This window comes from Dyadobacter sp. CY312 (assembly GCF_021390535.1).
Classification (GTDB): domain Bacteria; phylum Bacteroidota; class Bacteroidia; order Cytophagales; family Spirosomataceae; genus Dyadobacter.
Map to the genome: position 1 here is coordinate 115,344 of NZ_JAJUXG010000005.1, position 115,343 is coordinate 230,686.

Annotated in this window: 94 protein-coding genes, 1 tRNA gene and 1 other RNA gene (2 of these 96 cut by a window edge); 47 read left to right on the top strand and 49 right to left on the bottom strand. The window is 43.6% G+C overall.

What is annotated here, in order from left to right; translation table 11 throughout:
- From LZG71_RS08155 to LZG71_RS08200, 10 genes are all read left to right on the top strand, one after another.
- Window positions 1–311 carry the end of a DoxX family protein gene (locus LZG71_RS08155; RefSeq protein WP_233818872.1) on the top strand. It extends 1,069 nt beyond the left edge of the window, so only the last 311 of its 1,380 coding nucleotides appear in the window; its start codon lies off the left edge, out of view; the stop codon is at window positions 309–311.
- A 33-nt stretch (window positions 312–344) separates the two neighbouring features.
- Window positions 345–2,030 carry a hypothetical protein gene (locus tag LZG71_RS08160; protein ID WP_233818874.1) on the top strand — a complete coding sequence of 562 codons (1,686 nt, stop codon included), beginning with the start codon at window positions 345–347 and terminating at the stop codon, window positions 2,028–2,030.
- Window positions 2,023–2,625, top strand: coding sequence for a c-type cytochrome (locus tag LZG71_RS08165; protein ID WP_233818876.1), 603 nt, complete (start codon window positions 2,023–2,025; stop codon window positions 2,623–2,625). Before LZG71_RS08160 ends, LZG71_RS08165 begins: the two co-directional genes overlap by 8 nt.
- 12 nt (window positions 2,626–2,637) lie before the next feature.
- A complete protein-coding gene (soxC, locus tag LZG71_RS08170; RefSeq protein ID WP_233818878.1) occupies window positions 2,638–3,861 on the top strand; it encodes a sulfite dehydrogenase in 1,224 nt (407 codons plus the stop codon).
- A gap of 477 nt (window positions 3,862–4,338) precedes the next feature.
- Window positions 4,339–5,217 carry a DUF1684 domain-containing protein gene (locus LZG71_RS08175; RefSeq protein ID WP_233818880.1) on the top strand — a complete coding sequence of 293 codons (879 nt, stop codon included), beginning with the start codon at window positions 4,339–4,341 and terminating at the stop codon, window positions 5,215–5,217.
- 102 nt (window positions 5,218–5,319) lie between these two features.
- Complete coding sequence (locus tag LZG71_RS08180) at window positions 5,320–7,050, top strand: hypothetical protein (protein ID WP_233818882.1); 1,731 nt, start codon at window positions 5,320–5,322, stop codon at window positions 7,048–7,050.
- Between the two features lie 126 nt (window positions 7,051–7,176).
- Window positions 7,177–8,604 (top strand): NAD(P)/FAD-dependent oxidoreductase, encoded by a 1,428-nt coding sequence (locus LZG71_RS08185; RefSeq protein ID WP_233818884.1) that lies wholly within the window; start codon window positions 7,177–7,179, stop codon window positions 8,602–8,604.
- Window positions 8,605–8,742: 138 nt separating this feature from the next.
- Window positions 8,743–9,570, top strand: a complete 828-nt coding sequence (locus LZG71_RS08190; protein ID WP_233818886.1) for an SDR family oxidoreductase — start codon at window positions 8,743–8,745, stop codon at window positions 9,568–9,570.
- A 493-nt stretch (window positions 9,571–10,063) separates the two neighbouring features.
- On the top strand, window positions 10,064–10,894 hold the full coding sequence (locus tag LZG71_RS08195) for a sterol desaturase family protein (protein ID WP_233818888.1): 831 nt from the start codon (window positions 10,064–10,066) through the stop codon (window positions 10,892–10,894).
- Window positions 10,895–10,922: 28 nt separating this feature from the next.
- Window positions 10,923–11,543, top strand: coding sequence for a DUF6134 family protein (locus LZG71_RS08200; protein WP_233818890.1), 621 nt, complete (start codon window positions 10,923–10,925; stop codon window positions 11,541–11,543).
- Window positions 11,544–11,923: 380 nt separating this feature from the next.
- Here LZG71_RS08200 and LZG71_RS08205 read toward each other — a convergent pair whose 3' ends face one another.
- The 5 genes from LZG71_RS08205 to LZG71_RS08225 all read right to left on the bottom strand — a co-directional run bounded on the left by LZG71_RS08205 (window position 11,924) and on the right by LZG71_RS08225 (window position 15,083).
- On the bottom strand, window positions 11,924–12,565 hold the full coding sequence (locus LZG71_RS08205; RefSeq protein ID WP_233818892.1) for a DUF2461 domain-containing protein: 642 nt from the start codon (window positions 12,563–12,565) through the stop codon (window positions 11,924–11,926).
- 5 nt (window positions 12,566–12,570) lie between these two features.
- A complete protein-coding gene (locus LZG71_RS08210) occupies window positions 12,571–12,939 on the bottom strand; it encodes a VOC family protein (RefSeq protein ID WP_233818894.1) in 369 nt (122 codons plus the stop codon).
- Window positions 12,940–13,009: 70 nt separating this feature from the next.
- Window positions 13,010–13,825, bottom strand: a complete 816-nt coding sequence (locus LZG71_RS08215) for a helix-turn-helix domain-containing protein (protein WP_233818896.1) — start codon at window positions 13,823–13,825, stop codon at window positions 13,010–13,012.
- A 152-nt stretch (window positions 13,826–13,977) separates the two neighbouring features.
- Window positions 13,978–14,538 (bottom strand): hypothetical protein, encoded by a 561-nt coding sequence (locus LZG71_RS08220; RefSeq protein ID WP_233818898.1) that lies wholly within the window; start codon window positions 14,536–14,538, stop codon window positions 13,978–13,980.
- 65 nt (window positions 14,539–14,603) lie between these two features.
- Window positions 14,604–15,083, bottom strand: coding sequence for a hypothetical protein (locus tag LZG71_RS08225; protein WP_233818900.1), 480 nt, complete (start codon window positions 15,081–15,083; stop codon window positions 14,604–14,606).
- A 317-nt stretch (window positions 15,084–15,400) separates the two neighbouring features.
- Here LZG71_RS08225 and LZG71_RS08230 point away from each other — a divergent pair, with 317 nt between their 5' ends.
- Together LZG71_RS08230 and LZG71_RS08235 are read left to right on the top strand one after the other, a co-directional pair.
- Window positions 15,401–15,994 (top strand): hypothetical protein, encoded by a 594-nt coding sequence (locus tag LZG71_RS08230; protein ID WP_233818902.1) that lies wholly within the window; start codon window positions 15,401–15,403, stop codon window positions 15,992–15,994.
- A gap of 87 nt (window positions 15,995–16,081) precedes the next feature.
- Window positions 16,082–16,279 (top strand): hypothetical protein, encoded by a 198-nt coding sequence (locus LZG71_RS08235; RefSeq protein ID WP_233818904.1) that lies wholly within the window; start codon window positions 16,082–16,084, stop codon window positions 16,277–16,279.
- A gap of 128 nt (window positions 16,280–16,407) precedes the next feature.
- On the opposite strand, the gene LZG71_RS08240 is transcribed toward LZG71_RS08235, so the two are convergent.
- From LZG71_RS08240 to LZG71_RS08275, 8 genes are all read right to left on the bottom strand, one after another.
- The gene (locus LZG71_RS08240) at window positions 16,408–17,154 is read right to left on the bottom strand and encodes an OmpA family protein (protein WP_233818906.1); all 747 of its coding nucleotides are present in this window, start codon (window positions 17,152–17,154) and stop codon (window positions 16,408–16,410) included.
- 311 nt (window positions 17,155–17,465) lie between these two features.
- On the bottom strand, window positions 17,466–17,870 hold the full coding sequence (gene rnk / locus LZG71_RS08245) for a nucleoside diphosphate kinase regulator (RefSeq protein WP_233818908.1): 405 nt from the start codon (window positions 17,868–17,870) through the stop codon (window positions 17,466–17,468).
- Between the two features lie 625 nt (window positions 17,871–18,495).
- Entirely contained in the window at window positions 18,496–19,311 is an 816-nt protein-coding gene (locus tag LZG71_RS08250; protein ID WP_233818910.1) for a universal stress protein, read from the bottom strand.
- A 179-nt stretch (window positions 19,312–19,490) separates the two neighbouring features.
- On the bottom strand, window positions 19,491–20,336 hold the full coding sequence (locus LZG71_RS08255) for an endonuclease/exonuclease/phosphatase family protein (RefSeq protein ID WP_233818912.1): 846 nt from the start codon (window positions 20,334–20,336) through the stop codon (window positions 19,491–19,493).
- Window positions 20,333–21,982 (bottom strand): RagB/SusD family nutrient uptake outer membrane protein, encoded by a 1,650-nt coding sequence (locus LZG71_RS08260; protein ID WP_233818914.1) that lies wholly within the window; start codon window positions 21,980–21,982, stop codon window positions 20,333–20,335. Before LZG71_RS08260 ends, LZG71_RS08255 begins: the two co-directional genes overlap by 4 nt.
- 8 nt (window positions 21,983–21,990) lie before the next feature.
- The gene (locus tag LZG71_RS08265) at window positions 21,991–25,437 is read right to left on the bottom strand and encodes a TonB-dependent receptor (protein ID WP_233818916.1); all 3,447 of its coding nucleotides are present in this window, start codon (window positions 25,435–25,437) and stop codon (window positions 21,991–21,993) included.
- A gap of 199 nt (window positions 25,438–25,636) precedes the next feature.
- Entirely contained in the window at window positions 25,637–26,626 is a 990-nt protein-coding gene (locus LZG71_RS08270; RefSeq protein ID WP_233818918.1) for a FecR family protein, read from the bottom strand.
- 80 nt (window positions 26,627–26,706) lie between these two features.
- Window positions 26,707–27,291 (bottom strand): RNA polymerase sigma-70 factor, encoded by a 585-nt coding sequence (locus LZG71_RS08275; RefSeq protein WP_233818920.1) that lies wholly within the window; start codon window positions 27,289–27,291, stop codon window positions 26,707–26,709.
- 391 nt (window positions 27,292–27,682) lie between these two features.
- Here LZG71_RS08275 and LZG71_RS08280 point away from each other — a divergent pair, with 391 nt between their 5' ends.
- The 3 genes from LZG71_RS08280 (at window position 27,683) to LZG71_RS08290 (ending at window position 32,990) form a co-directional block, all read left to right on the top strand.
- Window positions 27,683–29,347 carry a glycosyltransferase family 39 protein gene (locus tag LZG71_RS08280; protein ID WP_233818922.1) on the top strand — a complete coding sequence of 555 codons (1,665 nt, stop codon included), beginning with the start codon at window positions 27,683–27,685 and terminating at the stop codon, window positions 29,345–29,347.
- Between the two features lie 334 nt (window positions 29,348–29,681).
- Window positions 29,682–31,145 carry a hypothetical protein gene (locus LZG71_RS08285; protein WP_233818924.1) on the top strand — a complete coding sequence of 488 codons (1,464 nt, stop codon included), beginning with the start codon at window positions 29,682–29,684 and terminating at the stop codon, window positions 31,143–31,145.
- 63 nt (window positions 31,146–31,208) lie between these two features.
- The gene (locus LZG71_RS08290; protein WP_233818926.1) at window positions 31,209–32,990 is read left to right on the top strand and encodes a cytochrome-c peroxidase; all 1,782 of its coding nucleotides are present in this window, start codon (window positions 31,209–31,211) and stop codon (window positions 32,988–32,990) included.
- A 19-nt stretch (window positions 32,991–33,009) separates the two neighbouring features.
- Here the strand turns inward: LZG71_RS08290 and LZG71_RS08295 are convergent, their stop codons facing one another.
- The gene (locus LZG71_RS08295; protein WP_233818928.1) at window positions 33,010–33,306 is read right to left on the bottom strand and encodes a hypothetical protein; all 297 of its coding nucleotides are present in this window, start codon (window positions 33,304–33,306) and stop codon (window positions 33,010–33,012) included.
- A 318-nt stretch (window positions 33,307–33,624) separates the two neighbouring features.
- Between LZG71_RS08295 and LZG71_RS08300 the strand changes: the two genes are divergently transcribed.
- Entirely contained in the window at window positions 33,625–34,704 is a 1,080-nt protein-coding gene (locus LZG71_RS08300) for an alkaline phosphatase (RefSeq protein ID WP_233818930.1), read from the top strand.
- A 123-nt stretch (window positions 34,705–34,827) separates the two neighbouring features.
- On the opposite strand, the gene LZG71_RS08305 is transcribed toward LZG71_RS08300, so the two are convergent.
- Window positions 34,828–35,409 carry a porin family protein gene (locus LZG71_RS08305; protein WP_233818932.1) on the bottom strand — a complete coding sequence of 194 codons (582 nt, stop codon included), beginning with the start codon at window positions 35,407–35,409 and terminating at the stop codon, window positions 34,828–34,830.
- Window positions 35,410–35,892: 483 nt separating this feature from the next.
- Here LZG71_RS08305 and LZG71_RS08310 point away from each other — a divergent pair.
- From LZG71_RS08310 to LZG71_RS08325, 4 genes are all read left to right on the top strand, one after another.
- Window positions 35,893–35,969 (top strand) — tRNA-Asp (locus LZG71_RS08310).
- 248 nt (window positions 35,970–36,217) lie between these two features.
- Complete coding sequence (locus LZG71_RS08315; protein ID WP_233818934.1) at window positions 36,218–36,364, top strand: Arm DNA-binding domain-containing protein; 147 nt, start codon at window positions 36,218–36,220, stop codon at window positions 36,362–36,364.
- 220 nt (window positions 36,365–36,584) lie between these two features.
- The gene (locus LZG71_RS08320; protein ID WP_233818936.1) at window positions 36,585–37,160 is read left to right on the top strand and encodes a Crp/Fnr family transcriptional regulator; all 576 of its coding nucleotides are present in this window, start codon (window positions 36,585–36,587) and stop codon (window positions 37,158–37,160) included.
- A gap of 64 nt (window positions 37,161–37,224) precedes the next feature.
- Window positions 37,225–38,235, top strand: coding sequence for an NAD-dependent epimerase/dehydratase family protein (locus LZG71_RS08325; RefSeq protein ID WP_233818938.1), 1,011 nt, complete (start codon window positions 37,225–37,227; stop codon window positions 38,233–38,235).
- A 274-nt stretch (window positions 38,236–38,509) separates the two neighbouring features.
- On the opposite strand, the gene LZG71_RS08330 is transcribed toward LZG71_RS08325, so the two are convergent.
- The 3 genes from LZG71_RS08330 to LZG71_RS08340 form a co-directional block, all read right to left on the bottom strand.
- On the bottom strand, window positions 38,510–39,412 hold the full coding sequence (locus LZG71_RS08330) for a DMT family transporter (RefSeq protein ID WP_233818940.1): 903 nt from the start codon (window positions 39,410–39,412) through the stop codon (window positions 38,510–38,512).
- A 14-nt stretch (window positions 39,413–39,426) separates the two neighbouring features.
- Window positions 39,427–40,491 carry a GNAT family N-acetyltransferase gene (locus LZG71_RS08335; protein ID WP_233818941.1) on the bottom strand — a complete coding sequence of 355 codons (1,065 nt, stop codon included), beginning with the start codon at window positions 40,489–40,491 and terminating at the stop codon, window positions 39,427–39,429.
- Window positions 40,492–40,728: 237 nt separating this feature from the next.
- A complete protein-coding gene (locus LZG71_RS08340) occupies window positions 40,729–41,187 on the bottom strand; it encodes a GNAT family N-acetyltransferase (RefSeq protein WP_233818943.1) in 459 nt (152 codons plus the stop codon).
- Between the two features lie 125 nt (window positions 41,188–41,312).
- Here LZG71_RS08340 and LZG71_RS08345 point away from each other — a divergent pair, with 125 nt between their 5' ends.
- The 4 genes from LZG71_RS08345 to LZG71_RS08360 all read left to right on the top strand — a co-directional run bounded on the left by LZG71_RS08345 (window position 41,313) and on the right by LZG71_RS08360 (window position 45,203).
- Entirely contained in the window at window positions 41,313–42,167 is an 855-nt protein-coding gene (locus LZG71_RS08345) for a LysR family transcriptional regulator (RefSeq protein WP_233818945.1), read from the top strand.
- A 234-nt stretch (window positions 42,168–42,401) separates the two neighbouring features.
- Complete coding sequence (locus LZG71_RS08350) at window positions 42,402–42,944, top strand: hypothetical protein (RefSeq protein WP_233818947.1); 543 nt, start codon at window positions 42,402–42,404, stop codon at window positions 42,942–42,944.
- A 193-nt stretch (window positions 42,945–43,137) separates the two neighbouring features.
- Window positions 43,138–44,775 carry an ABC-F family ATP-binding cassette domain-containing protein gene (locus LZG71_RS08355; protein WP_233818949.1) on the top strand — a complete coding sequence of 546 codons (1,638 nt, stop codon included), beginning with the start codon at window positions 43,138–43,140 and terminating at the stop codon, window positions 44,773–44,775.
- Between the two features lie 176 nt (window positions 44,776–44,951).
- Window positions 44,952–45,203 (top strand): hypothetical protein, encoded by a 252-nt coding sequence (locus LZG71_RS08360; RefSeq protein WP_233818952.1) that lies wholly within the window; start codon window positions 44,952–44,954, stop codon window positions 45,201–45,203.
- Between the two features lie 197 nt (window positions 45,204–45,400).
- On the opposite strand, the gene LZG71_RS08365 is transcribed toward LZG71_RS08360, so the two are convergent.
- Window positions 45,401–45,958 (bottom strand): hypothetical protein, encoded by a 558-nt coding sequence (locus LZG71_RS08365; RefSeq protein WP_233818955.1) that lies wholly within the window; start codon window positions 45,956–45,958, stop codon window positions 45,401–45,403.
- A gap of 117 nt (window positions 45,959–46,075) precedes the next feature.
- Between LZG71_RS08365 and LZG71_RS08370 the strand changes: the two genes are divergently transcribed.
- Window positions 46,076–46,948, top strand: a complete 873-nt coding sequence (locus LZG71_RS08370; RefSeq protein ID WP_233818957.1) for a LysR substrate-binding domain-containing protein — start codon at window positions 46,076–46,078, stop codon at window positions 46,946–46,948.
- A gap of 96 nt (window positions 46,949–47,044) precedes the next feature.
- On the opposite strand, the gene LZG71_RS08375 is transcribed toward LZG71_RS08370, so the two are convergent.
- The 9 genes from LZG71_RS08375 to LZG71_RS08415 all read right to left on the bottom strand — a co-directional run bounded on the left by LZG71_RS08375 (window position 47,045) and on the right by LZG71_RS08415 (window position 61,564).
- A complete protein-coding gene (locus tag LZG71_RS08375; protein ID WP_233818960.1) occupies window positions 47,045–47,653 on the bottom strand; it encodes a DedA family protein in 609 nt (202 codons plus the stop codon).
- Window positions 47,654–48,210: 557 nt separating this feature from the next.
- Window positions 48,211–50,904: a PQQ-dependent sugar dehydrogenase gene (locus LZG71_RS08380; RefSeq protein ID WP_233818962.1), complete on the bottom strand. Its 2,694-nt coding sequence runs from the start codon at window positions 50,902–50,904 to the stop codon at window positions 48,211–48,213.
- Between the two features lie 43 nt (window positions 50,905–50,947).
- The gene (locus LZG71_RS08385) at window positions 50,948–51,775 is read right to left on the bottom strand and encodes an endonuclease/exonuclease/phosphatase family protein (protein ID WP_233818964.1); all 828 of its coding nucleotides are present in this window, start codon (window positions 51,773–51,775) and stop codon (window positions 50,948–50,950) included.
- Between the two features lie 70 nt (window positions 51,776–51,845).
- Window positions 51,846–52,955, bottom strand: a complete 1,110-nt coding sequence (locus LZG71_RS08390) for a metallophosphoesterase (RefSeq protein WP_233818966.1) — start codon at window positions 52,953–52,955, stop codon at window positions 51,846–51,848.
- Window positions 52,956–53,012: 57 nt separating this feature from the next.
- Window positions 53,013–54,416 carry a DUF5018 domain-containing protein gene (locus LZG71_RS08395; RefSeq protein WP_233818968.1) on the bottom strand — a complete coding sequence of 468 codons (1,404 nt, stop codon included), beginning with the start codon at window positions 54,414–54,416 and terminating at the stop codon, window positions 53,013–53,015.
- A gap of 32 nt (window positions 54,417–54,448) precedes the next feature.
- Window positions 54,449–56,044 carry a RagB/SusD family nutrient uptake outer membrane protein gene (locus LZG71_RS08400; protein ID WP_233818970.1) on the bottom strand — a complete coding sequence of 532 codons (1,596 nt, stop codon included), beginning with the start codon at window positions 56,042–56,044 and terminating at the stop codon, window positions 54,449–54,451.
- A 34-nt stretch (window positions 56,045–56,078) separates the two neighbouring features.
- On the bottom strand, window positions 56,079–59,465 hold the full coding sequence (locus LZG71_RS08405; RefSeq protein ID WP_233818972.1) for a TonB-dependent receptor: 3,387 nt from the start codon (window positions 59,463–59,465) through the stop codon (window positions 56,079–56,081).
- A 213-nt stretch (window positions 59,466–59,678) separates the two neighbouring features.
- Window positions 59,679–60,806, bottom strand: coding sequence for a FecR family protein (locus LZG71_RS08410; protein ID WP_233818974.1), 1,128 nt, complete (start codon window positions 60,804–60,806; stop codon window positions 59,679–59,681).
- Window positions 60,807–60,949: 143 nt separating this feature from the next.
- Window positions 60,950–61,564: an RNA polymerase sigma factor gene (locus tag LZG71_RS08415; protein ID WP_233818977.1), complete on the bottom strand. Its 615-nt coding sequence runs from the start codon at window positions 61,562–61,564 to the stop codon at window positions 60,950–60,952.
- Window positions 61,565–61,970: 406 nt separating this feature from the next.
- Here LZG71_RS08415 and LZG71_RS08420 point away from each other — a divergent pair, with 406 nt between their 5' ends.
- Entirely contained in the window at window positions 61,971–63,530 is a 1,560-nt protein-coding gene (locus LZG71_RS08420) for an ADP-ribosylglycohydrolase family protein (protein ID WP_233818979.1), read from the top strand.
- A gap of 53 nt (window positions 63,531–63,583) precedes the next feature.
- Complete coding sequence (locus LZG71_RS08425; RefSeq protein ID WP_233818982.1) at window positions 63,584–64,555, top strand: Gfo/Idh/MocA family protein; 972 nt, start codon at window positions 63,584–63,586, stop codon at window positions 64,553–64,555.
- Between the two features lie 195 nt (window positions 64,556–64,750).
- On the opposite strand, the gene LZG71_RS08430 is transcribed toward LZG71_RS08425, so the two are convergent.
- From LZG71_RS08430 to LZG71_RS08450, 5 genes are all read right to left on the bottom strand, one after another.
- Window positions 64,751–65,479: an SDR family oxidoreductase gene (locus LZG71_RS08430; RefSeq protein ID WP_233818984.1), complete on the bottom strand. Its 729-nt coding sequence runs from the start codon at window positions 65,477–65,479 to the stop codon at window positions 64,751–64,753.
- 92 nt (window positions 65,480–65,571) lie between these two features.
- Window positions 65,572–66,480, bottom strand: coding sequence for an AraC family transcriptional regulator (locus LZG71_RS08435; protein WP_233818986.1), 909 nt, complete (start codon window positions 66,478–66,480; stop codon window positions 65,572–65,574).
- Between the two features lie 78 nt (window positions 66,481–66,558).
- Entirely contained in the window at window positions 66,559–66,849 is a 291-nt protein-coding gene (locus LZG71_RS08440; RefSeq protein WP_233818988.1) for a cupin domain-containing protein, read from the bottom strand.
- Entirely contained in the window at window positions 66,849–67,040 is a 192-nt protein-coding gene (locus LZG71_RS08445; protein ID WP_233818990.1) for a hypothetical protein, read from the bottom strand. The genes LZG71_RS08440 and LZG71_RS08445 overlap by 1 nt, the downstream gene beginning before the upstream one ends.
- A gap of 45 nt (window positions 67,041–67,085) precedes the next feature.
- Window positions 67,086–67,994 (bottom strand): MBL fold metallo-hydrolase, encoded by a 909-nt coding sequence (locus tag LZG71_RS08450; RefSeq protein WP_233818992.1) that lies wholly within the window; start codon window positions 67,992–67,994, stop codon window positions 67,086–67,088.
- Window positions 67,995–68,157: 163 nt separating this feature from the next.
- Here LZG71_RS08450 and LZG71_RS08455 point away from each other — a divergent pair, with 163 nt between their 5' ends.
- The 7 genes from LZG71_RS08455 (at window position 68,158) to LZG71_RS08485 (ending at window position 76,152) form a co-directional block, all read left to right on the top strand.
- Window positions 68,158–69,054, top strand: coding sequence for an AraC family transcriptional regulator (locus tag LZG71_RS08455; protein ID WP_233818994.1), 897 nt, complete (start codon window positions 68,158–68,160; stop codon window positions 69,052–69,054).
- Between the two features lie 68 nt (window positions 69,055–69,122).
- The gene (locus LZG71_RS08460; RefSeq protein WP_233818996.1) at window positions 69,123–69,959 is read left to right on the top strand and encodes a carboxymuconolactone decarboxylase family protein; all 837 of its coding nucleotides are present in this window, start codon (window positions 69,123–69,125) and stop codon (window positions 69,957–69,959) included.
- Window positions 69,960–70,049: 90 nt separating this feature from the next.
- On the top strand, window positions 70,050–70,721 hold the full coding sequence (gene paoA, locus LZG71_RS08465) for an aldehyde dehydrogenase iron-sulfur subunit PaoA (protein ID WP_233818998.1): 672 nt from the start codon (window positions 70,050–70,052) through the stop codon (window positions 70,719–70,721).
- 45 nt (window positions 70,722–70,766) lie between these two features.
- The gene (locus tag LZG71_RS08470; RefSeq protein WP_233819000.1) at window positions 70,767–71,714 is read left to right on the top strand and encodes a xanthine dehydrogenase family protein subunit M; all 948 of its coding nucleotides are present in this window, start codon (window positions 70,767–70,769) and stop codon (window positions 71,712–71,714) included.
- A 1-nt stretch (window position 71,715) separates the two neighbouring features.
- Window positions 71,716–73,917 carry an aldehyde oxidoreductase molybdenum-binding subunit PaoC gene (gene paoC, locus LZG71_RS08475; RefSeq protein WP_233819002.1) on the top strand — a complete coding sequence of 734 codons (2,202 nt, stop codon included), beginning with the start codon at window positions 71,716–71,718 and terminating at the stop codon, window positions 73,915–73,917.
- Between the two features lie 32 nt (window positions 73,918–73,949).
- Window positions 73,950–75,917: a pyrroloquinoline quinone-dependent dehydrogenase gene (locus tag LZG71_RS08480; protein WP_233819004.1), complete on the top strand. Its 1,968-nt coding sequence runs from the start codon at window positions 73,950–73,952 to the stop codon at window positions 75,915–75,917.
- 79 nt (window positions 75,918–75,996) lie between these two features.
- Window positions 75,997–76,152, top strand: coding sequence for a hypothetical protein (locus LZG71_RS08485; protein ID WP_233819006.1), 156 nt, complete (start codon window positions 75,997–75,999; stop codon window positions 76,150–76,152).
- A 150-nt stretch (window positions 76,153–76,302) separates the two neighbouring features.
- On the opposite strand, the gene LZG71_RS08490 is transcribed toward LZG71_RS08485, so the two are convergent.
- Together LZG71_RS08490 and LZG71_RS08495 are read right to left on the bottom strand one after the other, a co-directional pair.
- A complete protein-coding gene (locus LZG71_RS08490; protein ID WP_233819008.1) occupies window positions 76,303–77,199 on the bottom strand; it encodes an AraC family transcriptional regulator in 897 nt (298 codons plus the stop codon).
- Window positions 77,200–77,370: 171 nt separating this feature from the next.
- Window positions 77,371–77,751 (bottom strand): nuclear transport factor 2 family protein, encoded by a 381-nt coding sequence (locus LZG71_RS08495; protein ID WP_233819009.1) that lies wholly within the window; start codon window positions 77,749–77,751, stop codon window positions 77,371–77,373.
- A gap of 1,149 nt (window positions 77,752–78,900) precedes the next feature.
- Between LZG71_RS08495 and LZG71_RS08500 the strand changes: the two genes are divergently transcribed.
- The 3 genes from LZG71_RS08500 (at window position 78,901) to LZG71_RS08510 (ending at window position 85,292) form a co-directional block, all read left to right on the top strand.
- Window positions 78,901–82,626, top strand: coding sequence for a DUF4347 domain-containing protein (locus LZG71_RS08500; protein WP_233819012.1), 3,726 nt, complete (start codon window positions 78,901–78,903; stop codon window positions 82,624–82,626).
- Between the two features lie 263 nt (window positions 82,627–82,889).
- Window positions 82,890–83,786, top strand: a complete 897-nt coding sequence (locus LZG71_RS08505; RefSeq protein WP_233819014.1) for an alpha/beta fold hydrolase — start codon at window positions 82,890–82,892, stop codon at window positions 83,784–83,786.
- A gap of 456 nt (window positions 83,787–84,242) precedes the next feature.
- Window positions 84,243–85,292 (top strand): hypothetical protein, encoded by a 1,050-nt coding sequence (locus LZG71_RS08510; protein WP_233819016.1) that lies wholly within the window; start codon window positions 84,243–84,245, stop codon window positions 85,290–85,292.
- Between the two features lie 458 nt (window positions 85,293–85,750).
- Here the strand turns inward: LZG71_RS08510 and ssrA are convergent.
- Window positions 85,751–86,122, bottom strand: a transfer-messenger RNA (tmRNA) gene (gene ssrA, locus LZG71_RS08515).
- A 277-nt stretch (window positions 86,123–86,399) separates the two neighbouring features.
- Between ssrA and LZG71_RS08520 the strand changes: the two genes are divergently transcribed.
- Entirely contained in the window at window positions 86,400–86,855 is a 456-nt protein-coding gene (locus LZG71_RS08520) for a PA2169 family four-helix-bundle protein (protein WP_233819019.1), read from the top strand.
- Between the two features lie 101 nt (window positions 86,856–86,956).
- Here the strand turns inward: LZG71_RS08520 and LZG71_RS08525 are convergent, their stop codons facing one another.
- From LZG71_RS08525 to LZG71_RS08550, 6 genes are all read right to left on the bottom strand, one after another.
- On the bottom strand, window positions 86,957–87,652 hold the full coding sequence (locus LZG71_RS08525) for a hypothetical protein (RefSeq protein ID WP_233819021.1): 696 nt from the start codon (window positions 87,650–87,652) through the stop codon (window positions 86,957–86,959).
- A 26-nt stretch (window positions 87,653–87,678) separates the two neighbouring features.
- The gene (locus LZG71_RS08530; RefSeq protein ID WP_233819023.1) at window positions 87,679–88,461 is read right to left on the bottom strand and encodes a DUF4097 family beta strand repeat-containing protein; all 783 of its coding nucleotides are present in this window, start codon (window positions 88,459–88,461) and stop codon (window positions 87,679–87,681) included.
- 104 nt (window positions 88,462–88,565) lie between these two features.
- Window positions 88,566–89,348 carry a HEAT repeat domain-containing protein gene (locus tag LZG71_RS08535; protein WP_233819025.1) on the bottom strand — a complete coding sequence of 261 codons (783 nt, stop codon included), beginning with the start codon at window positions 89,346–89,348 and terminating at the stop codon, window positions 88,566–88,568.
- Window positions 89,332–89,874, bottom strand: a complete 543-nt coding sequence (locus tag LZG71_RS08540) for a sigma-70 family RNA polymerase sigma factor (RefSeq protein WP_310587748.1) — start codon at window positions 89,872–89,874, stop codon at window positions 89,332–89,334. The genes LZG71_RS08535 and LZG71_RS08540 overlap by 17 nt, the downstream gene beginning before the upstream one ends.
- Window positions 89,875–90,022: 148 nt before the next feature.
- A complete protein-coding gene (locus tag LZG71_RS08545) occupies window positions 90,023–93,304 on the bottom strand; it encodes a PAS domain-containing protein (RefSeq protein ID WP_233819027.1) in 3,282 nt (1,093 codons plus the stop codon).
- Window positions 93,305–93,502: 198 nt separating this feature from the next.
- Complete coding sequence (locus tag LZG71_RS08550) at window positions 93,503–95,317, bottom strand: serine hydrolase (RefSeq protein WP_233819029.1); 1,815 nt, start codon at window positions 95,315–95,317, stop codon at window positions 93,503–93,505.
- Between the two features lie 138 nt (window positions 95,318–95,455).
- Between LZG71_RS08550 and LZG71_RS08555 the strand changes: the two genes are divergently transcribed.
- Complete coding sequence (locus tag LZG71_RS08555; RefSeq protein WP_233819032.1) at window positions 95,456–95,797, top strand: hypothetical protein; 342 nt, start codon at window positions 95,456–95,458, stop codon at window positions 95,795–95,797.
- A 78-nt stretch (window positions 95,798–95,875) separates the two neighbouring features.
- On the opposite strand, the gene LZG71_RS08560 is transcribed toward LZG71_RS08555, so the two are convergent.
- Window positions 95,876–96,751, bottom strand: a complete 876-nt coding sequence (locus LZG71_RS08560) for a DUF808 domain-containing protein (RefSeq protein WP_233819034.1) — start codon at window positions 96,749–96,751, stop codon at window positions 95,876–95,878.
- Window positions 96,752–97,196: 445 nt separating this feature from the next.
- On the opposite strand from LZG71_RS08560, the gene LZG71_RS08565 reads away from it, so the two are divergent.
- The gene (locus LZG71_RS08565; protein ID WP_233819036.1) at window positions 97,197–98,144 is read left to right on the top strand and encodes an ornithine cyclodeaminase family protein; all 948 of its coding nucleotides are present in this window, start codon (window positions 97,197–97,199) and stop codon (window positions 98,142–98,144) included.
- 107 nt (window positions 98,145–98,251) lie between these two features.
- Here the strand turns inward: LZG71_RS08565 and LZG71_RS08570 are convergent, their stop codons facing one another.
- The 6 genes from LZG71_RS08570 to LZG71_RS08595 form a co-directional block, all read right to left on the bottom strand.
- Window positions 98,252–98,857 carry an NAD(P)H-dependent oxidoreductase gene (locus LZG71_RS08570; protein WP_233819038.1) on the bottom strand — a complete coding sequence of 202 codons (606 nt, stop codon included), beginning with the start codon at window positions 98,855–98,857 and terminating at the stop codon, window positions 98,252–98,254.
- Between the two features lie 39 nt (window positions 98,858–98,896).
- Window positions 98,897–99,592 carry an NAD(P)H-dependent oxidoreductase gene (locus LZG71_RS08575; RefSeq protein ID WP_233819040.1) on the bottom strand — a complete coding sequence of 232 codons (696 nt, stop codon included), beginning with the start codon at window positions 99,590–99,592 and terminating at the stop codon, window positions 98,897–98,899.
- A gap of 118 nt (window positions 99,593–99,710) precedes the next feature.
- Window positions 99,711–100,589: an AraC family transcriptional regulator gene (locus tag LZG71_RS08580; protein WP_233819043.1), complete on the bottom strand. Its 879-nt coding sequence runs from the start codon at window positions 100,587–100,589 to the stop codon at window positions 99,711–99,713.
- Window positions 100,590–100,687: 98 nt separating this feature from the next.
- Window positions 100,688–102,337, bottom strand: coding sequence for a hypothetical protein (locus tag LZG71_RS08585; protein ID WP_233819045.1), 1,650 nt, complete (start codon window positions 102,335–102,337; stop codon window positions 100,688–100,690).
- 325 nt (window positions 102,338–102,662) lie between these two features.
- Complete coding sequence (locus tag LZG71_RS08590) at window positions 102,663–104,630, bottom strand: sensor histidine kinase (protein ID WP_233819047.1); 1,968 nt, start codon at window positions 104,628–104,630, stop codon at window positions 102,663–102,665.
- Between the two features lie 64 nt (window positions 104,631–104,694).
- Window positions 104,695–105,339 (bottom strand): response regulator transcription factor, encoded by a 645-nt coding sequence (locus tag LZG71_RS08595; RefSeq protein ID WP_233819049.1) that lies wholly within the window; start codon window positions 105,337–105,339, stop codon window positions 104,695–104,697.
- Between the two features lie 227 nt (window positions 105,340–105,566).
- Between LZG71_RS08595 and LZG71_RS08600 the strand changes: the two genes are divergently transcribed.
- From LZG71_RS08600 to mbhE, 7 genes are all read left to right on the top strand, one after another.
- Window positions 105,567–106,223 carry a response regulator transcription factor gene (locus LZG71_RS08600; protein ID WP_233819051.1) on the top strand — a complete coding sequence of 219 codons (657 nt, stop codon included), beginning with the start codon at window positions 105,567–105,569 and terminating at the stop codon, window positions 106,221–106,223.
- A 199-nt stretch (window positions 106,224–106,422) separates the two neighbouring features.
- Window positions 106,423–109,224, top strand: coding sequence for a T9SS type A sorting domain-containing protein (locus LZG71_RS08605; RefSeq protein ID WP_233819053.1), 2,802 nt, complete (start codon window positions 106,423–106,425; stop codon window positions 109,222–109,224).
- A gap of 278 nt (window positions 109,225–109,502) precedes the next feature.
- A complete protein-coding gene (locus tag LZG71_RS08610) occupies window positions 109,503–111,464 on the top strand; it encodes a sensor histidine kinase (protein ID WP_233819055.1) in 1,962 nt (653 codons plus the stop codon).
- 22 nt (window positions 111,465–111,486) lie between these two features.
- On the top strand, window positions 111,487–112,233 hold the full coding sequence (locus LZG71_RS08615) for a LytTR family DNA-binding domain-containing protein (RefSeq protein ID WP_233819057.1): 747 nt from the start codon (window positions 111,487–111,489) through the stop codon (window positions 112,231–112,233).
- Window positions 112,234–112,376: 143 nt separating this feature from the next.
- Window positions 112,377–112,841: an META domain-containing protein gene (locus LZG71_RS08620; protein WP_233819060.1), complete on the top strand. Its 465-nt coding sequence runs from the start codon at window positions 112,377–112,379 to the stop codon at window positions 112,839–112,841.
- 130 nt (window positions 112,842–112,971) lie between these two features.
- Window positions 112,972–113,178 (top strand): hypothetical protein, encoded by a 207-nt coding sequence (locus tag LZG71_RS08625; protein ID WP_233819062.1) that lies wholly within the window; start codon window positions 112,972–112,974, stop codon window positions 113,176–113,178.
- 992 nt (window positions 113,179–114,170) lie between these two features.
- A protein-coding gene (gene mbhE, locus LZG71_RS08630) for a hydrogen gas-evolving membrane-bound hydrogenase subunit E (RefSeq protein ID WP_233819064.1) crosses the window boundary here: on the top strand, window positions 114,171–115,343 show its 5' portion. The gene runs 1,143 nt beyond the window's last position; 1,173 of the gene's 2,316 nt are visible here — the first part of the coding sequence; the start codon lies at window positions 114,171–114,173; the stop codon falls past the right edge of the window.

Below are 115,343 nucleotides of genomic sequence, written 5' to 3' on the forward strand. Positions count from 1 at the left end.
TTGATTCAACCAATGTGGAGGTCATTCATAAGGAGGATAAGGACAGGAATTTTGAAGAAGCGGGGTCTGGCGGCAGAAGTTACTATTCGTACGAATCAAACGAGGCAAACGGTACATTGAGCCTTACAAATAAGGTTATTCCATCGGATAAATTGACGCTACACATCAGCCGTCCCGACTCTTCAACGATCATCCTTTCCGGGGTGGACAGCAAGCGCGATTCCATTCATGTTGTGTTGGACAAGATCAATAAAAAATACCTCTATCAGGAGGTGAAAAGGGTTGGTCGCAGAGGTGAGTTCAAGCTTTAATAGTTTCATGGTACTGATTTAATCTTCAAGAATATGCCAACTACAAACATCAATGAGGGATCAGGGCTGCTGGTGGAGCCTATATTTACAAAACAAGCTGATGCCCCGAAAACAACATCTTCGGGACCGGTTTGGTCGGATTTTGAGAAAATAAGTTTCAGGATCGCCTTTATATTCTTTATCAGCATGTCGCTGCCCAACAGCGCAGGCTGGTACAAAGACCTTGTCGCACTTGACTGGGCACATCTGCATTACCGCGATCTGTATGACGTGGCACGTTTCGGTTCGGGTCTTGACTGGTTCGGTCGCACCATTTTTGGGAGCCCACTGAATGGCTACGCAACCTGGATCATCACCTTTGCGGTTTCGGTTGTGGGCGGACTGATCTGGACAGCAATTGCAAAACTTAAAAAACCGGAAACGCTGCAATACAATATTCTCTATTACTGGCTGCGTGTGGTGGTAAGATACCGGGCAGGTATTGGTATCATTGGTTTCGGTTTTACAAAATTGCTTCCAACCCAAATGCCATATCCGTCTCTGGGGTTGCTGAACACCAATTTTGGAGATTTTACCCTTCAAAAAATATACTGGCTTTCCATCGGTATTGTACCCTGGTATCAGGTTTTTGCAGGAGTGGTAGAATTGGCCGCAGGTATATTGTTGTTTTTCCGGTCAACTACTACGCTGGGTGCAATCCTGCTTTTAGGTGCGCTGGGTGATATTGTATATGTCAATTTTGCCTATGATGGCGGGGTGCATACTTACAGCTCGTACTTCGTTTTGCTGGCTGCTTTCATTCTGGTAAAAGATATTCCCAAGCTTTACAATTTGCTGATCCTTGAAAAATTCACAATCCCTGTAAATCACTATCCGGTGTTTTCACAGAAGTGGCAGCAATACACCCGTTATGCCTTGAAAGGTGGTGTAATCGCCCTTTTTGTTTTCTTTTTGTTTTATCTGCAATACATCAATTTCAAATTTGATCCTTACAAACAACCGGCAACTGCGGGTATCAAAGCTTTAAGAGGGAATTATGAAGTTGCAGAATTCAAAATAAACAATCAGGAAATACCTTATTCTCCAACCGACTCCGTTCGCTGGCAATGGGCTACTTTCGAAAACTGGACAACGCTGACTTACAAAGTCAACAAACCTCAGCCGCTGGATTTATCCAACGGCGGCGGCTCACCGATGCGGGATGTGGAAAGAACTTTCGAGCTCACAGGTACCGCAGGAGGGCAAAAAGTATTTCACTATCTGGCTGATACAATTCAAAATGTATTGTACCTGAGAGACAAATACAACCGGTCGGGTTATCGGGATGGAATAGGAGCAGGTGCACAGGGGCAAAGCGAGGGAGCTGGTCAGCAGGATACCGCCGTGCGTGGAGTGAAGGGCAAAGGGCAGGGGGAGAGGAATGAGCAGGGAGGCCAAGGGGATAACTGGATCAGTAAGGCAGCTTTGATCAATATTGGAGATGAAAATAAAATGCTTGATCCGAGAGGAGCTTCCACACGCCGTGACCGCGAATTTGCAGCCAAACCTAGAAAAGACAAGCGTAATAAAATGATTCTGAACTACAATACGACCGATGGTTCAAGAGTAGTGTTGAGCGGAATTAATGAGAATAAAGATTCGATTTATGTGGTATTAAACCGTGTAGAAAGACCTTATGTATTATCAAAAAGCACCCTGAATGCAGGTAAATATGATTAAAAAGTTGTCTGTGATAACGGTGTTATTTGTGTCTCTTGCCAGCTATCGGAGCTATACCGATGGCTGGCAAGAGCGTGTATCGGAAGGTTTGGTAGCAAAGCCAGACACATTAGAATGGCCCAAAAGTTTCGGTTTCGGAAGGCCGGCAACAGAAAAGGAAATTGCTGCCATCGATATCGACATCAGGCCGGATGGAAAAGGTTTGCCTGCCGGACAAGGAAACGCGGTAACTGGTAAAGCAATTTATGCCGCCAAGTGTAGTGCATGCCATGGCGCAACGGGTATTGAAGGGCCCAATGACCGGCTCGTTGTAGGAGATACTTCCTCGGTGAAAAGCCGCCGGGTGAAGGCAATCGGAAACTATTGGCCTTATGCTACCACCGTTTTTGACTATGTACGCAGGGCTATGCCTTTTAACGAACCTGGCTCACTGACCGATGAAGAGGTATATAGCCTGACCGCCTATCTGCTTCATGCCAATGGGCTGATTGATTCAAAAAAGGTTCTGAATGCAAAAACGTTGCCACAGGTAGATATGCCTGCAAAAAAATATTATGTACCCGATGACCGGGAGGATGGTCCGGTCATACGTTAGTTTACAATTTCAATGATGGAAATTCAAAAAGATAATAAGTTCAGCAGGAGAAAGTTACTGGGCGGGGCTGCCACTGCTGCGGTAGTGCTGGTGCAAACAGCTTCGGGCAAGGCGTTTCAGGCCGGAATGACACATAAAGAGATTGAAGATACAACCAAAATTCAGGGTGTATTACCAGGAACGCTTGGCACACGATCTGATTTTGAAAAACCGGTTAAAGCACCGTCGCCGACATCTTCCCGCACGCCGTTGCAGGATCTTTACGGAACCATTACGCCATCCGATTTGCATTACGAGCGTCATCACGGAGGAGTTCCGGCTATTGATCCGTCGAAGTATGAATTGGTTATTCACGGTATGGTGGATAAGCCCATGGTGTTTACACTGGCGGATCTGAAACGGTTTCCATCGGTTTCCCGCATTGCTTTTCTGGAATGTTCGGGCAATTACCGTGGTGCAAATGACGGTAAAATTAGGCCCCAGGATATTTGCGGACTCACAAGCCAGAGCGAATGGACGGGCGTTGCCTTATCTACACTTTTCAGGGAAGTGGGTGTGAGCAGCAAAGCAACCTGGTTTTTGGCCGAGGGAGGAGATGCTGCCGTGATGACCCGAAGCGTACCGATGACCAAAGGCTGGAAAGATGCAATCATTGCATACGCACAGAACGGTGAGGCGGTACGTCCTGAGCAGGGCTACCCGGCCAGACTGTTTTTGCCAGGATGGGAGGGCAATACCAGCGTGAAATGGATCAGAAGGATAGAAGTTTCCGACCAGCCATACATGACGCGTGAAGAAACTTCTAAATACACCGAGTCGGTGGGACCTGCCAAAATACGGCAGTTCAGTTTTACCATGGATACGCGATCGATCATTACCTATCCTTCCTATCCGGCCAGTGTAGAAAAAGGCTGGATCGAAATTCGGGGTATCGCATGGAGCGGTCGTGGAAAAATTGTACGTGTTGAAGTGAGTACGAATGCAGGAAAAAGCTGGCAACTGGCCGCTTTGCAGGATCCGGTGCTGGACAAATCGATAACCGCGTTCCGTTATCTGTGGAACTGGGACGGCGAGCCAACCGAAATCATGAGCCGGGCGATAGACGAAACCGGTTACGTACAGCCATTTTTAAAACAATTGCTGGAAGCACGAGGGGGAAATATGGGTTACCATTTTAACCCCGTAACGGCGTGGTATCTTCAAAAAGATGGAAAGGTATTGTTTAAGGCGACGTGAGGAAGGGAGGAGTTAGGGGAGTTAATTAAGAATTAAGAATGAACCGGGGTCGCGGGCGACAATGAAGAATGACCGTCATAAGTCGTCCCATGGGGACGTTTTGTCGACGGTCCGCCGTGCGGTAGAAAACCGTTAAGGTTTGATTTCCGGGCGTTCCGTAGGAACGCTTTGTAAGAAATCCGACAATTATGAATGTGCCGCCATCATTAACAATCAACACTTCTGGTGTCAGTCGTCCCATGGGAACGCTTTGTGAGAAATGCGACAATTGAGAATGCGTCGACATCATTAACAATTAATACTTAACCACGAACCGTTAAAAAATAGAACCTATCAAATGATTCCTTTAATTATATCTGGATAATTAATTTGAAAGGATAATCTACATAAACTCTATAAACTTTATATACTAATTATTGTTATTTTTGCGCTATCGAACTTTTAGACAGATCAACGCTATTCAAAACATTACATAACATGAAAAAACAATTCAGTTTTCCGGCCTTACTTTTACTTGGTGTCATCCTGTTTGCTTTCCGGGCAGACACGGCTTATGAAAACGAAATTAAGGAGTGGCATAAAAAAAGGGTAGAAGGTCTTAAAGCCGAAAACGGCTGGCTCAATCTCGTGGGCTTGCTGTGGCTGGAAGAGGGTGAAAATACATTTGGAGGAAGTAGTGATAACGATATTATTTTCCCAAAAGACAAAAGCAATGCGACGTTGGGGAAAATCATTTTAAAAGATGGAAAAGTGACCGTGGTTGCGGACAAAAACGCTGCCATTTTTCAGGATGAAACACCGGTAGAAAATCTGGAAATTTTTCCTTCCGAAAAACCAGTAGTGCTAAAACATAAAACACTCCGCTGGTTTATCATCAAACGGGGCGATAAATATGCTGTTCGTCTGCGTGACCTAGATGCTCAGCAACTAAAAGATTTCAAAGGCATTGACGCCTATCCGATTCAAGAAAACTGGAAAGTAAAAGCGAAATTTGAGCCAACCACTGGAAAGAAAATCGCGATCACTGATGTTACCGGGCGTACGGATGATCAGGATTCTCCGGGAACATTGGTTTTTAACGTAAAAGGAAAGGAATACCGACTGGACGCAGTAGGTTCGGAAAAGAGTTTGTTCATCATTTTTGCTGATGAAACCAACAAAAAACATACTTACGGATCAGGACGTTTCTTGTACGCCTCCGGCCCGGACAAAGATGGTTACACCTATCTTGATTTCAACAAAGCTACCAATCCTCCCTGCGCGTTTTCACCTTATGCAACCTGCCCTTTGCCTCCTAAGCAAAATAAGCTGGCCGTTGCCATCACAGCAGGAGAAAAGAGATTTGGAGATCACTGATCTTCACTGCGCAGCATTTATTTCAACCAGTAAGTCCTTGTTTTAATAAAGGCTTACTGGTTCACTTTATTCAGTTATGATATATTGAAGTTCCTTCACTTTATGCGGTTACTTTTTGTTTTACTATGTTTAATATCAACGCTGGCACAGGCGCAGCGTTTACGTCAGACCGATCACCAGAATCATGATCCCGAAGGTCGCAATAGCAGCGGAGGAGATAGCCACGATCACAATCACCTGGAACACATACTCGAATATCGTAAGGAAACGGTGTTTGTACACAACCTTCCTGCACCAAAAACATTACCGGGAATAGGAGCGTCTACTTTTAAAATAAATACTTCATCGCCCGTTACGCAAAAATACTTTGATCAGGGAATTGCGTTGCTGCATTGTTTCTGGGATTTCGAGGCATTTCGTGCTTTTAAAGAAGCCATCAAAAATGATTCAACCGCCATCATGCCCTATTACGGGCTATACAGCGCAGTTGGAGCCATTGAAGGAAACGAGTTCGCCGCTGATAAAAAACTGGCTGTTCGAAAATTGAAACAACTGAAAGAAAAGGCCGGCGAACATGAGAAGTTGTACGCAGAAGCAATCCTGCAAAGAGATTCCGGCGGCGATGCCGGTAAGAAAAATTACCAGAAACAGCTTGAAATAATAGTGCACAAATATCCCGACGACATTGATGCAAAACTGTTTCTTGCCCTGAGTAAAATGGGTGGCTACGACGTGGCGTTGAATCCGAGAGAAGGACAGATTTATTCCGAATATTTACTTCGTGATATTTTAAAGAAAAACTCCGAAAATGCCGCTGCGCATCATTACTGGATACATTTGATGGAAAATTGCTGCCCCGAGCAAGCATTGGAAAGTGCAGCCAAGTTACCCAAACTGGCACCTTCATCCAGTCACATGGTGCACATGCCTGGTCATGTTTATTACAAATTGGGTGAGTACAAAAAGGCTTATGACGCTTTCAAGGCTTCCGTTGCCGTGGATAGTATTTACATGAAAGAGCAGGGCATTCCTGAGGTGGACACCTGGAACTACATACACAATCTGAATTATTTACTGGCAAACAGTGCCGAAGATGGCCGCTACGGAACCGCTTTGTATTATGCAGGAAAGTTGGAAAAAATGCCGGCTTCCAAAGAGCGGAAGCAAAAATATGAAGGCCGCTTTTTCTATCAGGGAATAATCGCTCCGGCTAAAATGGAGATCTGTTTTGGTTTTTATAAAAAAGCTGCTGATCGCTTGAAGGCAATCAATAATAAGGATACGTTATACAGCGGCAAAGCAATGGCTTACAGAGATGCGCTGGTGTTTTTTGCTTCTGGTATGGATGCGGTGAAAAACGGAAAACTGGAAGAAGCGAGAAAAAATTCTGATGCTCTGGATGCTTATTTATGGCGAAACAGCAATCAGAAAGAGGAAAGTGACGTGATTGCGGGCAGGAGGATCAGTGACCTGAATGTGGGTTCGCTTGAACTGCAAGGCAACATAAAAGCACTTGAAAATAATTACAAAGAGGCCATTGACTTACTTGAAGCGGCGAAGAAAAAAGAGGACGACATGGGTTATAGTGAACCGCCATCGTACGCCCGTCCGGTTTTGATCAGTCTGGGAGAAATTCATCTGAAAGCCAAAGAATATGAAAAGGCCGATAAAGCATACAGCCAACTATTAAAAAGACACCCTAACAGCGCCAATGCACTTTGGGGTTTGTACAAGGTTTACAAGCAAAAAGGGGATAAAACAAAAGCACAGGAATACGCAAAAAAACTTCACGAAGTAGCACAATATGGAGACGAAAGCCTGTTTCCTTTGTAATTGGTGCAAATGTGAAATAAATAGCGAGTAATTTAGAAAACTCTGTGACTCTCATTTTAACTCCCTGAATCTCTGTGTAACCTTTTTATGGCACAGACTCGGGGATAATTATTAAAAAAACAAAGCGTGGCAAACCAGGAATATGATGCGATTGTGGTGGGATCTGGACCTAACGGACTGGCTGCGGCTATTACGTTGAGGCAGGCTGGACTTGCGGTTCTGTTGATTGAAGGGAAAGATGAGATTGGAGGTGGTATGCGGTCGAAGGAGCTTACCTTGCCCGGATACATTCACGATGTATGTTCAGCGGTGCATCCAATGGTTACCATGTCTCCGTTTTTCAGCGCCCTTCCGCTGCGGGAACACGGTCTCGAACTGATCAATCCAACACTGGCAGCAGTGCATCCTTTCGACGACGGAACGGCTGGTGTACTGCACCATTCGCTTAATGAAACTGCCAATGGTTTAGGTATTGATAAAGAAAATTACTTGAGACTGATGCAGTCCACCGTGCGCGATCTGCCCAAATTACTTCCTGATTTGCTCGGTCCGTTTCCTTTCCCGAGCCACCCTTTGGAACTCGCAGGTTTTGGACTAAAAGCGCTTACTTCTGCCAGCTGGATGGCGGGTCGGTTTGATACCAAACAGGCAAAAGGATTATGGGCAGGCATGGCCGCTCATGCTATTCAGCCTTTGACAAATCTGAGCACTTCTGCTATCGGCATGATGCTGATGGCAGCAGCGCATGTAGGCAACTGGCCGATTCCCAAAGGTGGTTCGCAATCGATTGCTGATGCACTGGTTTCTTATTTTCTGGAAATTGGTGGGAAAATCCAGACCGGATTTCATGTTAAATCTCTGAAAGAACTTCCGCCCTCAAAAGCCGTATTGCTGGACGTAACGCCAAGACAATTGCTGGAAATAGGAGGGGATAACCTGAGTTCTTCGTATCGTAAAAGGCTGGAAAAGTACCGTTACGGAATGGGCGTTTTTAAAGTGGACTGGGCATTAAGCGAGCCTATTCCTTTCAAAAACGAAGATTGCCGAAAGGCTGGAACGGTGCATCTGGGTAATACTTATGAAGAAATCCTGACTTCCGAACAGCAAACTTCCGAAGGAAAACATCAGGAAAAACCATTTGTATTACTGGCTCAGCCAAGCCTTTTCGACGATTCGCGTGCTCCCGCTGGCAAACACACCGCTTGGGCGTATTGTCACGTTCCCAACGGTTCGCAAGAGGATCAAACCAATGCTATCGAAAATCAGATCGAACGTTTTGCTCCCGGATTCAAGGACACAATTCTGAAAAGAAATACGCTGAATGCCATGCAAATGGAAGCATATAATCCAAACTACATCGGCGGTGATATCAACGGTGGGATTCAGGATATCTGGCAGTTATACAGTCGCCCGGTGCTGAGCTGGTCACCGTACCGGACCTCTGCAAAAGGTTTGTATATCTGCTCGTCATCAACTCCTCCTGGTGGCGGTGTACATGGCATGTGCGGCTATCATGCGGCGAAGAGGGCTTTGAAAGATGTTTTTGGGGAATGAAATGTGAGAAGTGAGAAGAGAAAAGTATACAGTAGGAAGTAAACATTGAAATAGGGAAGAAGCAGGATGTTGTAGCATGATGTCCTGTTTTTTACATATCAGTTATTTGACTTTGATTACATTCAGTTCAATATTTCTATGAACAAAATCGCACTTGTTACCGGGCCAACTTCCGGGATTGGTTATGTGACGTCACTCGAACTGGCCCGCAAAGGATTTGATCTTATATTGGTTGCCCGTAATGCCGATAAATGTAAAAAGTTGCAGGCGGAAATTGGCGATCTTGTGAAAACACATGTGGTTCAGTGCGATTTGTCAGAGATAAAATCGGTACGAAAAGCAGTAGAAGAAATCAGGCAGCGGTATACCAAGATTGATGTATTGATCAATAATGCCGGACTTATTCTGGATGAAAAACAGTTTTCAGCAGATGGCATTGAGCTTACTTTCGCAACCAATCACATTGGTCCGTTTGTGCTCACAACTGGATTGTTGGAACTGTTGAAAGCTGCCGGAAATGCCCGGGTCGTGAACGTGAGTTCTACTGCCCACCATTTTGCATTTTTTGGAATTAACAAACTTGTCAATCCTAAAATCTACCATGACCTGGTGGTTTACGGTCGTTCCAAGCTGGCGAATATTCTTTTTTCCAACGAGCTTTCCGAGCGTCTGCGACTTTTCGGAGTGACCTCCAATGCGATTCATCCGGGAACCGTAGCCAGTAACTTTGCCGGAAATGGAAACGGCGTTACTACATTTTTTATGAAACTGTTCAGAAGCTTTTTCAAAACCACCGAACAAGGTGCTGCAACGAGTATTTACGTAGCCACCGCTCCCTGGCTCGAAGGCGTTACGGGCAAATACTTTGTCGATTCCAAACCCGCGCGTACTTCTTTTACCGCCCGAAATAAGGAATTAGGCAAAGCATTATGGAAACTGAGTGAGGATTTGGTGAAAGCAGCGTGATTGCGGCGGGAGTGAGAAGTGAAAAGTAAAAAGTCAGAAGTAAAAAGTGAGATGAGTGGACGTACTTGAATTTGGCATAGCTTTCCCAAGCCCCAAGCCCTTCTCTTGTTGTACGATACCCAATTTTTTTATCTCAGAGTTGCATTAGTAAAATCTATTAACTTACTTTGTCTATATGTTTAATAGACTAATGAAGCTTTCGTCCACCCGTAGCTGATTGTTAATCCAAACGTCATTTCTATGAAAGCGGTAATTCTACATTTTTCCTCTGTTTCAGAAACCAACTCCTGTGGTGACGGGTCGTTAGTTTGCCGTTGTTGTTGCTGATCGCTTCACATCTCAAAAAATCATATTTCCCACGGGCAGGTGCTTGTAACCTGTGAAGGTTCGACATTTAATCATTTTTATTGACTTCTCTGTCAGGGATTTGCAGGCAGATTGTGTTCGCTCCAACCGTGTCCTGGATTATTTTTCAATGTCAAAATCTTTCATTATGAAATTCACCGATAGTACCATATACTACGAGATTCTTATTCTTTTTTTCGTCATCAGTACGGCAGAGTTTTTTACAGGATTATATAAAAGTGACAAGTGGTCAAAGAATGAATGGTATATCAATTTCGCCGGTCTATTCCTGTCCAGCACCATCACAAGGCCTATCAGTTTCCTTCTTTCTGCTTATGTGCTCAATTATTTCTTCCCGGATTATTACAATGCATTCATCGACGTGCCAATTTGGGCTGGTATAATTATCACCTGCCTGCTCGAAGATTTTACGCAATATTGGTGGCATAGGGCTGCACATACCTACACATGGTTGTGGAAAGCGCACCGGGTTCACCACACCGCTCCGGAAATGAGTGTGTTCCTCACGGGTAGAAATTCCTGGATCTATCTACTGCTTTTTCCATCACGTATAGTTTCTACCGTTCTTATCTTTCTGGGTTTTGGACAAGCTTTTCTAATCGGGTATTTCTTCAAAGCCATCATAGGAATTTCGGCGCATTCGAGCATTCGTTGGGACAAACCATTGTATGCAATCAAATGGCTCCACCCGGTAATGTGGGTTGTAGAACGTACCATTTCTACTCCGGCAACGCATCACGCACATCATGCAGCAACGGACGCGGACGGTATTGGCGTGATCAACGGTAATTATGGCAACATGTTCTTTATCTGGGATATGCTTTTTGGAACTGCCAAAATTACACGTGAGTTTTCTGAGCACATCGGCTTGGAAGATTACCACGAAGAACCCTGGTACGTACAGCTTGGTTATCCGATTTTCAAGTCAAAAGACGAGCGGAGCGAGCTCTCGAAATAATTTTGGGTGAAATTTAAAACAAGGTATTATGAAATGGTTTATTGTATTTCAGCTCCTGTCAGGGATATTTGTTCCGCCAGGTATACATGCTCAGACGGTCCATTACGACGTGAAAGTTGGGGGACGCACAATTGGTTCTGTCAAAGTGCTTCATTTTGAGGGCAAGACAGGAGCTGAAAAGCGCAGAATTGAAGCTGATTTTAGCGTGCCGTTCTACTCTGGTAGTTTTTACAGCGAGAATCAGTTTCACAACGGCGCCCTGAAATCATCCCTTACCGAACATCGTGTCAACGGAAAACAAAAAGAAAAAACGGCGACTTTCAGCACTATACCACAACGTTATCAGATTGATTTTTCTACCAACAGCCCAAAAACCGAAAAGTCCAGAGACCTTGCTCAGAGCATAAGCCATACCATTACCAGCCTTTATTATGAAGAGCCGCTGGGTTTGAAAGCGGTGTATTCCGAGCGCTATGGTCAAATGTGCATCCTGGAAAAAGCTGGCGCCGAACGTTACCGCATCAGTCTGCCTAATGGTAAACAAAGCCTGTACATATACCGCAGCGGAATATGCGAGGAAGTAGAAACCGAACTGGCCGGAGTGAAAATTCGCATTGTCAGGAAGGATACGAGATTGGCGGCGATGTAGTTTTAGGAAGTTTAAATAGTTTTGCAGTTTTTAGTTAACAGGAAACAGTGTGGTTGTATTTTCAATATCAAAGGATTGGAGCTATTGTTTGTCGAAATAGAACCAGTATTGTGAAGTATGGTTTTGCCACAAAAGCAACAAATAGGAATTTGAATGATGGAGTATAACAAGGTTCGTGTCTTTGAGTCTTAGTGAATTTGTGGCAAAAAAAGTGAAACAGGATTAAGTACGAAGCCAGGCAAATACTGATGAATTGTAATTCAAAAAAAATGCCAAGAATACACGAGTGTTCACAAATTAAAATGAAAAAAATCTGTGCTAATCCGTGCATCCATGGCAAAAAATCACTTTGTGTCCCAGTGGCAAAAGTCATTAAACGCTCATAAAAAAACCGCATTCAGAAAATCATTCAGCGGTTTCAGTGACTTGTAGATTTCGGCAAATCTTTTCAACGCATTTTCTTCCAAAAGCTCCTGGTCAGATACAGGATGAACCGCCACGAAATGTTTCAGTTTCAGGTATTCTGCCACTGGATCTTCTTTTTCAAAACCCGTGGGAACACGTTTTAATTTACCTTCATCACTGAGATCTCCGAAATAATGGCGGAAGGATTTTTCATCCAAAATCTTTTGAAATGCTTCGGCATTGCCGGAAATTTCTTTGCGCAGTTCTTTCAACTTATCGCTTTCAAGCATGTAGATTCCTCCTGCCAGAAATGACTTTCCGGGCTGAATGTGCAGATAGTATCCGGCATTTTCATAACTCATATTCGCGCCAAAATTGAGCTTGTAGGGATCTTTGTTGTGAGAAAATCGGGTATCTCGATATATCCTGAAAAGGGATTTTTTAACATCTACATTTCCTATCCCGGCATCGAATTGGGCTACTTCTAATATCAGCTTTTCAACAAATGAAGCTACCTGTTCGCGTGCTTCGGTATAGCGGTTTTTGTGCCGGTTAAACCATTCGGCGTTGTTATTGCTTTCTAACTCTTTCAGAAAGTTTAGTACGGAACTATTCATCTCTCTCAGTTTATAGAATGAACGGCCATTTTATTTCCTTCGGTGTCGATGAACATACCGATGTAACCCACTTCCGGGCTGATATAGGTTTTCGGAACAACAACTTTTCCATTGTTGCCTTCCACTCTGTCCAATACGCTCTGTAAGTCTTCGCCACCATTGAGGTAAACCACAACTCCGTCGCTGGATGATTTATAATTTTCACCCTGCACAATCGCTCCGGATACATTTTTCCCATTTGTTGGCAAAAAGCCCATTTTCGTGCCAAACATATCCGTTTCCTGAATCTCCAAACTCAGAATGGCTTTGTAAAAAGATACCGCTCTGTTAAAATCAGTAGCAGGTATATCAAAAAAAGTGATCAGATTTTCCATTATTTTAATTTACGTTATACCGCAAAGTTGCAATGGGCTGGAAAGGTAAAATTGTAAAAATGCGACAAGGTCATTCAACGGCGTCAAAAATCAGCGACATCTTCAAAAGGTCTCCATAAAACTCTTTCGGTGTAATGCCGGTAAACTCTTTGAAATCCTTGATAAAGTGCGCCTGGTCATAATATTCGCCTTCGTAGGCCAAGCCTGTGAGGCTCGTCACTTTTTGTGTCAGTAACGTTTTCAGTGTGGCTTGCAGTCGTATTGTTTTAGAAAGCTGTTTAGGACTGAGTCCAACGGTCGCCGAAAATTTACGTTCCAGTTGTCTGCGATTGGTATTTGTTTTGCGGGAAAGTTCATCCACTGTAAGCTGCCCGTTTGCAGTCAGAATTGTTTCAATGGTTGATTTTACAATGAAGTCAGCGGTGTTTTTATCAGCCAAACGGTTGAACAAAAATGTTTCGATCAGGTCTATTCTTTCCTGAGTAGTGCCGGCGTATAAAATCTTCTCTGCTATTTCCTGTCCATCTGAACCAAACAGCTTGTCCAGCGGAACGGCTGTATTTTCCATTTCTTTAATGGGCATGGTAGCAAATGGTAAAAATCCATTGGGATGAAAACAAACAAAGAAAGTGCCCGTTTCTCCTGCCGGTTCTACCTCATAGTGGCGCGTCAGCTGACCAATCACAAAACACCTCGGAAGCGTAGTGCAATCTCCGTTTTCGCTGTAATGTCTATACACATCGCCATAGTGAAAAATCATTTTCATACAGCCATCAGGAACGATGGCGTTTCTTCGAGGTGTCTTCTCCTTCGGGCTTTCCAAAGTCCAGTAACATTTGACAAGAGCTGTTAAGTCCTGATGTGGCGCAAATGTTTGTGGGATCATTGGGGTCGATGTTAGAGGATTGTAATTATCACAGAAATATATGGGTGTATTTATGTGGGGTAGTCCAACCAAGTTCGTCAGCTAGTGATTGAATGAAAATTTAATTCTTAAATACCTGACTTGTTATATGCTCAGCGCCGCTAAATTCATCTTCATCGTCCTATTGTTCTGTGTCGCCAAACTGCAATCACGTTTGTGTCTGCGTGATGCTCCGCTGGATTATTTATCAGCAGTTGTTTTTTTATCGAATACGCATTTTCGAAGTCGTCAATAAGGCCATACTTGTTTATCTCTTTTGGTGAAAACGTTTCGTCGAAACCTCCACAATTAGTCAACGCACTAATACCAAAGTCTTGATCTAACAATTCGTAGCCAACAAACACAAAATTTTCAATATGTATGTTTTTGCAATCTTGGTCAGGCTCAATAGTAACAGCCAGGAAATTAAATCTGTTTTTGGTTTTTAGCTTTCTAAGCACATACTCCTCTGTGGTGAAGAAACCTGTTTGATATTGTCCAACAACGTGAATGAAGTCCCAATCCTCGGCATTGTCATAGTCGGATTCAACTAAAATTTCGTTTAACATCCCATCAAGCGAAACAAGTTCTGTTAAATGTGTCAGTTTGGACCACTCGATATAGCCGCCCCAAGACATTCCTTCTCCGTTGTAAGTGTTGTCATATTTCCCTCTTGCAGTATATAGGAATGTCATCTGATTTGCCGTTGTGTAGCCTCTGATATGTAAACATATGTTAGCTTAAGATTTTCGTTACTGCTTCACCCCATCCCCGACATTGCCCCCGACATAGAGGCTATGAAATAATTTGAAGCATAAATACCAAGCAAAACCAGCAAGATGTTATCCGGTTTTTTGTCGTAAGTAATGTCGTAATTATAATCAAACTTGCTCCAATTAAATTTCGGATCGAATTGTACCAGTCTCTCCTGGTTGGTGTTTTCAAGTATAAATTTGGTCTGAAACATACCTTTTGCTTTCAGCACAAAATCCTGACCGTTTTGAAAAGACAAAACAATATTTCCATGCCAATTCATTTTTAAATTTGCAATCTCCGTTCCGTCCTTTGCAACGGTGATAGTTGTTCCTAAGAAACCAACTGGTTCGATCTTGTAAGATTCCGAATCGTTTAATCTGATTCCGGCCTTGAGGGAAAATACGCTTTCATAAATCAGTTCGCCTAGTAACTGCCCGTTGTCATTTAGTTGCAAACTTTTCTTGTCTGTTGATTTAGCTTCCATTTTTTATTTGTTTGAAGTGTATGAATTTTTCCTAAGGATTTGCCAGTAAGTTGGTCACTACAATTCTAGTGATTTGAATAGAATATTCCTAAAATTGTTTTTTTGTAATATTGATCACAAAATCAGAGCTTTATCGTCACGCAGCCTTCCTGATGAGGTAGCAAGGGGGCATCAGAATTTATATTGAAAAAGAGAACAATGGCGAAGTTTGAGAAGTAACAGGGAGATTACATTCCACAAGCAAGTAGTTCTCATAATTTGTTTATTTGGTAGATAGAATTCGTAACTTTCTCTTTTCATGTTTACCATTGTAACGGATGAGACGAATTATTCATGCACTTGCTCTAATACTAATTCCATGGGTAAGTAGCTGCGATGTTGAGAGGAAAAAAGACGACAGCTTGATTGTCAATATGGATAGCCGTGCCAAGGTTGATTCGAGCGTGTTTGTTGTACTACCCTACAAAAATCAGCGATGGATCTTTGAAAATGCAAGTTCCACCGATTTGAATCATAGGGATCTTTTGTTAATTGAAGCCGCTCTCCGGAATAGCGTTAATTTATTTAACCAACAGGAAGAAAAGCGCTTCTATGAGGTTAGCAGGAAAAATCCTGACATAGATTTCGATAAGTGGAACTTCTTGATTGACTTGTCACGATATAAAAGGCAATACATTGCGGTTGCTACAAACAAAGGTGATAAAGAAGTTTGGATTTACTGCCTCTCTGATAACGCAATTGAAAATATGAAACGTATGAATGTGTTGAAAGACTGGGACTGGCGAAAAAGTTATATGCAATTTAATGATGGCGGGAATAATTTTTTCACTGTAAGGATAAATTTAACTAGTGGGAAACTTTACTACTTCATGACAAACGGAAGTGAAACTATTAATAGCTACTCAAAATGAACAAAATGAAACCATGCCAATGCTCAAACTGCTCGCGGTCTCCGGGAACTCTCCTAAAAATTCATTTACAAAGGACTTCAATGTTGCTTGGCTAACAGAAATGTGGGTACTCTTGCCGAAATGGTTAGTAATGATTTCACTTGGGAGATAATCGGAGTAAAAACGATAACAGGGAAGGATGAGTTTTTAAAAGCGGTGGAAGTAGCAAAGTCAGACGAGATAGCTCACTTCACTTTGGAAACGGCTATTGGTCATGGTAAAAATGCTTCTGCAAATGGAACTTGAGTATTCAGATCAGGAAAAGTAGAAGCCTAGGCTGATATTTACCAGTTCTCGTCGGGAAAAGGGAATCTTATAAGCATTAACAGATCTTATGGCATCAATATTTCCATGTCCGATCATCCATAAATCGGTTAGTACCCTTGTGCTATCCGCACTTCCACGCGCCTGTTGAATTTACGATTTCTTTCGGTGTCGTTGGGGGCTACCGGTTTTGTACAGCCAAACGCCCTGCTTTTGATCCGGTTGGGTGACACGCTGTTGGCAAGCAAATATTGCCTGATCACACTGGCCCGATCTACGGAAAGCATCATGTTTTTATCTTCATCACCTACATTATCGGTATGTCCGGCGAGTTCAATTTTGAAGTATTCATTTCTTCTTAAAAATTCCAGAAGCAGTTCCAGTTCCTGCTTCGACCGGTTAGCCATATCGGTATTGCTTTGGCTGAAATAGAGTATTGAAGTGATTTCATCCTGTAAAATTGGCTTGGTATACTCATCACGTGCATTTGCCAGCCGGTCGCGCTCATCCGCTTTGGGTGTCAGGTAAAAAACCTCTGTTCCATTAAAATCATTTGCGACGATGGATGCGTTCAGCGGCTCGTAACCAGGTGCGTATATGGAAAAAGTTGTGGTGTCTTTGGCCGCAATTTTATATCTGTAAGCCTGGTCTTCAAAAATTGGCGCGATCTGATTATCCGGATTCTGGCTCGTGATGAGGATTTTAGCATCAACCGGTTTGAAAGTTTCTTTATCCAAAACGCGGACAATCACTCTGGAAACTAGAACATTTGGTTTTTTTTTGACAGCTTCATCCTGGCACAGTGCAGCAGAAACGGTGATCAAAGTGAAAATAATGGCGTATATGATCGTTTTCATAACATCTCATATTTAACTAGTTTCCAACTAAAACCCGACTTGATATAAAGAATACTAATATATAAAAATTGATTGATTTGATTAAATTATTTTTACTTTGAAAATATCAGATATACCAGTTAAGGTATTTAAAAGTCTGCTGAGAAAATAAAATTGCGATGACACATTAACAAAATAGGATATTAAAACAAAGTGCCGTAGATACGCAATACTGCGGAACCACGGCACTGACTTAGATCCGTACTTTAATTTACTTACTAGCAAGCTCTGCCGATCAGCGGCGTTAACCATTGATAACTAACAACTAACCATTAATTACTCACTTCCAAAATCTCGAAATGCTTGATCCCGGCTGGCATTTTCCACTGCACTTTTTCACCTTTGCAAAGACCTATTAAAGCGGCGCCCATTGGTGTAAGTACGGAAATTTTTTTATCGGAAATATTGGCCATTGCTGGCATTACAATGGAAAATTCCATGTCCTTGTTGCTGCTGAGTTCTCTTACTTTTACCTGGGAATTGAGGCGTACACAACCTTCGGGCAGCTCATCTTCTTCCACAACGGTGGCCCGGTTGAGTTCATAGGAAAGCGTCATTTCATTTTCTTTCCCATGCCCGGGAAATTGTTCTGCGAATTGTTTCAACATGCGGAAATCATCTTCTGATAATATTACCGGTGTTTTTTGACTTGCCATGATCTTGTTTATGCTTTGCATTTTTAATTTATAATTGGACAAATAGGCGGCTGTTAAGCGCGCGGCCTCAGCCAGGGAATTCAGAGAATTCCTGAGCGGATTGGAGATAAATAGCATTAGAGCCGATTGGAAATATCCAACCTGCCATTGTTTTATCTTAAATCTGATGTGTTGGCCGATAATCCCCGAATCCTGAAAGTCAGTATAGGTTCGGGGCTAAAGTATTGAAGTCCTTAAAATTTGAAATGTAGTACAGCTTTGAGCAAAAGCTTGTTGAGGATGCAAGGCATGAGGCAAAGGGGCTCCTCACTACCGATGAAATTCTCCGGGAGAGGGATTTAACTGCTGAATATGTAGCTGTCGTGTTTGCCATTGTTGCTAATATACCATCAAAATTTGTATTCAGGAAAATTTGATGGAGCTAATTGGGAAATGAGGTGCAGGTTTGTGGTAAAATGTGAGAACCGGGCCGCCGGGCGGTGAAATGTGAAAAGATTTTCAAAATTTAATTCCCAAAGGTTGTAGTCATTGCATCATTACAAATTGTGATTTGGATATTGAAATCCTATTAACAGCCTGTAAGACAGATTTTTGTCCTGGTCAATTGTCAACAGGCAATACACACGAAACCATTCTTAACTAAACGCTACTTTTCTCCACTTTCCATTGCGCAGGTCCAGGTGAGTACATTTGCGTAATTGCTAATGTCTGCTGCGATGCTGCTTACGTACATGTTGCCTGGATTACGATTTCCGTGTGTTCCCATGGCAATCATATCGGCATTAATTTCCCTGGTAAACTGAATGATACCGTCTTTCTCCACCGCATTATGCGCAACATGCACGTTGTAATGGCGAAGGCCGTGAAGTTCCGCATATTGTTTCAGTTTTTGCAGCCCGGCCTGGTTATCGCGTCTGGGATTAGTGTTTACAAAAAGCAAATGTAACCTCGCGTCGAAAAGTGTTTGTAACTTCTGAATTTCCTGAATCAAAAGCTTCTCTTCGGGTTGCATGCCACATGGGAACACAATGTTCCGGATCTTGGAAACGGAGGTGTTGTTTTTTACTGCAAACACCGGTACAGGAGAGGTACGTACAATTTTACCGATGTTCGAACCCATAAAAGCTTCGCTCCATCCACGCGATCCCGACGTACCCATTACTACGAGATCAATATTTTGCTCTTCAATAAAATTAAGCAGGGTCGGCGTGATTTTGCCGGTTCTGATATGGTGCTCAACAAGCAGGTTGTCTGTGTTGAATTTGGAAATGAACTCAGGGAATTTTTCTTCTGCCTGTGCAAAGCTCAACTGTGGGGCAGACTGGTTTTGTGCGGTTTCAGGATCGCTCAAAACGGTGCATACAAAGACACTACCTTCATTTTTTTCTGCTATTTCAATCGCAAATTGTATCGCTTGCTCCGCATGGACCGAAAAATTACATGGTACTAATATTTTTCTCATAACGTATAGAGGATGTTTTGGTAAAGATAGTCAGGAAAAGACCGCGATCCCGGGTTTACAGTTGTAAGTGTGACCGGGTTGAAGCGAGGCTGGAATGTACCGTTTTCACAACCTGCTGAAATACAAAGAGGAGCCAACCTGTTACCCGGCCGGCTCCTCTGCAAAGAAGTTGAAAACAATTATTTTACTTTTAACTTAACCACCACAGGAAGATGATCAGAAGCATATTTTTCATCAATTACCCTTGTCGAAATACTGCTGATCGCGCTCCCAGGTCTGAACATAATGAAATCAATAACACGGTTAGGATTCTCCACCGGAATCGTCGGCATGCAGTCATGTTTGCAACTTCTGGTAAAATGCTGGTCGAGATAGCCAATCACCTGGCTGTCTGGTTTTGCATTAAAATCACCACCGATAATGAGCGGGTAGGCTGCGTTGGCGAAATGTTTCACGATCAATTCCGCCTGCGTTTTCCTGTTTTGTTCTTTCAGATCGAGATGGGTGCTGGCAAACATTACCTTTTGACCTTTCGATATTTCGGCTGTTACAGCGGCGATCGTTCTTATTTCTCCGCCAATTGTGTTGTCAATCGGGAGAATGTGCTGGACAGAATCCAGAATGGGAAACCTTGACAAAACTGCCACGCCGTAATCTCCGCCCTGGTGGTCAATGGCTTTGGCAAAAAAGAAATTCATACCAGTAAGTTCAGCGAGCTGCCGTGCCTGATTTTTACCTTTTCCAGAGCGCTCTGTATTCACATCCACTTCCTGCAAAGCAACAAAATCGGGCTTTTCCTTATTGATGACGGCAGCAATGGCCTCCACGTCAATTTTATCTCCTGCCGAAGGGGGATTGCAGTGATGAATGTTGTAGCTCATCACTTTCAGGTTCGGTTTATCCTTTGCTGGTGGGTCAATGACCACTTCTTTTTCGGGGCTTCCTGCACAGGCAGAGAAAGCAGCAAAAACGGCAGCGTAAAAAAACAGTTTTTTAATCATCAGTTCAATTGGTTTAGCGTTCATTCCCAGCCAGGATTCTGACCCAGAGCCGGATTACGTTCGATCTGCACCAGCGGAACAGGCCACAGATAATGTTTTTCAGCAAAGTTGCGTCCGGTGAATGCGACAATATATCCTTGTGCATCGGTACGAATGTTTGCCACATCGGCTGGTACTTTGGCCCATTCTTTCTTCATCCCTTTCACATCTTGCGCCAGTATGGCTCCCTGTTTCCAGCGCTTGATATCGAAATACCGTTGTCCTTCGAGCGCGAGTTCAACCCGGCGCTCACGGCGAATTTCGTCACGGATATTCATATTGTTTGTAGCAAGGTCTGTCAATATCATCGGCTTCATGCCAACCCGGTTGCGCAGTAAATTTATGGAAATATCCAGATCCGCCTGCATCAGGGTTCCCTGTTCCATTTTAGCTTCTGCGTATGTTAGCAGGACTTCCGCATAACGCAGCACATGAATGTCATTCGCGTCTCTGCTTACCTGTGCAACGGTGGTAGGTTCCACATATTTGGTGAAATAATAACCTGTTATCGTTACAGATCCCCGCCTGTCGGAGCGGAACTTAGGTGCTGTAAAAATAGCCGGATTCGTGTTTTCGGGGTTCCCGTCGTACCGGCCTCCCCATGCAGCGTTAGGAGCAAATATGGTCTGGGTCATGCGGGGATCACGGTTTGTAAACACATCCTGGTAGCTGGTTTCCTTGTAAAGCGGCGATTTTTCAATCGGTAAGCCATCTTTGCAAAGGTAGCTGTCCACCAAAGATCTCGTCGGATTGAAACGGGCATTCTGATCCGGCACCTGGATCTCTCGGCTCAGATTGTGCATGTTAAGGTCTTCCAGATGGGTACGGGCGATGATGGTTTCCTTGTTATTTCCACGGGATAATTTCCCTGCATAGGTAAAGTAATTATTGTAGCTCGTTGCCGGATTCCCATTTGAGAACAATTGATATACGTTCAGGTCCATTACATCTTTGGCTGCTTTTTCGGCCACATCATATTTTCCGAAATATAGCGCTACCCGTGCTTTTAATCCCAGTGCGGCTCCCTTTCTCAATCTGCCGAGATCTTTTCCGGCAGCAATTTCTTTGGGGAGCACCGCAGCTGCCGCGTCCAGTTCTGCCAGGATAAAATCCACTACCTGAGCCGATGGCGTACGTGGTTCATACAGTTCATCAATGTTGAGGGGCTTGGTTACCAGCGGGACATCACCCCAGAATAATACCAGATAGCTGTACATATAGGCGCGGATCACGCGTACTTCCGCTGCTAGAATTTCCTTGCGGGCTTCTACCGGAACAACTGCTTTCTGATAGTTTTCCAAAAAGGTATTGCACTGGCGAATTCCGGCATACATATTCCGCCATTCGGTGTTGAACATACCGAGGTCTACATTGAAATTCCCGCTTCCGATAAGCTGGAAGTCTGTGGTGGAGGGCCACAGCGTGTTGTCGCCCATGTTTTCCATGTCCACAGTATTTTTTGCTTTGATGTTCGCATAGCAGCCGTTCGCCGCCAGTGTGAGCTGTTCTTCTGTATTCCAGAACGTTTCATCTGCGATTTCGTCCAATGGCAGTCGGTTCAGATAATCTTCATTACAGCCGGTTGCTATAAATGCAAGAATCGTAAACAGGTATATGACTCTATTTTTCATGATATCGATTATTTAAAATTAACGCTTACGCCAAATACGAATGTTTTAACCTGCGGATAATAGCCGCCGCTAGTGACCGGTGATTCCGGATCGTAGCCGTAGAAAAAGTTTGTTTTGGTGAATAGGTTATCTGCCGAAGCATAAATACGCATGTTGTTGATCCGAGCTTTTTTTGTTAATTTTTCAGGAAGCGTGTAGCCGATCTGAATGTTTTTCAGGCGTAGGTAAGCGGCATTTTCCAACCAGAAAGTCGACAAACGCTGATTGTAACTTTGCTGATAGGTGAGCCTCGGATAACTTGCATCGGTGTTCTCAGGAGTCCAGCGGTCGCGGTGAACTTCCTGGGGAAGCGATCCTTCGTTGATAAGCGCATGCCGTGCCGCACCCTGAATGTAGCCGTCGGCTTTTCCCACTCCCTGTAAGAAGAAACTGAAATCAACTGCTTTCCAGCCCAGCTCGCCACGGAAACCGTAATTGAAGCGGGGAATGGCACTTCCGATTACCTTCCGGTCGTCGTCAAGCGTTATTTTTCCGTCACTGTTCAGGTCTTTGTAAATAATATCCCCGGGAGCAACCGGATCGCCTGCATAAGCCGGGAATTTCGGCGTGTATTTGTTCGCTCCGGCGTCAAAATTAAAGTCTGCCTCTTGTGCAATCCTGTCAGCCACAAGTCCGTAAAAAGCATCAATGGGCTGGTCTACAATACGAATCCTGTCTCCATAAGTAGGTGGCATACCTCCGAGGCTGGTTACTTTATTTTTTACATCGGATATGTTAAAGTTGGCACCGTAGCGGAAATCATTCAGCTGCTCTCGCCAGGTGATCAGGAATTCCCAGCCTTTGTTTTCTACTTTTCCTGCATTTTGGGGAGGGTAGGTAGTACCAACTCCCAATACATCGGGTAACGGTACGTTAAGCAGAATGTTATTTGTTTTTTGAATGTAGTAGTCGAAAGTGATACCCATGCGGCCTTTCATGAGCGCAAGATCCAGCCCTGCATTTTGTTTAATCACCGATTCCCATGTCAGGAACGGGTTGGGAATACCTGTTTGCCGGTAGCCTATCGTGAGCGCATTGCCAATAGGAAAAGTGTTATTCACCGGCCCAAGTGTGGGCAGGTAGGCGAAGTCAAGAATATCATCGGAACCAGCCAGACGTACTTTATCATTTCCCTGGCTACCGTATGACAGACGGACTTTTCCGGACTCGATCACATTACGTAACCTGTCGAAGAATCTTTCTTCAGAAAAAACCCAGCCTACCGAAGCGGAGGTGAACCAATCCCAGCGAAGCTCCGGCGCAAAGCGGGAAGATCCGTCGTAACGGAAGTTGAACTCTGCAAGATATTTTTCTTTAAACCCGTAATTGAATCTTCCGAAAAATGATCTGAGAGCATTTTGTGAAGCACTCCCCTCGTTTAATTGATTTTCGGTACCCAGGTTAATGGATTCTACATCCTGAGAGGCGAGGTTGGTACGGGTTGCAATGAAGCTGTTTGAAATGGTTTCTTCCTGAGAAACAGCAAGCATTCCTTTGACATTGTGTTTTCCTGCAAACATTTTGTCGTATTCCAAAAAGCCCAGCATGGTTTGGTACATGGTGGTGTAATCTCTTACATCAATTTTGTTTTGCGGGTTGGTCTGGTAGATCAGTGAACCGTCTGCGGGGCTGAAATAGTTGATGGTTTTGCTGAATATGGACCGGTAAGAATTGGATCTGATCAGGCCATATTGTCCTCTCAGGTTGAGTCCGTCAACTATTTTTAATGTAGCGCTCAGGTTTCCTGTAAATTCCTGTGAGTTGAAACGGTTCGTTCCGCCGTCTGTTGTCACAGCCACCGGATTTCGCTGCCCGCCTATGTATCCCCATCCGCCTGTTGTGAATCTTACAGGTACCAATGGTAATATCTGATGTGCCGCATATAAGGGGCCTGCCGATGCGTCTATTCCTTCTGCGGAGCCTGAATAACCCCTGTCGATATATCCCAGATTGGCGTCCAGCTGCAATCTGTCCAGTAATGTAGTGTTCAAACGTAACCTTACATTATGTCTCTGGGCTTTGTAATTGTCACCTGTGATCATCCCGCCTTCTTTCAGGTACCCGTAGGATACGTAGTAATTCAGGTTTTTTGCTCCGCCATTAATACTCAGGTTATGATTTTGCTGAGGAGCGCTCTTTTTATAGATTTCATCAATCCAGTTGGTATTCGCAAAGTAATTTGGATCTGATCCGTTTCTTGCTATTTCAATGTCTGCATCGGTATAGGTCGGGTTTCTTCCTACGTTCACCTGTGACTCATTGAGCATTTGCATGTATTCAGGTGAGCCTACAAACTTTGGCAAAGCGGTTGGTGTTTGCATTCCCATGTAGCCATTGTAGGAAATGGTAGGCTGTTCATTTTCCTTTCCTTTTTTAGTGGTTACAACAATCACGCCGTTTGCACCTCTCACGCCATAAATAGAAGAGGAAGCTGCATCTTTTAAAACCGAGATGCTTTCAATATCAGCCGGATTCAAAATGTTAAGATCGCCACCCGGAATGCCATCCACGACAACAAGCGGGTTTGCGTCACCGAGCGTACCCACGCCGCGAATTCTTATGGAACTTCCGTTCTGGCCGGGCAATGCGGTTGAATTGACTACCGTTACACCAGCCATAAGCCCTTGTAAGCCAGTACTGATGTTTCTGACCGGACGACTTTGCAAATCTTTGGCTTCAATAGCGCTTACGGCTCCTGTAACATTTATTTTCTTTTGCGTCCCATATCCCACCACCACAAGCTCTTCAAGACCGGCAACGTCTTCCAAAAGCTGTATGGACAGCGATGACTCACCACGATAGGTAATTTCTTTTTTCAAAAAGCCTATAAAGGAAACAACAAGTATTTCACCGCTATTCACATGAAGAGAAAAAGCACCGTTCTGATCTGAAACCGTACCACGGTCTGTGCCTTTGACAACCACAGAAGCACCCGGCAACGGCTGGTTGGCCTTGTCCACAATTTTACCGGATAGCTGTTGAATTTCAGCCTGGATTGGCTCGGGTGTTACCGGTGCCGGTTTTGGGACAATGGTTACCGGCTTCACGGCAGGTGCTGGTTTTAACACAATGGTAGAGCCCACAGCACTGTAAGTAAGCGAATACGGTAAAAGCAGCTTGTCGAGTACTTTGCTCAGACGTTCGTTTTTTACGTTCACATGGGCTTTTTTTACGGATTCATTCTCACTTGCCAGTACGAAGCGTATTTGGGAAACCTTTGAAATTTCATCCAAAACCTCAGGGAGAGTCACTCTACCCGTTCTGAGTGTGATGGGTTTGTCCAGTACCTGGCTGTATGTGTTGTCTGCAAGTACGAAGGTGCAGCAACAGCCGATCAGGATGGATAATATAGCGCTGTATTTCATTATTGTTCGTATCCAATGAAACAGTGGTCTCTTGTAAAGAGATTTTTCCATAATTTTGAAAAGTTAAATGTGACGGAATTGTATCATGCCCTTGGTTTCGAAGGCTCAGGCAGGTACGATTAGCAACTTTTGACATCATTTCCCTTTGCGGCATAGCCGTCGGAGGGAAATTTTTTTGCTTGGATCTAGGTCATAGAGTTTTGAGATTTTGCAGTGATTTAAAATATGGGTTTAGGATAGTCATTCAAAGTTATTTGCAGCCCTTTCCGGTTATCCGGAATTTACCGGGGGCACGTTCTTTCACAGCACCTTCCAAAGACGCGGCCAGCTGGTCGAGCACAAATCTTGCAGAATCACCAGGCAACACATCCGTGTATATGAGGCATTTCAGCAGATGTTTGTCCGCCTCAATTTCAATACTATATCTTCTTTCCAGATCATTTAATACCTCGGCAAGATTGCTTTTTCGATAAGCCAGCCTTCCTGTTGTCCACGACATCATGCTGAGGCTGTCTATATTTTCTTTCACAGACATGGTCCCGGATTGGTGGTCGGCAGTAACCTGCTGTTGAGGCAGCAGGGTTATCGTTTCCTGCTCATCGCGCTGTTTCACAGCAACTTTTCCGCTTACAACTGCCACCTGGCTCTGTGCATCGTTTGGATACGCTTTGATCACAAAACGTGTTCCAAGCACGCGTGTATTCAGCTGTCCGGATTGTATTACAAACGGCATTTCTGTATTTCTGACCACATCAAAATAGGCCTCGCCAGACAATGTAACAGCCCTGGTGCTGTCATTGAATTTTTCCGGGAAGGTTAAACTGCTTCCTGAGTTGAGCCACACCATGGTTCCGTCGGGAAGTTCTTTTTTTATCAGTTTCCCAATCTGCGCCTGAACAACGATTGTTTGCACGGGGAAAAATTGGTCTGCGAGCTGAGCCCGGTAGGTATAGACTATAAAAAGACAACCTAACAGAAAGCTTGCAGCAAGAGCAAGACGCCAGGTAAATGCGTTTTTTCTAATCGGAAGTACGCTGGTTTCGGTCTGTTGAATGTCAGCCACGATCCTGTTGAACAAGCGTTCTTTCACAACCTGTTGATCGTCCATCAGTTTGTCGTCCCAGGCCGTGAATTTATTTTCCAGGGTTTTACATACTTTTAGAAAACGTAATTCTTCTTCCGGGCTCAACGTACCAGCCAGGTATTTGTCGGAAAGTTCTAAATATTCTGATTTTTTCATAGTTCTACCTGTATGTGTCAAAACACATATCGAACACCTAAGTCAGCCTGAAATTTATTTGATAAATTTTTACAATCTGTTCATTTCCAGATTGAAGGGAGCGTAATAGCAGCCCAAAAGAGAAAGTCGCCCATGCCGGTTCGCAGGCGGCCGAGTGCATTGCTAAGATGGTTTTCAACCGTTTTCGTAGAAATGTGCATTTGCTCAGCAATCTCCGCGATGGAGAGATGCTTTTTTCTGCTCAGGAGAAAAACTTCGCGGCATTTGTCCGGGAGACGCGCAATGTGGTTATCAAGAACCGCGTCCAGGTCTTCTGAAACAAGCATGTCCTCCACTTCGTTTCTGTCCGCACTGAGCTCAATGTCATCCGGAAGTGCAAGTTTTACTTTCCCTGCTTTAATTGCCTTAAAGACCTGATAGCGAACGGCAGTGTGGAGGTAAGATGGTAGTGAATCTATGCTCGCTGAGTCTTTTTTTAACCAAAGCTGAACCAGCACATCCTGCACAATGTCCTCACATGCCTGTTTATCACGCAGGATTCCATATGCCGAAAGATAAAGTTTGGACCAATAGGTATTGTATATATGTTCAAAAGCTCCCCAGTTGCCGCTTTGAAGCAGGCCAACGGTTCCTTTATCCATATATTTTATACCTTCTTGATTCATAGCTGTTTGATGAAAACAATAATATAAGCTTAACGTGTTATGTTTAAATCTAAACTTCCGGTTTCCGATCTGAACCGCAAAGCAAGCTTAAAAAGTGTAATATCTTCAAACTCTCAGGTTAAGTTATTTTTAAATCTGATAGAAAGCAATTTTCTAATATCGAATAATTTTATCTGGAATGTCGAAAAATTAACGCCAATAATTGCTGCGATGGTGAACGGGTACATTTTTTACCAATAGAAAAACTAACTCTTTTTTTGACAACTGCTCATCAAAACCCTCTTTCAATGCGTACCGGCCAGTATTATCATTTTGTTACCTCTGCTCTGGCGTAGAACTTTTAACGCAGGCCGGGTTGTAATAACTTTTATAAGATCGAAAACTGGTTTAGATGAATAATACGGAAACTTTACTCAAACGTTATTTTCCCTGGCTGCTCTCAATTGGCATTTTATTAAATATTCCTGCCTTGTGGTTACCCATTATCGAACCCGACGGAGCGCTGTATGCTACAATAGCCAAAAGGATTGTCTTGTACGACGACTGGCTCAACCTATTTGCCAACGGCGGAGAGTGGCTTGATAAGCCCCATTTTCCATTTTGGGTGGCTGCTCTGAGTTATAAGGTGCTGGGAATTAATGCATTTGCATACAAGCTACCCGCTTTTATCTTTTGGTTAATTAGCCTTCTTTATACTTATCTCATCGCCCGAGACCTTTTCAATGCCTCCGTGGCGCGTATATCTGTACTCATTTACGCCATCGCTTTACACAGTACGTTGGCAAACTTTGATGTGCGGGCGGAACCATATCTAAGTGCTTGTGTAATAGCTTCAATTTGGCATATGCTCCTTGTTTACAGGGGTAAAAATAACTGGCACCTGGTTGCTGCGGCCATTTTTACTGCTTGTGCCATTATGACCAAAGGTATATTTGTGTTGGTGACAATTGGCGGAGGCTGGGTAATATTCTGGACAGTAACACGCCAATGGTCACAATTTTTCAATTACAAATGGTGGGTGTTCCTCGCTCTGTCGTTTATTTTTATCCTGCCTGAACTTTACGCGCTTTACGTACAGTTTGACTTGCATCCGGAAAAAGTTGTTTTCGGAGAAACCAATGTTTCAGGACTTAAATTTTTCTTTTGGGATAGCCAGTTCGGGCGTTTTTTTAACACCGGGCCGATTAAAGGCAAAGGCGATATTACTTTTTTTGTTCACACCTCCCTTTGGGCGTTTTTACCCTGGTCAGTGGGGTTGGTGGGAGGAGTTGCGTATCTGGTTCGCTTCGATAAAGACCGGGATCCTGCACGATGGATTGTGTATGGGAGTGCATTAATCACATTTGTAATGTTCTCATTGTCAAGATTTCAGCTTCCGCATTACATTGTCATGATATTTCCCTGTTTTGCTATTGTCACAGGTTACTTTTTTTACCAACTGGCACAGAGCGGGAAACTGGAAAAATTGGCAATCACACAAACGGTTATTTTTTACCTGTTGGGTGCTGCGGTACTGGGTCTTTTTTACCTGACTCATATGCCTGATGCTCTTATTGGTGCGTCTTTGGTGGCGGTTCTGATGTTAACCGTACGTTTCATTCGATCGGAAAATCCGTTGCAAACGGTGCTTTTTAAAGGTTACGCAACTGCCGGAATTCTGTATATTTTTCTATTCTTCTTTTTCTATCCTTTTCTGCTGCAGTATCAGTCGGGATCGGAAACGGCCAGGCTGATTCCGGATAACAAGCAAAACCTGCCGGTTGGGTCCTATCAGTCCTTTTCAACCGCATTCGAGTTTTATGCACCTGGTGAGGTGAATTTGATTTACGACCGGGAAACGCTCACTAATTTTATGGAAGACGGGCCCTGTTTTGTCTATACTTCGGCAGTGGTGGGAGATAGCCTGATCCGCTCCGGACTTGATGCGGAAATTGTAGGAACAACAAAAAATTTCCACGTGACGAAGTTAAAGGCAGGGTTCCTGAACCACCAAAAAAGAGACGCTTTGCTCGACACAAGATATCTGTTGTATGTAAGTGATACCGGGCTGGATTAAGCGGTTTAATACTCAATGAACTTAAAATTTTTGTACCTCAAAAGGAAGAATTGCACAGGCGATCTATGCTTTTGTTCCCTTTTGTTGCTTTTGCGATGAAAATAAAGAGGAATGAAACCAATTTCTGAGAACCTTTCTTGGTAACTGTTTGCCATAAATTCTTTTACCACAATAGAAACGAAAGACAGCAACAGGTTTAAATCTCTTTTGTGGTTAAAATAAAGGTAGATCTTCGCATTGTTTACTCAGAATAATTTTATTCATAAATGCTTAATGTTTAGGTAAAATCACTGTGAAGTCATTGGTCTAGCTTTGTTGAAAATATAAATTCACCATGACAAAGACGACCTTTACCAACAAAACTGCAATTGCTGCCTTGATCTGCGGTTGCATGACTTTTTCGGGCTGTACACTCAAAGACCACGATCAGCCTGTTGATCCTGCTCAGCTTGTAAACAGGTCTGTTAATCCGGCGTTAATCAAATCAATGCCTGGTTTTGAGAGCCTGAAAATCACTACTTTGATCAGCTCGGATGACGAATTACAAGACTCGCCCGGTTTCGTATACGGAGCTCAGCCTGACGGTGGTGCTTTCGTGAAAAATCCAAATGGTGAAGGATTTATTATGGTAAACAACCATGAGATTCTTTTCTCTGTTTCGCGTGTGTTTCTGGATAAAAACCTCAAACCTGTAAAGGGAGAATACATCGTTGATGCCGAGGGAGGGCAGTGGAGATTGTGCTCTGCAACATTGGCAACGCCTCAGGAGCACGGTTTTGGTCCTGTGTTCTTAACCGCGGGTGAAACCAATTCTGAGTCAATGACTCACGCGATTGATATTTTTGCTCCTGCTGATAAGAAAAACAAAACCAGAACGGTAAGTGCTTTTGGTAAGTGGAATGCTGAAAATGCAGTTCCGCTTCCAAAAGATGCTTTTCCTGGCAAAACAGTTATTCTGATCGGAGAGGACGATACCAATGGACAGTTGGTTGCCTATGTGAGTGACGTAGTGGGTGATCTGGTAAATGGTAAATTGTATGCTTTACGCCGTACCAGCCAGCAGACAGTTGAAACGGATATGACTCAGGGACAGAGTTATGATGTGGAATTTATTCCATTCGACGATGTGAAGACAAGCACGGGAACGCAGCTTCAGACGCAAACGGTTGACAAGAAAATGATCCAGTTTGCACGTGTTGAGGATATCGATTACCGCAAAGGCGGAAATGGTGGTGGACGTGACGTTTATTTTACAGCTACCGGCGTTAGCCAGGCAGATAAGGTAACTCCTGTTGCCGGTAAAAACATGTGGGGACGCGTTTACAATCTGAAATTTGACGACAAAGATCCTTTGAAAGGAAAGCTGCAAATCATCATGGATGGTGCGGATCGCCCGGGAAATTTCATTGTAAATCCTGACAACATTTGCGTTACTCAAAATTACGTATATGTACAGGAGGATGGCGATTCGTTCTACCGCGACAACGACCACGACGGAACGATCTGGCAGTACAATCTGGCTACAAAAGAAAGCAAAGCGATGTTGCAAATGAACCACCGTCGTACAGATGCTGCTTTCAATGCTAAATACAATTCAGTGAACAACAACTCTCTGAGCACCTGGGAATACGGAGCGATGATCGATATTTCGGACGTGACTGGCATACCGGAAACGTTCATGATCAACATTCACCCGCATACATGGCAGGATCCGAAGTACAAAGGTGCTGATGGAAGCGGCATTTCGACCAATCAGGAAGGCGGGCAAACCGTGATCGTGAGAGGGATCAAACAATAAAATCTCCTGTTACTTTAATTTGTGGAAGGTCTTTTAACGAGGACCTTCCCTGTTTTTTTTATCATGAATAAATTTTTGGGGATAGTTGCGGTGTTGCTGCTTTTGATGAGCACTTTGTGCTGCAAACCCGATCAAAGCCCGACAGATGAGGTGTATGCAAGATTCAATGCAGACCTGGATACTCTGATTGCAGAGAATGAGATCTTTTTGGCGGCGGTTCGGGCGAAGGAAAGCTTGCCTGAGCTGCAAAAAAGATTTCTTAAAATGAGGCTTTTATACAAAAAAACCGAAGCGTTTGCAGAGTATTTTAGCCCGACTACTGTGAAGCAGGTGAATGGGGCGCCGTTGGATGAGATTGAAGATGAGGAGAATGCAGTGTTTGAACCAGGTGGTTTTCAGGTTATAGAAGAATTGATCTATACCGATGAACCGGTCGATCAGGAAGAATTGGTGCGTCACGTGAGAAAAACGCAGGTCAATATCAAACGGATACAGTCTTTATGGAAAGATATCCAAATTACGGATTCGCACGTTTTTGACGCACTTCGTCTTGAACTCTTCCGGTTGATCACACTGGGTATATCTGGTTTTGATACGCCGGGTTCGGGTAACGCGTTGGCTGAATCAAGGACAGTTTTAAACTCCTTCCATTCCTATATTAACGCTTATAGGGAGGTCATTCCAGATTTTTCGAAATTGGACGAACAGGTGCAGTTAGCGGATGAATTTATCGCTGAAACCAAAAGTTTCAATGATTTTGACCGTGCCGTATTCATCACCAAACACATCAATCCGCTTAGTCAGGCTTTGCATAACGCCCAGAAGAAGGCTAGCATACCGTTTATCGATGATCAGAGGTTGCTACGTGGTGATGCCGCCACACTATTTGAGAAAAACGCTTTTGACCAGGAGGCACTTGTCAGTAATCCTGATTTTCGCTCAACACCAGATCGGATTGCCCTTGGGCAAAAATTGTTTTACGAAGGACGGATCTCGGGAAACGGAAAGACCAACTGTGGCAGCTGTCATCAACCAGCGCTGGCTTATACCGACGGCTTGAAAACAAGCAGGGGTTTTGAGCGAGGCAATGTCAAAAGAAATGCTCCAACAATTACTTATGCCGGTTTGCAGCAGGCCATGTTTTATGACCTCCGATCCCCTTCACTGGAAGATCAGGCTGCTGATGTGATCCACAACAAAGAAGAAATGCACGGGTCTGTTGAGCGCGTTGCGGAATGGATCAGATCAGATGCTGAATATAGCAGGTTATTTAAAAAAGCTTATCCTGATTCCGATTCTATTCAGCCTGTATACTTGCAAAATGCAATAGCTGCTTTTGTGCGTTCGCTAAGTCCGTTCAGTAGTCCGTTTGACCGTTACATGCGTGGAGATGCAAAGGCGCTTACGGACAATCAGGTTGCGGGATTCAACTTATTTATGGGTAAAGCCCGCTGTGGTACCTGTCATTTTATGCCGCTTTTCAACGGAACCATCCCGCCCGACTATCAAAGAACGGAGTCAGAGGTGTTGGGAGTGACAACCAGGGCAGACTGGAAAAGACCAGTTTTAGATCCTGATCAGGGAAGAGGAACTCACAACCGTTTCCCTCAGTGGAGGCATTCGTTTAAAACCAGTACGGTTCGTAATATTTCTAAAACTGCGCCGTATATGCATAATGGTGCTTTCGGTACTTTACAGGAAGTAATGGAGTTTTATAATGAAGGAGGAGGTGCCGGATTGGGACTTGCAGTTGACAATCAGACTTTGTCAGCAGGCAAACTGAATTTGTCTCAAAAGGAAATTCAGCTTGTAGTCGACTTTATGGAAAGCCTTGCCGATCAATAATTTTTGAGCAAATACAGCGTCAGTTCATCGACGCCTGTATTTGCTCAAATTCTTTTAAAGCATTCCTGATTTGCTTGTCAGATAGTCCGCTGTATTGTATTTCAATCAGTTTGGATTCCTCAGCACTCAACTTTTTTAGCTTCCAGTATTGTGGGTGCGTCTTGCCTATTGGCGGGCGGAAATCTTCTTCCTTTGGTTCTTTGATTAATACTTCAAGATCGATTTTATCATATGGCTTTTCTTTTGGCAGTGTAGGTTTTGTGATTACCTTCACCGCTCTTCCAGTAGACAGGACATAGGTTTTTTCAAGTTTCATTTCAATGGCGTTTATCTTTTACTGCTGTAAAGTTATTCAACGAAATTTAACTCACACTGGTATTAACAATATCATAATAATGCAATTTACGTTTTAAGCCGTCAATTTTTAGGCAACGTGATTGTAATTTGCAAGTTGATAACGTAGTCTTTACATGACAACGAATAAGTTAACGTTAGGGTAAAACCGTCGAATGTAGTTTTGCAAAATAAATTATATTCAAAAAAGCAGCATAGTATAACATTATGGGGCATTTGGAGGTGACCTCTCAAATATGCCTCCTCTAAGCGTTTTGCTAGTTGCTACACCTTAAACGAAATGAAAAAGCTTGTTTTAACAGTTGCGTTGGTAGTCACAGGGCTTGTATCTCACGCACAAACGAATGTTGGTACGCCTGTAAAACGTCCAAAAAATGTTATTCTGATGATAGGGGACGGAATGGGTGTCTCCCAGATTTATGCCGGGATGGTAGCCAATAAAAATACCCTCAATCTTGAACGTTCTCAATTTATAGGATTTCATAAAAATCAATCGGCGGACAGTTTTATTACTGATTCCGCAGCAGGAGCAACAGCTTTCTCTATTGGTAAAAAAGCTAAAAACGGGGGAATAGGAGTGGATGCTCAGGAACGGCCACAAACCACTATTCTGGAAAGTGCCGAAGCAAACGGATTGGCAACAGGATTGGTTGCAACCTGTTCAGTAACGCACGCCACGCCGGCGTCGTTTATTGCGCACCAGCCCAAGCGCAGTATGATGGAAGAAATTGCGGCAGATTTTCTAAAAACCGATATCGATGTATTTATTGGAGGTGGCCGTTCCTATTTCAATCAGAGAAAAGACGGGGTGAATTTGCTGGATAATCTGAAAACGAATGGATATCAGGTTGCCAACTCGATGGATGAGATTGAAAAGGTTAGCAAAGGCAAACTGGCGGGTTTTCTTGCGGACAAAGAACAGCCAAGGTTTTCAATGGGACGTGGCGAGGAGCTGTCCCGCTCATCTAAAAAGGCTCTGGATTTGTTGAAACAAAATGAAAAAGGATTCTTCCTGATGGTTGAAGGCTCACAGATTGACTGGGGTGGCCATGCAAACGACACGGATTACATCGTGGAAGAGATGAAGGATTTTGATAAAGTGATTGGAGAGGTATTCGACTTTGCTGCCAAGGATGGCAATACACTCGTCATCATCACAGCCGACCATGAAACAGGTGGATTTTCGATCAATGGTGGCAATACTGAAACAGGTGAGGTAAAGGGAGCGTATACAACCAAAGGTCACACCGGTGTGATGATCCCCGTTTTGGCTTTTGGTCCTGGTGCAGAAGCGTTTTCAGGCTTTTACGAAAACACTGCTATTTATGACAAAATGATGGAAGCATTGCAGTTAAAGTAAAGCAACTGGCCGCATCCACTGAATTTACTTTTATGTTGGCAAGTTAGATTAATACACTAAAAACAAAGAGGGGCTGTGATGGAATAATTCCGACCACAACCCCTCTTTGATAATAACTCAATTTTATCTTTTGCTCACTGCTGGTATAGCCCAGAAGATACTCGCCTGAATTACACTGTTTTTGAAGTCAGGATCAATGTTGTTCCCTGAGAAGTTACCAACTTTCGACAAGCCAGCAATATATCTCACACCAATACCCAAACCGATGTTGGACTGGTAACCGATACCGCCACCTAATGAAAGGTCAAGATTATTTGCGAAGTTATCAATTGTTTGATTTGGAATGTCTGTTGAAGTTCTGAAACCAACCTGAGGACCTGCTTCCACATAAAATCCACCAGTAGTTTTAAGCCTGAACATAACCGGAATAGTTACATAGCTTACTTTAAAATCATCCTTGGAACCTTGTCTGTCTACTTTTGCTCCTTGGGTAGAGAATAAAACCTCCGGTTGAATTGCGAAATGATTTCCAATTCCGAAATTCAGCAAACCTCCCACATGATACCCAACTTTGGCATCCGACTCGATATTGCCGCCTGTGTAATTGCTAAGGTTTAAGCCTGCTTTTGGTCCAAAACTGAAAGACTGAGCCATTGAAAATGTACTAATGGCTGCAAGCATGAGAGTAATCGCTAATTTTTTCATTTTAATAGATTGTTTAAGGTAATAAATCCGGTCTGTGGCGCATCAAGTTATTTATACCTCTGTCTGCCGTGTCCGTTGTCTGTTTTATTCTAATATCGTACCAAGCAGTAATTTTCCCTGGAAAACACAAATTGGCGATAAAAATAGACCAAATGAGGAATTTGGTCTATACAATGAAGTAGACGCAGGTCTTACGGAAAGGTAACATAGTGCGGTTATTCTGGATACTTATGATGCGGTGCTTGGAAAGGTGCGGTATGCGTTGAAATTGATTGAAATTAGCAATTAGGTGGCATTGTTTCAAAAAATGGTCAGTAATCATGGGTTTATTTGAAAATATGCGGAAATGGATCGTTACGGATATAATTGAGAATCAGCAGTTACGAAAAAAAGCATAAATTTTTAGAATGTTTTTGAAGGACAATAAGAAAAAATACTCTAAGTTTGCACCACGTTAAACGATAACGATCGGAAACGAAGTCTGGTTTGGTAGTTCAGTTGGTTAGAATACATGCCTGTCACGCATGGGGTCGCGGGTTCGAGTCCCGTCCAGACCGCCAGATACAATATCAAAATACATAAAAAGCCTGTAAATCACATATTTACAGGCTTTTTATTTGTCTGAAATACACCAAATTATTCAAATATTCGCAAATAAAAGGTGAGCATTTGGTGAGCAGAAAGGGAGTCTAAAAAGTGCTCACCAGAATTCGCGTATTGATCTGTTTTACAGCTTGTTTACGAGATAAACATCTTGATTTTTAGATAGCTGCAATCGTATTTTTATTCACTTAAAAAACGTGTTGTTATGTTAGCTAAAAATTTCACACTGCTTTTCTATCTCAAAAAGCGCAGCAACTATGTCTCAGGTAACCTTCCTGTATACATGCGGATTTCAATCAATGGTACCAGAAGCGAAATGTCGATGGGTCGCGATTGCGATCCTGAAAAATAGAATACTATGTCTGGTAGAAAAACCGGCACGAAATCCGACACCAAGGAACCTGTGATTGAAAATAAATCCAACAATGGGCTTTATGAAGTTTCGTAGTACAATAAGAGTGGGCATTGGGAAAAATGATACCGTTCAATACTGCCTTATCCTATAACAATGCCAGCGTTAGCATGCAGAAATGGGAAAAAGAGAATAATTTAAAGTAGTTTTAAATCCAATTATGCACAATCAACTTATTCAACTTATAACGCAAGGCGTTGAACTTTCTGACATGGAAAGGGATTTGTGCGTACTCTATTTTGAACCGGTTTTATATCCGAAAAACAGACTGATTGAAGAAGAAGGAAAAATACCCGGATACTTGTATTTTGTTGTGTCAGGTTTTGTTCGCCTGTTTCATTATAATGATAAGGGCGATGAAGTGACTACACATATCAATTGTCCTCCTGGTTTCATTACTTCTTATACTCATTTTGCCAGCCAGGGCAAATCTGATGAAAACCTGGAATGCATTACTGAATGTGAGCTTTTACGCATTACAAAGATGGATCTTGATCAGCTTATCCAACAAAGCCCCGCATTCAAAGATTTCAGTTTTTTGGTATTTCAGCAATCTTTATCCTACAATGAAAAACGCGCCAAAGAACTGGCGACACTTAGTGCAGAACAGCGTTATTTAAAACTGATGGATGAGCACCCCGAAGTACTGCATAATGTTCCGATGCAGTATATTGCCTCTTTCTTAGGGATGAACCCTAAAAGTTTGAGCCGTATCCGCAAACAGATCATTAGGTAACAATTGTGAAGTGATTTTGAAGATACAAGGCTGAACTTTGTCTTATCATTTAAAAACAATTGATATGACAAATAAGAATTTAGTATTGGTCTCTGGTGCAAACGGGCATTTGGGAAATAACCTTGTGCGACTACTCATAAAGAAAGGATTTCAGGTTAGGGCCACGGTTCGCAATTTCAAAAATAAAGACTGTTTCAAAGATTTGGACTGTGAAGTAGTTCAGGCTGATATTACGGACAAGGCTTCATTCGTAAAAGCCTTGCAAGGAGTTGAAACGTTTTATGCAGTAGGTGCTGCTTTCAAATTGTGGGCAAAAGATCCAAAAAAGGAAATCTACGATGTTAATATGGATGGAACCCGCAATACGATAGAAGCTGCCGTAGAAGCCGGTGTAAAAAGAATTGTTTATGTGAGTTCTATTGCAGCCTTAGACTACACCAATCTGCCCACCAAAGAAAGCAACGGTTATAATTCCGACCGCAGGGATATGTATTACAATTCTAAAAATGATGGTGAAAAGCTCGCCTTTCAACGGGCAAAAGAATTGGGAATAGAACTGGTATCCGTTATGCCCGGAGCAATGATAGGCAGTGAAGCCTTTCTTCCTTTGAATGTATCTTATGGCGTGCTGCAACTGATTTTAAACAAACAGATCCCGATGGATACGAAGATTACATTGAACTGGGTAGATGTCAAGGATGTAGCAGAAGGCTGTTACCTTGCAGCACAGAAAGGACGTCCGGGCGAACGTTATATCCTCGCCAACGAAAAATGTATGACCATTACGGATACTACCAAACTTGCTCAAAAACTTTACCCCGAACTGAAACTCAAAGTACCTGGTTCTGTTCCTAAATTCGTATTGTACGCAATCGCAGGCTTTATGGAATTTTCAGCAAAGTTGAGCGGAAAACCTCCTGTAATTACAACAAAAGATATTGCTATGTTCTCCGGATTGCAACAGGATTTTGATATTTCCAAGTCAAGAAATGAATTGGGTTTTAATCCGAAAAAACCGGAACAAGCTGTGAAAGAAGCATTAGCTTACCTGATGGAAAACAAGCATTTGCTTTAAATGATTTTAGGTTCTTGAATGTGCCCTAATTAGTTATAACAGAACGAGTACCTTATTTCTGACCTCTTTGGCATTTTCTTTTTTCTTCATTTTATTGGAAAGCCCTTTCGCAAACGTCCCCGCGGAAGACGTTTGCGGGACACGCTGCTTCACCAGCGCTTCTGTGGCACCTGGTAGCTATTTTACCATTTTGTGGTTTTTTGGCGATCCAACACCTGGGTGGATGTAATCTGATGACATCAATCTGATGTAGATTTAACTTGCTTATCGATAATTAGGTGCCAGCGTAATTTTTGTTGCGCTGCTTTGATCTGAATAGATTTCTTCCGACGTTGAGTTCTGAGATCAGTGTAGCAGCAAAGATAAGTATGCCGCCGAAAAACAATCGCCAGGACAGCATTTCTCCCAATAGGTAAAAAGCAGCAATAGCACCAAAGATCGGTTCAAACAAATAGATGATCGATACTCTTTCTGCGCTCAGGTATCGCTGAGAAAGATTGGATACAGTATACATGTATGCAGTAGAGAACACAGCACAAAAAACAACTCCTATCCAAAAGTTGGTATTTTGAGGCATCCAGTCGGCCTGACTGTCACCCAGCGCCAGGCAACCTATGAGTACGGTACAAGCCGCGAACATGGGCACAACGGTAGCGATGATATTCCCGGACTTTGAATACAGCTCCACCCTGATGAGGTAGACAGCGAAACCTACGGCGCCCGTCAGGGTATACAAATCTCCTATATGGACCGAGAAGCTGGAAGTGACGCATATTACGGATAGCCCCGCCAGTGCAACCATTGCAGCCAGCCATACCCTGACCGGGGCGACAGTCCTGTGAAAAAAAGTTTTAATTACAGGTATGATTACTACACTCATCCCTGCGACAAAGGCGGCCTGTGAAGCCGAAGTGCGCATGATCCCCTGTGTTTGTAGATATATACCGAATAAAAGTGGGACCGATAGCACAACTCCATTCCTTACTGACTTCCAGTTGGTCTTTTTGAACTGCCCGGCAAAAATAAGAGAAAGAATTACGGTCGCAGTCAGGAAGCGATAAAATAAAAAGGTGGATGCAGAGAAATGACCTACTGCCAGTTTGGTTACGGAAAATGATATGCCCCAAAACGCGGTGCCGAAAATCAGCAACAATATGTATAGATTCTTTTTCTCCATTTTCGATTTTATTGTCAAACTCCAAAAGCTAATTGTTCCCATTCCGCTTTATTGATCTCGTATACAAAATTGAGCTTAGGTGCCTCTCCAAAGTAAGTCACCTCCTGCTCGCCGACCTTTATCGCACCCAAACGGTTGATTGCTATTTGTGAACGAATGTTTTCCGCCCCGATATGGAAAGACACAGAGTCGACAAACTGAAAGGCATGGTTCAGCATCAAGGTTTTGGCCATCTGATTGATGCCTTTGCCCCAGTATGCTGTTGCCAAAAAAGTATAACCTATAAAAATGCTATTTCTTTCGCTGTTGTAATCGTAAAAACGAGAACTGCCGATCGCCATTCCGGTCGCTTTATCAACGATACGAAATGCACCTCCGCTTTGCATGGCTCCCTTAAAAAATGTCAGGAATACCTCCTTTTTCCAGCGGTCTTTGTTAGGATGCTGCGACCAGATTTCCGGATCTGCGGCCACTGTATATAACGTCTGAAAATCTTCATCCTTTAAAGGATAAATTTCAATGCGGTCATTTTCCAGAATTGGTTGTAAATTAATATATCTGTGAACATACTTCTTCATCATGATATCGGTCTGTTCATCGTCGCCAAGCTTAAAGATGTGCTTGTCAAACGCTACAAAACCGTTCTTCTCATAAAAGCGTATTGCCCTGGGGTTTTCCTCCCAGACACCCAACCACACGTAAGTTGATTGTAATTCCTGCGATACCTGCATTGCCTTATCATAAAGCAACTGGCCAACTTTTTTACCATGATAGCCGGATAGCACATAGATTCGCTCAATTTCGAGTGCATTATCTGATTCAGCTTCTGTTTGCGCGTTTCCGGTATTCAACTTCAAATAACCGATTACCTGACCATCGAGCAGCGCGAAGTAAAACTGTGAAGCTATATTACTCACTTCTCTTGTCAGTTTATTGATATCAAACTGTTCCCGTAGGTATTTTGCCATATTTTCGGCACTGTTGCTATCTGCAAAGGTCTCGGCGAAAGTTTGCCTGCCTATTTGCCGAAGGGATTCTATATCGCCAAGGGTCACCTTCCTGATTACTATATTTTCCATGGTTTGCTTATTGTAAATTTAATTTGATATTTTAATAGGGCATATGGCTTAGATTCCGATAATGAAAGCAAAGCACGTGTTTAAAAGCAGTAGTCTAAAAAATATAACCGGCCCTTTCAAACACCAGTATTCCACTACCTTCCCTACGGAGCCGACACCTTTCCAAAGTGCACAAGGCTGTTCCCGATGGGCAGCGTCTTGGTCGTTTTAATTGACAGCCCCATGCACACGCATTGCTTATAACGGCAGTGTAAATCTTACCTTATCCTTGCCGATACCACCTATACGCTTGTAAAACTTGATCGCTCTTTCATTGAAGTCAGGGGTTTGCCACTGCATGTTGACACAGTTACGGGTTCGTCCAACTTCTTTAACCGTTTCCATTAATACCTGCCCGATACCATAGCTCCGGAAATCATCTTCCAGGTACAGACAATCCAGGTAAACAAACCATGCTGCATCCCAGGTGGAATAGTCAAAAGTATAGGTCGCATAGCCAATCACTTGTCCGTTCACTTCTGATACGATACAATGGAGTGGTACCTGTTCACCAAATAATGCGGCTTTTAATCTTTCTTGCTTATCGGTTTTGGTATAATCCGACTTTTCAAATGTTGCGTGCTTCTCAATTAGTTGCATCAGTTTATCCAGATCTGTCGGTATACAAGCCCTTATCAGGTATTCGATTTGTTTCATTATTATTCAATTTCGAGAATAAACATTTGTGACCGGCACAATATGCCTTCACATATACAAAGTTACCGCATTGATTAATTCAGTAAAATGCTATATTGTCATATACTAATGCTTAAATTGCATCAATGGACATTCAACAAATTAAATACTTCCTGGCATTGGCGCAGGAGCTGCACTTTTGGAAGACTGCCGGAAAGATGAATATTACGCAATCTGCTTTAAGCCGTCATATTCAGTCATTGGAGCGCGAGTTAGATGTTCCGTTATTTGATCGCGATAAACGAAACGTGAAGCTGACACCGGCCGGAATGTTTTTGAAAGACAAGTGGGAAAATGAAATCAATAAGCTTGATTTTCTTCATCAAACAGCAAGGGAAATTCAGTTGGGTAAAAGTGGCACTGTAAAAATCGCCTATCCTGATTCTATCTCAGCATCCATTTTGCCTGATATAGTTCAGACTATTATTGGTGCTTTTCCCAGGCTTAAAATTGAACTTGTACAGCTCTACGAAAACCAGCAGCAGTACCTTTTGAACTACAAAGTTGATCTTGTACTCACCAGAGATATTACTTCTAATAAGGAAGTAAGCACCAAAAAAATACAAACTGAACAACTGTCAATCGTTGTTCCTGAAAAACATGCTTACAAGCAATTCAGTGATTTGTCGGCAGCTACCCTTAGGCTACAAAAGTTTATCCTTATACCTGACGGCAACGATAGCAGCTATAATCAACTTATTGAGCAGGTTTTTGCTTCCTACAATATCGTTCCAGACATTTATCTGCATTGTGAATTCGGTTCGACCATTCTTGCCCTGGTAAAAAGAGGGTTAGGAATTTCAATACTTCCCAATTCTTACCAAAAGCATGAAGTACCGGGTATCAGGTTTATTCAGCTACCTTTTGAGACGGATCTGTTTTTAAACTGGCGAACAGAAGATGCTAACCCGGTAATCATAAATGTTTTAAAGCTGATTTGAATTGACAATTCCATTCCTTGCTTACTCCCGACAGAATTCCTCAGTTTAGGGACTTTTTTGATTATTAAATTAAGCATCTAGCCAATAACCCTTTTATAGAGGTGGGGCGTTAAGCAGTCATATAAAAGCAATGGAAATTCAAAGAGCTCATCCAACTTGGAAACATACTACGCCATACTTTAAATCACAACATGTTTATGACGACTGGATTCGGGAACGTAAAAAAAATGGGCTATGATAAAATATAAATTTTGTATTCTAATAATATGCGCTTTTTGGGGGTGCCAGAAAAAAAACATAGGTGAAGTTACATTTAAGAACTGTTCAGGCAAAGTAGTCATGGATTATGAGCGAGAGGTTGATTTCAATGATGGTCCACAAGGGTTTTTAAATATTGAAATATTTAATGATACAGATAAAGACACCGTATTCACCCCAATTTATGATACTAGTTCGAGGGCACCCGACGAAAATTCGAGCTTTGAACTAGTAGTTGATTTGGATAGCCTACACTTAAGTGGTCGACGTTTCACTATTGGAAAACAAGGTTATGGAAATAATTATGAACTGATACTTTATTTTAAAGAAATTGAGGAAGATAGTAGACCGGATTACATTACTGACTCTACCTATTACAAAAACAAACTGATCAGATGTTTGGAAAAGGGAGAGGTGATTTTTACGGATTATAGAAGTAAAAAAATTGCTCATATACCCAAGGCTCCTGGCTTTAAAATTGTAACTGACTGGCAGCCATATCCAGTTAATTCACGTTAATAACTTTAAAAGTCCAATTGCAGCAGCTAAAATAGGTTAAGAAAGTGAAAATATTTACAGCTAACGCTCTATGCAAGAAGTCGCACGGGCTAGCTTCTGATCTCATCTAAAACGGTCCCAACGCTCAAAAGTTGATTTTTTTCGTTGCTTTCAGGTGTATCATTGTACCTTTGCGGCTTCAAAAAATTAGAAGATGATTACAGTTGAAAATTTGGCCGTTGAATTTAGCGGTTCTGTCCTTTTTAGCGAAGTTTCCTTCGTTATAAACCCTACCGACAAAATTGCCCTGATGGGTAAAAATGGAGCGGGTAAATCCACAATGATGAAAATTATTGCTGGTGAGCAAAAAGCGAATCGGGGGCATGTGCGTGCACCAAAGGACGCCGTAATCGCTTATTTGCCGCAACATTTACTTACCGAAGATAACTGTACCGTTTTCGAAGAAGCAGCCAAAGCATTCAAGCAGGTTTTTGAAATGCGTACCGAAATGGAAAGGCTGAATCTTGCGCTCGAAACCCGTACAGACTATGAGAGCGATGAATACATGGCGATCATCGAACAGGTTACCGAGATCGGTGAAAAATATTATCAGCTCGAAGAGGTCAATTACGACGCAGAGGTTGAGAAAGCCCTCAAAGGATTAGGATTCAGGCCGGAGGATTTTCACAGACAAACCAAGGAGTTCAGTGGCGGATGGCGTATGCGGATTGAACTTGCCAAAATATTATTGCAAAAGCCGGATCTTATTTTATTAGATGAGCCTACAAACCATATTGATATTGAATCGGTGATGTGGCTGGAAGACTTTTTGGTAAATAAGGCCAATGCAGTGATGGTAATTTCCCACGACCGTGCTTTCATCGACAACATTACCAACCGCACGATTGAGGTAACCATGGGCCGGATATTTGACTATAAAGCAAACTATTCGCATTATCTGGTACTGCGTGAGGAGCGTAGGTCGCATCAGGTAAAGGCCTATCAGGAGCAGCAGAAAATGATTGCGGACAACATGCAGTTTATTGAACGTTTCCGCGGTACCTACTCCAAAACCAATCAGGTTTCGTCCCGCGAACGCATGTTGGAAAAACTGGAAATTATTGAGATTGATGAAATTGACAATTCAGCACTGAAGCTTCGTTTTCCACCTTCGCCTAGGTCAGGTGACTATCCGGTTACGGTGAAAGACGTGTCAAAGTCATACGGGGATCATGTTGTATTCAAAAATGCAAGCATGTCTATTTCAAGAGGGGAGAAGGTATCGTTCGTAGGCCGGAATGGTGAAGGTAAGTCTACGATGATTAAGGCAATTATGGGTCAGATCGATGTGGAAGGAACCTGCCAGCTTGGACACAATGTGAAGGTTGGCTATTTTGCACAAAACCAGGCATCTCTACTGGATCCTAATCTGACTATTTTTCAAACGGTTGACGAGGTAGCGGAAGGAGATGTCAGAACCCAGATCAAAAACATTCTGGGAGCTTTTATGTTCCAGGGTGAAGATATCGACAAGAAAGTGAGTGTATTGTCGGGCGGAGAAAAAACGCGGCTTGCCATGGTCAAGTTGCTGCTGGAACCTGTAAACCTGTTAATTCTCGATGAGCCTACGAACCACCTGGATTTAAAATCGAAGGATGTTTTGAAGGAAGCACTCAGAAATTTTGACGGTACGTTGGTACTCGTTTCCCACGACCGCGATTTCTTGCAAGGCTTGTCCCAAAAAGTGTTCGAGTTTAAAGACAAACGTGTAATCGAGCATTTCGAAACTATTGACGCATTTCTGGAACGTAACCGGATCAAAAGTATAGCAGATCTGCAACTTGCGAAGTAAATAACTACCAGTATGTGATGTGACATTTCACTTGAAAAACACATATTTCCAAAAATCCTGTGAATATTACATTTGCAGGATTTTTCTTTTTTTACCACCAACTTTTCATGTGTTTCTGAAAAGCTTAGAAGAACCAACTGCCGGCTGCCTGGATTGCAGGTGATGGTGTCTGTTCTTTGTATAGGACAAGTTTTAATTTCAGAACCTTCGGTCGTAGTGATGAGTGGAAAAATAATGTATTACGGAACTCAGCGCAGCGCGTTTTCAATATAGCGGATCTGAAACCGGGGAATCACAAGTTGACTATTTATATGATCGATCCGGGTGTGATCCTGAATCATATCTTCATTGATCTTGGAGTAGACCAGCCATTCTATGGATCGCTTGCCCCAACCTATCACAGTCCCAAATCCGTCAAAAACAATTAGACATAAACGGAATGTAGCTGATGTATTAAAAAGGTTAATCATCCTTTGAAGCTTCGCACTTGTTATATCAGTTAAGCTCCAAAACTGCCATTGTTCTTTGACAGTTTTGGGGCTTTATAGTGACGTAAGATGCTGATTTATAAAAGCTAAATTACGCAGGTGTATTCTGACTTTTGGAAGGTTTGAGCGATTGCCGATTAAAATGGCTGATTGTATTTTCCTGTTAAGGCCTTGTTTTCTATGCTTTTGGCAAATAACGGTGTTTCCTCCCTGTTATGTTCCTCAGAAGCGAGTTGTCTGGCCGCATGTGCCTTCTCCAAACTGACATGATGTTCGTTAATAAACTCAAAAAATTCCGGCGTGGCGGTGGCATGAATGGTATTAATGTATTCGCAAGTGTTATCGTCTATTCTCTTTGCACGAAGTTCCCATAAAACCTGCACCTTAGTTCTTCCGGCCGGAGAAATGGCGTCAGATATTGACAGCATTCTGCAATAGTCAGGCTGGTGAACCAAGGCAACGTAATGTTGTACCATCAGCGCATCTCCAATTGTTTCGACATTAAGAGATACTGGCTGACCATCAAACGTAGAAGATATGGCAGCGCCGATGTGTTTGGTGGAACAACGTTGATATTCCGCGTCGGGAAGGTTTAATAGCCAGTCGGCAATATTCACTTTTTCGATGGGGGCGTTGATGATTGCTGTCACTTCTGATTGGGATAGCGCGTTTTCAGGTGTTTGTAGGATTTCCATGAGTTGTTGTTTTTGTTTTCCCAAAATTGCAGATCAAAAATCAATCGTCTAAACTCTTTTTTTCGATTACATCGATCGGTTTTATCGATAAAAATTAGAATTTTAGTATTTTCGACAATGGAATTGCGACAACTTAAATATTTCATCAAAGCCGCGGAACGGTCGAATTTTACAGAGGCGGCTTATCTTCTGAATATCAGCCAGAGCACGTTGTCCCAACAGATCAAACAACTGGAAGATGAACTAGGCATTCCGCTTTTTGACAGGATTGCCAAGCGGGTATTCCTTACAGAAGCTGGGAGACTATTTTTACCACACGCAATGCAGACCGTCCGGAAGTCAGAGGACGGGCGGGAAATGATAGCAGAGCTCAATGATATACAAGCAGGATCCCTTACCATCGGCGTGACTTACGGGTTGTCCCCGCTGCTTGCCCAGGCTCTGATCCGTTTCTCTGAAATATATCCGAAGATCAAAATTACGATTGAATTCGGCACCTCTGCCGAGTTGTTAAGGCTAATTGCAGAATCGAGACTGGACTTCGCATTATCTTTTGTACCCGTGATCCCGTCTGCAAATCACGTTTCATACCCGCTTTTTAAATCCGTTTTGTCACTTATCGTACATAAGGATCATTCTTTTGCCTCATACCGAAATGTGAGTCTTTCTCAGTTGACTAATTTACCGCTCGTTCTTCCTGTAAAAGGGTACAGCATTCGCTCATTTCTGGATAAAGTGCTTACAGAGGCAGATATCATTCCGGATGTAACCATTGAAATCAACGACATTGATATGCTGCTGAAACTGGCCGATACCGGAAAGTGGTGCACAGTATTAATGAAAACATCCTTGTTCAATTATCCTTCTCTGGTTGCGGTTCCTTTTGTAGGGGAGGGAATGGAGAGGCAGGCAACTATCACCTGGCCCGTTGATGTGTACAGGAAAAAATCAGCAAAAATATTCGCTGGTTTTTTGGAGGTAATGAATTGATATTCCGTTGAGGTTGTAAAATCATGACTGGCACTGGAAGGTTTTGCAACAATATTTTTGTCAGAGAGATTGTATTTAGATTGATGATCATCCGGGTCAACTATTTCTACTTTTGAACCAATTCCTAACAATGCGTATAGCATAGAGTATGAGCAAACCTATAAAAATGGCATTAAATAACTTTCCAACAATGTCAAAAGTACCTTCATACTTATTCCCAAAATAATAAGCCACAAAAAAGACAAGTGACGACCAGGTAAGGGTGCCAACAAAGGTGTAAAGCAGAAACTTTGCCAGTTTCATCGCTACAAGTCCCGCCGGAATGGATATAAAAGTTCTGAAAGTTGGTACCATTCTTCCCCAGAAAACCGCAGCGGTGGCATGCTTGTCGAAAAAACCAAGTGCTTTCTGGTATGGCTTATCGGAAAGACCGATCCACGCACCATTTCTGCCAACCCAATTTTCCAAACGATCAGGACCGACCGTAATCCCTACCCAATACCAGAAACCTGCTCCTGCCAATGAGCCTAAGGTCGCTGAAAACACCGCAAGAAAAGGATTGAGTTCACCGCGGGCTGCGGTTATGCCGCTGATGGACAGGATGATTTCTGATGGCAGAGGTGGAAAAATATTTTCAAGAAGCATTAGCAGAAAAATCGCAATGTAGCTTGCCTGGCTAATAAATTTTTCGATCAGAGCGGTCATATTCTGGTAGCTTGTGAATTGACAATGGAAATGTGAAGATGCCAGTTGCGACCAGACCAAATTCTATCTGCCTGCATTGGTACCACATGATGCTCTAAAATAGTGCCAGCCAGACTACATCCGCTGGGTAATAAATGACGCACGTCAGGTATACAGGCCGCCAACATCATCGCTTGATTACCCGTGTCAGAAAAAATGAGACTGAGATATCAATATGCTAAATGCCTGCAACAACTAGAATTTTATCACCAGCTTCCATAATAAAAAGCCATGACCGGATGAAACGGAATCCGGCCATGGCTTTGAGACTTTACAAGGCTTTTGTATCACCAAAATTCAAAACTTCCTGAAGTTATGGATGCGATGAAACATTTCAGGATCACTTGTCACAACTTCTATTTCGGTTAATATTTTAGTTAAAACAGCACGTTGGTAAGGTGTGAAATTGTGATCTATTGAAACGGTACAGCACAAGTGTGATCACCACTTCCAATCCGTAAAGACCGAAGTTATCAACACCAGACTTTCTTATTTTCAAAGATTTCCCTAACACCATGTCAATTCACCTTCCTTTCAAAAAGCATCTTATCTAAATGGAACATGGGATTTGCTGAGTTTTGATTGGAAAAGACGAAGTATACATTTTGTTTACCAGGCGAGGGTTTTAAGGGAATTACAACTTGCTGCCATCCTGTTTTTAAATCACTGATCTGCCCTTTCTCAATATCAATTGAACCAATTTCAATTCCGTTCATCGCATTCGATCGCACAGAGATACGGCCGCCTGCTCCGTGCTTTTGTACCCATAGCCTGATAGAGCTGATCTTTGTCAGGTCGATATCATCGTAACGAACGTATTTGCCGTTCCTGATATTGGAAAGGTAGGATACATAACCTGTGTTTAATGTGGCGATCACCACGCCTACATTGCCCTCTGAATAATCCTCCATCTCAATCTGAGGACTTCTAAGCACAATATGCTTGCTTGCGCTAAGCGGTGCCATGGCTTTGGTGCCCGCATCGGTGTAAGATGCCTGCAAGACATAAGCGCCTTCGTTTCCTTTGCCAATGTGCTCGCTTAAAGCCAGTTTTCCCTGTAAGGGCAACCTAGATTGTTTGTCCTTAAGATGCAGGATATAACTTGTAATTTCAGTTGCCTGGTCCAAAGACAAATCAGGGTGGGGGGGCATGGGATACGAACCCCAGTTGCCACTTCCGCCTTTTAGGATTTTGTCTGCTAGTATGGCTCCGGCACTTTTATTTCCAGCGTATTTTGTTGCAATTGCTTTTAGAGAAGGACCGATGGACTTGGTTTCCATGGTATGGCATGCTTTGCAATCAAGACTCAGATACAACTTTTTCGTTTGTGCATAACGTACATCTTCGCTTCCGGATGACAGCACGCTGGCCAGGTCTTTCCCAAAAGGCAGGTAGTTGAATGCGGTTTTTACACGACCTTTCGCAATCGGATTGTCCTCCTTGTCGCTGATGGTTATTTTGTAATCCAGCTCGGAGTTGTCCCAGTAAAAACTTTGATTGGCACTGGTGGCGATCGTCACTTTCGGTGGCTGGTTACCGACTTTGATCTGAGAAGTAGTCGTACTACCGGCTCCTTTTGAATCCGTTACCGTAAGCAGAACATCATAAATGCCGGGCTTTGTGAAGGTATGCGTCACGTCGTGACCTTTCATTTTCAGGTTGCCTACTGTCCAGCTATACATGAGCTGGTCGCCCTGATCAAAATCTTTGGATCCACTGGCGGAAAGTTTCACTTTCAGAGGCGCTGCACCGACTGATTCCGAAATGCTGGCAACGGCAATTGGTCTTCTGTTTCCTTCACTATATTCAACACGGATAATTCCTGAATCAGTATTTTTTGCAAACCAGTTGGTCCCGTAAGCCAGCATGTAGATGGCACCGTCCCGGGCAATTTGCATGTCCATGGGGGCAACAACATGGAGCTGGGGTAAAAATGGCTCCATGGACACATAGTTTCCTTTTTCATCCATTGTTACGGCCATCATCCATTTTCTGATCCAGTCGTAAATCAGTAATTTTCCGTTGTAATACTGTGGTAATTTGTAGGGCGCATCGGGATAAAAATCTCTGTAATAAACCGGTCCCGCCATAGCACTCGCCCCGCCTCTGTCCACCATAGGCCAATTTTTAGAGGGACCTTTTCCATACCAGATAAAAGCAGGCTGTGCGGCAGGTAGGTTATTCAATCCCGTGTTGTTGGGGGAATTGTTAACCGGATGAGCAGGGTCTTTCCCGGGTCCTTCCTTTTTTGTTTCAAAATCATATTTGGGGAAAATTTCATTGGCTCCAAGGAAATAAGGATAACCAAAAAATCCTGGCTGACGGGCCTGGTTGATTTCGTCGTAACTGAGCTTTCCTTCCTGCGCTGGTATTTCTGTGTCAGGACCGACGTCTCCCCAATAGACAAATCCGTTTTTAGGATCTACCGACATGCGGAATGGGTTGCGGCAACCCATCACGTATATTTCCGGACGGGCTTTCGGGTCATTTTTTGCAAAAAGATTTCCATCCGGAATGGAATAAGTGCCGTCGGGTTCAGGTTTTATTCTCAGTATTTTACCCCGTAGATCATTTGTGTTTGCAGAGGTTGCCTGTCCGTCCGAAAGTTGTCGGCCCGGGCGCTCGTCCGTCGGGTTATGACCTTCAATTTCTTCGGCATTGGTGTTGTCGCCGGTTGAAAGGTAAAGCAATCCTTTTGAGTCAAAAGTCAAATAACCTGCTGAGTGGCAACAGTAAGTTCTTTGGGTGGGAATTTCCAGTAGCACCTTTTTTGAGGTCATATCCAGTTTGCCTTCCCGGTAAACGAAACGGGATAATTCACTGACATGTTTGTCGCCGCCGAGTCCATAGTAGAGGTATATCCAGTTGTTTTTTTCATAGTCAGGATCCGCTGCCACACCCAGCAAACCGTCCTCTATCCCGCTGAAAACATTCAGGTGGGCAACCGTACTTAGTTTTTTATCCTTTGCGTTGTAAAGCCGCAGTGCTCCTTTCCGTTCGGCAACAAGAACGTCGTAGTTGGGAAGGATGGCCATTTGCATCGGTTCATCAAAACCCGAAGCCAATGTGCTGTAACTAAATCGGGTAGAGTCTGGCTTTTCTGACAATGCATAAGAGTTGTTCGTGAAGATTTGCCTTTGTGTTTTTTCTGTGTAGAAAAAGAGCGAAACCAAGCCAAGTAATCCGGCTGTCCAAAGTTTATAACTGGTCAAAATTTGTAACGGTTTGGTTGAGGAATATAAAAGGAAAAGGAATTTATTTTTTCTTTATAACCATTACGAGCGGCAGGTGGTCAGAAGCATAGGTTTCTGAAACGGTTTTATAGGAAAGCTTGTCATATTTTTTTTGAGCTTTATGGCTTAAAAGTATGTAATCCAAAGTTTTGCCTGGACTATCTGCCGGAAAAGTAAGCGGGCATTGCAGGCAAGGAATTTCAAGATATTTACCCAGATTTTTTATGATAGCATTGTCAGGTGTTGTGTTCAGATCGGCACCCAGGATGATCGGCAGTCTGTTGTATTTTAGAAGTATTTTATTGAGCTGCGTGATCTGATAACTGCGTTCATCGTCACTGAGATGATCAAGATGGGCCGAGACAAAAACCATCTTACCCAAATTGGTTTTTACAGTGATTAAAGCGACTGCACGAATTTCGTTTTCTGGGTTTGTTGACCTGACATGCAGACGAAAGCTTTCGCTCTTTTCGATTGGAAACCTGGAAAGTATGCCCACGCCGTAATCGCCGTTGCTGCGGTCCACCGCTTTTGCGAAGTGATAGTACATTCCGGTAAGCTCTGCAAGTTTTTTAGCCTGATTAATGTCCTTTCCGGATCGGTCGGTAAAAGCGTCTACTTCCTGTAAAGCAACAAGATCCGGCTTTTCTTTTTGTATTGCTTGTGCAGTAGCAGCCAGGTCTGTATAGCCCCATCCCTTCGACGGGGGGCTGGCAATCCGGATGTTGTAAGACATCACTTTAAGTGTGCCAATATCAGAGTTAGCTTTTTGTGTTTGTGCGGATGACTGCGGCACTATCGCTAGCAATAGTATCAGGCTCAGAAGAATCTGTTTGGTTAAAAAGATCATTTTTAAATGTTTAATGTCGGTCAAAGTGCTTTATGACCGATGGTGTCAGTTGTTTAGGAATAGTCAGTATTTATTCAATGCGGAATTCGAATTGGTCATAAGGAGCGGTACGCCATGCCAGATGCCTTGTAGAAGGTGAGATGGCAAACAAGGGGGAAAAGGTCCTGACCTTTACCGTTTTTTGATCCGGTGAAAATTCCAGAATTCTTATCCATCCATCACCTCCGTTACCCCGCCAGTTTCCACCTTCATTCTGAGCATTAAAGAGCATTTGATTTACCGCTTTTCCAGAGGCATTTTTGTCGGTGCGGAAACCTACATGTCCGGCATGAGTTGGCTGGTCGATGACGTGGCCACAAATGACCATCCCGATATTAGAGGATGGCTTTACAAGTTGCTCCCAAAGCTGCCGGCCAAGCGTAACATCGGTAAAACCCGGTGGATAGTCCTCCCTGACAATATGTTCATTGTCTTTAACCGTGGATCTCATGTAACTGTGCGTGAGTATTAATCCCAAATGGTTTTTGAATTGCTCGCGTGCGGCTATGCTCTTAGCCCATTCAACAACTGTTTTTCTGGGGGCAAATTCAAGTGAGAAAATGAGCATAGGTTTACCGAATGCAGGCTTAAACTCATAACAGGCATTTTCTAACGTTTTTACACCTTCGCTGTTAGGTGCCATTTCGACAAGAATTTTCTTGTTCAAGGCATTTTTATCGGTTGGGAAATAGCTGTTGAACTGCGAATATCTGTTTTCGCTGCTGCCCGTTCCATAGTCATGGTTTCCTGTACATAGAATGTACGGAACCTTTCCATCCAGTTTACCAAATGCCCTGCTTACAGATTCCCACTGCGATGTGCTTAGTTGATCGCCGTTTTCTCTTGTCAACTCGGTGATGTAATTCTGTTCCACCAGATCGCCCGTACACAGTACCAGTCCGATATTAAGCTTTTCCCGGTTGTCCTCAATCCAGGTCGTCATAAGATCCAGCAGTGGCTGATTCCTTTTGAATTTGGTGTATCCCTGTGGATCAGGTACGATCACAATAGACCACGATCCTTTTTCAGTGAGAGCGGGAGCAGTATATTGCTGCGCCTGCGTGGAAAAAGTAAGAAAAATAAGGACAAGCCGAATCCCGATTACCGAAAACTGTTTCGGTACTAACCTGTGAATATTCATGTTCGAAATGGAATAAGTAGCTTCCCGGCATTGCTGTTCGGGAAGCTGTTTTCAGATTTAAGGCTTGTTGTATTTCATTTTATAAACCATGATCCCCGAGGTGGTAATAGCATTGGTAGCCATTGTAGCATAAAAATAGACTTCATCACCTCTCACATCTGTCACTATATCGCCGTAGCGATTGTAATTTGTACCGCCGTATGCCTCGGATTCAAACAGCATGAAATCGGAATAGCCGGTTGCTCCGGGTACGAGGCTGAATCTGGAAGGATCTTTTGTTTCAAATACCTTCACATGTGTGGCGTCCCATGCATAGTAACCCTGCGTGAGCATGGAAGTAAATTCTTCTCCTTGCAAAGTGAAAGTATCAAAGCCCAATACTTTGTAATAGTGGTTTTGCCTGGCCATTGTGGTCACTTCCATGTCAGGTGTAAATGACACAAATCGACTTCCCTGTGTCAGGTTGGGGTCGGCAGCATTGTAGTTGCAGTAGGTAAAATAATGATCTGAGTTGGCGTCCAGCGACTTACGTTGTATAGCGGCAAAAGTCCATGCTTCCGCAGCGGCGTAACGCATAATGGTGGGTTCCTGTCTCACCGCAATGCCATCGAGAAATTCCCAATAATAAACACTGTTATTTCCATTGGTGGTGGTATATATAAATGCCTTTCCACTTTTCAAATTTCCTATCACGCTCACTTTACGACCCAGATTGACAGGGCATCCGGAAGCTGCTGTGTAATTCAGTATTTGCTTTGGCTCACTGTCTACATTGTCATAATAGTAAACCACAAAACCAGCAGAGTAAATGTTATAACGGTTAATGATAAAATGACTTGCATCATCTGCGGTGACCTGCATACAATAGGTGGTGGGAGGGGCTATTGATTTTACGAGCTCGCCTGTATTTTTGTTTAAAACACGCACTCCATTATCCAGCCCGGTTGCTCCGCCATTAAAATCAGCAACAAGCAAATATTCGCCCGCAACCGCTAAGCCGGAAATGTTGGTTCTTTTAATGCCCAGAACATCCGAGGTTTTAAACCAGAGTTTTGAAAAAACAGTCTTGGGAAGACTCGGTACAACCTTCACTACATAACTGGCAACAGAGCCGTCCCCATTGGTTACTTTAATGTTGATCGGATTACTGAAATCCATTATGCCACCCAGTGCCGGTTCAATGGTACTGTTGTGATCCAGGCTGGCAAAAGGTTTGAGCTGGCTAAGGTTCAGAGGATTTTCTTCGGTGGAGGGGACTTTAACCGTAATGGTATCTCCGTCTGCGTAAGGTCCAGCTACGGTGGCCGGATATTCTGTTGCCTGATTTGGAATCGCTACCGAAAAATTCATCAGGCCTCTTCTAGCCGTGGCACCTTTGTTGATATCTACCTGCTCACAGGCAAAAAGCAGTACCATGCATCCAAGCCAGCACGCAGTTTGATATATATATGATCGTTTCATTTTTTGCTTTTGGATTTAGAATAGAGAAACATTTACTTCCATTCGTCAAATTGCTCAACCAGCGCGTTCCGTTGCAATTCAACAGAGGGTATCGGAAACCGGTTGTATCGCGGTAAATAGACACGCTTTCTGCCATTATCAGCATCCACCTCTTTGTAGGTGAACGTACCAGCAGGTGTAGCAACGGGGACGCGTCCTGTAATCTTGTTGCCATTCAGTGCTGTTCTGGCAAGGTCCCATCGGCGAAGATCCCAGTAGCGATGCCCTTCAAAAGCGAGTTCAATCATGCGCTCCTGTTGTAGCAGTTTCATGAAATCTTCTTTACTTCCTGACGTCAGATCCTGTTTAAAACCTGCTCTTCTACGCACTTTGTTGAGTGCTTCCAGCGCACCGGACAAGTTGCCTTGCTCCACCATTGCTTCTGCTTTGATCAACAGTACTTCTGCATAACGCATGAAATAAAAAGTAAACTCTCCTGGCTGAAAACCTTCATCCTGCGTTTTGACGCTTCCATCAAAAAACTTTCTCATGTAGTATCCCGTACTGGTGGTTCCTCCACCTATTGCGTACCCGTCCACACCGCCTTCCACAGTATTGATCGTGCGACCTTTCCAGGATGCGCCGTTGTAAAGAATGGAAGCATAAAAGCGGGGCTCTCTGCCTTCATACGGTTTTTTTGCCATAGCTGTATCAGCCCAGCTAAAACTGCTGCCGTCTGCCATCTGATATTCAGAAACCAGATTTTCGGTAGGGCTGATCTGCGCGTATCCCTTATCGCCGGGAGGGCAGAAGAAATAGTCAAATGAATAACCAAAGTTGGGTGACGAGTAGCCAAATTCCAGAATGCTTTCCTTGTTTTCAAGATGCTGGGCACGCTTCATTTGAAACAGCTTTTCATAGTCAGGATATAAATCGTAAAGTCCCAGTCCGTCCAGCGCCGTTATTGCGTCTGTAACAACATTCCAGCGTTTTGCATACAACATGGCTCTTGCCTTTAATCCTAGTGCAGCCCCCCTTGTAAGTTTTCCCGCTTTGGTAGCTGGCACGGTGGCTGGCAAGTTTGCAGCTGCAAAATCCAGATCAGTGGAAATAAAATTCCATACTTCTTCTGACGTGCTTAAAGCTCGTTGTGAACCATCAGGTAGTTTATCATAAAGTATGATGTTTGCTCCATAGCGTTTTGCAAGCTCAAAGTTGACGTAAGCTCTGAAAAAACGAACTTCGGCTTCTGCCCGCAATTTGATATCTGCTGGTAGTCTGTCACCATTAGCCTGCATTCCATCCAGAAACTCATTGCAGGTTCTGATCCAGTTATAGCCCCAGTCCCAGTTGCCAAGGGGATTTTCGCCAGGTGTAATAAAAGATGAGCCGAGCGTAAAAAGATTTGAGCTTTCGGAAGGTGTATTCTTTTTGAGAATATCTGCAAATGCATCCTGGTTTACATGAGATGTGTAATAGGTTTGGCCGATGAGCGGGTAAAACTTATTGAGGGAGAGTTCAAGGTTTGCCTCGCTTGACCAGGCAACCTCTTCGCCGTATACATCCGTAAGCTCAGGATCAATATTACAGCCGGATAACACCAGTATGAAGCCGACTGTAAACAGGTTGATTTTATTAAAGAATTTCATGATATATAAGTGGTAATATATGAAAGCCAGATAGTTAAAATGACAAACTTAAACCTACCTCAAACAGCTTTTGCTGAGGATAATAACCCTGGTTAACATCGGGCATTTCGGGATCAAGATATTCCAGTCCGCTTAGGGTGAATAAGTTGCTGCCCGATACGTGTAAACGAAGGTTGTCTATTTTGAGCCTTTTTGTAATCGCTGGTGGTAGTGTGTAACCGATCTGTGCACTTTTCAGACGGACATAAGAAGCATCTTTGATCCACCAGGAAGAAAATTTACCTCCGCTTTGTGCTGAAATTGTGCTTAAACGTGGATACTTGGCATTGGTGTTTTCTGGTGTCCAGGCTCCTTCTGCCAGGTATTTGGGGGCGTTTCCATCCTGATAAAATGCCATGGTATAGAACGTGTTATCGTATACCTCCGTGGAGGAGTACAAACCGGACAATGCCACGTCAGCCATGGCGGCTCCCTGGAAAAAAAGATTGAAGTCAAATGCTTTGTATCCGCCACCCACGTTAAGACCAAACATCATCTCAGGAGTGCTGCTGCGTCCGATCACGGTCCAATCCTGATCCCAGGTGATTTTGCCATCGCCATTCAGATCTTTCAGTTTCACTTCACCTACTCTTGAAGGTCCGAATAATGCACTGTTGGCAATTTCTTCTTCGCTCTGAAAAAGCCCGTCTGCGACAAAACCATATTTCATCCCGATCTGACGACCAGTACGCCTGAGGTGATCAGGTACATTTACATTTTCTGTGGTTTCAATAACCTTGTTACGAGCCCACGAAACGTTTCCGCGGACATTGTAATAAAAATCTCCCATGCTTTTGCGGTGCGTAAGGATCAGTTCGAATCCGCGGTTATCTACAATTCCGGCGTTTACTCTCGCGGGAAAATATCCACCCATTGAGGGCGGCATCAAACCACTCTGAGCTTGCAGAATATCCTTTGTGACATTGTAAAACACATCGGCTTCCAGCCCAAGCAGTCCATTCCACAGGGTGCTTTCAAAGCCTGCATTGTAGGTTGTGGTTGTTTCCCACTTAATATCCGCATTGGGAACTCCCGTTACACCCAGAGACCTAACCAGCTTGTCGCCGATCATCGCTACCGGGTTGGCGCCCATTTGCATGGTTCGCAGGTAAGCGTAGTTGCCTACTGCATCATTTCCAAGCCGCCCCGTGGATGCCCTTAATTTCAGGTCGTTGACGAAATTTACGTTTCTCTTAAAAAAATCTTCGTCCGATATACGCCATCCAACTGCAACAGCAGGGAATAATCCCCAACGGTTGGTGGACGGAAGGCGTGTGGAACCATCATATCTTCCGGTAAATTCCATCAGATATTTGCCTTTGTAATCATATGTGAGCCGGGATACATATCCTGCGCGGTGAAACATTTTATGTCCGCCTTTGACAAGATCGTCGATCACTTCCTCTCCCCAGTTCAAATCCATAATGTCAGTGATGGGAAAACCTCTCCGGCCGCCAGAGAGAGAGGTTTCGTTTTGACGGATGTATTCATACAACAGCATGCCACCAACTTTATGTGACCCGAAAGTTCGGTTGTAGTTGATGGAGGGCTGAATGGTTGTTTGCCATGAATCGGCAAACCACTGGTTGATCGTTGCATTTCCGGTCAGTGCATGACGGGCGTAGGTTTCTGTGAAGTTTCTAGTAGCATTGTTGTATACCGAAAGCAGGTAGGGTAGCAGCGAGGATTTGCGCATACTGTATCCCTTGTCCAGTCCACCGTTTACTTTCAGATTAAGCCCCTGTACGCCGGGGATATCATAGGTTAGTGAAATATTTCCCTGAACACTGCTGGATCTGGTATCCTGTTTCCCTGACAAATCTCTGGCAGCAAGAGGATTTTGATTTCCGTTTCCTGTATTGAAGCTTCCGACTGGCATCCCGTTAGCATTGGTTGTCTGCAAGAAAGGATAAGCCATCATTGCCTGGCTGAATATGGATGCATAGGAATTACCGTTACCGGCCGACAATCCGGGCTGGTTGGTGGTTTCGTCCCGAACGGCAATCCCGAAGGAAGCTTTAAAACGTTCAGCTACCTGAGCATCAATGTTGGTCCTGAAATTGTAACGGTTATTGCTCGTACGGGCAATGATTCCTTGCTGATTATAGGATCCAAGTGAGACAAAATATTTGAATTTATCGGAACCTCCATTTAATGAAAGGTTATTTGTGTAAATAGGTGCCGAACTTTTGAAGAGCATGTCAAACCAGTCTGTATTTCCAAAAACACCCTGAGAATCTCCATTTGTGATCCGGTCTATTTCTTCCGATGTGAAGCGTCTTCCAGTTTCGGCGATACCATCCATTTCCTGAGCTTTATTGTACCATTTTGCGTATTCGGGACCGTTTAAAAATTCTGGAAAACGGGTATTTGAGCTGAGCGCAAGCGATGAATTGAAGGTAATGGTAGGTTTTTGAACAGTACCACGTTTTGTGGTTATCAGAATGACACCGTTGGCTGCCCTGGCTCCATAAACGGCCGCGGAGGCTGCATCTTTTAACACAGTGACAGATTCAATTTCGTCCGGATTTATGGAAGGGAAACCGCGCTCAATTCCGTCAACAATGATCAGCGGCGAACTGCTGCTGAGTGTGTTCATTCCGCGCACAAGAAGAGACGCACCGTCAGAACCAGGCTGCCCACTCGACTGGCGGGTAATCAAACCGGGTAGACGACCTTGTAGCATGGAAGATAAGTTTGCCGTTGGTGCGGTTTTTAATTCTGCCGAGCTGACCTGAACCACGGAAGAAACCAGACTCTGTTTTGTGGTTGAACCGTAGCCCAGTACCACAACATCATTGAGCGACTTGTTTTCAGCCAGAAGCACAATGTCAATGGTGTTATTTTTTCTGACTGTCACTTCCTGAGAAATAAAGCCGATATAGGATACAACCAGGATATTTCCTTCCTCAGCCTGCAATAAGAACAGTCCTTTGGAGTCTGTCGTAGTACCCTGTCCCTGGCTATTTTTGATTAGAATAGAGGCTCCTATCAAAGGGTTACCGTCTTTATCATAAACCGAACCGGTAATGGGAATACGCAGATCCACCTTTTTGGTTTCCTCTTTAATGACTGGTTTAAGTTCCGGCTTTTTTCGGATCAGTATCGTAGACTTATCAATGGTGTAATACAGCGGCTGCCCTTCCAGACAAGCGTCGAGTATGGTGGTGATGGGTGTATTTACAGCTTGAAGCGTAACGTTTCTGGTATTTTTCAGATCGTCTGAAACATACAGTATGTCTATTCCTGCCTGCTTTTTAAGCAAACGAAAAACCTCCTTGACCGAAGCATTTCTTACATTGATACTGGCGTTTTGCCCGTAAACAGCGGCCGCTGTTACCTCCAATACGCCGAAGAGCACCATGATGATACATAGTTTCATAATGAGAATTAATTTCACCCTTGCCGAAAGCTTGTTTCGGTGTGTGGGTAATAGCCTTTCTTTGTACATTTGCTACAATAGGTTACCGGTAAATTGAAATTGTTCACTGCATTTTCTTTTCTAATGATGACCTACCACAGCTTTCCGAAGCTGTCGGGCCGGAGGTGTTAGAGCACTTCCGGCTTTTTCGGTACAGGGGTTGGATGAACGTTTTTATTTCATGATGATGATCTTTTTGCCCTGTTGTTTAAATTGAATATTACTTAATTGCTGTAAATAATTCAGTAACCCGTCAAGACCCTTCGATTTGGAAAAAGTTCCTCCAAATTTGTTGTCAGGTATCGCTCCCTGATACTCGATTTCGACATCATACCAACGGGAAACCATTTTCATGACAGACTTCAGATCCTGATCTTCAAACACAAAGTATCCTTCCTTCCAAGCCAGAGCACTCTCTACGTCAACCTTTCCGAAAGTGATGTCTCCTGATGCGCTGCTCACAGACTGCTGCCCGGGAATTAAAGCTCTTTGATGGCCTTGATTTGAAACAATCACGGCTCCTTCGGCAAGTGTGGTGATAACCTTTTGATCATCATCATAAGCTGACACATTAAAATGAGTGCCGGTTACAAGTATTTCCGTGCCATTGGAAATGACTTTGAAAGGCCGCTGTTTATCCTTGGCTACTTCAAAATAGGCTTCGCCTGTCAGCTCCACAAGCCGCTCGCTGTCAGCATTGCCTGCGGGATAGGTAATGGTGGTAGCGGAGTTTATCCATGCTTTTGTACCATCTGACATTGTTATCTGGAAAGTGCCTCCCCTGGGAACGGCAAGGGTATTTCTGCCTGCGGGTTTTACCTGGTTATTTTCAGATTGGTATTCCAAAGCGCCATCACCATTTTTTAATACACGGCTGGATCCATCGCTGGCTACAACGCCGTTGGCTACATCGTTTACCATTACAGACGATCCATCACTGAGTGTCAGCATGGCCTGTTTGCTTCCAGGTGCCACAGCGATCTGATGAAAAGGTTTTTGTGAAAGCTGCGTTTGATTTGAGAAGTAAAAATACCAGCCGGCAAATAAGAGTATCAGCACAGACGCGGCAACGCTGATGTAAGGCCATATCCATAATTTTTCCTGCTTAGGCTGCTGAGTAACCTCCTTAATTCCTTTTAAAATATTGGCCCTTGTACTTTCCTTCTGAGCTGGGTTCTTCCATTGCCAGTCTGACTGCTTTGAGGTGATGTCAAACCATAATTCAACAGATTCCTTTTCCTGCTCAGTGCAATTGCCTTGGCGGTAGCGCTTTAAAAGTTCTCTTATTTCTTCTTCATTCATACTTACTCTTTGGCTCAGGCTGCATGCTTATCGCAGCGTTTTATGTCTCTTTTATGGAAGAGTCAAAATAGCCTGGTTGGTAGTAGGTTAGAAGAGAAAAAATTGATTATATTTTTGAAAAGGCTCGTAAGGATGAGAATTTGCTACATTTTGGAAAGTGTAAAGAGCAAAATGGTCGACCACATGTGCTGTTCGTCGAGCTTCGAACGAAGATATTTTAAAGCGTTATGTATTTGTTTCTTGACGGTTTTGTCAGAAATATTGAGACGTTCAGCAATTTGGGCATAGGACAAATGTTCTTTCCGGCTCAATAAGAAAACCTCACGCATCCGCTCTGGAAGACGCTGTATATGAGATTCAATAAATGTTTCCATTTCTGAACCGATCATATCCAGTTCTGGTGAATGATCATAGTCTTTGAAATATTGCAGAAATGAAGTTTTATATTTTTCCTGTGAAAGTTGCAGGCTGATACTCCGTAGTGACTTGTAGCGGGCGATGGAAAATAGATATGATTTGAGCGACTGAATATCACCAAGATCTCCCCGTTTCTGCCAGATGGCAATAAATGTTTCCTGAACAATATCGCTTGCTTCCTGCTCATCTTTTAACACTTTAACTACATAGGTAAAGATTGCTTCCCAATAACGATCGTATAGCTCAGTCAAAGCCGCATCACTGCCCTCATTGATCAAATTGAGAAGGTGTGAATCCGTTGCGTTAGTTAGCCGATATTTATTGTAAATAAAATCTGTCACCACAAGTTAAAATAAGAAGTCAGGTTCTGAGGGTTATTTCGCATAACCTAAGCCAGAATGGGTTATCCGTCGCAAGTTATTGGAAAATTTCTCATTATGCAGATTAAGTAAATGTTAAATTTTGTGGTTTAAGTTTCGCGCAAATGTAAAGTTATGTTTCTTATCTATTAGTAAAATTTTAGTTTTTGCTTCTGTTGATGTGCCAAATATTCGCTCGGGCATACAGATGGGCTATTTTACAAAACTCCAATTTTTTTCGTACCTGGGATACTACCACCCACACTTATCGTACACATAGTTGTAGCCTGCAACAAATTTATAGGTGCCATATGGCGAACGTGTAAGCAGAGCTTTTACAGACTTCCAATGTCTGCATAGTGATAATACTATTCCTAAATCCTTTAAAATGAATGATGTAATTAACCTTAAAAATTCGGTTGTTGGCCTGTTATTACTAGTCGGCGGCTGCTTTTCTCAGTCTTCAACGGCACAGACTGTCGCAGTTTCCAAAAATCAAAATCCTGCCTATTCCATGTCCAAAGAAGTCCTGAAAGACAAAATAAAAGGTGGTTGGGCAGGGCAGACCATTGGTGTGACCTTTGGCTGGCCTACTGAATTTGTATATCTGGGAACATTCATGCAGGATTACCAGCAAATTAGATGGCATGATGATTACGTTAACGAGGCCATGCGCGTATTTCCGGGTTTATTCGATGATATCTACATGGATCTTACTTTTGTAAATACTTTCGAAAGGCTTGGACTTAATGCGCCTGCCGACTCATTCGCTCATGATTATGCGCATCGTGGTTATGAGCTATGGCATGCCAATCAGGCAGGAAGGTATAACATTTTGCAAGGTAAAAAAGCGCCTGTGTCGGGTCACTGGCTCAACAACCCCCATGCCGACGACATCGATTTTCAGATCGAAGCTGATTTTGCGGGTCTGATGAGTCCAGCCATGCCCAACACAGCGTCGGAAATTTCGGATCGAATCGGTCATATTATGAACTATGGCGATGGTTGGTATGGCGGTGTCTTTGTAGCGAACATGTATGCGCAGGCATTTAAAACCAATGATATCAAAGTTGTGGTCGGTCAGGCTTTGAAAGTTATTCCCCCCAGGAGTAAATTTTATCAATGCGTTTCGGATGTGGTCAGCTGGCACAAAAAGTATCCTGACGATTGGAAACAAACCTGGTTTGAGTTGCAGAAAAAATGGGCTGAAGAAATAGGTTGTCCTGACGGGGTATTTCATCCTCTGGATATTGACGCGAAACTCAACGCAGCCTACGTTGTGATGGGCTTGCTTTATGGCAATGGAGATTTCACCAAAACAATGGAGATCAGTACCCGGGCTGGTCAGGACTCAGACTGCAATCCGTCGACTGCGGCAGGGGTGCTCGGGACGATGATCGGATACAGCAACATCCCCGCTTACTGGCTCAATCCGGTTAAAAGGGCAGAGGATAAAAATTTTAGTTACACCGATCTTTCCTTAAATAAGACCTACGAATTGAGCTTCAGGCATGCTCTGCAAAACATAGAGGCGAATGGCGGCAGCATAAAAGGTGACCAGGTCTTGATTCCTGTGCAGATCCCAAAAACTGTTGCTTTTGAAGAAAGCTTTGCGGGGCACTATCCAAGGGAAAAAGTGACGCACAATAAGGTAAGTAGTGAAAGACTTGTGCTGAAAACCCAGGGGATTGGGTTCGTGCTACGCGGACATCTGCGAAAAAAAACTTATGGTGCTCCAAACAAAGTAATACGTGCCAAACTATTTGTTGATGGGGTTGAGCTGGAAGAATCTAGTTTTTCAACGGTTCCCACAGCGCGTAAAACTGAACTTTTCTGGCGATATAATCTCCCTGATGGAAGTCATCATGTAGAAGTAATGGTAACCGATCCGAGTCCTGATTATGAGTTGGTCTTGACGGAATCGCTGGAATACGATGCGAAAAAGTAGCGTGAAAAGAATGGTTTCAAGCATAAAAAAGGGAAACAAACTGAGTTGAAAGGATGGAAAGAAGGACATTTATACAAAAAACTGTTGCACTGGCCGGAAGTATATTGGCAGCAAATAGCACCTTTGCGAGTGATGATTCCGCTATTTCAGGTGGACGAATTGGAATCATCGGGCTTGACACGAGTCATAGTGAAGTATTTACCAAAATTATCAATAGCGATTTGATTGATAGCCAGGGATTCAAGGTTGTCGCAGCATACGCTGATGGAAGTAAGGATATACCGTCTGCCATTAAAATGAAACCTGCCGTCACCAATGCTGTCAGGCAGATGGGAGTCGAAATTGTGGATTCAATTGATGATTTGCTTGGGAAAGTAGATGTGTTACTCCTTGAAAGTAACGATGGGCGCATGCATCTTAACCAGGCGATACCGATTTTTAAAGCGGGTAAGCCTGTTTTTATCGACAAACCGCTCGCTGCAAATCTGAAAGACGTAAATGAAATTTTCAAACTAGCTGCCAACTCCGAAACTCCAGTCTTTACATCTTCCGCATTGCGGTTTGAAAAAAATGTTCAAAGTGTAGTGTCTGGCGCCATAGGAGAGGTAACTGGTGCTGATGTATATGTTCCGGCTGATATGGATCCGGGGCACCTGGATCTTGCATGGTATGCAATACACGGCGTGGAGATGTTATTTACTGTGTTGGGGCCTGGCTGTAAGTCTGTTTCCAGGGTACACAACTCAGGCACCGACCTTGTGGTTGGGGTATGGGAGAATGGTGCTATCGGTACCTTGAGGGGTATCAGAAAGGGAGCATCGGGGATTGCCGGAACTGCCTTTGGGACCAGGGGAGTTGCAAAGCTCGGTCCATTCGAAACCTACCATCCACTTGTTGAGCAAATTATACGCTTTTTTCAAACAGGAAAGCCGCCGGTAACCGCGGCGGAAACCATCGCTATGTTCCGCTTTATGGAAGCCGCGGATTTAAGTAAGAAAAGGGGAGGGAAGTCTGTTAATATGTGAGACTTACAGTCACCGTGCGGCAGATATTCATGCCAGCGTATGATGATCCATATCTTATTGATTGGTTACTTTGCGAATATAACAACTCCTCCTCCGGGGCAGGTTAAGCCTGGAAGGGGAGTTGTTGGTTGCTAGTATTGGAACATGGTCAGGTTTCAATACTCTTAGATCATTAATCAGCCGTTGGTGTAGGAATTAAACAACTGGATTCATTTGCCCAAAGAGTGTTTGGAATTCTGGTTGGCCAATCTTGCTAAACTTGTCGCTGAAACCGTAGGTAAGTTCTGTTTTTTCTTCTTTAAGTTGCTCAAAAACCGCGTCGATAAACAAGTCAATGGAAGGCATCGAATCGTGTATTCCTTTTCCACCCAAATCTGTGTTGAGTACAGGAGGAATAATTTCTATCAATTCGATATCAGTATTTCTTAACATATGCCGAAAAGACAAGGTTAAGGAATGGAAAAACGCCTTGGTGGCAGAATAGACCGGCACCTTTGTCAATGGTGAAAAAGCTAATGCGGACGTAACATTCATAATCGTGTGAAGGGATCCGAGTTCTTTAAAAAGCAGCATCATATGAAGCGGCGATTCGATGTTGATCGAAATTTCGTTTTTTGCCTTTTTGTAAAACTCAGGATCTTTCAGCGACATCCAGTTTTGTACGCCTGCATTATTGATCAGTACGTTCAGATCCGGATGTTCAGCAGCGATCCATTCGTATAGAGCAATCCGTTCATCTTCGTTTTCCAGATCACATTGTTTTGTAATGAGGGATGGGAGCTTGTCAGCAGCTTCCTGCAATGCCGAATCCCGTCTGCCACAAATGATCACCGTGTTTCCTTCTTCTATAAAGCGCTCAGATAGGCCAAAACCTATACCTGTTGCTCCGCCTGTGATTAAAATTTTATTACCCGTAAGTTGCATTGTTGAAAGTTTTAATTTTTGTCAAATTTCCGGGTTTTAAGGAAGGGCAAGGTGTATGGTTCAATCCGGTTCATGTACAAATCAATCAGAAATTATGTTCGGAACGGGCTTGGCGCAATCCCTGTTTGTTTCTTGAAAAATTTAGAAAAATGTGAAGACTCGTCAAATCCTAATGAGAACGCGATCTGTGAAATACTCCAGTCTGTGTGTTTTAAAAGTATTTTGGCTTCTCTTAAAATACGTTCATTAATGAGCTCAGTGGTCGTTTTCGCAGTGATCAGTTTCAGGGTTTTATTAAGATGATTGATGTGGACAGAGAGCTTATCCGCATAGGCATTGGGTGCTCGCAGGCCTACCTGTTGCTGTAATAATTCGATCGGGAATTGCCGCTCCAACAGATCGAAGAACATTTCGGAAAGGCGATATGCTGCATTTTGTGTTGGAGTTTGAATATGCCTGGGTTGCAGTTTCTGACCGTAATGGATAAGTTCCAGTAAATAGGTTCTTAGCAGGTCATATTTAGCGATGTAATCCGAAGGGATTTCAGAATACATTTTCTCGAAAATGAACTTTGCCTGGCGAAACTGACCAGCATTAAGATTTACAACCGGAAAATGATCTGCCCTTAAAATTGGAAACTCATCGGGCGTGGATCCGCCTTTGTATTTTAAAAGAAACTCCGGGTTGAAAATACAAAAGTACCCGCTGTCATCAGAGCATCTGTGCAAATATTGAAACGGAACTTTCGGCGTCGTAAAAAGCAGCGCTTTCTTGCCGGTGTTGACGATACTCTCACCATACTTGATTTCAGTATTGCCATTAATCAAAGTGATCTTGTAAAAGATTTTACGGTTATATGGCATGGACAGTGTGTCCGGGCTCCCGCCGTTTAAATCCTTAACTCTGAAAACGTCAAAATGCCCTTGGTCAGCAGTCCCGTCCTTGCGCTCAGCGGAAGTGGCACGGTAGAACTCATCCAGGCTTGCCGGTTTATTGATCATCAGAATGTCTCATAAATAAATGCCTTCATCACGGGCAGCTCGGTTCGAATTTAATTTCTTGACCAACAGGCTGATAAACTAGTTTTTTAAGTTGTCATATTCCGAATCGGTAACAGGCAAAAGCCATGTTATCACACCGTTTTCAGTATTTGGGTTGACGGCAACGTGTGTCATCGGGCTCCGCTTTGAGGCACCATGCCAGTGCTCAACACCAGGAAGACACTTGATCACATCGCCTTTTTTTATCACTTCAATTGGCTTACCTCTCTGCTGATGATAACCTGTGCCATTGGTAACCAGCAAGATTTGTCCGGCCGGGTGGGAGTGCCAGTTGCTTCGGGCACCTTTTTCGAAAGTAACGCTCCCCATTACCAGATTAAACGTTTTGTCATCGGCGGCCAAAGGATAGAGCCATACTTTTCCGGTGAAATTTTGGCAGGTGCGGCTTCTCCTTTGGGAAAAACTTCACTTGCATTTTTGGATTGTGCGCTAGCTTCGAGGCTAAAAAAAGTGAAGAGGCGAAATGAAATGGCAAAGATAAATGCTGTTCTGTTTTTCATTGTATCTAAATTTATTACGAGAATCTTAGACTGCTGTGACCTGTACTATTTTTTTAAACGTGTCAGCGTGAACGGCTGACCTGGTGCCAATACCTGAATGCGCTGCGGATTAACCACTCGTTTTTCAAGTTGTTTGGGGTCACCGTTGAAAGGAGCGAAGTCTGGTGCATCCACAGATCCCCAATGACACAACAGCAGAGGCGTATTAGGGTAAGCATTGGCGAGCTTAATAGCGCCCTCCAACCCGAAATGCCATTCGCTGTCTGAAAAATCAAAGAAAATGGCATCAGGCGTAGGCATGGTCAATTGTTCAGGAATCAGTCGGCTATCGCCCGTAGCCCAAATGTTCCCGTCGGGTGTTTCGATCCAAAAACCTGTACAGTCCTCATTCTTAAAAAATCTTGTACTTGTTCCTTTGTAAGCATTTTGCCAGGCGTGGTCAACAGGTAGCATCTTTACGCGGACCTGGTCCACATTGAAAACCTCGCCAATGTTGTGACCAAATGATGGAAATCCTTCATTTTTCATCAATGAATCGACGTAGATTGTTGAATGAAACGCTTTGGTGACAGCAGCCAACTTTTTGTTGGTTGGAATACTAAAATGGTCGTTATCGCTATGGGTGATCAGCACGGCATCCAAACGGGGAACATCTGTGGTTTTAATAGGGAAATCGATCAGAATAGGCATATCAAATCCTTCCAGCAAAGGATCCACCATCAGGGTTGTTCCCCTGCTATTGATCAAAAATCCTCCCAGCCCCAGCCAGCGGATCTCTGTTTTTTTTGAAGATTGAAACGCTTCTTTTCCAAACGGCTGCGTTTTTGGCGGTCTGGCCTGGTACTTTTTTTGTGCAGTGGTGCTGTCGGTAGATTTCTGTGCTTTCAGTTCAGCAGAAATAAAAAGCAAAACCACTAATAAATGGACGGATAATAATATTGAAGGTAACTTCATAGCATGTTGCTTTTGTTGATCTTATGACAAATGTCCCTGAATTTTTTCGCAGCACGCTTACCCGAATTACGGTTTTGCTTACCCGTTTTACTGGACTTCGCAGCTGAGTCTCAAATGTTTGGAAACGATATCTTAGCTTTGGGAAAACATCAGGATCAAGGCGATGGAAAAGATCAGAACAATGCAGAGTGTAGCACAGTTTAACAGTGAAAGGGGACAAAAAACCTTGCACCCATTGGTAAGTATACTGGATCAGTCACTTTCGACGCCCATTCAGGCGAACCAATACCTTTCTGAGCTTTACATTGTCTTTTTAAAAGAATTTAAGTGTGGTGAGCTGCGGTACGGACGCAAGCATTACGACTACCAGGATGGCACCCTGCTCTTCATTTCTCCCGGGCAGGTATTTGGCATGGAGGACCAGGGGCAACTGTTACAGCCAACGGGCTGGGCGCTGGTTTTTCACCCTGATCTGGTTCGTGGCACAGCGCTCGGCAGGCACATCAGGGACTATAATTTCTTTTCGTATGAAGTTGATGAAGCGCTTCATTTGTCAGACGGTGAGCGGGAAACGGTGCTTGAAAGTTTCAGAAAGATCAGCTACGAATTACAACATGCTATTGACAAACATAGCCGAACGCTGATCGTCAGCAATATCGAATTGTTTCTAAATTACTGCGTGAGGTTTTATGATCGCCAGTTTATTACCCGTGATCATGTGCATAAGGATATTCTGACGCGTTTTGAAGAACTCCTGGATCAGTACTTTCAATCTGGTCAACCGCAGCTTACAGGTCTTCCGACAGTAAAATACTGTGCTGACGAGCTAAACTTATCACCCAATTATTTCGGTGATCTGGTCAAAAAGGAGACAGGGAAATCGGCCCAGGAGTACATCCATTTCAAACTGATTGATCTTGCCAAAGTCATGGTACTGGACAACAACAAGTCTATCAGCGAAATTGCTTATGAGGTAGGCTTTAAGTATCCGCAGCATTTTACCCGTCTGTTCAAACAGCTTGTGGGGCAATCGCCGCTGGAATACCGTTCGCTGAATTAAGCTGAGAAAGTAGCTGGTAGGAATTAGTAAGGGGCTTTTTTGTAGTACACTTTCACCTTGATTTCATCATGAAAAGGATTTTTTTAATACCCATCTTATTTACACTTACGATCGCAACGGTTATGGCGCAAACTCAAAATACAGCATCTGATACCAGCCGTATCACCAGGGCTCAAAAGAAATACAAGGAGCTATTTATGCAAGAAATCACCGCAAGCAAAACGGATCCCGAATTGATGGATATCCTGCAAAGGTTCATTTTTGGAGAGGTATTTTACATCGGAAACCTGGACGACAAGACGCGCGAGCTGGTTACGATCACTGCTCTTGCTGTCAATCAAACCTATCCGCAGCTGAAAGCACATACCAATGCCGCCCTGAACGTTGGCGTTACGCCGGTTGAAATCAGGGAGGTAATCTATCAATTTTCACCTTTCATCGGTTTTCCCAAAGTGCTCAATGCCGTTGAGACAATTAACGAGGTATTTACAAGCCGGGGAATCAAGCTGCCTTTGGAAACCCAGGGGACGGTAACCGAGCAAAACAGGTTAGAAAAGGGTACAGAGATGCAGGTACCTCTATATGGTGATGGTATGAAAAAGAACATGGGTACACTACCGGCAGAATTTGCAGACGCGGTTCCGCGCGTATTGACCGAGCTGTGTTTTGGTGATTTTTATACACGTAAGGGGCTTGATCTGAAAACGAGGGAGCTGATGGTTTTTTGCGCACTGGCAACCATGGGTGGGACCGAAAGGCAAATGGCTTCTCATGTGGTAGGAAATCTGAAAGTTGGAAATGACAAGGAGACACTGCTTTCAGCAATGATCCAGCTATATCCCTACGTTGGATTTCCAAGAGTATCCAACGCTATCAATATTATCAAGGAAGCAAAAGTGGAGTAGTAAAGGTTGACTATTGTCCGACTGAATCAGACGTCCGGCTTGCGGGCTTTTACCTGTCTGTTGAGATAGAACGGATTATCACTTTTTAACATGGAAGTAAAAAGGGAGGATATGGAAAATGAAAATGAGTTTGGGAGTATCACCCGCCGCGAAATGCTTGCTGGAAGTGCAATAGCCGTTGCTGCCCTAGCTATTACGAAAGTGACAGGTTCGGAGGCGGCACCGGTTGCCCCGACTGTAACTCCGGTGGAGTCGGCAGGGTTAACTTTCAATGTCAATGGTAAAGCGGTTAACCTGGAAATGGATACGCGCACAACCTTACTGGATGCCCTCAGGGAACACCTGCATTTAACCGGTACAAAAAAAGGCTGCGACCATGGGCAATGCGGTGCATGCACAGTGCTTGTAAACGGAAGGCGTATTAATTCATGTTTGTCGCTTGCATTACAACATCAGGACGATTCGATCACGACAATTGAAGGTATAGGAACACCTGAAAGTCTTCATCCGATGCAGTCGGCATTCATCAAACATGATGGATACCAATGCGGTTACTGTACGCCCGGTCAGATCTGCTCCGCGGTGGCTGTTCTGGAAGAAATAAAAGCGGGAGTGCCAAGCCATGTGAGTGCTGATTTGAAAGCTCCTATGGTATTTAGTAATGCTGAATTCCGCGAACGAATGAGCGGAAATATCTGCCGGTGCGGCGCATACTCCAACATTGCGGAAGCTGCCGCGGAAGTTGCCGGGGTAAAAGGCTGACATCAACTTTCCAGCCGATTCTTTTCACATCTGAACTGTATCTACATGAAACCATTCACCTACGAGCGCGTGGAAACGCCTGCGCAGGCTGCGGCAGCGGCAGGCAAACCGGGAGCAAAATTCCTGGCCGGTGGCACCAACCTTCTTGATCTGATGAAATTGCAGATCGAGACGCCAACCCATCTGATCGATATCGGGAGGATCGGACTTGATAGAATTCAGCCAACAATTGATGGTGGGCTCAGGATCGGGGCAATGGTTCGCAATACAGACCTCGCCGCCGATGAGCGGGTACGAGCAGATTATGCTATTTTGTCAAGGGCGCTGCTGGCAGGTGCATCCGGACAGCTTCGCAATAAAGCGACAACGGCGGGTAATCTTTTGCAGCGCACCCGCTGCCCATACTTTTATGATACCAACCAGCCATGTAACAAGCGATCACCCGGAAGTGGATGTTCTGCGATTGCCGGTTTCAGCCGCCAGTTGGCTGTTATTGGTTGCAGTGATACGTGCATAGCCACGCACCCGAGTGATATGGCGGTTGCCATGATGGCTCTGGACGCTATTGTCGAAACCGTAAAACCGGATGGGAAGACGCGACAAATCCCAATTTCCGAGTTTTACTGGCTTCCTGGCAAAACGCCGCATTTGGAAACAACGCTGGAAAAAAATGAATTGATCACCGCTGTGGTGTTACCAGCACCGGTTGGTGGAATCCATGTCTATCATAAAGTGAGAGACCGGGCTTCCTACGCCTTTGCACTTGTTTCAGTGGGCGCGATTCTGTTTAAGGATGGCAGTGGAAAGATCGCTGTTGGCGGAGTTGCGCCCAAACCGTGGCGTAACACTTCTGCCGAGAAATTGATCCGGTCAGGCGCAAAAGAATTTACATCCAAGCTCATGGAAGGCGCCAGACCTACCGGTGAAAATGCTTTTAAGCTCACTCTTGTAGAGCGCACCATTGACGGGACTTTAAAAGAAAACAGGAGCTGATATGAAATTTGAAACACCTGCGGGTATCAACCCGATTGACCAGCTTAAAGTCGTAGGCAAACCTGCTGACCGTATTGAGGGACCCTTGAAAACAACAGGCAGCGCAAGATATGCTTACGAATATCATGGAGAGGTAACCAATGCCGCCTACGGGTACATACTTGGTTCGGCGATCTCCAAAGGTAGCATCACACGGATTGACCAGTCGGTGGCGAAGGCAGCACCCGGCGTACTGGCTATTGTCACGGCCGAAAACGCAGGACCATTGCAAACAGGTAAATTTTATGTCAGCCGTTTTTTGGCAGGCCCACAGATTGATCACTACCATCAGGCTGTCGCCGTTGTTGTGGCAGAAACTTTTGAGCAGGCTCGCTACGCAGCTTCCCTTTTGAAAGTAGGTTATAAAAAATCAAAAGGTTCTTTCGATCTCGAAGCGCTCAAAGACTCCGCCCAACAGCCCGCGCCATCCCAGTTCGGGCCACCACCACAGACGCTTACGGGTGATTTCGAAGGTGCATTCAAAACCGCCCAGGTGACACTGGATGAAATTTATACCACACCGGATCAGGCACACGCCATGATGGAGCCTCATGCGACCATTGCCAAATGGGAGGGAGACAAGCTTACCTGCTGGTGTTCCATTCAGCAGATGAACTGGGGCGTACGTGACCTGGCCAATATTCTTGGAATACCAAAGGAGAACGTGCGGTTGATCGCATCTTACATTGGCGGAGGGTTTGGCGGGAAAGGTACAGTACTGGCTGATCTTGTAGCAGCCAGCCTTGCTGCGCGGGCGGTAGGCCGTCCGGTTAAACTGGCATTGCAGCGCCCATTGATGTTTAATAATACGATTCACCGTCCCAAAACCATTCAGCGTATCCGCATCGGGGCTGATCGTGATGGCAGGATAACAGCCATTGGTCACGAAAGCTGGTCGGGCAACCTGCCGGGAGGAAGAACCGAGCCGGCTACGGCATCAACCCGGCTTTTATATGCTGGTGCAAACCGGCTGACCCGTTTGAAACTAGCCGTTTTGGACCTTGCGGAAGGAAACGCGATGCGGTCTCCGGGCGAGGCACCAGGCATGATGGCGTTGGAAATCGCCATGGACGAAATGGCAGAAAAGCTTAACATAGATCCAGTTGCATTCAGGATTAAGAACGATACACAGGAAGATCCTGAAAAACCAGGACGGAAATTTTCGACCCGCAAGCTTATAGAGTGTTTACAAACAGGCGCTGAAAAGTTTGGTTGGGAGAAGCGTCAGACTAAACCAGGCAGCATACAGGAAGGGCAATGGCTTATTGGAATGGGCGTTGCCTCTGCAATTCGCGGTGCACCTATTGCCAAATCAGCTGCTCGAGTCCGACTTGACAAAAGTGGCAGTATCACTGTGGAAACAGATATGACAGATATTGGTACAGGAAGCTACACCATTATCGGGCAAACCGCTGCCGAAATGATGGGAGTTGGACTGGATCAAGTGACCGTCAGAATTGGGGATTCATCATTTCCGGAATCTCCCGGCTCGGGTGGGCAATGGGGTGCTGCTTCATCCACTTCGGGCGTCTATGCGGCATGTGTGAAACTCAGAGAGGCAGTCGCAAATCAGCTCGGACTTGACGTGGAAAAGGCGCAGTTTTCCGATGGAAAGGTAAGTGCAGATGATCGCAGCTTTGCGCTGGGTGATGCTGCTAAAAGTGGCGACCTGATAGCTCAGGATGAGATCACTTACGGAGAGCTTTCAAAAGAATTTGCTCAGACGACTTTCGGCGCACACTTTGTAGAAGTTGCAGTCCATGCCTATACGTTCGAAATCAGGGTCCGGCGGATGGTTGCTGTTTGCCACGCCGGCAGAATACTCAACCCCAAAACAGCTCGAAGCCAGGTGATTGGCGCAATGACCATGGGTGTTGGGGCAGCATTGATGGAAGAAATGGTCGTTGATAAAAACGTAGGTTTTTTTGTGAACCATGATCTGGCTGGCTACGAAGTCCCTGTTCACGCAGATATTCCTTATCAGGAAGTTGTTCTTCTGGAAGATATCGACCCGACCATGTCGCCAATGAAAGCCCAAGGAATAGGGGAGCTCGGCCTTTGCGGCGTGGCAGCCGCAATCGCTAATGCGGTTTACAATGCTACGGGTGTAAGGGTACGTGATTATCCTGTTACGCTGGATAAGATATTAAAGAACAAGGTTTAAGGTTAAACGAGAATTTGTCAATCTATCTTAAAATGAATTTATTACAAACCAATGAATTGAAGTTGAGCAAGTGGACTTTTCAAGCCCTCTTGCTGATAGGCTATATTTTTTATGCACCAAGCGCGCATGGACAGAATGAGAAAGACAGAACCTGGTCGGTCTATAAAGCAGATGCGGCCAGCTCCAACTACTCTCCTTTGGATCAGATCAATGTTTCGAATGTAAGTCAGTTAAAACCTGCCTGGACGTTGGCTATTAAAGACAATGCGGCAGGAACGCGGCCCAGTCAGTGTAACCCCATAATCGTCGATGGTATTATGTATGCTACTTCTGCCAGTCAGCATGCTTATGCTGTTGATGCTGCAACGGGAAAACAGTTGTGGTCATTTGATCCTTTTAACGGAAAAGAGAGTGGCGGCGAAGTAAATCGCGGACTCACTTACTGGGAAAAGGGAGCTCGGACCGGCGCACCGGATAAGCGTATCCTGTTTACAGCCAACAACCAGCTTTTTGCATTGAATGCAGCTACCGGAAAACCGGTCACTTCCTTTGGCAAAGCAGGAAAAGTGGATATGAGGATTGGACTTAGGGATAGCGCAAAAGACATCTACGTCTCTTCTACTTCCCCGGGGATTATTTACAAGGATCTGATCATCATGGGCTGCCGTGTGCCGGATGTGTACGGTGCGCAGCCCGGTTATATCAGGGCATACAGTTGCTTGACAGGAAAGCTTGTGTGGACGTTTCATACTGTGCCACTTCCGGGTGAACCCGGTTATGAAACCTGGTCAAAGGACGCATACAAAGTAGTGGGTGGTGTCAATAACTGGGCAGGTATGAGTCTGGATCAGAAAAGAGGAATGGTTTTTCTTGCACTGGGTTCACCTTCCTATGATTTTTACGGAACCGACCGGAAAGGGGAAAACCTGTATGGCAATTGTGTGCTGGCACTTGATGCAGCCAGCGGAAAACATGTATGGCATTTTCAAACGGTGCATCATGACCTGTGGGACTACGATCTGCCTGCACCACCAAACCTTGTTACGATTAAACAGGACGGACCCGACGGTCGGCCCCGAAACATCGACGCAGTCGCACAGATTACCAAACAGGGATTTGTCTTCGTATTCGACAGAGAAACCGGAAAACCTTTGTATGATATTGAGGAAAGAAAAGTGCCTGCATCCAACCTTCCCGGGGAAAGTGCATCGCCCACACAGCCCTTCCCGGTCAAGCCAAAACCTTTTGCACGCCAGTGGATCACCGAAGCAGACCTTACCAGTTACTCACCGGCGGATCATGATTCGCTCGTCGTTAAATTCAGGTCTATGCGCTACGAAGGGCTTTATACTCCACCTGACCTGAAAGGCACGCTGCAACTACCCGGCACACGTGGTGGTGGAGAATGGGGCGGTGCTGCGTTTGATCCGGCAACGAATTTTTTATACATCAAATCTAATGATGCTCCCGACATCATTACGATCATCAAGGGAGATCAAACGAAAGCAAGCAGCGAGTCGGCAGTGAAATCGAGTGTTTCAAGCCAGCTGGGAACAATCGACCGCAACGCACATGCCGATCAGTATCTGAATTCAACGGGTTATAAAACCTGGAAAGATCCGAGCGGCAATCCGGCCATCACCCCGCCGTGGGGAACATTGCATGCGCTGAACCTTTCCACAGGTGAATATGAATGGCAGATACCGCTGGGTAATGATGAAGCACTCCAGGCAAAAGGTGCACCTGAAACCGGTCAGGAAGGTAAAGCCGGGCCCATTGTAACAGCTGGTGGTTTGATATTCATCAGTGGGACGGACGATAAAAAGCTGCGCGCCTTAGACAAATCAACCGGTAAACTACTTTGGCAGACGACACTTCCTGCACTAGCCAACGCTACTGCTTGCACTTATGAGGTTAACGGAAAACAATTTGTCGCACTTTCCGTTGGCGGGACTACTGAAAATCCGTCTGGATATTTGATGGCATTTGCATTGCCTTGATGAATTGCGGAGTAGAATAGTTGGTTTTTTGATACTAAGGAGAAGAGAAGTCTGGTCAAGATGATCAGGCTTTTTTTGCATGAATACAGATGTAATCAATCAGGCATCCGTTGCCAATAATTCGGTGGTTAAAAGTAATTTGTGGGATATTGGTATTGCAGCCTTCGTCGCCCACTGGATCGCAAATCCAGGGACTCATGTGAATGCAAATATTGGTATTAGCAAGCCCAATTAAGGCTAACGTCATAGAAATTTATAACGGCGGGCCACTTGAAACAGCCCGGGGTTTATCCCTTCTCAGGCAAACTTTAAATAACTTCTTCTTGAAAATGTATCGCAATTAGTGAGAGGACCGTGAACTTCAAATCAGATTTCGATCTTTCTTTCATTTCAGCACCCGGTACTCATTAGGTGTACAGCCGACGCGCTGCTTAAAAAGCCGTGAGAAATGCTGCGGATACTTAAACCCCAGGTCATAAGCCACTTGGGACACTGATTTTTCCAAATCAAAAATACGTTCCTTAGCAATATCAATTACTTTCTCCTGAATATATTCCTGGGCAGTTTTGCCGGTTTCCTTTTTAATAACATCCCCGAAATAATTGGCCGAAAGATTCAGCTCTGATGCACACCAGGCTACCGACGGCAGACCGTTTTCGAAGGGTTTTTCGGATGAATAATAACCATTTAAAACACCTTCAAAACGCTCGACGATGCTGTTATTCGAATGGTCGCGCGTAATAAACTGACGGTCATAAAAACGGTTGCAGTAATCAAGCAGTAGCTCAATATTGGATGAAATCAGTTTGCGGCTATGCTTGTCGATAGACTGGTCCAGTTCGTGTTGAATAATGGCGAACACGTCCAGAATGATTTGTCTTTCTTTGTCAGAGACGTGTAAGGCTTCATTGACGTCATAGGAAAAAAACGAGTAATCCTGAATGTGCCTTCCTAGCGGTGTTCCCTTAATGAGATCGGGGTGGAAAAGCATTGCCCAGCCTTTTGGCTCAAATGTTTTGACACCCGGCTGCACACCCATTACCTGACCAGGTGCGATAAATACCAGCGTACCTTCCTGATAATCGTAATGGTTACGGCCATATTTCAATTCTCCACAATTAAGCTCTTTCAAATACACTGCGTACAGACCAAAATTAAAGGTCTTGGCAGGCATTGCGGCTGCTTTGGACAAGTCTAGCAGGGTTACCAACGGGTGCAGGGTTTTTACGCCACGCATGTTGTTGTAGGCGGTAACGTTATCAAGCTTAACAATTTCTTCCATAATCCTTTAATGAATGTTAACTCAAAGTTAAACACTACACTTGCTATCGAAAAGTACATTTGAGCAAATCGGTAATATTGGTAACGAAAACTGTAATCTGTATCATACCAGATTGGTCTGGTCTGCTGAAATTTGTATGATCAATTTTTGTGAGTTTGTGTTCGAGGTTTATCAAAATGTGGAAGCGACGGATTGTAGGATGATCCACTTTCCATGACGTTTTTCCAGTTTTAGTTTTTGTTGTAAGTTCCATGTATTCCTGCTGCCCCAAATGCGCGCATCAACCCTGTTTCTTATGATTACATCCGCTTGTTTACCATTCAATTTTACATTGTGATCGACCTCTTGTGCTGAATAATACTTCATGCTTTCCTTGTGCACTTCGAGAAACCATTCTGATTTTGATTGCACATAACCCGTCATGTGAGTAAGCTTGTAATGTTGATCCAAAATAAGGTTCATGGAAATGATATCCCGTGCTATCATGAGCTGCGCTAATTGCCTCACTGTGGCAAGCGCAGCAGCTTCGTCGCCGATTGTATTTATTTCCATTTTAGTTTTTTTGTTTTCAGTTAAACCCTGCTGGCCGCTCAGGCAGAACGTTATTAAAAGAATATATTTCATTCTGCAAAGCTCACCTTCATTGATCTTAATATGGTTATACCAATCACTGTTATTCTTACCAATTTTACGGGTAAACAGCACGCTGATAAGCTGAACTACCCTCGAAATCTTAGCAGGTAAAAATGGTAAGCCTAACCGTAATCTGTAAAATCAATTTATGCAGACGTTGGCCGAATTTTGTGAGGATAAATTCAGAAATGTGAAAGAAAGCTATACAGCATGCAGGTCCGCCACAATAGAGGTTGAGATAACTGCTGTGATGAGTTATTCAATGGGAGTATTGGTTTATTCTAAGTAGCTAGTGAGCAGGATAAAATTCCGCATATCAAAAAACTATTCAGCCGGGCAATCGACCAATTTAGATCAGAGCAAAAAACACTAGTTTTCAATATTACGTACATGCCTCTAAAAGGCGGCAAATGGGTATGCTTCTGTGTCTGGATGGAGCTCACGGCACCCTGTTATTCTCGCATCAGATTGTTAGCTGGAAGTTAGGTGCTAATAGCAGGAAAGTCTTGTCAGGGACGCTTTAGAAAGAGCTCTTTTGAGGGCGGAAGGTAAAGTCAGGCATACGTTAGGGGATGGAGACTATCCAGATTGGAATTCTTCGTTTTTGAGTACAGGCGTGTACAATGGAATACATTCTATGACCAAGATTACCACCTATATGTGAAAATATTGGGAGGTTCCGCATCCGATACCAGGTATAATGAGCTGATGCCTCTTAAATGAATTCAGTTAGTAAATCGGATACGCCAGCCATTCGGAAGACTTCTATTTATTCAAAAAGATAATTGTTCCAAGGGCTTAATTCTTCTATTCGGCCCCGACAAACTTCAAGAGCCCAAATTCAGTATAATACATGCTACCTTCCTGGGTGTGGCACCATTGGTTAAATGAAATGAACGGATAGCACCGCTACCAGAATGCCGGCCCGGTGGAAAATCCAATACTTTGTATATCAATGTGTTTTAAAAAGTTTAAATATAATTTTTTTAATTGTATTAGGTTGTCTGTCAGAGTATATCGGTTGTGCTTGTGGCCTTTATTCATAAGTCTCAACTTTCCCCATTTTATATGAAAAACTGGTTTACCAACATACCTTTATTGGTCGGTATTGTACTAATCAATGTGTTCTTTACTGATAATGTCAGTAAATATTCACCCCAAGAGACAGAAGTGGTAATTGTTGATCAGTCACTTCTGAACTACCAAACGCTACTCAAAGATCTGCCCAAAGACATCACCGTGGTTCTGGCCGGAAATTCTCTAATTGATCTGAAAACGAAACTCACCAAGTACAGTGGTCTTAAACGCATTCATTTGCTTACCCACGGGAGTGATGGCGACTTAATTCTGGCTGGTATTCATCTTCAGCAAAGCAATATTGCTCAGTACCGTGACTTCTGGCAAACGTTAAAAACTTCTACTGCAATTGACGCCGAGCTGCTGATCTACAGTTGTGATCTTGCATCTGGAAAGAAAGGTCAGGCTTTTGTCAGAAGTCTGTCGGAACATCTGTCCATGTCAGTAGCTGCATCAACAGACCCTACCGGTGGAGCTAAGAATGGTGGTAACTGGAGCCTGGAATACGTAGCAGGATCGGTGGACCACCACGGTGTCCTGGCCCCAACTTTTTACGACGGTTTGCTCATACCTAAGTTTTCGGCCCTTCTTGGGAGTAGTAGCCCACTACAAAACTTTATAGCAAGTGGGCAAACAGAATTAATTTACGGGGATTTCGACAACGATGGGGATGTAGATATTCATTCTTACCCGGGGCCCGGCAATAACAATGATTTTTGGCAGAACAATGGGAATGGCACCTTCACGAAGGCTACCAATTTGGCTAGCAACCCTTTCAGAGATCTAACCAACAAAGCCGCCTTTGCTAATAAGCAATTTACTTTCGTGGCTGATTTCGACAATGATGGAGACGTCGATGTACTGGCTACACTCAGGGGTGGTGACAAGAATATATTTTATCAGAATAACAATGGGACGTTCGTAGAAAAGAAAGGAGCGAACAGCCCATTTAATGGAATCACAATAGCTCAAAATACACAGATTATTTTTGGAGATTTTGATAATGACGGTGATATTGACTTGGACACATGGGATGGTGACCTTAATCACGCCAATGACTTTTGGGTGAACAATGGAAGCGGAGGATTCGCAAAGCTGACAGATAATACACAAAATCCTTTCCGGAATCTTGGTTATGTAGGCGGTTTCTACGCTTCCGCGGCATTCGCACATGTGGCTGACTGGGATAACGATGGTGATGACGACATTTATCTTTCAAAGTATGATAACAATGTCCTTAATGTGTTTCTGCGAAATACTAATGGTGTTTTCGCCAAAGAGACCGGAGCAAACAGCCCGTTTAATGCAATTCCGCAAAACATAGCGTTTAACCAGTTTATCTATGGTGACTTTGATGCAGATGGAGACATTGATATCCAGGCCACGGCAAATAATAGTAACTTCTTTTTTTATCGCAACAATGGGTCAGGAACATTCTCCAGCGTCTCCGGCAACGATAATCCATTTGATCTGCTGACATACAAAAGCCCTTTTTACAATACCGCCACCAAGGCATTTGTAGCAGACTGGGATCATGACGGCGATGACGACGTTTTCAATACACAATGGGATAATGCCAATGCCAACGTACTTTTGATTCAAACCGGCGCTGCTGCCAAACTTACATCCACTTCTCCCGTTAAAAATAGTGGCAGTGTATCGGTAAGTGCCAATATCGTGCTCAATTTTGATAAAGCACTTAATGTGGTGGCTGGGAAAAATATCGTGATCAAACGTGCCAATAACACCACTTTCGCAACAATACCTGTAAACAACACTCAGGTGACTGGCGGTAATTCTCCTTCGATTACCATTAACCCAACAGCCGATCTGGACGGGGTCACAACTTTTTATATTTTGATCGATAAAGGAGCGTTCGTCGATGCGGACGGAAGACCTTTCGCAGGACTTTCAGCGGCTACCGATTTTGCTTTTACTACCGCTGCAACTCCCGTAACGCCTACTGTAACAACGGCCTCCGCAGCTACAATCGGTACAACTTCTGCCGCCTTAGGAGGAAATGTAACCAGTGATGGTGGTCTTTCTGTAACAGATCGCGGCATTGTTTGGGGCATTGCCTCGGGCCCGACCATTGCTAATAACAAGGTTCAGAATACCTCAGGAACAGGCGCCTTCAATGCAACAGTGGGCAGTTTGCAGGAAGGGACCAGAATATATGTCCGCGCTTACGCGACAAATGCCGTGGGAACGACTTATGGTAACGAAGTCAATTTCTATACGAAAACGCGAGTCGTGTCTATGGCCCGGGTTGGCACCACGCCAACGAACGCAAATACGATATCATACGACGTGGTTTTTGCGCAGTCCGTTACAGGAGTAAGTACGGATGATTTTAGCGTTACCGTTACAGGAGCTGCAACGGCGACGGTGAGCGCGGTTTCAGGATCCGGAACAACCTACACGGTCGACATTGCTGTTTCCGGTGGAAATGGCACGGTGCGTCTTGATCTTACAAATCCAGCGGGCACAATACCAAATGTGAATCAGAACTATACCTCTGCACCACTGTATACGATTTACCGCACAACAGAAGCATCCAATTATTTCCGCAAATTGACTTTGTCAGGCAATTGGAATGTTGCAGCTACCTGGCAGTCATCGGCCGATCAGTCGTACTGGATTACGGCCACATCCGCACCAACTTCCTCTGCGGGTTCGGTTCAGATCGCAGCAGATGCAACAGTAATTTTACCTTCCGGTGTGAACGCAACTTCCGGAATCCTGACCAATTCTGGGCAGCTTATCATCAATGGCGCACTGAGCGTAACAGGAGCCGTCACCTCAACGGGAACACTGGCGGGATCCGGAACAATTACCAGCAGCACAACCACGAGCAGTGGCATCATCGCTCCGGGAAATTCACCTGGTATTCTATCTGTTAGCGGAGCCGCTGCCTCTAATAATATCGTGAACATCGAGCTGGCTGGCACTACGCCAGGCACCGGTTACGACCAGCTGTTGGTATCGGGTGCTTTAAGCCTGAGCGGAACATTGAATGTAACCCTGGGGGCTGGTTACACACCTGTACTTAATGACGAATTTACTGTCATTGATGCCGGATCGATTTCGGGCTCTTTTACCACTGTCAATCTACCTCCTGTTGCACCCAGAGTCTGGAATACAACCTATAATAATGTAACAGGAACGTTGATTCTTAAAGTAGTGCTGGATCCACTGCCTGTGACGCTGATCCGTTTTGGAGCGGAAAAACATGAAGGGCAGATACTGCTCAGCTGGCAAACGACTTCTGAGACTAACAGCAGTCATTTCAAGATCGAACGCAGCGACAAGAATTTGAAATGGGTTGAAACAGGGGATGTTGCTGCTGTTGGTGAGAGTAGTATGTTACAGAACTATACCTACACAGATACACAACCGCTCAGCGGAGAAAACCTATACCGCTTGAAAATGGTGGATGTCGATGGCTCTTTTGCATATAGTAAAATAGTCTCAGTTCACTTTGAAAGCAAACGCCTGTCGGCATATCCCAACCCGGTATCAGAGAAACTATTTATTAAAGACGGCCCGACTGTCAATTCAGTAAAATTGTACAATGTGAATGGAATACTTGTTTTCAGTGCAGCGTCATTTCCAGAAAAAGGGCTTGACGTAAGGCCACTGGCAAGTGGTATGTATATCGTTAATATTACAGATCAGAGCGGCAAAGTCGAGACCTTAAAATTTGTGAAAGAGTAAATTGTATGGAAGTGATTGCAAACGGGGTGCTGTTCAATTGAATATTTCCCCGTTTGCATATTAGTTAACGCGAACTCTGTTTAATACGGATTGGGTCAACTGTCAGCGAATGAGATTATGAATTCATTTCAGATTGGAAGCTGTAGGCTATTTTACAAAGTCCTCCGTCATGCGGGAGTTGTTATTAAATCAACTAACAAAGGTCGAAAGTCAGAAGCCTTGTACTCCATGATTGTTTGTCAATGTCCAAACTTTCAACGTAAATGAAACCCCTTATTTATCTTTTCTGCATCTGCTTTTCTATAAAAGCCTTTTCCCAGGAAAAGCTGGTTAAAGTGAATGGAATCAATTTCAATGTTTACACAAAGGGATTGGATAGCAGAAAAGTCAATTCTCCTGTGCTGATTTTTGAAAATGGAATGGGTGTTGGGCTTGGCAGCTGGGATACAGTTTTAGATGAATTAGCCAAGACAGCGCCTGTGGTTGCCTATGATAGGGCTAACGTGGAAAAAACAGATGGAGATTTTGAAATGCCCACGATTAAACGGGTAGCAGAAAACCTAAAGGCCATCCTGAATACTTTAAGAATTCCACCTCCGTATGTATTAGTTGGTCATTCCATGGGCGGACTTTATGCAAGAGGATTCGCAGGCTTTTACCCGGCAGACATTGCAGGACTAGTATTTATTGACCCGGCAGATTTTACTGAGACAAAAGAAAACTGGAACCAGATTTTTCGTACAATAGGCGTTCCTGAAAAACGGATTGATGAAATGATATACAACCGTCTTTATGTACCGTCAAAAGTAGATTCACTTCATTATGGTACCTGGAGCGAAAGTCAAGTGCTCGGCCAGCTGAGACGGACTGACTTTGCGGAAGTAAAAAATATGCCATTACCACAGGTTCCAATCTACTTTTTTATGGGCGGAAAGTTCGAAGTTCCCCTCGACAGAAGAAGCAAAGATTATGATCATGAAGCCTTTTTCACTGAAAGGATCCATGTCAATATAGAAAGATGGAGGAAGTTTATCTATTCCTCCAGTAAAGGCGGATCACTTATTTATCTCTCCAACAGCGGACACTTTATACACAGGGATGATGCAAAGGCGGTAACAGGAAATATCAAATTACTATTGGAAAACTTGAGTGATAAATAATTTCATTGAGACAAAACTTCTAAGCAGATAATATTAAAATCTCTTAGCGCTATGCTTTCCGGTTACTAAAAGAGCCCCAACGAGGATAAGAACTCAATCAATTACAACAGCTGCATCAAGATTGAAAATGTTCCGAACAATTGATCGAATTGTATACACTTTCTGGAATACTAACTTGCTATCCTATGGATAAAGAGATATATGATTGGTCTATGGAAAACAAATATTTTGATCAGACAAAGGAAGAACACAACACACCTGTGTTTATCCAACGATTTTCATCAGGCTCCCAAGAGCACTATCATTATCTTAACGGTCAACAAGAATAGTTTTGGGTGCTGTAATTTAGTCTCAAAAAACCAACCGTAATTTGTACAACACTTGACAACCATTGAATTAGAATTTGGTAATTCACATTCAACGAATACCTTAAGCTGTAAACAACCTTCCATAAAAATGAAAAACATCTGCGCTATTCTGATTCTTTGCACGTTTTGTTTGTCATGCAAAAGGAAAACAAAGCAAGATATAGAACCAATTAGGCCCGATATCTACTTGGCTGGTGCTTCCCGATCGGCAAATGGAATCTACACCGCGCAATATTGGAAAAATGATAAAGCCGTAGAGCTGGTTACATCGCCATACTTTCCGAGCGCCGAATCTATTGCTGTATTAGGCTCAGATATACATGTGTTAGGCCAGGCTCACAGAGATAATACTGGTGCGTTCGGGCAATATTGGAAAAATGGAATTTTAACCCCTCTAACGAAAAATATGACGCCGGCATGGGTAGGGGAAATAAAGATCTTTGGTCAAGATGTGTACATAACTGGTGCGGGTCAAATGGACAATAGACCTTACTCTAGTCCTAACTATGCAACCTATTGGAAAAACGGGGAAGCTGTGGTCTTAGCTGATGCTGTTAACGGTGGTGCAGCAGGAATTTTCCTTTCTGGAAATGACGTATATCTTGCTGGCATGGCCTCTAATGACAAGAGTGGAGTGGCTAGATACTGGAAAAATGGAAGTCGGGTAACGCTTGGAAAAGATACAGATATATCGGCTGCATTGGCAATTTCGGTAATAGGCAACGATGTACATGTGGTGGGTTGGGGGGGTAGTTACCCTAATGGACATTTGTACGCTAAATACTGGAAGAATGGAGTCGAAGTTTCTCTAACCGATCATTCCGAGAATCTTTCTATGGCGGAAGATATAGCAATCGTTGGCAGTGACGTTTTCATTGTAGGGTATGTAGAAAGGTATCTAGAAAAGGGAGGAGTAGCAAGTGAAGCCAAAATCTGGAAAAACGGAGTTCCAAACACCTTGCCTTCCGGCACTAGGGCTTCGGATATTTTCGTATTTAATAATGACATTTACGTGGCTGGAATCGGCAATGGCTCTCCATTTGAAAGGGCCACTTATTGGAAAAATGGCGAACCCACCTTCATTTCAGACGGGACAAAAAATGCTTGGGCTACTTCTATATTTGTAAAAAATCCATAGCTCATTTTTACACTTGCGTCAGCTCTCAGTATTACAGAGTTTTGAACGACCGATATGACTTGTGATTCCGAAACAAGCTTCATTTTTCTTAAGTTTATTGCCCAAGGCTGAACTTCCCCAATACAATAAGAAGTGAAGTCGTATGGGCAAAAGTAAATGCAGTTGGAGAAAGGAGAGAAGATTTTTACCGTAAACACTCATTTTTGCTTTCCTAATAGATTTTTTAGATTAAACATAGATTGTTTTAAATGTGCATGTCAAGATGTTAATTAAGTTTACATCTTACTGAATTACAATTTGTTACATGTCAATTCGGTGCACCGAAAATTTCAATAACTTGGTGCACCGAATTGGCCCCTTGAAACTTGGTAAATAATGAATATTTTGGGTGTTTGGGAAAAAGAAAAATCCCGTAAATCAACGATTTACGGGATTTTAAGTAATTTTGATCTTTCAATCAGTGGAGATGCAGGGATTCGAACCCTGGTCCAGAACAGGGAAACCCTGCGCCTTCTACATGCTTATCCGTGATTAGGTTTTCGAGCCAGACAAGGTGCACGGCGGACCCGCGTCATGGCCTTAGATACTAGTGTCTCGTTGAATTTCCGTACCGCTATTTCAACCAGCGCTGATTTGCGACACCCCGGAGCCCAACCATCAGCACGTAGGTTGGAGGGATGATGGCATTTGGTTAATCCTCCGGATTAAGCAGCCATGGCGTAAGTAGATTCGCCAGATATTGTTTGAGAATATTATTTACGGGAGGTACTCTCAACTCCCGACATGCTTACACACAGAACCTCAGCCCGCTGTCAATACCAGTCACCCCCATTTTTGTTGGCACAGGTACTTTACTTTATGGCAAAGTATTGTTGCTATCAAAAGACAAACGTCGGTTTACAAAAGTTCAAAGTTTTTAGAAAAAAGTTACATTGGCTTGAAAGGCAGTTGTTTAAAATTTACAGATCAGACATGGTGCTCGTATGGCTTAATGCATATTGGTATTTCAATCTCACATGGATGAGTCTGGAAAACTTGTAAGAATGGCATTTTCAACTGGCACGATATTGGTTAGATCACAATTCATAACAAAAAATAAAAACCGATATGGCAACTTCAGAAAGTGGAATAAGTGTGATTAACGAACTTATCGAAATTAATAATGACCGTGTGGCTGGTTTTGAAAAAGCGATCGCGGATATCGACGATCAAAACATCGACCTGAAAGAGCTTTTTCAAGGTTACGCAAGTCAAAGTCGTAAATATGGTCAGGAACTGGCGGCGATTGTTGGCGCCCCTGATGAGGTAGAAACTGGAAACAGTGTTAGCGGAACCCTGCATCGTGCCTGGATCGACGTTAAATCGTTATTCGGCGGTAGCGACCGTGCCAGCATTCTATCAGAAGCCGAACGTGGTGAAGATGCCATCAAGAAAGCTTACAAGGATGCATTGGCAGACAGTGATATACCCTTTAATGCTGTTGAAGTAGTACGAAGCCAGGCGCAGGGAATTAACTCTGCACACGATCAGATCAAAGCGTTACGCGACGCTGCGAAGGCTTAATTCCAAGATAACATTGAAACGACAAAAGCTGCTCCAAAAGGGCAGCTTTTGTCGTTTTGGACAATGCATATACCGGCGCTTTTATTCAAAAACTGCTGGTATTATCTGTTTCGTAGATATACATTATTACTAACCGATTCTAAATTTAACTCTGGTCCGCCTCCATTCACTTCACCTTTGAGCATATATCCAACAATTGGATTTTTCTGTTTTTTATCTTTGAAATCAATGGTGAGATCTGAATAGACTTCGCCAGTAACTGTTTGCATGGCAAGATTTGCCCCTTTGTTTTTTGGCCAGGTCATATCTACCCACCCGCTGATTGTTTTTGCAATAACAGTGGTTTCCGCACCCTGAATGTCAATATTTCCGTTAATGGTTTCCAGTTTCAGTTTTGCGCTGCGCGGCAGAAATACCTCATAATGTAATGTGGCGCAAGTATATACACGATCTCCATCCTGATCATAGGTGTTGGTAGGTTTATCGTTGGGACAATCTTCCTTTTTGCCTGCTTTTAGCATTTTTTTGTCCAGATCTATGTCAAGAAACACTTCATCGGATGTGGATTTGGTATTGACAAGCAGCGCGTCATTTAGTTTGCCGCTATTGATGTCAACAGAAATTTTTACGGAGACTTCATCTTTATCCCAATATCGTACACGAATACTGTCGGCAAATGTCAGATGAAGATTTACCAACTGGTTTTTGGACCAGGGCAATTTTTTGTCAATTATTTTTTGTGCGATTAAAGAACTGGAAATAGCACTGAGAAACAATATTAGGAATATCTTTTTCATGGAAATGGATGCTAAATGTGTAACAGTTATTTTTGCTTGCGAATGTAAATATTGGTATTAATCGTGTTCAGCTGCATCTCCACACCGCCGCCATTGGTACTTCCTGAAATACTATTTCCGATGGCAATCTGATTTAAACCGTCTTTTGATTTTTTTATTCCAAGATCAAAATCTGTATAAATTTCCCCACTTATGGATTGCAATTTCATTGTGGACTTGGTAGCCGCAGGTAGCGAAATGTCCACAACGCCGCTCACTGTCGATATAGCGGTAGGTTTTTGCTGACTTAAACTGGAATAAACGACTTTAATATCTCCGCTCGTACTGTTTGCTACAACGGGCCCGGTTACGTTAAGCAGGTTAATGTCAGCAGTGTTTGTACGTATTTCCAGATCCCCGTCCAGATTGTTGATTGTGATAGTGCTGCCTCCCTGCCAGTTGGCTTCCTGGTATAGAACAGACACCTTTCGAGGAACCTTAATCGTGTATTTCATGGCGTTTCTCGTGGCCTTCTCTATTTTAATTCCACCTGCATCTGGTGTTACAGAAAGCCCGATTCCGGAGTTGTCTACCGAAGAATAATAAAGTGGTTTCAATCCTTTTGCACGTTCCGGAGTTGCTTGGATAGGGGAGTTTGACTGGATAATCAATTCCTCACCATTGTAACCTTCAATCTTAAGTTCGCTGGCAGCCAATTCAATGGTCACCTTGCGGTCCTTGCTGTTTGCAAGTTTGGTCTTGTATTCCTGTGCCTGCACTAATGCAGAGCACCAAAGAAAACCAACACCTAGCATCATTAATTTTTTCATGGATTTGCTGAAAATTAGTAAAAGAGAAATGAGTATTAAATTTATTTGGCGTGAAAAATCTGTCCTCATTTTCAAGAGGAAAATACTTCTGTAAATGCGATATTTTATACTGACGGACTCGTTTCCTGGCTTAGCTTGTGTGCTCCTTCCTGCGCTTTTGTACGGACCGCCTCCAGTATCTGCTGGTCTTTTGCAAGTTGTTGAATTTGGTCAACCGCACGTTTTTCCTTAATAGCAACAAGCGTTTCAATCAGCGTTATTTGCAAAATTGGATCTGTTTGAATACCAAGAGATTGTATTAAAGATTCTGTTACACCCTGCTCGTCCTTGAATCTCAGCAACGCCTGGCAAGACGCTAACCGCACGTTTACATTCGGATCAAAATTTAGCGTGTTAACCAGCAGCTGAGTAATGTCCTGATCTGCTTTTGATAATGTGTAACTTTGGTTCACTGCCTGAATTCGCTCGCTGGCCGATGTACTTTGTGTATGTTCAAAAGCAAGCACAGTTTTTATCTCCTGAATAGGGGCAACATCTATTTCTGCTACATCTGCTACACTATTATTTTGAAGTTTATTGTAGAGCGCTCCGCCTCCAAATCCAACGAGAACCAAGGCTAACCCTGCTGCTATACGCATGAACCAGCTCGTCAGCTTTTTAATCGGCTTTTCCGGTGCAGGATTTAGTATCAGATTCAGGCGTTCATCAAAAGTTATTGTAGGTTGTTCATGGGCAGATTCTACATAGTACCGGAATTGTGCTGCATGGCTTTGCAGATGCGCAGGCACATTTTCGTTTTGGAAAAAGGATTTAAGTACTTTTTCTTCTTCCAGAGTTGTGTCTCCGTCGTAATATTTTTCGAGTAATACCTCAATATCCTGATTCATAGTCGTTTTCTTTAACATAATTGGCACGCAGCTTTTGCCGGGCGCGGGAGAGTATCACTCTGATGTTATTTACACTCATGCCGGTTACCTCTTCAATCTCCTCAAATGTGTATTCTTCAACATCCCGTAGGTGAAGCACCAGTTTTTGCTGATCCGGTAATTCATTGATCAGTCTTTTGATCAGCAAATTGTTGTCACTAATTTCAAGTTCACGGTATGGTGATGCTGCATCAGCCTGAAAAGCAGACAAGTCAACTTCACCAGAGGTTTTCTGTTTTTGATGGGATTTAAGCCGGTCGAGACATATATTCCGGGTCATCTGTACAGCCAGTGCTTCTACGCTTTGGTAGGTTTCCAGCTGATGTCTGTTGCTCCAAAGTCTCAGAAATACATCCTGTATAGCATCTTCGGCTTCTTCACGACTGCGCAGAAAAAGCTGCGCCATCCTGAAAAGACGTCCACGAACCGGAAGTATGCGTTGGTTGAAGGCTTGTAAATCCATATCAATCACAAAGACGATTGACAAGGAAAATCATTACAGTTGCAGTGCATTTATTTTTAAGTTACCTGTATATTTCTTTCAATTTAAAGGTAACTTATTTATTTTCAGCTTGTTGGATTATTTTTTTCGACAAAAATTTCTACCAATTTTTCCGCAGATCATAGAAAACTGATCAATCATTCAACCCGGGTAGCACCGGCAGGAAGACACTAAAAGTTGCCCCATGGCCAGGTTGGCTTGTTGCCGAGATACCGCCGCCATGATTCGTAGCCACCCTTTCGCAAATAGCAAGTCCGATTCCCGTTCCGGAATACTGGCTTTTACCATGCAGTCGCTGAAACAGCTGAAAGATTCTGTTTGCAAACTGCTGGTCGAATCCAATACCATTATCGGTCACATCTATGCGATGATATTCCGCTGCTGTCCTGGTCACGATTACGAGGGGTGGGAGGTCTGTGACACGAATGATCCGGCTACTGATTTTGATCACAGGCATTACATCCGGCTTCCTGAATTTGAGTGCGTTTCCGATAAGATTTAAAAACAGTTGGCTAAACTGCATTTTGTCGCCAAGTACGTCCGGTAGATCGTCCACGGTAATGCTGGCGGACGATTCTGCAATTGTGAGTTCCAGATCGCTCAGTGCATCATTCACGATCCGTCTCAGCGATACTTTTTCAGTAATATCCTTGGGCGAAGTTAACCGCGAGAATTCAAGAAGGTCTTCTATCAGATTGGACATTCTGCTTGCGGCTGCCTGCATCCGGTGTAAATAGTTGACACCATCACCAAGGCTTTCGCCATAACGGGTCATCAGCAAATTAGAGAACGATTGTATTTTTCGCAGCGGTTCCTGTAAATCGTGCGATGCCACATAGGCGAATTGTTGGAGGTTCAGATTCGATTGCTGCAACAAATTATTCAGATCTGAAAGCTCTTCATTGGTAGCAACGTAATTCTTATTAATTGCCGCAAGCTCCTCATTTATCGTTTCCAGCTCAGCGGTTCGTTGATGCACCTCCATTTCCAGCGCGAGTTTGGCTCTGCGTTGAACGGTCACATCCTGGGCAGTGCCAATCATCGTCACTGGTGTTCCATCCTTATCGTACAGGATTTTTCCCTGAACGCTCAAAGTCCTGGCTACACCGGTTTTCTCGACATCTGTTGTAAATTCCATTTGGAATGTACCGTCCGACTTTGCCGTAATCGCCTTATTTATTTCGTCTTCAAGAGCCTGGCTATCTTTGGGACATACAGCTTCGTAAATTTTGGCAAGCGTAATTGTCTTTTCATTTTGCAAACCGAACCAGTTTTTCATCCGGTTTGAGCATGTGTGCGTGTAGGTTCGCAGATCTATTGAGTAAGTTCCCAGCTCAGCAATCTCAATGGCTCCGTGAAGGAATGCCTGAGATTCCTCCATTTGTTTCCGGTTCAGTACAGATTGCGTTAAATCCGTCGCTACAACCAACACACCTATTATGTTCCCCTCCAGGTCGCGCTGGGGCTGATACGCCAGATTGACATAAATGGTTTGCAGAACATTGTCGTAAGCGATTTCAACTTCCTGTTCTTCGGCGTGATATGGTATACCGGTATAAATAACGTTCTGCAAAAGTTGTTCAAATCCTTGTCCGTCAATTTCCGGCAGTGCTTCGGAGAGCGGTTTTCCAACGATTTCGCCGGGCTCTCTCCCCACAAGCTTTCCGTAGAACGGATTAGCCATGGTAAATGTGAGATTGTCCTTACTGATCATTGCGATACCAATAGGAGACTGCTCAAAAAGTGCCAAAAGTTGAAGCTGACTTTCTTCAATTTTTCTTTCGACGGTGACGCGTTCCGTCACATCTATGGCGATATCGAGAATAGCGTATACATTTCCGTTGCTATCGTATACGGGAGAGTAGGTGATGTCGTAGTGATTATAGGTCATCACGCCATTTTGAACAATATTGACCTGAGTTCCGTAGCTCTGGTAGGTCACTCCGGTTGTAAATACATCATCCAGAATTTGCAAAAATGCCTGATTTTCGAGTTCAGGCATCACTTCCCTGAGGGGAATGCCCACTATGTCCGGTCCTTTTCCAACAATATCAATAAACGACTGGTTTGGAAGTTCAACCACCAGATCACGGCCGACAAATAAACCGATGGCGGCAGGTGCAGACGATATGACAGTCCTTAGTTTTGATTCGCTTTCTTCAAGTGCTTTTTGAGCGAGAACCTGTGCCGTTACATCAATCGACATATTGATGATACCGTATATCTTACCGTCCCTGTCGAATATCGGCTTATATGTAAAGTTGAAATAATAGGTACTCATTTTGCCGTCGACAATGATATCGACGGGCGCATTCTTGGAGCTGTAAGCTTCTCCGGTTTTAAGGATCTGATCCAGAATATCCAGAAATGGCTGTCCTACAAGCTCCGGTAGTGCTTCGGCAAGTGGTTTTCCAATAACAGATTCGTCTTTACCCCAGTAGCCTATCATGGGTTTATTTGCAAGTTCAACCACCATTTGCTCGCCTACGAACAGGCATATTGCCATAGGTGCCTGGTCAATAAGTGCCCTGAATTTGGACTCACTTGCTGCCAGATCTTTTACTGAATTGTGCTGAAGTGTTACATCGTGAGCCATCACCAGAACGCCCGTTACGGAACCAGAGTCCGATCGCATAGGCGAATAAACAAAATCGAAGTAGACATCTTCAATGATGCCGTTCCGCTTTAATTTAACAAGAGAACCGTTGCCAAAATAAGGTTCCCCGGTTTGATATACGTTCTGTAAGAGTTCGATGAAACCCTGTCCATCAATTTCAGGTAGTGCTTCGGAGAGTTTTAAGCCGGTTATGGACGCATCTTTTCCCCAGACTTCAAAAATTTTATCATTTCCAAATTCGACGACAAACTCAGGACCGCTCAGCAGGCCGATCGCCATGGGGGCCTGTTCAACTACGGTTTGAAAGCTTCTTGCATGAATTTCACGCCTGGTGACAATGTCCCGGCTTTCAATTTCCTTGGTAATGTCCACAAAAGTCCCCAATAACCGCACCGTATTGTGAGCACCGCGATGTGACTGCCATTTACAAAGTACCCATCTCGATGAACCACTTTCGGTGGCCAGGGTTCTGAACTCTGTCGAAAACGCTGCTGGTGGAGCTTGGTGCCGTGATGCGTAGATTTTGTCATCAACAAGCTGCCTGTCGTCAGGATGTATGTGACTTAGAAATAGCTGAAAGTCGATTGTGTCACTTCCTGCAAAATTAAACAGGTTTTGAGCTCTGCTGCACCAGAATATTTCCTCGGTATTTAAGTCAAGTTCCCATGTGCCAATCCCGGCAGATTCCAGAGCCAGTTCCAGGCGTTCAATTTCGAGACTACTATTGGTATCAAAGGGTTTCGGTGAGCCTTCCATGTATAAATTTTTACGATCAATCGACAGGTTTATTGGTGACATAAATCAGTTACAAATAGTATTCCAGCAACTAATCTCACTTTATTTGCAGGAGGAATTGTTGGTATTGGTAAATGTCAGATTGGCCAGTGAAGCGCATAGTCGCCATTTTTTATTATGAATTGAGGACCTGTAGGTGTTAAATGCAAAAAAGCGAGAGCAAATCATTGCCCTCGCTTTTCGTAATGATTTGTACATTAGTTAGTTGCTTACAATATCGCAATCAGTCACCAATCCTTCCGCGGTTAAATGAATGATCACATATCTGATGGTATCATTGTTATCAGAAACGTAAGTTACAATTTCACTTACATCGCTGCCATGCCGTTGAATTTTTCTGCCGGCTACGTTTTCTGAATGCATAAAGCGAAGTGTCTTAATTTTCCCAAGGTCACCGTTGCCATGTACGAAAGCTTCTTTGGTACCGGTCGCGATACCCGGCGCTTCTTTCAAATCGTCACCGCCTTTGGACATTGCTTTTAAGGCAGACTCTATCCGTTTCATACGCTCCGGATCAGGATCGGGTGCCGTGGTTGAGCCAGTAAAAAGTGGTCCTATTCGTGGGATATTTCGTTCTTCGCTTCCCTCTTTCAACGTAAATCCTGTAACCTGTCCCTTCCCGTCAGGGCTAAAAGTTAGAAATAAGTCCCTGTCAACAGAAGCAAACTGCGTCGCTGACAACGGCACAAATTCTTCATCAGGGAATCCGTCTGATAGTGAGAAAAGGCGATTGTTTTTGGCCTGTATGGCAATCATATGATTGTTTTCCAACTCGTATCTTCCTTCAAATGGTGCAAGTTGAGCAGGCTCCTGGTGCTGAGCAATGCGGGCAATAGGCTTGCTTACAGGATACCATGTCCAGCCATATTGAAGCGCAACAGCATTCACGATCTGGTTCACCATCCGTGAGTTATCGTTTGCGTTAATCATGATCACAACACCTTGTCCTTTTTGGACACCAGCTGTAAGCACAGCATCAAAACCTTCGTCACGGCCACCGTGTCCAAAGCGCATGTCAGCGCCTTCTCCTTGCAGGAAAACGCCGAGCCCATCGTTATTTTTTTGGTCAGTAAGCATCTGGCGGGTCATCGATTGTGATAAAACCGAACCCGGTTTACCTGCGAACCCGTGTTGTATACTTATTGCAAATTTGGCAAGATCCGTGGGAGTGGTCCACAACCCGGCTGCTGCCATTTCGGGGTAAATATGCCAGCGGCCATCGACCACGGATCTGTCAGCCGAATGTGCAGTAGCGGTCAGTTTCGCTTTTTCAGCCGGCAGTGGCTGCTCGAATGTACTCTTGTCCATTTTGAGTGGATTTAACACTGTCTCCTGCATGTAATTCGGAAAGGATTTTCCGGTTATATCGAGCATAAGCTGCTGCATAACGGTGTATCCGCCTCCTGAATAACGCCATTGGCTACCCGGAATGTAGTCAACTCTTACGGCCTGTGTGTTGGCAGGAGCCTTCCCGTCAAGAATCTGGATCACCGATGGAACCGCACCTGTTGCCTCATAACCTGGAAATCCGTGCACGGTTAACCCTGCCGTGTGGCTGAGCAGTCCTCGCAAGGTTACTTTTTTGTCTTTGGTAAAATCATTTTCTGGCACTTTCCAGCTACGTAATTTGATGTTAACATCTTCGTCGAGCTGAATTTTATCTTTTTCTACAAGATGCAAAGCACCGACGGCAGCAACAGATTTGCTGATGGAACCAGCCTGAAAAAGTGTTGTTTCGGTAACAGGTGCAGAATTTGTTTTATCAATAAATCCGTAACCCTTCGCTTTCACAATCTTGCCATCCTGAATAACTGCAATCGACAATCCGGGAACCTGCCGTTTTTTCATGATTGACATTATGAAAGTATCGACACTGTCCACCGCAATTTCAGATTTCTGAACGGTCGATGAAGATCGAACAGGCGATTTGGTATTAGGAACAGGAGCAGACTTTTGCTGGGCTAAACCCGGGAGGGCAAGGAATGTCAGCAAGACAAACGTGTATTTCTTTTTCATATCAGGCAATCAGGATTTTCAGTAATTGACAAAGTGAGCGTAATCATTTTGCAAGCTATTTAAGCTCTCATACATGTTAGAAAACAAATATGATGCCATTGCCGGAACGTGCAGGAAAGCGGTATTCGGATCATTATCATGTTCGGTTCTGAACAACGAACGTCCGTTCCCGATCAGAAAAAAGCTGCAAATAGTACTGCGATTTCACAAAGTTCAGGATCAGAAATAGAACTCCCAGTTTATCAGGAAATACCTGAAAGCAGCGCAGAAAAACCACCTCTTCAAATGTCGAATGAATTGACTGCAAAGCAGGTGATTTTGGCTGTGGTAATCGGTATGTGTTTGATTCTTTTCAGCGCAGCCTTCCTTTCGGAGGCAGTCCTCTTTCCGGAAACTTCTTTCGAGCTATTTGCTTTTTGGGGAGGTGTAGCGGGTATTTATCTGATTATACTTCTGTGGTTGTTTAAATCTGAAATTTGAAGATTCAGCTGTGTACCTACACAAACAAGACCTCCCTTTGCGAAGGAGGTCCTGATATAGAAAGCGATAGAAATTGAATTATTTTTTCACCAGAGAATATACTTTTTTGAAACCAGTCATTACCAGTACAGCAGCCAGACCAACAACCAAACCGACACCGAATTCTTTTACTATTGATGGCAGATTGGGGAAAAGGTGATGTATGTATTCAACGTTGTGAACGAAAATTCCACCTGAAACCAGAATAAGAGCAACGCTTCCTACCGCACCCAAAACCTTGATAATAACAGGAAGGCCTTTCACCAGTAATTCACCCAGTACTGCAAAGAAACCTTTGCCATTTGATTTTTTAATCAGTTTGTAACCGGCGTCATCCATTCTTACAATGAGAGCGACGATGCCATAAACGCCCACGGTTGCCAGCAATGCAACAGCCGCAACTGTGATTATCTGTATTGTTAAATTCTGATGTGCTACACTTCCAAGTGCAATAATTACGATTTCCAGTGATAGGATGAAATCGGTTGTTACAGCAGATTTTACCTTCTCTTTTTCATAATCCGCACCGGTAACCTCTTTTTCAGTAATTGCTTCAACTGCTGGTTCTTCTTTGCTTTCATGATGAAAAAGATATTCTACTATTTTTTCAACACCTTCATAAGCCAGGTACAATCCTCCAAGCAAAAGTATGATGGTTATGGCCGACGGTAGAAACGCGTTCAGAAGCAGGGCGAGCGGGACAATGATGAGTTTGTTCACCAGCGAGCCTTTGGTGATAGCCCATAATACTGGTATTTCACGCTCGGACAAAAAACCGGTTGCTTTCTCCGCATTCACCGCCAGGTCGTCTCCGAGTATCCCCGCCGTTTTTCGTGTAGCGACTTTTGTTGCCAATGCAACGTCATCCATTAAGAAGGCAATATCATCTAAAATCGCAAAGAATCCTGAGGCCATTTATGTTTAATATTTGTAATAAATATGTTGTAAAGTTTAGTCGGTTACTGTCAGTAAAAACTGGCCTGGTGCTCGATTCAGATGCGAAGGTAATAAACCGATCGCATTCTGGGATAATGACCAAAAGCCCCACAGCACTTTTTTTGTGGGTCGAACCCTTATGCAGAACCAGGATTGTGTGTTATCTATTAATGGTATTGGATTGATTTTGAGTAATATATGTGTTTTTGCTGATCGTCGTCGCCACTTTGTAGTTTGGTTTGCTAAAACCTCAAAACTGAAATAAATTTTAGGTTTCTTCTTGGATCAGGAACGCTGGTTTTATCCTTGTGTTTCTACCTGGTCATGCTTTGGTTAATATATGACTGGTTATGGTTAAAAAACGGATACCAGGTTCAGGTCAGTTCGCTAATTTTGAAATGCTGATTTTAACATAAAAAAGTACATGCTAATCATACCAGAAGACAAGGTCAGGCAATATTTAAACTATCCGGAATTGATAGAGGCACTTCGGGAAATATTTCGTTCCGATTATACACTGCCGCTTCGTCATCACCATTTCTACACCAATACCGAAGGCGATCATAACACGCTGATTCTGATGCCGGTTTGGAACAGGGATTTTATCGGAATGAAACAGGTGACCGTTGCTCCGGGGAATGCCAGAGAGAATAAACCTTCTGTGTATGCACAATACATTTTAAGTGATGCCAAAACCGGACAACCGCTCGCGCTGATGAATGCTGCCGAACTCACATCGAGGCGTACTGCATGTACTTCTGCACTGGCATCAGGGTTTCTGTCAAGAGCAGATGCCGAAAACCTGCTGGTTGTGGGTGGAGGAGCAGTGGCTAAACACCTCGTTGAAGCCCACCTGGCTGTAAGGAAATTCAAAAAAATAGGTATCTGGATGAGAAATCCTGACAAGCTGGCAATTCGTGTAGAAGAGTTGAGAACAAAAGGAATTGAGGTATATGCAGTTGAAAATCTGGAAGAAGCTGCCCATGAAGCGGACGTGATTTCCTGTGCAACTTTGTCTAAAACACCGATTATTAAGGGTGAATGGATCAAACCCGGAACGCACCTGGACATGATTGGTTCGCACAAGCCCGATACCCGCGAAACCGACGATGACGCGATAAGAAAGAGTACCTTATTTGTAGACTCCCGAATGGGAGCATTACATGAAACAGGTGAATTGGCAATGCCTGTCGCGGATGGTATTATTTCAGAAAAGAACGTGCAGGCGGATATCGTAGAGCTTGTAAAGGGGATTCATCCGGGAAGAAAAAGTCAGGAGGAAATTACGCTGTTTAAATCGGCGGGACTTGCTGTGGAAGATCTTGCCGCTGCGTTATTGGTGTACAAAGGTTTTACTTCGGAGACTCTTTGAGGTGAACATATAAGCCTGTCTTCTACTAATATCAGATTCCTGAAAAGCCAGCTGTGGCGGTATGATATTCCGTACAGCTGGCTTTTGGTTTAAGTGATCAGTGTTGTTTAAAGGTTAAAAACGCTTGCTAAATGTGCTGGATAATTTTCCAGGCTTTTAACAATATCGCCATCTTTAAAAATGTCAAAACAGTTGTAATCCGCAACAATCTCCACACCACAAAACCGGTAGTTACTGGTGATGGGCAATAGCGCGTCTGCCGTTGTTGCACCACGGAATAGTTGTTGAGCTGCGTCACCAAAACTTGCCTCCGGCGCATTCCAGGTAGAGCAAACCATGAATTTCTTACCAGTCATTTTCCCGCCGGTTCCGTATTGCCGGCTCGGATCTTCTCTTGTTCTTCCATCACCTGAAAGAAATTTCGCACTGTGCAATCCGCTGTTAAAAACTTCATCAACATATTTTTTATAGATCCAGGGTGCACCAAACCAATTGATTGGCGTTTGCAAAACAATCATATCCGCATCCAGGTGTTTCTCTACTTCTTCATCCGGATTGTAGCCCGCTTCTACCTTCGTTTCCAAAATCTGAAATCCTTTTGCTTCAAAAAAATCTTTCGCTTTTTGATGAAATGCGTCGTTTAATAACCCTTCCGACCAGCTGGGGTAGGTGAGGTGTGTATTGATAAGTAATACTTTTTTTACTGTTTTCATTTTTGAGATATATCGTTTTTATTATTTGTTGAGAAGGAGTTATAAGCTCAGAACCTGCTTTAAATGAGCGGGATAATTTTCTATATCCTGTTTGATATGCTTGTTGTGAAATACATCGAAGCAGTTGTAGCCTTCCAGAATTTCGTAGCCGGAAAAACGATAGTTCGTAGTGATGTTGAAAAATACGTCTGCCGGTTTTTTACCTTGAAAGAGGTACTGTGAAGGATCACTGAAATCTTTTTGAGCTGCGTTCCAGGTAGCAGAAATCATAAACTTTTTGCCTTGCATTTTGCCGCCCGTGCCATATTGTTTGGTGCTATCGGTGGCAGAACGTCCGTCGCCCCAGAGCAGCTTCTGACTTTTTAATCCGCTATTGAAGACTTCGTCCACGTACTTTTTGTAGATCCAGGGTGTACTTATCCAGTTGACCGGAGTTTGCAGAATAACAATGTCGGCTTGCAAATGCTTTTCTACTTCCTGGTCCGGATTGTAGCCGTCTTCAATTTTTGTTTCCAGAATTTTGTAGGCCCGGGCATGAAAAAATTCTTTGGCTTCTTCAAAGAAAGCTTTGTTCAGTTTACCCTCCGACCAACCGGGATAAGTAAAATGAGCATTGATCAGCAAGACTGTTTTAGGTTTTGCAGTCTCTTTTTCGGGGTTGGCTTGCGCACTGGTTTCCAGGCGGATGGTCCATAAAAATGGCAGCAGAACGAGCAATATTTTTGTTTTCATCATGGGTTGATTTTTTGATGAAACAAAAATATTTACTGCCTACAAGATTGGCAGAGACAGATTACTAATTAAAAAGAAACAAATTACTGATGTGAAAAAATACCCGAGTTTCGAAGGTATTTTAATTACTGGCTTGTGGTTGTTTTGACAATTGCAGCCGATATTCTTTGGGTGAAAGGCTAACCTGTTTTTTGAAAAATTTGGAAAAGTAGTTGGGGTATTCAAATCCTAATTCGTACGCAATTTGAGCGGTGTTCAACTTCGTGTTGTGTTCCAAAAGCTCCTTAGCCTTTTCGACCACCACTTCATGTATGTTTTCCAGTGCTGATTTTTGAGTGAAATGTTTAACAATATCTCCCAGATAATTTGCTGTCAGTCCGGCCTGGTCTGCAAAATACTGAACGCTGGGAAGTTGTTTTACGGGTTGGTTATAAAAGTCGACCAAGTTCTGCTGAAACTCTGTGATGATCCGGTTGTATTGTTTCGGATCAGCAGAAAATTGTCGCTTATAAAATGCCTCCACAAGTGTTACCAGCACATTTAGGTATGACAGTAGCACCCCTGAATTTTTCTTCCCGGGTGCGTAATACTTAGTCATCAATTGGAAAACGGCGCTTATCTCAGCGACCTCTTCCTCTGTCAAATGAAGGGCTTCATGCTGGCCGTAATCCAGGTAAGTGCGGAACAGGTACCTGTTTTCCTCAATGGCTTTTTTAGAAATTTGCAGGTACATACCGGAGTATGTCGGCTCCGCTTCCCAACCCGGTGCTATAACAAGTTCAGGACTATTGAAAAACACAGCGGTAACTGGTTCAGCTTCTGGTGTCGCGGTAAGTTTAAAATTAATTTTGATGGAAATCCTGTAAAAGTCAACCATCACAGGTTCTGATTGAACTGTAATACTTGCCGGATCGTAATAGCCCAGGTCTATATCGCTGTTTAGTGGTGCTGCTAAACCAATGTATGCGTTGTACGATGCAAAATCTTTAAAAACTCTCATTTGAATGATAAAGCATAGGTGATTTTTGAAACTCTGTACAAAAATACCTGTCAGCATCCGTAATCTTGTTGATTGAGGGGAATTACGTTTGCCCCGGTCTATTTCGCCCTGACTACCACGTCCTTAAACATGAAAGGATTGTCGCTTGTTCTCAGTTTTTTTCCGCTTGTAGTGGTTACATTCCCGACGATAACTTCTTTCGTTTTGACATAGGGGAATTTTTCCTGATAAGTATCGTCAGTCATTTCTGGATTGAAATTGTTAAAAATAGCCGGGCCGCGGTAATTTTCCGGGTGGCTTGAGTCATCAATCCGGAGATTTTCAATCGTGATGCGTTCAGGCATGTAGCAGGTATAACCAAAATCGTGCTGCCCGGAGTACGATCCGCTGATCAGGGAAGCTGTGGCGGGTTTGCCGCCTGAGGGTACAAATACGCAGTTTCGGATCACCAGTTCTCCCTGCCAAGTGCTGCCATAATCGGAGCGCAGGTTAACGATACTTCTGCCGCGAATGGTCGAATTCTCGATCAGCAACATGCCACTGCCAATCGCATTGACGCCCATATGCCCGAGTGTAGAATTTCTGATGGTGGCATTGGCAACTCCCTGGTGCGCGTCAAACCGGGACAGTGTACAATTGTCGTATAGCAGATTTTTGCAAAAATTAGAACCTAGTATACCCCAAAATTTACTGTCGTTGATGTCATTGGTCTGGCTGCAATTCACGAATGATACATTGAGCGCGCGATTGACCGACAGGTCGTAGGTACCCATATTAACGGGCTTGCCGGCTGTGCCAATGGTGCTGTATGTTTTATGACCTGTAAGGACCGCATTTTTTACAGTTACATAAGAGCAATCACCAATGTTGATGAAACCTCCGTAGGGTGCGCCGTGGTCTCCTTCGCCTGTGATCCGGTGTTCCAGGCCGTCAATAGTTACGTTGGAACACCTCACAGCTATATTACGATTGTAATAGGTATACCTGGATTCGGCCCTGTTGGCAATGGTGGTAAATCGTCCTCCGGTAATTTTTAGCGGTTTCTCATCAATCGGGAGTGCCGTAATTTCGGTAATCTGATCAAAATCCCAGATGATGGGAGCATTGGGATCGATGTTGCCGTTCTTGTCCACGACAAAAATATCTGTCTGCGAAGACCCGTTATTTTGATTCAGGCCAAACCGGATATACTGTTTTACATTGGCATTTGTAACGGTAATCAGGCAGGGGCCAGGTAAAGATGCGTCAAGTTTTTTCTGATTTCTTTTCAGCGCTGTTACCTTTTCCAGTTTGAAAGATTTATGTGCCGAACCAACCGTAAATACAGATGCGTTGCGATTTTGTACTTCTGTATCATCAATGATGAAAGCCGCTTTGCCAAAATCAGTATCCGTGCGGATCACTGCTGTACGTTCTTTGCCACTGATGTAATAGGTTGCGCCATCATCGGCTTTCACCCGGAGACCATGCAGATTGGCTACTGCATGCGTAGCGGTGATCGCGTCTATGTCATCTGTTTTGCCATCACCTTTTGCTCCGAAATCAGCGTATCTGACCAAGCCGGCTTTTTTGTATTTCAGGATATCTTTCGCGTTTACATTCACAGATATCTGCCCGTTCTCACCAGTTGTGATCTGATTCGGACCATTTTGTGATGTAATCGTCACACTTTCTTGCATCGCTTTATTTTGTCCCTGTGATACGATGGGGGAGACCAACAGGAACCAGGTCAGGAATGTATTTTTCATTTTTATGGGGTTAGGATAGTTGTATCAGGTTCAGATTTTATGTTTCAACTCTTCGATCATTGCGAGCGGCGTTGCGTAGTTGCAGAGCTGGTTTGATCGTCTATATGTCTATTTGTATTTACTAAATATTGTGGGTCATGACGAACATATAATTAAGATCAATTTGTAGAAATTATACTAATTTATTGCCGGCAATGTCATAAAAAACACGTATTGGACGATTTGATAAGTAGCCGTTACAGAGCCTGGCAGGTACAGACCATCTTCTAATGCTGCATTGGCCACATGCAGGTACTAATAGGTTGGAGGCGTTTGTGGACCGGATTCAGGACATTGCTAATGGTATGGCAATCAGCAATTCGGTTCCATCTCCGGAGGTTGTTATTTCAAGTGAACCGTCCATTTCATTGACTCTGCTGGTCAGTGATTCCAGTCCGATACCTTTTTTATCGCTTTTAAAACCACTTCCGTTGTCGGAAATTTGAAGGGTGATCAGCTCATCTTCTTCGTACAGAAATAGTTGTATCTCACTCGCTTTGGCGTGTTTAAGAATATTGGCCATAGCTTCCTGAATAATGCGCAATAAGTGAATGCGTATTTTGGGAGAAACCTGTTCCAGGGAGTGATCGTCTATCTCGATCTGCTTTTCATATTTTTCGTCTGGTAAAGCCTGGTCAACGATTTTTTGAACCCGTTGAGAAAAAATCGTAGCCTCCTCTTCCAGTCCTTTAAAATACCACTCATGGCTTTTGAGCCGCGTGCTGGTGTAGGCGTCTTTCGCCATCCCGCCAATAAGTTCCAGCCGCTTTTTCTGCTCAGGATCCGATTCTGTAAACGTTTGATTTTCAATAAAATTACAGATATTCACCAGCCTGCCTGCAATATCATCATGCAATTCCATGCCCATTTTTTTCTGAACCAAATTGGCATTTGCTTCCAGTTCCGCAATCTGGATTTGTGTAATTCTGTTAAGTTCTTCCAGTTGTTTGGCTGCTTTGTTTTTGTTTTCCCGCAGCCTCAATATGGCAAGACACACAGTTAGTATCAGCGCTATTACAATAATGAAAATAACCAGCGTGCCCGTTTCCATCTTTTTTTCGGCCACCTGCAAGGCCTCGGTGCTTTGCTCGGCTACCAAATGAGCATACATATTGTTTTGAATATCCTCCATCCTAACCGAAATGATGGAGTCGTTGGCATCATAAGCCCGCATAACATCCTGATAAGCGGCCATGTAGTCTTTATTTTGTGCATGAACTTTCCCTGAGTACAGGAGAAATTTGGTACCATCGCCGCCTTCATTCTTTTTGTATGCAAGTACTTTGTTTTTGTATTGACTGTAATAAAAATTTGTGCTGTCTATTTCATTGTAATGAATGTGGTGGTCAATCTGCCTTCCTAAAATGGTCCTTTCAAAAGGTCCCTTAAATACCGGGCCGACATGTGCATGATCAGAGTTTACAATTTGATATGCGCTGTTGAGTAGTTGTTTCTCCTTTTCTTTTTGTGATAAAATTCTCGCTTCGTTACATTCGATCAGATAGAGCGACATACGGCATTGCTGCACTTTACCTTTGTCGAGACTGTCTTTCTTTTTTAATTCATTCCAGATGCGGTACGCCAGTTTTACTGTTTCAAGCACTTTCACAGTATCCTTTCTTGCCAGATAAAGCTGAGAAGATTGTTTTAAAATAGTGAATGCATTTATACAGGTATTGATGGAAACGGACTGTCTCGCGAGTTTGTCCGGCAGTGTTTTCAGGAATGGCATAACGCTGTCTATGACTGCTATACGTTTGTTTTCGTTAGCGCGGTCGTTGCCATAAAAGGATAAAATTAGTCTGGGCTGATTCAGAGAGGGTATGTACGGCCGTACCTGCATCAGTTCTTCTTCCATCTTTTGAAGATAATAAATAGCGAAGCCTTCCTGATGCGTAGAGGTAGCGTGGTTTGCTAAAAAAGCAAAGTACTTGATCCTGAAAGATCTGTAATTCGGGTCGCTCCATGCTATATTTCTATAAGCTGCCAACCTCTTTTTGAGAGCGGGATCCTTAAAAGATTTTTCCGTCAGGGCCTGTGCTTTAAGGAGGTAAAGTGTGTCGTTGAGTATGCGCGACTGGTGCTGTTTTAGTATATCTTCCCATTCCTTATCATCGGCCCATTGATTTTGAGCCTGGCATAATGGGCTCAGCAACAGGGAAACCACGGCGAAAAATATCAAAGTCGCCAAGGTCTGAACCAAACCTTTACCGCGATCGTCCGCAATACAAAATAGCTTTGGAAGATGTGCCATAAGTCATTTCAGATGATGGAAGTGGATATAATTTCAGTCTGCAGGCGGAATCAAACAATCCGATTCAAATCAGGTTGTTTTCATACACATATTTTACGAGTTCGGTGGCCGAATGAAGATTTAGCTTTCTCATAATGTTTCTCTTATGTGCCATGATGGTGATCGGGCTCACATAGAGTATTTCAGCGACTTTTTTTGTTTTATTCCCCGCCGCTATCAGTCGTATTACTTCCATTTCCTTCTTGGTGAGCGTAGTATTCTCTATGAATAAGATGCTGTCCGCCAGTCTGCCCGTCAAATCACTGCTAATGAATTTTTTTCCGTCGGCGGTACAATCCAGCGCATGTTTAATTTCATAGGAATTAACTGCTTTACTCAGATATCCGTTGGCGCCAGCGCTCAGGCAGGCCTTAATGCTATTGGCATCTACTACACTGCTGATAACCAGAATGATAATCTCTTTGTAAGTTTTTCGGCAAAATGCGATAAAGCCGAGCACGTTTTGCCCGGGAATCACCAGATCGGTGATGATGATGGCGTAATTTTCCTTTTCAAGGCTTTTTGTGGCGTGTTCAATGGATGAAAAAACATTCACGATCGACTCATTTGGCAGAATGTTTAGCAGAAGTTCTTTAAAACCTTCTGCCACCAGTGTATGGTCGTCAATGAGCATCACTTTTCCTGCAGAAGAACCGTTATTCTTTTTCATAAAGTGTATAACTTTTTACAAAAGTATCAAATATAATGACATGAAAAATACTACAATTATAGTAGATTTTTGATCTTTCATAGGAGTGAAATACTATTATCGGATAATTGCGATGCGATGCTAAACGCGGGACATTTGTATTGTCATTTACGATGGGCTATGGGATACTCCAATAGTATAAATCGTAAACATGGCGAGACATTTTTCGATCGTTCATCAACTAAGCTATGCCCACTATTGCAATTATAGATCAGTACCCCATTGTGAGGGCTGGATTGGATTTATTCATCAAAAATAATTTCAAAAATGCCTCCGTGCTGGAATCCGATAATCTGGATAACCTTCTTCGGAGCGGGCATTCTAAAACTCCGGATTTGATCGTCGTCGGAACAACTCCTGGGTCAACAAAAAATCAGTGTGACGTCATAGCCCGGATACTTAGGGCGAACCGGGATACCAGGGTAATTGTCTACGATGACTGTCCGGATTTTGCAAAATTATCGCTCTATTTTAAATCCGGAGTTACAGGGTATATCACAAAGTCATCTGGCATGGACGAGCTGCTGAATTGCATTTCAGACGTTCAAATTGGTAAGAAGTATATCAGTAATGAAATTCTGGATGTCATGCTGTCCCATTGGTTTCCTGCCAGGGATAAAGGTTCTGTTAAGAGTGCACACAAGTTAACGCCGCGGGAAAATGAAATTGTGAATCTCTTAATGGACGGAGATTCGGTAACCACTATTTCCAAAAAATTAGACAGGAGAACATCTACTGTTAGCACCATCAAAAAAAACATTTTTAAAAAGCTTGGAATAACGAGTCTCACAGAGCTCAGGGACTCCATGGCAGATTCCTCGAATAACCATATTGTCAGTTTCTAGATTGTGCGCTACTAAAGTGATAAAATAGTTCATTTTAGGCAACAACGTATAAAAGTTTGACAATTATTGCTCACAATACTTATTGTTATCAAAGCAAAACGTTTGGCCGGCTGTTTAAATCATTTGGTTAGGTCAAATTGTCTATATAAAAGGAACAATTGAATTATTAATTATATCGAAAATTTAATACCACTATAAGATGAAAACTCTACTAAAAGCCTATTTATTCTTTGTGCTGTTTGCCTTAGTGGCTGGTATAGCTACTGTTAACGCGCAAACCTGTGCTACTGCCCAACGTTTTGAAACTACAAATTTTGCCAGGCTTGCTTCAGGAGCAGGAGGCACCGTACCGGTGGCAACACATAACCAAAATGGTTGGCAGGGTAGTGGATTAGGTACCATTGATGTAGGTACTGCAAGTGTTTATTTTAGTGATAACGCCAATACGCAAACATTTACAAATGCTGTAACTAATGTAAACCTTAAAGGTACAGGAGCAACATTTACTATGGTTTTTGCCGCATTTAATGGTAATTCGCTTAACTTTCCATATGATGGCAACCAGTCCGATTTAAGAATCTCATATGGAGGTGTTGTATATGCAACAGTATCCACTTCCAATGGAACTGCAACAACCGGTGCTGGCACAGTAAGCTTTTCTAATGGCGCAGTAAATACGGCTACTGGCACAAGTGCCTCTTATAGTTATAATCTTAATGCCAATGGGGGTGCTGGTGTACAAAATACACTTAGTCTAAGGCTGCCGGTGAACATTCCTAATTCAGGAAATTTTTTAATAACGTTTGTGCCGAATGCTAATGCTACAGACCCGCAGACCTTTTCAGACGATTATAATGTAATTACCGCTTCGTTATTGTCATGTCCAATTGTGTATTCAGGGACTATTTTAAATGATACGAATGGTTTAACCGATAACCTGGTCAATGGAACGCCCATCAATACTACAACTGTAACTGGTTTGCAAGTTGCTTTATACGATGGGTTGGGTAACATTGTTCCGGGTACTACAACCAACGTAAATGCTGACGGGACTTATAATATTTCTTATTCAGAAACCGGTACGTTTACAGTGCGTTTATTGAATATGCCATCAACATATGTAAATACCGGCGAGTCGTCCAATGGCACAGGTACCGCTCCGGATGGCATAGCTGATGGCATCGTCAGCTCATATACTATTTTGAATGCAAATACGAATACAGATAAACCCAATGGCAATATTGGTATTGAGCAGTCACCAGAAACTGCAATCAGTTCTTTGGCTAACCAGCCCAACCCGGGTGGCAGCAATGTAGTAACAATACCCCCTGCTTCCTTCACAACGAGCACAAATGGAGATCCTAATACGGGTGACGAAGCACCGGGCGTAGTGAGTTTTATCAAAATCACGGCATTTCCTGCAAATGTAACAAGCATTGTGATTGACGGAGTTTCCTATGCAAACCTGGCGGCAATCAATGTTGCATATCCAAGTGGCATTCCAACGGATGCAAGCGGTGCACCCACAGTAACTGTCGGGGTTGATCCGATAGACGGAGCAGTAACTGTGGTACTGCCAATAGCAGCGGTAGACAATGCAGGAGTACAAGATCCTACTCCGGGAAGTATCACAATACCCTTTTCTGATGCCCTTATATCTGTTGGCGGTAATGTATGGAATGATGCTAACGGAGAGGCAACCAGGGATGGTTCGGAGCCTTTCACAAATGGCGGAGGGTTATTTGCAAATTTGACAGATGCCTCAGGAGCGGTAATTGCTTCCGTACCGGTAGACGCAGTAACGGGTCAATACAATTTCTCAAATGTATCCCCCAATACAACATATTCGATTGTCCTGACAGAAACGAGCCAATCCAACGGCACAGTCCTGACCGCATCGGATCTTCCTAGCGGATGGGAGAATACAGGGGTTAACCTGAATGGTACGGCCGATACTGGCAACCAAACTGGAATCATCGCGCTGACTACATCGACCATTGATGTCACTAGTGCCAACTTTGGGATCGAGCAAACGCCGACGGCAGATGATAAAACTATTACGGGTATTCCGAATTCTACTTTCAGTCCAACCCCTCCTTCTGGTTTCCCTCCGGTAGCTGGTTATGTGGCTGTTGGAATGGACAATCCTGCATTGCAACCGTTAAGTGGGAGCGATCCGGAAGATTGTGCTGTATCGGCATCTTGTAATACGGGATCTACTTTTGTAATTGAGTCAATCAAAACAAGTAATACGAAACTGTACTACGATTTTCCTGGTGTAGGTGTTCAGGAGGTTGTTGCGGGTACTTCTACCGGAACAATCCCGGATTTTGATCCTTCAAAAATGGTGATATACGGTGCAATTGGATCTGGTGATTCTGGTGATCCGCTTGTGTTTACCTACCAGTTGGTAGATGCCGCAGGTGTTGTCTCGCCCCCGGCTACCTATACAGTATCTTTGGTATCACCGCTTCCTGTTTTGCTAACAAGCTTCACCGCCAAAAAAGGAGAGGGGCTAAGCGCCAGACTGGACTGGGCCACTACCGCAGAGAATAACAGTCTTAAATTTGAAATACAACATAGCACAGACGCCAAAAAGTGGAATGTAATAGGCAATGTAGACGCAAAAGGTGAGAGTAAAGAAAGGGTTATTTACAACTATACACACACTACACCATCAAGTGGTGAAAACCTTTATCGGTTGAGAATGATAGATCTGGATCAGAGCTTCACGTACAGCAAAGTTCGCTCTCTTACTGTTGAAGGCGTTTCTTTGAGGCTTTATCCTAATCCGGCAACCTCTCAGCTTCACCTGGATAACGTGGATACCGACCAGATTCAGAAGGTTGTTTTGTATACCACAGCCGGCGTGGCCGTTTATGTAAATACGGGTGTGATCAAACAAACCATTGATGTGACAAAGCTGAATACAGGCACTTACCTGCTGACGATCATCTTGAAGAGCGGAGAAAAGATATCAAAAACTGTAATTAAAAATTAAACGGATTTTATTCAGGCTGGGCTGTGATCCAGCCTGAATATTTTTTCAACGATTACTGCCAAATACCACCAATAGTGGTGTCTTCTCGTTAAACGCAAATGTTTGCCGGTCCTTACTTAGGATTTTTTTTCGTTTAAACCCGTAAAGTCCTTTGCCTGATAGACCGCAAAAAATAATATCAGCATTTACGAAGTGCGCAATTTTTGCTCTAAAAGTGATCATTCCTTATTAAGGTTTTACAAAAATGATAAAACCGGGGTTTAGAAACCTTCTGCAATATGTCTGGACCACGAACAGCGTATCGTTTTAATATTTTGCTGTGTTTAAAATTTATTGTCGCAAGCGCGTTTGCAACTGCCTCTTCATTTCCGAAACCACCTCCGGAGATCCCAAGGATCGTGTTCATATATGATCAGCCTTTAAAGTCTGAGGATATACCCCTAATTACCAGTCTGCTCAACAGGCATCAATATTCGGAGGATATCAGCACTGAACGCTTCGCTCCCGGAACTTCGGTTTGGATATATGTTCCCGAAAGTACATTGAGAAACAACACTGCAAGAAAAATTCTCGTTACCGGCTATCAGGATTATATTGATGTATATGCAATCAGGTCAGGGGATTGGGTGAAATTACGGACGGGAGGGAAATATGTTCCTTCCAGCAAACTGGATTCAACTGTCGGAAGAGAATTCGTTACGCTTTATGACTCCCTTGCCGGTATTTCAAAGGGTGGATACCTGATTGCCTGCCGAAAGTTTAACAATTTCAATTACAGCCCGCTTCTGGCAAGCCTTAAATCCGAAGAAGAGCTAACCAGCTGGCAACTTGAATTCCGGATATCAGCGGAAAAATATCCGAAGTTTATCTTTCCATTTGTCGGAGTGCTGCTCACAACTGTTCTTCATTTGCTGGTCCTTTTTTTTCTGTCCAAAAATTGGTCATACACCTACCACGCAATTGGATTGCTGCTCACACTTTCCTTCTTCACTTTCTGTTATTTTCAATATCCTATAAACGTCAATGACTCTCCTTTTGACGATCCCAAAACGCTGATCAATTTCGATTGCTTCGTTCTGTTTTTGGCGCTGGCTTGTAATTTTATGTCAGTCAGGGGATTTTATGACACCGGCAAGTTAGTTCAGTTGAATAATCGGATTACTGCCCGATTGGCCTGCGTTGCTGTGGTTGTGGCAGTAGCTTCGCTCATTTTTTCCATTCTAACCAACCTTTATTACCTCGTCAATTACATCGCCATTGCGCTGGAACCTGTCATTTCCGGTATCTATGCCATTTATCTTATCAAGATCAGGAAGGAAATAAAAAATGCATTCAGGATTTACATCTTCGGACTGTGTATTCTCACTGTATTCCTCGAAGCCGCCTTCCTGCTATCCTTACTTGCGTCAAACAACAGTTTGGGAATCGGATCAGAGGTATTGCTGATCTTTCCGATGATCCTGGGAATTTCGATTTTTAACGGATTCATCATTACCGCCGTTATCACAAGGAACTACCAGACCCGGCTGGAATCGGCCAGTCTGCGGGCAAGAGCTACCGAAGCAGAAATGGCAGCGGTGCAGCGCGGCATGAGCCCCCACTTTATCTTTAATTGTCTCAACCTGATAGACTATTTTCTCTATAAAAATGAAACAACAGCCGCACGTAATGTTCTGTTCGATTTCAGTGATTTGCTGAGGCTCGTGATTGACAAATCGCCCAAGCAACTCATACAATTGAGTGAAGAGCTTAAAATTCTGGAACTCTACATGAATCTGGAAAAATCAAGATCGGACAACAGTTTCAGGTACACCGTCACCATTTCGCCTCATTTGGATATTGAGCTTTTTCTGGTACCACCTCTGATTGTGCAACCCATCGTCGAAAATGCTATTAAGCACGGAATACTGAACCGGAAACAGGCCGGTGGACAAATTGACATTTCTATCAGCAGAAAAAACGATGAGCTGCTGGAAATAAAGGTCGAAGACAACGGAGCCGGGCGCCGAATCGCAAAATTATTACAGCAAGGTAGTTACCGGCAGGTTGGTCATGTGGGTATATCACATACGGAAAAACGGCTTGAAATAATTTCAGAAGTGTTCGGTACCGACTCATATCTGAAAATTATCGATAAGCCCAATGACTATGAGGGAACGATCGTGAAAATGTACCTGCCACTATTACAATCGAAAACGAACGAGGACGTGCTCAGGAAAGTGAGCGACATATACATGTGAACAGCTACATTTTAATGAAATCATGATGACAAAGGCATACATAATTGACGATGAACTAAGGGCAGGTCAGCTCTTAAAAGCCAAAATCGAAAGCATAACAGACTATTTTGATGTGGTAACCGCATTTAACAATCCGCACCAGGCTTACAGAGCAATAATTGAAAATGCACCGGACATCATTTTTGCTGATATAGAAATGCCTCAAATGAACGGAATTGAAGTCCTCGAAAAAATCAAACATCTGAACATTCCCATGGTTTACGTCACAGCGTTTTCATACTATTCCATCACCGCCATCAAACAGCAGGTTTTCGATTATATATTGAAACCGGTTAAAGAGCAGGAGCTCCTGGAAACCATCAATAAATTTATTGCATGGAAACAGGTACAATCGGTTTCTACAGTGCAATTCCGACCGTCACTCAGTGACATAATCGCCAAACAAAACAGCAAAATCTCCATTCACACGGTCGAAAGTATAAACCTCATTTCCATCAATACAATTACCCAGGTGACCGGGGAGGAAAACTATTCAAACTTCATGTTTCAGGATGGCAAAAAACTACTTTCTTCCAGGACTTTAAAGTATTTTGAACAGCAGCTCGTTCCGTTTGGATTTATAAGAGTTCATAAGTCGCACCTGGTAAACATGGTTTTTGTAGACAAACTGATCACGCGCGACAGCGGCTATCTGCAATTACGCTCCACGGAGCTTATTCCATTTTCGAGGGATAAAAAGTCCGAAATTCTGGAATGGTTTAAATTGTAGGGCAATTGATCATCGGTGTAATCTGCCTTACCTTTATCCAGGATCCTACCATTTGTGCACACCAAAATAGTATCTCTTTATGGAATCTGATACTTTTGTGGCAACCTTTTACGTAAATCAACGTGAACTAAAAAATACATGTAATGAACAAAATCTTATGTTACTCGGCGTTTGTGTGCCTGCTTTCACTAGGCGCATGCAGCAAATCAAAAAAGTCAGGAGTTAAACAAGAAAACAAACAAGTGGTGAGCCAGGAAATTACGGACAAGAAATGGAAACTGATCGAGCTTTCGGGCAAGGCTGTTGCTGACTCGGTAAACGGGAAAGAGCCATTTCTACTTTTGCAAAAAGCAGACGGTCGCTATACTGCCAGCGGAGGCTGCAATGGTTTGGGCGGAACGTTTGAATTAGTGGCGAATGGTAAGATAAAGTTCACACAGGGGATGTCGACGATGATGGCCTGTGAAGATATGTGGGTAGAAACAGATTTGAACCAGGCATTGGTGCAGGCCGATAACTACACGGTTAACGGTAATGAATTATCGTTAAATAAAGCAAGAATGGCACCTCTTGCCCGATTCCGTGCAGTGGGTACTGAAAAGAAGTAGGAGGGAGGTAGACCGTCCGCTGCCGTGAGGTGCTTTAAGCGACCAAATACAAACAGTGTAGTGTTTTATGGTGCAAACAATTCGAAAAATGATGTGGACATGAGGCTCAACCTGAATTGCGCGAACGGTAATGAACACCCCGTTGAGCCCTGTGGGCATGGTGCGGTCTCCACTGGTGTTCAACAACAAATATTACACAGGAATAAGCCCTGTTGGCAAAGAGGCATTCATCTACTTTGATCCTGCCGGCGGAGCAGATAGCTTCAAAAAAGGACTTGCTCTTGACGGAGGTGGCTACATGCAGGTGCAGCTCATCGCCCCTAATCCGACGAAGTAAAAGTTGTTGGTTTGTCAAAAAAAGAGATCGCTGGGTATGGCGATCTCTTTTTTTTGGGGAAGAATTCGGAACACCTGAGTTGGCCGAAATTTTGAAAGCTATTTTACTATTACGAAGCTGAAAAAAATTACCCAAGCTTTGTCAGCGAATATGACCTTTGACGATTATCAGATGAAAGTTCACTCTGATGCCGTTGTCTGTGTCCCCACAGACAACAAGCGCTAACCCTATTTTGCAATTTTACTATACCTGCACAGGATCGACCACACCAGCATTGCGATGGCGCGGTAATATGCCGTTCAGACCAACTGCGTTGTTCAGACCGAGTCGCGTAGACCGGGTCGCGTAGACCGGGTCGCGTAGACCGGGTCGCGCAGACCAGACAATTACCCCTAGAAAAGCCTGCCATTCACATCCTCCACAATCTCAATTATTTTTCGGCTGTGCAAGGGGAAAACACCCGCTAACACCAATTCGCAGTTGGTGTTTCATTGTACAGCGTTTGCAACGCGCTATTGCAACGATTGCGTTGCAATAGCTGAATCATTTCCGCCCCGATTTCAAATCAGGGCGGGCTGTGTTTACAGTTGTGTGGAGACACAACTACGGTTGAGCTTGAACACTACCTAGCAAAACTTTTTACCAATATTGTAAAATTTCGATCGTAAGAGCAGACTCCCCAACCTTCCTCTAACCCACGACGTTGGTCGCCGAATCGGCGCTTTTGCTAGTCGATGCTCGCTCTGCATCCATTTGGCTAACGACCAAAGATTTCGTATATTGATTATTTCCGACAATCACCCTGCGCTGGCTTAAAAATTGCAGCAGAAGTTTTTTTTCTAAAACCGAGGACGGTGTGGTTGAAAATTCGCACTAAGTGCACCCTGATCCGTATTTACGGAATCCTGCCAAAGCAAGTTATTGCCGGTTAAATCTTGGGAATGTCCGTCTGCCGGCTTTGTCTGGTCCGTTTTAAACCTAAATGATATTCAATGTTATTGATAATACTGCTGGGACTAATTACATCTTGCCTGTTGGTACCACTGGGGAAATATTTCCGGTCTGGTCGTAGTGTCTTCCTGAGTCTGTTGCCTGCTGGTTTGTTCGCTTACTTTGCATCCCATCTTTCTCACATCGGTGCGGGAAACATCATCTACGAAAGCAATAAATGGGTTCCTTCGTTAGGGATTAATCTGGATTTCCGGCTCGACGGGCTTTCTCTGCTATTTAGTCTGCTGATAACAGGAATCGGAACGCTTATCTTTATTTACGCAAGCTCTTATTTAAAGGGGCATCAGTATCTGGACCGTTTTTACGGTTACCTCTGCCTGTTTATGTCCGCAATGCTGGGAGTTGTTTTGTCCGACAATATCCTGTTGCTTTTCACATTCTGGGAGCTCACCAGTATCAGTTCTTTCTTTCTGATCGGCTTTAACAACGACAGCACGGTATCGCGAAAAAGTGCATTAACCGCACTTGGAGTCACAGGGCTGGGAGGGTTTTTTCTGCTTGCCGGCATGATCATGATCGGGGAAATTGCAGGTACCTACACCATCCGCGAATTGGTCACTTCAACCGCAATAATCAGGGAACATCAGCTTTACCCTGTGGTTTTGGGTTTGGTGTTTATGGGTGCATTCACAAAATCTGCACAGTTCCCTTTTCACTTCTGGCTTCCGGGCGCGATGAAAGCGCCTACGCCTGTTTCTGCTTATTTGCATTCTGCAACCATGGTGAAAGCCGGTATTTTTCTGCTGGCAAGGTTCACGCCCATCCTTGGTGGAACCCCGGAGTGGTCTTACACGCTGATGATCGTAGGAGGCATTACGATGCTGTATGCCGGAGTACACTCGCTTTTCAGAACAGATTTGAAAGGCGTACTGGCTTATTCGACCATTGCTGTACTCGGCGTGCTAACCTTCCTGATCGGCCTGGGCACCAAAGAGGCGCTTATTGCTGCCAGTACGTTCATTATAGCGCACGCTTTGTATAAGGCTTCGCTGTTTCTTGTTACAGGCATTATAGATCATCAGACAGGAACGCGGGAGCTGACCCAATTATCGGGACTACGGAAAGTGCTCTTTCCTGTTTTCATCGCCGGCACATTAGCGGCATTGTCCAGCGCAGGGCTTCCGCTATCATTTGGGTTTATTGGAAAGGACCTC

Coding starts and splice junctions, on each gene's coding strand:
- LZG71_RS08340 (WP_233818943.1), bottom strand. CDS start 41,187: ATGAAACAAATCGAATACCTGATAAGGGCTTGTATACCGACAGATCTG.
- LZG71_RS08600 (WP_233819051.1), top strand. CDS start 105,567: ATGCCCACTATTGCAATTATAGATCAGTACCCCATTGTGAGGGCTGGA.
- paoA (WP_233818998.1), top strand. CDS start 70,050: ATGGAAGTAAAAAGGGAGGATATGGAAAATGAAAATGAGTTTGGGAGT.
- LZG71_RS08450 (WP_233818992.1), bottom strand. CDS start 67,994: ATGAAGTTACCTTCAATATTATTATCCGTCCATTTATTAGTGGTTTTG.
- LZG71_RS08385 (WP_233818964.1), bottom strand. CDS start 51,775: ATGATCTTTTTAACCAAACAGATTCTTCTGAGCCTGATACTATTGCTA.
- LZG71_RS08395 (WP_233818968.1), bottom strand. CDS start 54,416: ATGAAACGATCATATATATATCAAACTGCGTGCTGGCTTGGATGCATG.
- LZG71_RS08215 (WP_233818896.1), bottom strand. CDS start 13,825: ATGATCCCACAAACATTTGCGCCACATCAGGACTTAACAGCTCTTGTC.
- LZG71_RS08490 (WP_233819008.1), bottom strand. CDS start 77,199: ATGGAAGAAATTGTTAAGCTTGATAACGTTACCGCCTACAACAACATG.
- LZG71_RS08240 (WP_233818906.1), bottom strand. CDS start 17,154: ATGAAAACGATCATATACGCCATTATTTTCACTTTGATCACCGTTTCT.
- LZG71_RS08230 (WP_233818902.1), top strand. CDS start 15,401: ATGAGACGAATTATTCATGCACTTGCTCTAATACTAATTCCATGGGTA.
- LZG71_RS08550 (WP_233819029.1), bottom strand. CDS start 95,317: ATGAAAAAGAAATACACGTTTGTCTTGCTGACATTCCTTGCCCTCCCG.
- LZG71_RS08620 (WP_233819060.1), top strand. CDS start 112,377: ATGAACAAAATCTTATGTTACTCGGCGTTTGTGTGCCTGCTTTCACTA.
- LZG71_RS08280 (WP_233818922.1), top strand. CDS start 27,683: ATGAATAATACGGAAACTTTACTCAAACGTTATTTTCCCTGGCTGCTC.
- LZG71_RS08405 (WP_233818972.1), bottom strand. CDS start 59,465: ATGAAACTATGTATCATCATGGTGCTCTTCGGCGTATTGGAGGTAACA.
- LZG71_RS08495 (WP_233819009.1), bottom strand. CDS start 77,751: ATGGAAATAAATACAATCGGCGACGAAGCTGCTGCGCTTGCCACAGTG.
- LZG71_RS08485 (WP_233819006.1), top strand. CDS start 75,997: ATGAATACAGATGTAATCAATCAGGCATCCGTTGCCAATAATTCGGTG.
- LZG71_RS08520 (WP_233819019.1), top strand. CDS start 86,400: ATGGCAACTTCAGAAAGTGGAATAAGTGTGATTAACGAACTTATCGAA.
- LZG71_RS08525 (WP_233819021.1), bottom strand. CDS start 87,652: ATGAAAAAGATATTCCTAATATTGTTTCTCAGTGCTATTTCCAGTTCT.
- LZG71_RS08315 (WP_233818934.1), top strand. CDS start 36,218: ATGTTAGCTAAAAATTTCACACTGCTTTTCTATCTCAAAAAGCGCAGC.
- LZG71_RS08180 (WP_233818882.1), top strand. CDS start 5,320: ATGCGGTTACTTTTTGTTTTACTATGTTTAATATCAACGCTGGCACAG.
- LZG71_RS08455 (WP_233818994.1), top strand. CDS start 68,158: ATGGAAAAGATCAGAACAATGCAGAGTGTAGCACAGTTTAACAGTGAA.
- LZG71_RS08430 (WP_233818984.1), bottom strand. CDS start 65,479: ATGCAACTTACGGGTAATAAAATTTTAATCACAGGCGGAGCAACAGGT.
- LZG71_RS08400 (WP_233818970.1), bottom strand. CDS start 56,044: ATGAAATTCTTTAATAAAATCAACCTGTTTACAGTCGGCTTCATACTG.
- LZG71_RS08505 (WP_233819014.1), top strand. CDS start 82,890: ATGAAACCCCTTATTTATCTTTTCTGCATCTGCTTTTCTATAAAAGCC.
- LZG71_RS08590 (WP_233819047.1), bottom strand. CDS start 104,630: ATGGCACATCTTCCAAAGCTATTTTGTATTGCGGACGATCGCGGTAAA.
- LZG71_RS08585 (WP_233819045.1), bottom strand. CDS start 102,337: ATGAAAAATACATTCCTGACCTGGTTCCTGTTGGTCTCCCCCATCGTA.
- LZG71_RS08320 (WP_233818936.1), top strand. CDS start 36,585: ATGCACAATCAACTTATTCAACTTATAACGCAAGGCGTTGAACTTTCT.
- LZG71_RS08460 (WP_233818996.1), top strand. CDS start 69,123: ATGAAAAGGATTTTTTTAATACCCATCTTATTTACACTTACGATCGCA.
- soxC (WP_233818878.1), top strand. CDS start 2,638: ATGATGGAAATTCAAAAAGATAATAAGTTCAGCAGGAGAAAGTTACTG.
- LZG71_RS08345 (WP_233818945.1), top strand. CDS start 41,313: ATGGACATTCAACAAATTAAATACTTCCTGGCATTGGCGCAGGAGCTG.
- LZG71_RS08290 (WP_233818926.1), top strand. CDS start 31,209: ATGAATAAATTTTTGGGGATAGTTGCGGTGTTGCTGCTTTTGATGAGC.
- LZG71_RS08480 (WP_233819004.1), top strand. CDS start 73,950: ATGAATTTATTACAAACCAATGAATTGAAGTTGAGCAAGTGGACTTTT.
- LZG71_RS08535 (WP_233819025.1), bottom strand. CDS start 89,348: ATGAATCAGGATATTGAGGTATTACTCGAAAAATATTACGACGGAGAC.
- LZG71_RS08165 (WP_233818876.1), top strand. CDS start 2,023: ATGATTAAAAAGTTGTCTGTGATAACGGTGTTATTTGTGTCTCTTGCC.
- LZG71_RS08285 (WP_233818924.1), top strand. CDS start 29,682: ATGACAAAGACGACCTTTACCAACAAAACTGCAATTGCTGCCTTGATC.
- LZG71_RS08565 (WP_233819036.1), top strand. CDS start 97,197: ATGCTAATCATACCAGAAGACAAGGTCAGGCAATATTTAAACTATCCG.
- LZG71_RS08615 (WP_233819057.1), top strand. CDS start 111,487: ATGATGACAAAGGCATACATAATTGACGATGAACTAAGGGCAGGTCAG.
- LZG71_RS08500 (WP_233819012.1), top strand. CDS start 78,901: ATGAAAAACTGGTTTACCAACATACCTTTATTGGTCGGTATTGTACTA.
- LZG71_RS08300 (WP_233818930.1), top strand. CDS start 33,625: ATGAAAAAGCTTGTTTTAACAGTTGCGTTGGTAGTCACAGGGCTTGTA.
- LZG71_RS08305 (WP_233818932.1), bottom strand. CDS start 35,409: ATGAAAAAATTAGCGATTACTCTCATGCTTGCAGCCATTAGTACATTT.
- LZG71_RS08610 (WP_233819055.1), top strand. CDS start 109,503: ATGTCTGGACCACGAACAGCGTATCGTTTTAATATTTTGCTGTGTTTA.
- LZG71_RS08200 (WP_233818890.1), top strand. CDS start 10,923: ATGAAATGGTTTATTGTATTTCAGCTCCTGTCAGGGATATTTGTTCCG.
- LZG71_RS08545 (WP_233819027.1), bottom strand. CDS start 93,304: ATGTCACCAATAAACCTGTCGATTGATCGTAAAAATTTATACATGGAA.
- LZG71_RS08570 (WP_233819038.1), bottom strand. CDS start 98,857: ATGAAAACAGTAAAAAAAGTATTACTTATCAATACACACCTCACCTAC.
- LZG71_RS08265 (WP_233818916.1), bottom strand. CDS start 25,437: ATGGAAAAATCTCTTTACAAGAGACCACTGTTTCATTGGATACGAACA.
- LZG71_RS08255 (WP_233818912.1), bottom strand. CDS start 20,336: ATGAACGCTAAACCAATTGAACTGATGATTAAAAAACTGTTTTTTTAC.
- LZG71_RS08275 (WP_233818920.1), bottom strand. CDS start 27,291: ATGAATCAAGAAGGTATAAAATATATGGATAAAGGAACCGTTGGCCTG.
- LZG71_RS08175 (WP_233818880.1), top strand. CDS start 4,339: ATGAAAAAACAATTCAGTTTTCCGGCCTTACTTTTACTTGGTGTCATC.
- LZG71_RS08335 (WP_233818941.1), bottom strand. CDS start 40,491: ATGGAAAATATAGTAATCAGGAAGGTGACCCTTGGCGATATAGAATCC.
- rnk (WP_233818908.1), bottom strand. CDS start 17,870: ATGCAAAGCATAAACAAGATCATGGCAAGTCAAAAAACACCGGTAATA.
- LZG71_RS08210 (WP_233818894.1), bottom strand. CDS start 12,939: ATGGAAAATCTGATCACTTTTTTTGATATACCTGCTACTGATTTTAAC.
- LZG71_RS08220 (WP_233818898.1), bottom strand. CDS start 14,538: ATGACATTCCTATATACTGCAAGAGGGAAATATGACAACACTTACAAC.
- LZG71_RS08390 (WP_233818966.1), bottom strand. CDS start 52,955: ATGAATATTCACAGGTTAGTACCGAAACAGTTTTCGGTAATCGGGATT.
- LZG71_RS08370 (WP_233818957.1), top strand. CDS start 46,076: ATGGAATTGCGACAACTTAAATATTTCATCAAAGCCGCGGAACGGTCG.
- LZG71_RS08595 (WP_233819049.1), bottom strand. CDS start 105,339: ATGAAAAAGAATAACGGTTCTTCTGCAGGAAAAGTGATGCTCATTGAC.
- LZG71_RS08250 (WP_233818910.1), bottom strand. CDS start 19,311: ATGAGAAAAATATTAGTACCATGTAATTTTTCGGTCCATGCGGAGCAA.
- LZG71_RS08270 (WP_233818918.1), bottom strand. CDS start 26,626: ATGAAAAAATCAGAATATTTAGAACTTTCCGACAAATACCTGGCTGGT.
- LZG71_RS08605 (WP_233819053.1), top strand. CDS start 106,423: ATGAAAACTCTACTAAAAGCCTATTTATTCTTTGTGCTGTTTGCCTTA.
- LZG71_RS08510 (WP_233819016.1), top strand. CDS start 84,243: ATGAAAAACATCTGCGCTATTCTGATTCTTTGCACGTTTTGTTTGTCA.
- LZG71_RS08355 (WP_233818949.1), top strand. CDS start 43,138: ATGATTACAGTTGAAAATTTGGCCGTTGAATTTAGCGGTTCTGTCCTT.
- LZG71_RS08195 (WP_233818888.1), top strand. CDS start 10,064: ATGAAATTCACCGATAGTACCATATACTACGAGATTCTTATTCTTTTT.
- LZG71_RS08190 (WP_233818886.1), top strand. CDS start 8,743: ATGAACAAAATCGCACTTGTTACCGGGCCAACTTCCGGGATTGGTTAT.
- LZG71_RS08350 (WP_233818947.1), top strand. CDS start 42,402: ATGATAAAATATAAATTTTGTATTCTAATAATATGCGCTTTTTGGGGG.
- LZG71_RS08375 (WP_233818960.1), bottom strand. CDS start 47,653: ATGACCGCTCTGATCGAAAAATTTATTAGCCAGGCAAGCTACATTGCG.
- LZG71_RS08420 (WP_233818979.1), top strand. CDS start 61,971: ATGAATGATGTAATTAACCTTAAAAATTCGGTTGTTGGCCTGTTATTA.
- paoC (WP_233819002.1), top strand. CDS start 71,716: ATGAAATTTGAAACACCTGCGGGTATCAACCCGATTGACCAGCTTAAA.
- LZG71_RS08435 (WP_233818986.1), bottom strand. CDS start 66,480: ATGATCAATAAACCGGCAAGCCTGGATGAGTTCTACCGTGCCACTTCC.
- LZG71_RS08425 (WP_233818982.1), top strand. CDS start 63,584: ATGGAAAGAAGGACATTTATACAAAAAACTGTTGCACTGGCCGGAAGT.
- LZG71_RS08445 (WP_233818990.1), bottom strand. CDS start 67,040: ATGAAAAACAGAACAGCATTTATCTTTGCCATTTCATTTCGCCTCTTC.
- LZG71_RS08410 (WP_233818974.1), bottom strand. CDS start 60,806: ATGAATGAAGAAGAAATAAGAGAACTTTTAAAGCGCTACCGCCAAGGC.
- LZG71_RS08205 (WP_233818892.1), bottom strand. CDS start 12,565: ATGAATAGTTCCGTACTAAACTTTCTGAAAGAGTTAGAAAGCAATAAC.
- LZG71_RS08580 (WP_233819043.1), bottom strand. CDS start 100,589: ATGAGAGTTTTTAAAGATTTTGCATCGTACAACGCATACATTGGTTTA.
- LZG71_RS08575 (WP_233819040.1), bottom strand. CDS start 99,592: ATGATGAAAACAAAAATATTGCTCGTTCTGCTGCCATTTTTATGGACC.
- LZG71_RS08295 (WP_233818928.1), bottom strand. CDS start 33,306: ATGAAACTTGAAAAAACCTATGTCCTGTCTACTGGAAGAGCGGTGAAG.
- LZG71_RS08325 (WP_233818938.1), top strand. CDS start 37,225: ATGACAAATAAGAATTTAGTATTGGTCTCTGGTGCAAACGGGCATTTG.
- LZG71_RS08160 (WP_233818874.1), top strand. CDS start 345: ATGCCAACTACAAACATCAATGAGGGATCAGGGCTGCTGGTGGAGCCT.
- LZG71_RS08530 (WP_233819023.1), bottom strand. CDS start 88,461: ATGAAAAAATTAATGATGCTAGGTGTTGGTTTTCTTTGGTGCTCTGCA.
- LZG71_RS08260 (WP_233818914.1), bottom strand. CDS start 21,982: ATGAAAAATAGAGTCATATACCTGTTTACGATTCTTGCATTTATAGCA.
- LZG71_RS08555 (WP_233819032.1), top strand. CDS start 95,456: ATGTTCGGTTCTGAACAACGAACGTCCGTTCCCGATCAGAAAAAAGCT.
- LZG71_RS08560 (WP_233819034.1), bottom strand. CDS start 96,751: ATGGCCTCAGGATTCTTTGCGATTTTAGATGATATTGCCTTCTTAATG.
- LZG71_RS08225 (WP_233818900.1), bottom strand. CDS start 15,083: ATGGAAGCTAAATCAACAGACAAGAAAAGTTTGCAACTAAATGACAAC.
- LZG71_RS08440 (WP_233818988.1), bottom strand. CDS start 66,849: ATGGGGAGCGTTACTTTCGAAAAAGGTGCCCGAAGCAACTGGCACTCC.
- LZG71_RS08625 (WP_233819062.1), top strand. CDS start 112,972: ATGAACACCCCGTTGAGCCCTGTGGGCATGGTGCGGTCTCCACTGGTG.
- LZG71_RS08365 (WP_233818955.1), bottom strand. CDS start 45,958: ATGGAAATCCTACAAACACCTGAAAACGCGCTATCCCAATCAGAAGTG.
- LZG71_RS08470 (WP_233819000.1), top strand. CDS start 70,767: ATGAAACCATTCACCTACGAGCGCGTGGAAACGCCTGCGCAGGCTGCG.
- LZG71_RS08330 (WP_233818940.1), bottom strand. CDS start 39,412: ATGGAGAAAAAGAATCTATACATATTGTTGCTGATTTTCGGCACCGCG.